Here is a 115,343-nt window from a genome sequence, read left to right as displayed (position 1 = left end):
CGAGGGCGGCGGCCGAGCGCGTGGTGTCGATCCAGTACCGGTTCCTGACGAACGGGTAGGAGGGCAGGGCGATGCGGGCCGGGCACCGGCTCCCGTGCAGGGCGTGCCAGTCGACCGCGCCGCCCTCGACCCACAGCGCCAGCAGTCCCGCGAGGTCCCGCCGGGCGAGCGCCTCGGACACGCCCGTGCCGGCGGCCGAGGCGCGCGCCCTGCCACGGACCAGCCCCTCGGTGTCCTCGCGCCCGGCGCCGAAGTCCCGGAGACGGGCGATCAGGTCCGGCATGGCAACCGCAACGAGACCGAGTCGCTCCCGCATGGCCTCGCGCCCCACCTGGAGGGTGTGGGCGAGCGCGGGCAGGTCACCGGTCGAGAGGTTCTTCCGCTCGATCCAGTCCGCGAGTTGCGCCGCCCTCTGCCTCAGGCGCTCGGCGGTGCGGGCCGACAGGACGACGGGGACGGGGCCGCGGGAGGCCGCGGCGGGGTCCTGGATGTCCGGTGCGTCGTCCGGGGCCGGCCGGTACTCCTCGAGGACCAGGTGCGCGTTGGTGCCGCCCGCCCCGAAGGAGGAGACGCCGGCGGTCCGGGGGAGCTCGCGCTGCTCGCCGTCGGCGGTGACGACCGGCCGCGTCCAGTCGGCGAGTGTCTGCTGGACCGTGAAGGGCGTGCTGCCGAAGTCGATGTTCGGGTTCAGTTCGGCGGAGTGGATCGAAGGGGCGATCTTGCCGTGCCGCATCTGGAGCAGCACCTTGGTGAGCCCGGAGATGCCGGCGGCGCTCTCGGCGTGGCCGATGTTGCTCTTGACCGAACCGATCGCGCAGAACCGGTCGTCGCGCCCGTGCTCGCGGAAGGCACGGGTGAGTCCGGCGACCTCGATGGGGTCCCCGAGCGAGGTACCGGTGCCGTGCGCCTCGATGTAACCGACCGCGTTCGGGTCGATCCCGGCCTGTCGCCACGCCTCGGTGATCACGCGGGCCTGGGTGGCGGGGCTGGGGACGGAGTAGCCGTTCGTCCTTCCACCGTGGTTGACGGCGACGCCCCGGATGACCCCGTGGATGTGATCCCCGTCCCGTACGGCCCGCTCCAGCGGCTTCAGCAGGACGGCGCCCACGCCTTCGCCCGGCACGTATCCGTCGCCCCCCTCACCGAAGCTCTCGCACCGGCCCGTGCTGGAGACGAAGTGGCTCCGGCCGAGGAGCAGGTACTTGTTGGGGTGCACCGACACGTTGACCCCGCCGGCGATCGCCATGTCGCAGGCACCGGACCGGATGCTCTGGCACGCCAGGTGGATGGCGGTCAGCGACGAGGAGCACATGGTGTCGACGCTCAGGCTCGGGCCGTGGAAGTCGAAGAAGTACGAGACCCGGTTGGCGACGGCCGAGATGTTCCCGGACACGGTCACGGGGTTGCCGAGGACCTGTTCCTGGGCTCCGTACAGCTGGTACTCCGAGTACATGACGCCGACGTAGACGCCGATGGCGGGGGTGCGGCCGGACTCCGTCGGCGCTTTCAGCCGGTCCGGGGTGTATCCGGCGTCCTCGACGGTCTCGTACACGCACTGGAGGAACAACCGCTCCTGCGGGTCCATCCGCTCCGCTTCGACGGGCGAGATGTTGAAGAACAGCGGGTCGAACTCGTCGACCCCGTCCACGAATCCGCCCCACCTGCTGTACGTCTTGCCGGGCGCGTCCGGGTCCGGGTCGAAGTACGCCCGGTGGTCCCACCGGTCGGCTGGGATCTCGGTGACGCAGTCGCGCCCGGCGGCCAGATTCGCCCAGAACTCGTCCAGGGTGCGGGCTTGGGGGTAGCGCCCGGCGAGTCCGACGATCGCGATGTCCAGCCCCTGCCGCTCGGGGAGAGCGGGCGCGGGCCGGGACGCCGACGGCGCGAGCGTCTGCGGCTTCCGCGCCGACCACCTCGTCGACGACAGGGGTTTGCGTCGCAGGGGGCCCGTCGACCGGGCACTGGTACGGGAGGCGGCCGCGCCGGCGGCCGGGGGCTCGGCGGCCGGGGCGTCGGAGGCCGGGACCACCGTGCCGGTCGCGTCCGTCGTGTCCGTCGTGTTTTCCCCGAGGAGATCCCCCACGTCGAACCGTCGGGTGGCGACCAGGTGCCGGGCCAACTCGCGGGGCGTCGCGAACTCGAAGAACAAGGTGGTGGGCAGCGAGCCGAAGACTGTCTCCATCCGCGCCGTCATGGCCATGGCCATGACCGAGTCGACACCGAAGCTCTCGAAGGCCGCCCGGGCGTCGACCCGGGCGAGGGGGAGCTTGGTGATCTCGGAGAGGAGCCGTTCGAGGTAGTCGCTCGCCTTCTCCTCGAGCAGGTCGCTGTCGTAGTGCGTCACGAGTCCGTCCCATCGGTGGAGAAAGCAGGAGACTTCCGCTGCGCCGGTGCCGAGGTGTCCCCCTCGGCGGGGTCGGCAGGAGGAACCGGGACCCTCACCTGGCTGTGCCCGGAGCGCAGGATCCGGTGGAAGTCCCCGATGTCCGCCGTATCCGGCAGGCCGTCGTCCCGCGACGGCCAGATGACGGACAGGCTGTGCCCGGACCGCTCACCGTCGGCGACGAGGTCCTGCCGGTACCGCGCGTAGGCGTCCAGGAAGGCGTGGGCCGCGGCGCCGTCGACCTGGCCGAGGGCCCCGTCCACCCCGCGGGGGGAGGAGAACGTCACGAAGAAGTCCAGCGGGAGCGACCGGGTCGCGGCGTCCAGGTTCACCACACCCGCCGTCTCCGCGGCCAGGGCCTCCAGGAAGTCGCGGCCCGGCGTGTCGACGATGAGCGCGCGGCCGGCGGTCCCCGCACTGTGGACGACTCCGTCGATCCCCCGGTGGCACTCCAGGATCCGCGCGACCAGGGCGTCCGCCTCGGCAGGGCTGGAGATGTCGGCTCGCTCGTAGCGCACCGCGCCGCCGGCCGCCTGCGTCCGCAACGCCTCCACGAACTCGGGGACCGCGGGGGACGGACCGACGAGGACGACGGTCGCGTTCCCCGTCCGCGTGACGATCTCCCGTGCGACGGCGTGTCCGAGCGCGCCCGTTGCGCCCGTTGCGCCCGTGACGAGATAGACCCCGTTCTCCTTCCACGGCAGCGGGTGGGGGCCGGGGCTGGCCTCGCACTCGGCCCAGACCGGTACCTCACGGCGGTCTTCGACGTAGCGCACGAGTGTCTCCTCGGGGCAACCGAGGTTCTCCCGGATCCGCTGCACGGCGCGCTCGGGGGTGTCCGTCCGGTCCAGCACGACGACCTGTCCGGTGACGGCCGGGTTCTCGAGGCCGGCCGTCCTGAGGACGGCCGCGAGTCCGCAGAGCAGCGTCGCGTCGGGCGTGCCGGGAAGCACGAGCTGGACCTGGCGCCGGTCGCCGGGCCCGCGCAAGAGGGGGCGCAGGTGCCTCAGAACCTGCAGGCCGTAGGCGGTGTACCGGCTGTCCGGGGCCTCGTCCTCGGCGGTCAGGACGAACACATCGGCGTCGTCGCCGCGCAGGAGGGGTTCCACCGCGGGCAGTCCGGCGAGCAGCACGGTCGGGCGCGCCGCGAAGAGCCCGGACGGCCGGGCCGGCGCGGGTCGGGCTCGCCACCGCCGGCCCAGCAGAACCGGCTGCGGGTCGCGGGCGTCCGTCCCGCCGGCCGAGGTCGTGTCGCGGGGTTCCGCGCCGGGGGCGAGTGCGGTTGCTCCGGGGGCGTCGCGGTCGGACTCGGTCCGATCGAGCGACAGTCCGCCGATCCGGACGCGGACCCGGCCCTGTTCGTCGGCCAGGTCGAGGTCGAACACGGGGACCCGCGCGGGGCCGGTCTGCTGTGCGCCGGGCCGGATCCAGGCCCACATCGCGGGCGTGCAGGCGTCGAGGACGAGCACTTCCTCGATGGCGCGGACCACCGCGGGTCCACCGCCGTCGCCCGTCCGGTCCCGTCCGGCCGGCCCGCCGAGGACGTCGGAGCACGCCCGCACCGCGGCGTCGAGCAGGCCCGGGTGCAGTACGAGACCGTCCTCGGTGTCGCGCACCGGATCCGGCAGCGCCAGCCGGACGAGGGCCTGCCCGGGTCCGGTCCGGACCCGCCGGACGGTGCGGTGCGCGGGCTCCCGCGCGAGTGCGTCGTCACGCCGGCGCTCTTCGTGCTGCTCGGCGGTCGGGACGGACGTCCCGCAGGCCTTCCGCAGGGCGGGCAGGTCGAGCACGGTCTCCTCGGCGCCGTCGGCGAAGTAGAGGACACCCTCGCCGTGCTCGGAGGCGCCGGAGTCGGCGTCCCCGCCCAGCGGTGTGCTCGTGATCCGGAACCGGATGTCGCCGTCGTCCTCCGGGCGCAGCCCGACGTGCACCTCGCGGGGGCCGTCGGCCGGATCGAGGGGCTGCGCTAACACGATGTCGCGCAGCACGACCGGCGCCGTGGGGTCGACGGCGGTCCGGCCGCCGAGGCAGCCCGCGGCCACGGCCATCTCCAGGAAGGCCGCGCCGGGCACGACGCGGGTGACGCGCTCGCCCAGTATGCGCTCCTCTCCGGTCACGACGGACGTGAAGCGCTGCTCGGTGAAGTCGGACGTGTTGACCTGTGCCAGCGGATGCAGCGGCGCCAAACGCCCGGGCACGGACAGCTCGGCGACGGAGAGGCCGTCGAAGGCGGAGTAGCGCTCGGCCGCGAAGGGGTAGGTCGGCAGCGCGACCCGCCGTGCGGCCGCGGTGCCGCCGAGGGACCGCCAGCTCACGGGCACACCGCTGACCCACAGTTCGAGCAGCTTCTCGTACTTCCCCTTCTCGGCCCACGCCGCGATCATCACGTCGAGGTCGGAGTCCGGGGCGAACAACGTCAGTGTCCGGGCGGCGTCGACGATCGAACCGCGGACGATCTCACCGCCCGCGAAATCGCCCGCCAGGAACCGGCCGAGCTTCTCCACCAGGTCGGACACGGAGGAGGCGACGACACCGAGGCGTTCCTCCCGTGCCTCGCGGCCGACCTGGAGGGTGTGGGCGACGTCCGCGAGCACGAGGTCCGCGTTCTCGGGACGGCCCAGCCACTCCACCAGCTGCTCGGCCCGCGCCCTCAGCTGCTCGGTCGTACGGGCGGACAGCGGTATCACGGCACGCCGGGCGTCGCCGACCGGCGAAGACGGCGGCGGGCTGTCGGGGACGTACTCCGCCAGCACGACGTGAACGTTGGAGCCGCCGGCCCCGAACGCGGACACACCCGCGACGCGTGGCAGCGCGCCGCGCGTCCCGCCGTCCGACGCGGGGGCCGGCCACTCGGCGGGCTCCCGCTGCACCACGAACGGGGTCTGCTCGAAGTCGATGTGCGGGTTGAGCGTCGAGACATGCAGGGACGGGGCCAGACGACCGTGCTGGAGCTGGAGCAGAACCTTGGTGACGCCGGCGATGCCGGCCGCGCTCTCGGCGTGCCCGATGTTGCTCTTCACCGATCCGATCGCGCAGAAACCCCGGTCGTCGGTGTGGGGGGCGAAGGCCTTGCACAGGCCGGCGATCTCGATCGGGTCGCCCAGGGAGGTGCCGACGCTGTTCGCGTCGATGTAGCTCACGTCCCGCGCGTTGACACCCGCCCGCCTCAGGGCCTCACCGATGACCTCGGCCTGCCCCACCGGCTCCGGTACCGAGTAACCGCTCGTCCTGCCGCGGTGGTTGGCGGCGGTGCCCTTGATGACCCCGTAGATCCGGTCGCCGTCCGCGAGGGCTCGCGCCAGTGGCTTCAGCAGGATCGCGCCCACGCCCTCTCCCGGCGCGTAGCCGTCGCCTCCGGCACCGAAGCTGGCGCAGCGGCCGTCGCTCGACGCGAGCCGGCCCTGGCTGAGGAGCAGGTACTTGTTCGGGTGCAGCGAGAGGTTGACTCCGCCGGCCACCGCCGTGTCGCAGTCCCCCGACTCAAGGCTCCGGCAGGCCAGGTGCACGGCCATCAGCGACGACGAGCACATCGTGTCGACGCTCATGCTCGGGCCGCGGAAGTTGAACACGTGGGACACCCGGTTCGCGACGGACGCGGAACTGCCCGACACGACGGGCGCCGCGCCGGCATCCTGCGCCAGGGCGCCCTGGAGCTGGTACTCCTGGTACATCACTCCGACGAAGACGCCCACCCGGCCGTCGAGCAGGTTCCCCGTACGGTCCTTGCCGGTGTCCCGGACGTAACCGGCGTCCTCCAGGGTGTCGTGCACGCACTGGAGGAACAGCCGCTCCTGCGGGTCCATGATCTCCGCCTCGCGCGGGGAGATGTTGAAGAACTGCGGGTCGAAGTCGTAGACGCCGTCGAGGAATCCGCCCCACTTGCTGTAGGACTTGCCCGGGGTCCCCTTGCGCGGATCGAAGAAGGGCCGGTGGTCCCAGCGGTCGTCCGGGATCTCGGTGACGCAGTCCTTGCCGGCGGCGAGGTTCTGCCAGAACTCCCGCACGTCGCGGGCCTGGGGGTAGCGGCCCGCCAGGCCGATGATCGCCGTGTCGCCGGTTCCCCTGCCCGGGGCCGGGTCGGCCGTACGTCCCACCGGAGCGGCGGAGGGCGCGGGCCGGGTGCGTCCCGCCCCCGGGACGGGCCGCTCAGGGGTGCCCGGAGTGACGTCGGGCGTCCGCCGGGACCCGCCTGCCGAGGGGAGGAGCGCCCCGACCTGCCGCGGACGGGTCGTGAGGAGGTGGCGGGTCAGTGCGGTGATGGTCCGGTGCTCGAAGAACAGGGTCTTCGGGAGCGAGCCGAAGACTTCCTCGAGTGTGCGGGTCATCTCCATGGTCATGACGGAGTCGACGCCGTAGTCCTCGAGCGGCGCCTCGGCGTCGATCCGGTCGGCGGGCAGGTCGATGACCGATGCCAGGAGCCGCTTGAAGTAGGCCACGGCCTGCTGCGCGGTGGTCTCGTCCGGGACCTCCGCGAGCGCTGCCGCCCCGTCCCCGTCCGGGACCTCCGCGGGCGCGGCGTCCGGCCGGGGCAGGGACCGGGGCGCGGGGCCGTCCACGAGGAGTCCGGCGAGGAGCGTCCGCTCCATCCTCGGGCGATCGCCCGAGATCACCATCACCTGGTCGGACGGTGACGCCAGGGCGAGGTACAGGGCGCGCAGCCCCTCCTCGTCCGGCAGCGGCACGAGCCCGAAGCGTTCGCGCAGCGACCGCTCGGTCGGCGCGTCGACCCCCATCCCGCCACCGGCCCACAGGGGCCAGGCGACCGACAGGGTCCTCCCCCGCCGCTCGCCCCGGGCCACCAGCGCGTTGCGGTGCGCCGCGAAGGCGTCCATGAACGCGTTCGCGGCCGCGTAGTCGGCCTGCCCGACATTGCCCAGGACCCCCGCGACCGAGGAGAAGGCGACCAGGAAGTCGAGGTCCGCTTCCTTCGTGGCCTCGTCCAGGTGCACGAGTCCGGCGACCTTCGGCGCCAGCACCCGGGAGAACTCCTCCGCGTCCTTCTTGACGACGAACCCGTCGCTGGTGCGCCCGGCGGCGTGCAGGATCCCGTCGATCCGGCCGTAGCGCTCCCGGGTCTCCCGGACGAGCCTCACGACGTCGTCCCTGACCGCCACGTCGGCCTGCACGTACACCGTCTCCGCGCCGTGTTCCCGCAGTCGTTCCAGCAGCGTGTCCTTGTGCGCGTCGCGGGGCGCACGGCCGGCGATCACGATCCGGACGCCACGGGCACGCTCGGCGATGTCGCGGGCGAAGACCGTGCCCAGGCCGCCCGCGCCCCCGGTGATCAGGTAGACGCCTCCGTTCTTCCAGGGCGTCACCGCCGTCCGGTGGCCGGCGTCCTCCTCGCGCCACTTCAGGACCTGGCGGAGGTCGCCGCGGTAGCGCACGTCGAAGTCCGCGAGCGCCGCGCGGTCCGCCGTCACGCGGGACGCGGCACGCTCCGGGGCGTCCTGCGGGTCCACCAGCACCAGCTGGCCGAGCAGCCGCGGGTTCTCCAGCCCGGCCGACCGCAGGATGGCGGCCAGTCCGGTGCTCAGCGGCGCCTCGACGGCCGGGGCGACCAGTTGGACCCTGACCGCGTGGTGGGCGGGCTCGCCGAGCAGCCGCTTGACCTCGTCGAAGACCTGCAGCGCGTGGTCGGTGTAGCGGCGGCCGGCGTCCGTGGCGCTCGACGTCAGCCGGACCACGCGCACGGTGTCCCGCGTCTCGAGGGCCGCGGCGACCTCGGGGAGGTCCACGACCAGCACCAGGCCCTCGGGCGCCGGAGCCGTGGCCGGAGCCGGAGCCGCGGCCACCCAGTGGGGTACGGCGAACAGCTCCCGAGGGGTCGTCGCAGCCGTGTGGGCGCGCAGGGCGACGCCCGCGAGCCGGAGGTGCACCCGCCCGTCGTCGTCACAGATGTCGATGTCGACGCGGCGCGATCCGTCGCCCTCCCGGTCCGCGCCGTCCCGCACCCAGGCCCACGCCTGCGGCGGGCAGGGGCCGAGGATCTCGACCTCGTCCACGGCGAACGGCAGCAGCAGCGGTCCCTCTCCGGCTGCCTCGGACAGCAGGCCCGCGCATGCCTGCAGGCCGGCGTCCACGGTCGACGGATGGAGCCCGTAGGCGTCCCGGGTGTCCCGCACGCCCGGCGGCAGCTCGATCCGGGCCAGGACCTGTCCCGCGCCCGTCCACAGGCGCCGGACGCCTCGATGCGCCGGGCCGTAACCGATACCGCGCGCCTCGGCGGTCGCGTACAGCGCGTCGGCGCCGGGTCCGGGGGTCCGGCACTCGTCGCGCAGTCGCGGCAGGTCGACGCGGATGTCGTGGTTCGCGGTCGCGGGTTGCGGGATCACCTGCGCCACGCCCTCGCTGTGGAGCACGTCGGCGGTTCCGGCCGCCGGGTCGCCGGGAACGAGGATCTCGAATCCGACCTCGCCGGGTTCCCCGGGCCGCAGGCGGACCTGGACGGTCAGCCCCGGCTCGTGCAGGGTGACCGGTCGTGTCCAGGCGACGTTCCGGAGCTTCGAGACGCGGTGCGGCTCGTCGAGCGAGGCCGCCACAGCGGCGCGCGCCAGTTCCAGACAGGCGGCGCCGGACAGCACGGGCGTGCCGCCGATCCGGTGGTCCCGCAGGAAGAACTCCTCGCCGGTGTAGACCGACGTGAAGCGCTGACCCCGGAGAGTGGAGGTGTTGGCGTGCAGGAGCGGGTGGAGCCGCGCCGGGCCCGTGGCCCGGTCCTGGCCGGCCGCGCCGCTGTCGGCCGGCCAGTGGCGCTCCCCCTGGAAGGGGTAGGTCGGCATCGATATGCGGCGTGGTGCGGATGCCGACCCGTCGCGGAGCTTCGTCCAGTCCACCGCGAGACCGGTCGTCCAGAGCCTCACGACCTCGCCGTGGGCGCGCCGCGCGAGTGCCGCGTCCCGTGCCCGTGTCCGGTCAGCGTCGCCGGTGCGGGCGGCCGAGGTGTCCTGCCGGCGTTCCGCCCGGTCCCGGTGCACGTCGGCGATTGCGGACTCGCCGTCGAGGAACGCCCGCAGTTTCGCGGCGAGTTCGCCGGTGGTCGTCGCGACGAGTCCGAGGCGTTCCTCGTACTCCTCCCGGCCCGACTGGAGGGTGTGGGCGATGTCCGCGAGCTCGGCCGCGGCGCCCTCGTCCTCGGTCGTCCAGCGCAGCAGCTGATCGGCCTGTGCCCGCAGGCCCGCGTCCGTCCGCGCGGAGAGGACGACGGCGGCGGGCCCCCTCTGCGGAGGGGGACCGTCCACGGGGCGGGGGCCGGAAGGTACTCCTCGACGATGACGTGGGCGTTGGAGCCCCCCGCCCCGAAGGACGAGATGCCGGCGATCCGCGGCGTCGTGGTGCCGTCGGCGCCCGTCGGGCGGCTCCACGGTGTCAGCTCCCGTGCCACGTGGAAGGGGCTGCCGTCGAAGTCGATGTGGGGGTTGAGCACCTCGGAGTGGAGGGAGGGCGCGATGTGGCCGTGCTTCATCTGCAGCAGCACCTTCGTCAGCGCGGCGATGCCGGCCGCGCTCTCGGCGTGCCCGATGTTGCTCTTGACCGAGCCGATCGCGCAGAACCGCGTCCGGTCGGTGTACTCGCGGAAGGCGCTGGTCAGTCCGGAGATCTCGATGGGGTCTCCGAGCGAGGTGCCGGTTCCGTGCGCCTCGACGTAGCTCACCGCCTCCGCGTCGACCCCGGCCTCGCGGAGGGCGTGGCCGATGACGTTGTACTGCGCGCGGGGGTTGGGGACGGAGTACCCGTTGGTCTTGCCGCCGTGGTTGACCGCGGTGGCCCGGATGACGCCGTGGACGGTGTCGTCGTCCTCGAGGGCGCGGGCGAGCGGCTTGAGCAGGACCGCGCCGACGCCCTCGGCCGGGACGTAGCCGTCACCGCCCTGTCCGAAACTCTCGCACCGGCCCTTGCTCGACGCGTACTTGCCGCTGCCGAGCATCAGGAACTTGTTGGGGTGCAACGACAGGTTCACGCCGCCCGCGACGGCCAGTTCGCAGCCTCCGGTGCGCAGGCTCTCACAGGCCAGGTGCAGCGCGGTGAGCGATGAGGAGCACATGGTGTCGACGGCCAGGCTCGGGCCGTGCAGGTCGAAGACGTACGACACCCGGTTGGCGATGGTCGACGCGCTGCCGGACAGCGTGAGGTTGCGGCCGCGCGCCTGCTCCTGGGCGCCGTAGAGCTGGTACTCCTCGTACATCACCCCCACGAAGACGCCGACGTTGCCGGGCATGCCGCGGTCGTCGCAGCGGCTCAGCGCCTCGCGCGTGTACCCGGCGTCCTCGAACGTCTCGTGCACGCATTCCAGGAACAGCCGTTCCTGCGGGTCCATGAACGCCGCTTCGCGCGGGGAGATGTTGAAGAAGAGCGAATCGAAGCGGTCGACGCCGTCCAGGAACCCGCCCCACTTGGCGTACGTCTTGCCGGGTGCGTCCTTGTCCGGGTCGAAGTAGGGGCCGTGGTCCCAGCGGTCGGCGGGGATCTCGGTGACGCTGTCGCGGCCCTCGGCCAGGTTCCGCCAGAACTCCCGGACGTTCCGTGCCTGGGGGTAGCGGCCGGCCAGTCCGATGACGGCGATCTCCGTGTCCCGGCGCACCGGCTGCCGGCGGCCGCGCCGCGCGACCGTCCGGCGGACGCGTCCGGACCCGGCCCCGTCAGGTGAGGCGCCGGTCTCCACCGGGGCGCCGGACGGCTCCCGGGCCTCCGCCGCGAGCAGTTCGGCCAGGCGCGGCCGATGAGCACCGAGGAAGTACCCGGACAGGGCGCTGATGGTCTGGTACTCGTAGAACAGCGTCTTGGGCAGTGATCCGAAGACCCCCTCCAACCGGTTGGTCAGGTTCATCGCCATGATCGAGTCGATGCCGTACTGCTCGAGGGCGTCGTCGGCGTCGATCCGCTCGGCGGGTACGCGCAGCTCGGAGGCGAGGAAGTCGACCAGGTACCGGCCGACCCGCCCCTCCGGCGTGCCCGCCGGGAGGGGACCGCCGTCCTCCGCGGCGGTGCCGGCCGGGGAGGCCGCCGCACGGTGGGGGAGTGTGCCTCCGGCCCGCTCGGCCGACCCGTTCGCGGTGTACGCCCTGGAGGTGAGCCCCCGAAGCCGGCAGCGCGGCACACCGGCGTCGTCGAGGAGGTCGATGTCCAGCTTGCGGACGCCGAGGTCGGGCCGGTCGTCGTGGCCGTACCGGACCCACGCCCACATCTGCGGGGTGCACGGCCCCAGGACGTCCAGCTCGTCGAGGGCGAAGGGCAGGTGCAGCGGAACGGGTGCGGAGTCCGCGGGGTCGCCGTCCCGGCCGAACAGTCCGACGGTGGACTGGAGGGCGGCGTCCAGCAGACTCGGATGCAGCACGTACCCGTCGGCGTCGGCCGTCGTCCCGGACGGCAGTCGCAGCCGTGCCAGCGCCTGCCCGTCGCCGACCGCCACGCTCTCGATGCCGCGGTGCGCGGGACCGTAGTCGAGACCCATCGACCGGTAGACGCGGTAGCAGTCCTCGGCGTCCAGCCGCGCGGCTCCGCACGCCGCCCGCAGCGCGGCCACGTCCACCGCCGCCGGCTCGCCGGCGCCGGTGAGGGCCCGCGCCGTCCCCTGGCTGTGCACGACGGCGTCCGCGTCGCGCTCGCCTCCCGGAACACCGGTGATCTCGAAGGCCACCTCCCCGGCGGACTCGGCCCCCGCGGCGTACAGCGTCGTGACCAGACGTGCGGCGTCCTCTGCGACCGTCGCAGGCTGCGCCCACACCACGTTGCGGAGGACGGTCCGGCGGGTGCGCCCGTCGAGCGAGGCGTCCAGTGCGGCCCGGGCCATCTCCAGGTACGCGGCGGCCGGCAGCACCTTGCGGCCGTCGACGACGTGGTCGGCGAGGAAGGGCTCCCGACCAGAGAAGACCGAGTCGAAGCGCTGGACGTCGAGGGTGGAGGTGTTGGTGTGCACGAGCGGGTGGAGCCGGCCGGAGTCGACGGGGCCGGGTGCCTCGGTCAGGTCGCCCACCCAGTAGCGCTCGCGCGCGAAGGGGTAGCCGGGCAGCGCGAGCATCCGGGGGCGCTGAGGGCCGTAGAGCTTGCCCCAGTCGACGTCGAGGCCCTTGACCCAGAGACCGAGCAGCCGGTCGAACTTGCCCTTCTCGATCCACACGTCGACGGTCGAGGCCATGTCGCCGTCGTCGCGGAGAGCGGCGAGCGCCTCCCGGTGCTCCTTGACGTTGCCGAGGTGCAGGTCCTCGACGCCTTCCTCGCCGGCGACGAACGCGGCCAGTTTCCGGATGAGTTCGGCGGCCGAGCCGACGGGCAGCGCGAGCCGCGCGTCCATCGCCTCACGTCCGAGCTGAAGGGTGTGGGCGACGGCGCCGAGGTCGTCGGCGGCCGGGTCCCCGGAGCGCAGCCAGTCGAGCAGGTCCCGGGCCCGGTCCCGCAGACGCTCGGTGTCCTTCGCCGAGAGGACGATCAGCCGCGGGGCGCCTTCGGGGGCGGGGACGGGCGTGGGGTCGGCCCGTCTGTACTCCGCCACGACGAGATGGGCGTTCGAGCCGCCGGCTCCGAAGGAGGAGACTCCGGCGATCCGGTCGCCCTCCGTCATCTCCCCGTCGCCGCGCACGACCGTGGGGCGCGTCCACTCGGTCGTCTCCCGCTGGAGGCGGAACGGCGTCCGGGTGAAGTCGATGTTGGGGTTGGACTCCCGCGCGTGCAGGCCGGCCGCGATGGACCCGTGCTCCATCTGGAGGACGACCTTGAGCAGCCCGGCGATGCCGGCGGCGGCTTCGAGGTGACCGATGTTGCTCTTCAGGGAGCCGATGGCGCAGTGCTGCCGGGAGCCGGTGTCCGACGCGAACGCCTGGGTCAGCCCGTCGATCTCGATCGGATCGCCCAGCTCGGTGCCGGTGCCGTGTGCTTCCACGAAGCTCACCTCGCCGGACACGACACCGGCGCGGGCGAGGGCCTCGCGCACGACCTCGGCCTGCGCGGCCGGGCTGGGGACGGTGTAGCCGTTGGTCCGGCCGCCGTGGTTGACGCTGCTGCCCCGCAGGACGGCCCGGATGTTGTCGTTGTCCCGCTCGGCGTCGGAGAGCCGCTTGAGCAGGACGACGGCCACGCCTTCCCCCGGCACGAATCCGTTGCCGCCGGCTCCGAAGCTCCGGCACCTGCCGTCGTCCGACAGCATCCGCTTGCCGGACATGAGGGTGTAGTTGGACGGGTGCAGGTAGAGGTTGACCCCACCCGCGAGGGCCAGGTCGCACTCGCCGCGGCGCAGGTGCTGGATCGCCTCGTGGACGGCGCTCAGGGACGAGGAGCAGAGGGTGTCGACCGGCAGACTCGGCCCCGTGAGGTCGAGAAGGTACGACACCCGGTTCGCCACCGACGCGAACGAGGTCAGGGGGTGGAGCTTTTCGTCGCGTTTCCACAGCTCCGGCCCGTACAGGTCGAACCCGGTCTTCGAGACGCCGGCGAAGACGCCCACCCTCCGGCGGTGGGCGTCGGCCAGGCGCTGCCGTGTGTAGCCGGCGTCCTCCAGCGCGTTCCATGACTCCTGCAGGAACAGGCGCTCCTGCGGGTCCATGCTCATGGCTTCCTGCGGCGAGATGGCGAAGAAGAGGGGGTCGAACTCGTCGAACCCGTCGAGGAAGCCGCCCCATTTGCCGTAGCTCAGGCCCGCCGCCACCGCCTCGTCGCGGTCGGGGTGGTAGAAGCCCTCCAGCGGCCAGCGGTCCTCGGGGATTTCCGTGACGCAGTCCCGTCCGGCGGCCAGGTTCTCCCAGAACTCCCGCAGGGTACGGGCCATCGGGAACCGTCCGCTCATGCCGATGACGGCCACCGCGTCCTCGGGGGGCGCGCAGGTGGAAGAGGCCGCCGCGGGCGCCTGCCGCTCGGCGGCGGTGGCCGTCGGCAACGGTCGTCGCTCGGCGGTGGCGGCCGTCGGCCGCGGTGCCGCGGTGGTCTGCCGCGGGTTGTCCGTCCTCGTCCAGTCCAGGCATTCTTGCCGGTGCGCCCGGAGGAGATGGCGTGCGAGGGCGTCCAGGGAAGTGAACTCGTACCACAGCGTCTTGGGCAGGTCGGGGAAGACGTCGGCGAGTTTCCGGTTGAGCCGGGTGACGACGATGGAGTCGATGCCGTAGGTGGTCAGCGGCGCGCGGGCGTCGATCTTCACGGCCGGCAGGCCGATGACGGCGCTGAGCGTCCGCCCGAGCCGGCGGATGATCCTCTCGCGCAGCGCCTCGTCGTCGATGTCCTCGGGGACGGCGGGGAGGGGGGCGGACGCGGCGGCGGCCGCCTGCTGCCGGAGCAGCGTCCGGCGCAGACGCGGGCCGTCGCCCTCGACCGCCATCACCTGGCAGTGGTCCGGTCCGAGGGACTCGTGGAAGACCCGGATGCCCGACTCGGTGCGTAAGGCGTGCATGCCCGTCTGCTGCCGCAGTGCCCGCTCCGTCTCCGTGTCGACCCGCATCCCGCCCTCGGCCCACAGCGGCCAGTTGAGCGAGAGGCTGCGTCCGGAACGCAGTCCCTGCGCGACCAGACCGTCCCGGTGGTGCGCGAACGCGTCCAGGAACGCGTTGGCGGCCGCGTAGTCGCACTGGCCGACGTTGCCCGTCACCGCCGCCGTGGAGGAGAACAGGACGAAGAAGTCCAGTGCGTCGTCCTTGCTGGCGGCGTCCAGGTTGAGGGTGCCGGCCGTTTTCGGGGCGAGGACCGCGCGCAGCTCCTCGGCGCTCTTGCGCGTCACGAAACCGTCCCGGAGCACCCCGGCGGCGTGGATGATGCCGTGGATGGCGCCGTGCTCACGCCGCACGCCGGCCAGGTAGGCCTCGACACCGTCCGGGTCGGCCACGTCGAGCCGGGTGTACTCGACGCGCGCGTGCGGACGGTACAGGCCTTCCAGCAGGTGTCGCCGGTCGCTGTCGAGCGCGGAGCGGCCGCTCAGGAGGACGGCGGTGTTCCGTACGGATCGCAGCAGGTCCCGGGCGAAGATCAGTCCGAGCCCGCCGAGGCCGCCGGTGACGACGTACGTGCCGCCCTCCCGCCAGGGCAGCGCCGTGTGCTCGGGACTCGGCAGCTCGTGCCAGGTCAGTACCTCACGGACACCGTCGCGGAAGCGCACGACGCGGTCGTCGCCGTGCTCGCGACTCGCCAGGATCCGGAGTGCGGTGGGCTCCGGACGGGCGGCCGGGTCGACGAGGAGCAGCTGGGGCACGATCCCGGGGTTCTCCAGGCCCGCACTCCTGATCATGCCGATCAGCCCGGACAGCAGGGCGTCCTCTCCCCGCGGGGAGCAGACGAGCTGAACCAGCGTGGGTGGCAGTTCCGGGTCGCCGGCCAGCGAGCGGAGCGAGGTGAGCACCTGGCCCGCGAGGTCGGCGTAGCGGTCCGCGAGTCCGGTGGCCCCGGACCGCAGGAGGCGCACATCGATCGTCGCGTCCTGCTGACGCAGCGCGTGTTCCAGTTCCGGCGGTCCGGCGAGGAGCACCACGTGTCCCGGCTTCCGCCCGGTCGCGGGGCCGTCGGCGGCCCGCCAGACCGGGTGGCACCGCAGCAGCTCGGCCGGCGGCGCCACGTCCGGCGCATCGGCGGACGATCCCGTGCCGGCCTGACGGTCTTTCAGGTACTGCTTGACGTCCTCCCGGGAGACGCGATCGGCCCTGAGATCCAGCAGCAGCCGTTCCAGCCCGTGGTCCATGATCAGCGCCTCTCGTCATCGGTGTGCGCGGCGGCGCCGTCCAGGACGGACCGTCGGATGTGCTCGGCGGCCGCTTCGACGCCGAGAGAGCCGTTCACCACCTCGTCGAGGAGGTCGTCGATCAGCGGATCAGGCAGGCCGTCGACCGGCTCCCCGTCCGCGGCGGGACGGCCGTCGACCGGCCGTTCCGCGATCCAGTACCGCTCCCGGGCGAAGGGATAGGCGGGCAGCGGAACGATGCGCGCCGCCCCCGCCGGATGGAGGCTGCCCCAGTCCGGCTCGAAGCCGTTCACCCACAGGTCGAGCACCTTGGCGTACGCGCCCTTGGCCAGCCATGTCCCGACGACCGCGCTCATGTCGGCGTCGTCGGTCAGCGCGGTCAGCGCGCGGTCGGAGCGTGCCGCGCGACCACGGTGCAGCCCGGCGCCGCCGTCGGGGCCGTCCAGGAAGGACCGCAGCCGGTCCCGCAGCTCGGCGAACGAGCGTACGACGGTCCCCAGTCGCTCGCTCATGGCCTCACGGCCGACCTGCAGGGTGTACGCGACATCGGCCGGCGTCGCCCCGGCCCGCTCGGCCTCCGGGAGCGCCTCCAGCAGAGCGCTCGCCTGCTCCCGCAGCCGCTCCTCGTCCTTGGCGGACAGCACGATCACGGCCGGAGCGGCGGCCCGGTCGGCCCCGGAGAACGGCTGGTCACGGACGTACTCCTCGATCACCACATGGGCGTTGGAGCCGCCCGCGCCGAAGGACGAGACGCCGGCCCGGCGCGGCACCTCGGTGGTGACGCCGTCGACGGTGACGACCGGCCGTTTCCACTCCGCACCCTCGCGCTGGACGACGAACGGCGTCGCGTCGAAGTCGATGTGCGGGTTGACCTCGTCGGCGTGCAGACTCGCGACGAGTTCACCGTGCTGCATCTGCAGCACCGCCTTGAACACGCCCGCGATACCGGCGGCGGCCTCGGCGTGCCCGATGTTGCTCTTGACGGAGCCGATCGCGCAGTAGCCCACGTCCTGGGTGTCCTGGGAGAACGCCCGGGTCAGGCCGTTGATCTCGATCGGGTCGCCCAGCACGGTTCCGGTGCCGTGCGCCTCGACGTAGCTGATCGTGCGCGCGTCGACGCCCGCCCGGTCGAGCGCGTCCCGCACGACCCGGCCCTGGGCGACCGGATTCGGCACGGTGTAACCGTTCGTCGTGCCGCCGTGGTTGATGCTGGTGCCGCGGATGACGGCATGGATGTGGTCGCCGTCCCGCTCGGCGTCCTCCAGCCGCTTGAGGACGAGCGCGCCAACGCCCTCACCGGGGACGAAGCCGTTGCCGCCGGCGCCGAAGCTGCGGCACTCGTCCCCGTCGGCGAGCATCTGCAGACCGCACAGATTGACGTAGCTCGACGGGTGCAGGTACAGGTTCACGCCGCCCGCCACCGCCAGTTCGCAGTCGCCGTGGAGCAGGTGCTCGCACGCCTCGTGGAGCGCTGTCAGCGAGGAGGAGCACATCGTGTCGACGGGCATGCTCGGACCGTTGAGGTTCAGCTTGAACGAGACGCGGTTGGCCGCCGACCCGAACGAGGTGTAGGGCTGGACGGTGTCGCCGCGGCGCCAGCGCTCGGGACCGTGGAGGTTGTGTCCGGCGCGGGTGATCCCGACGAAGACGCCGACGCTGGACCGGTGTTCCCGCTCGAGGCGACTCCGCGTGTAGCCGGCGTTCTCGAACGCCCGCCACGCCTCCTGGAGGAACAGCCGCTCCTGCGGGTCGATCTCCAGGGCGTCGTTCGGCGTCATCTCGAAGAACAGCGGGTCGAAGTCGGCGAATCCGTCGAGGAAGGCGCCCCACTTGCTGTAGCTCCTACCGTTCGCGACGGCTTCCTCCCTGTCGGGTTCGTAGAAGCCGTCGAGGGCCCACCGGTCGGCGGGGATCTCGGTGACGGTGTTCCGGCCCTCGCGCAGCACCGACCAGAAGGCGCCCAGCGTCTCGGCCTGGGGGAAGCGCGCGCTCATGCCCACGATCGCGACGCCGCCGGCGCGCCGGGAACGCGGAGCCGGACGAGCCTCCGTGCGGCCGGGGCCGGGCGTCGGGGCGGCCTCGGCCAGGGCCTGCGCGTCCGGGGCGGCCTGCGGGACGGACGCCGCCGCTCCCGGTTCGGCGGCCGGATCGGTGCTCACGCCGAGGGCGCGGGCCACGGCCTCGCCCCGTTCGGTGACGAAGTACTCCGTCAGTGCCTCGATGGTGCGGTACTCGAAGAACAAGGTGCTGCTGGTCTCCCCCAGGTCCTTCTTGAGGCCGTTCAGCAGCTGGAGGATGAGGATGGAGTCGATGCCGTAGGCGGACAACTGCTTCCGGGCGTCGATGGATTCGGCCGGGATGAGGAGGGTCCGCGCGACCAGCTTCTTGAGATACGCGCGCACGACCTCACCGAGCGCCGCCCCGTCCACCCGGGACGCGGCGGCCGGCCGCACCGGCTGCGAGCCGGCCGACGACGCCGCGGAGACCGGATCGGAGAAGGGCTCGGCAACCGGCTGGGGCACCGGCCCGTCAGCCGCGGAACGCCGCTGGTCGCCGACGGCCCGGCGGATCACTCCGTCGCTGAAGCCGACCACCACTTGCTGGCCGAGCGGGTGCGCGTCCCGTGCGGGGAATTCAACGTTCTCGAAACCCTCCAGTTCCAGCACCGACTGCCACGTCTCGGGTCGCAGGCCGGGCCCCCCGGGTTCGCGCAGCTCGGTGTCGCGGGGCCACCAGCCGTCCAGCAGCGCGAACGTCAGCATGCCGAAGACGGTGTAACCGTCGATCTCGTTGACGACCAGACCACCGCCGGACCTCAGCAGCGCCTTGCTGTTGCGCAGGGACGCGCGGACGTCCTCGGTGGCGTGCAGCACGTTGGTCGCGATGACCAGGTCGTACCCGCCCTCGTCGAGCCCCTGCTCGGCGACCGGCCGGCCGGCGTCGAAGATCTCGCAGCGCAGGAACGGACGGTGCGCGCCGAACTCCCGCCGGCCGTGGATGAGGAACGCCTGGGAGAGATCGGTGTAGCAGTACTCGCCGAGGTGCCGCTGGTACGGCTGCAGCCGGCGCAGGACCGTGGCGGTGGTGCCGCCCGTTCCGGCGCCGATCTCCAGGATGCGGATCCGGGCTCCGGGATCCTGCGCGAGCCTGCTCTCGACGAGTGCGACGACACAGTCACCGACGACGTCGTTGAAGTGGTCGGCGATCATGTTCCGCTTGTAGATGCCCTCGACGAGATCCAGCGAGGAGCCGGGGAAGATCACGTCGACGGCGGGGACGGCTCCGGTGAGGACGTCCGGAAGCGCGCGCAGCGTCGTGTCGGCCAGTTCGACGGACGCGCGCAGTTCGGGGTCCGTGAGCCACTCGGCGCGGCGGCGTTCCCACTCGGCGGCGGTGGCATCCGGATCGACGGCGTCGGGGACGGCACGGTAGGAGCCCTCGTTCCCGGTCGTCACGAGCCAGCCCTGCCGCGCGAACAGCTTCAGGGTCTCCGACGCCCAGCGGTCGTACTTCCCGAGGACCCCGCCTGCCTGCTGGAAGGAACCCGCGTCGACGGTGCCCGTCCCGATCCAGCCACGCCCGTGCAGCGCGCACCACAGCAGCCGCAGGAGCAGCTCGTCCACAGTCCGCAGCTTGGACTTGGCCCGTGCCTCCACGGTGCGCCGCTGTTCCTCGCGTGAGGGCAGCAGCGGGGTGAGCGGCTCGCTCCGGCGCTCCGCCGGGTCCAGCACGCGGACCGTCTCGCGGTCGGTGTAGCCCTCGAACCGCTCGGGCTCGCTGGTGTTGAGGTAGGCCACCTGCCCGAGCGGAGCGGCCAGCAGCCGTTCGACCGCGTCCATCGCCAGCGCGGGGTCGATGTCGCCGAGGCCCTCGCGCCGGTAGATGCGCTCACGTACGTGCTCCGGAACGTCGAGTCCGCTGCCGACGGCGCCCCAGTAGCCCCAGTTGACCACCTTCACGGCGTACGGGCGTGCTCCGGAGAGCCGGCGGGACAGGGCGTCCTCGAAGGCGTTGCCGGCCACGTAACTGCAGTAGCCCGGGGTCGGGTTGAGCGATGCGATCGAGGAGAAGAAGAGCATGAAGTCCAGTCCGTCGGCGTCGAAGACGTCCGCCATGCACACGCTGGCGTCGATCTTCGCGCTCAGGCCCTGCCGGAACTGCTGCTCGGTCGTGTTGTTCAGGCTCTGGTCCACCAGGCCGAAGACGGACTGGACCACGCCGTGGACGGTGCCGAACCGCTTCTGGATCCGGGCGTACGCGCCCCGGAGCGAGTCCCTGTCGGCGGCGTCGGCCTGGACGTACCAGGGGGCCCGCCCGAGCGCGGCCAGGCGGTCGATCTCCGCTTGGATGGCGGTGTCCTTCTCCCGGCGGCCGATCCACACGACCTGCGCCCGGTAGCGCCGGATCATGTCCTCGCTCCAGAGCCGGCCGATGCCGCCGGCCCCGCCCAGGACGACGTACACCCCGCCCTCCTTGTACGGGGAACGGACCGGTGCGGGCAGTTCCACCCGGTACAGGCCGCGTCGGAACCAGCGGCCGTCGCGCAGCGCCCGCACGGTCGTGGCCCCGGCTGTGAGCAGGGCGCGGGCGGGGAGCGCGTCGGACGGGCCCAGGTCGAAGCAGGCCACGTTCCAGTCGGGCAGTTCCTTGGCCATGACCTCGGCCAGGCCGAGCACGGCCGCATCGGCGGGCAGCACCGGCTCGCCCGGCCGCACGGGCTGGGTCTGGCGCGTCACCACCGTCCACGTCAGCTCCTCGGCGCCGTAGCCCAGTTCGAACAGCGCCTTGACCAGCCGGAAGAACGCGACCACTCCGACGGCGGTGTGCCGCAGCGGCTCACCGGGGTCGGGGGCCGGGGCCGCCGGGGAGATCCACACGAGTTCGCGGATCCTGCCCGCGCCCCGCACCTGCTCGGTGAGCGACGTCGTGCTCGCCGGGTCGTGGGGGAGGAAGTGGGCGCCGGGGCGCTCGGCCGCCAGGGCCGCCCGGTCCGCGGCGCTGCCGCCCACGACGACGACGCCGTTCGGGACGGGGCGATCGGGGCCGGGCTCGGGGGCTCGTTCCTCGACCCACACCGGCGCCAGCGCCAGGTGGGCGGCGTCGGCCCGCGGACCCGGCGCGGGCGTGGGCGTGGGGTCCGCGGACCGTGCGGGCGCTGTGGAACGTGAGCCGTCCCCCGAGGGCAGCCAGTGGCGCTGCCGCTGGAACGGGTACGTCGGCAGGGGGACGCGACGGTGCGCGCCGCCCTCGAAGAGCCGCTCGTAGCGCAGCTGGTACCCCTGCAGGTAGAGGGCGGACACGGCTTCCAGGTGCTCCCGGCGGGCCGCCCCGGTGGCGCCCTCGGCGCACGCGCGCAGGCAGCTGTCGCCGTACTGCTCCAGGGCGGGCTGCGGGCTCAACGCGTTCTCCGTGAGGTCGGCGGTGCGCACCTCCGTTTCCCGCCCGTCGGTGAGCCACCGGTCCAGAAGCGTCACCAGGTGGGCGGTGTCGCGGGCCACGCACGCCAGCCGGACGGGGCAGTGCCGCCGGCCCCGCACCAAGGTCGAGCCGATGTCGCCCAGGTCGGTGTCCGGGTGGCGGCGCAGGTGCTCCACCAGCTGTTCCGCCTGCGTCCGCACTTGCTCCGGGGACAGGGCGGACAGCACCACGAGGTGGTCCTGGACGGGCGCGGTGTCGCGGTGCGGCAGGAGGGGGGCTTCCTCGACCACCACATGGGCGTTGGTGCCGCTGAACCCGAAGGAGCTGAGCGCCGCGCGCCGCGGCCGGCCCGGCTCGACCGTCCAGGGGCGGTGCACCGTGTTGACGTAGAAGGGGCTGCCCTCGAAGTCGATGTGGGCGTTGCCCTTGTCGAAGTGGAGGCTGCGCGGCAGCTCGCGGTGGCGCAGGGCGAGCAGGATCTTGATGAGTCCCGCCATCCCCGAGGCCGGCGCGGTGTGCCCGATGTTGGTCTTGACCGAGCCGATGGCGCAGTACTGACGTCTGTCGGTGTAGTGGCGGAACGCGCGGGTCAGCGCCTGGAACTCGATCGGGTCGCCGAGCTGGGTGCCGGTGCCGTGCGCCTCGACCAGCTGGATGCCGTCGGGGTCGATGCCGAAGGTGTCGTAGACCTGCCGCTCCAGCCGCTCCTGCGACTTGGCGCTCGGCGCCGTGATGCCGTTGGAGGTTCCGTCCTGGTTGATGCCCGAACCGCGGACCACGCCGTGGATGTGGTCACCGTCGGCGAGGGCGTCCCGCAGCCGCTTGAGCAGGACGACGCCGACTCCCTCGCCGGGGACGAAGCCGTCCGCGCCCTCCGCGAAGGTGTGGCACTGGCCGGTCCGCGAGAGCATCCCGGCCTTGTGGGCGTTCAGGTAGTAGTCGGGTGCGCACTGCACGGACACCCCGCCGACCAGGGCCGTCTCGATCTCGCCCGTCCGCAGGGCCTGGCACGCGAGGTGGAGGGCGACGAGGGACCCGGAGCACGCGGTCTCGACGGCGATGGCGGGGCCCTGCAGATCGAGGAGATAGGACAGGCGTGCCGGGATGATCGCCTCGGCGTTGCCCCACATGGCCTGGGCGGGGGCGTCAGCGCTGGAGCCCGGCAGGTAGTCGCTGACCTGGGTGCCGATGTAGACGCCGCACGACCGGCCGCGGATGGCGTCGCCCGCGTAGCCGGCGTCCTCCAGCGCCTTCCACGCCTCCTCCAGCACGATCCGCTGTTGGGGGTCCATGTAGGCGGCTTCGAGGCCGGATATCTGGAAGAACAGCGGGTCGAACCGGTCGATGTCGTCCATCAGCGAGGCGTACCGGGGATGGGGTGCGCCCGGCGCCACGAAGGCCGGCATGTCCCAGCGGGAGATCTCGCGGACCAGGCTGCGGCCGTCGGCGAGGTGCTGCCACAGCTGGTCGGTGTCCTCGGCCGTGCCGAACCTCCCGCTCATGCCGATGACGGCGACGGCCTCGCCGGCGGGGTCGGGAACGGCCGCGGGCACGGCCGGCCGCAGCGTGCCGGCCGAGGCGGGCACGGTCACGGCGGCGGGCGGGGCCGCCGGTTCGGGAACGGGCGTCGGAGGGGCCTCGGGCGTCAGGGTGGCCTCGGGCGTCAGGGCCACCGTGGACAGGGGCCCGGCCAGGAGCGGCGACGACGCGTCGAGGTGGTGCTCCACCACGTAGCCGGCGAGCGCACGCACCGAGCTGTGATCGAAGAGGTCCGTGACCGAGAGCGAGATGCCCAGGTCGGTGCTCAGTTGCTGGGTGAGCTCGACGCCGAGGATGGAATCCACGCCGTAGTCGGCGAAGGAGTCCTCCTCGGATATCTCCCGGCGGTCCAGCCCCAGCGACGTCTGGAGCCGCTCGACGATCACGGCCCGCACCCGCTCCCGTGCGTCGTCCGCACCCCGCGGTGCGGGGGCGGGCGCGCCGGTCCGCTCGCCGGCGCCGGCCACGACGATCTGGTGGCCGGCGTCGTGCACGGAGGCGGCGGGGAAGGTCACGGTGGCGAAGCCCGAGTCCCGCAGCACCCGCTGCCAGGTTTCGGGAGCCAGCCCCGGGCAGCCCGGTATGCGCAGTTCGCCGTCCTCGTAGCGCCACCAGCCGTCGAGCAGTCCGAAGGTCAGGTGCAGGAACGGGGTGCGCGTCGCCAGTTCGTTCAGGACGAGCACACCGTCCGCGCCCAGCAGCGCCCGCGCGTGCCGCGCCGCCGCCCGGACGTCGCGGGTCGCGTGCAGGACGTTGGTGGCGAGGACGATGTCGTAGCCGTCCTCGTCCATCCCCTGCTCTGCGGGGGCGCACTCCGCGTCGAACAGCTCGAACCGCAGATACGGGTGGTCGGCGCCGAACTCCTGCCGTCCGTTGCGCAGGAAGTACTGCGAGACGTCGGTGTAGCAGTACTCGGCCACGCTGTCGCGGTACGGCGCCAACCGGCGCAGCACCTTCTCGCTGGTGCCTCCGGTGCCGGAACCGATCTCGAAGATGCGGACGCGGTGGGCGGGGTCGCGGGCGAGCAGGACCTCGACGCGGGCGGCCACCGACTCCGCCACGAGTTCGTTCAGCGCCCTGGCGCTCTCGCAGTCCCGGTACACGCCCCGTACCAGACTCATCGACGACCCGGGGAAGATCACGTCGGTCGCACGCCGTCGGCCCGAGAGGACCTCGGGCAGCTCGCGGATCGCCGGGTCCAGCAAGTTGACGTAGGGGTTGGCGCCTTCGCTCTCCCGGCACACCGCCTCCCAGCGCCGCCACACGTCGTCGCCGTCGAGACGCGCCCTGTCGGTGGGGGTGTAGCGCCCGGCGCCCACCTCGAGGTAGCCGTGCTCGGCCAGGGTGCGCAGGCTCTCCCCGAGCCAGCGGTCGTGGCCGCCACCTGGTTCCAGGGCGGTTCTCAGGTCGTCGACGGAGCCGCCGGCGCGGTTCAGACCGAGCGTCTGCAGCTGCAGCAACAGCAGTTCGCACAGCAGGGCGTCATCGAAGCCCCGGGCACTGCCGGAGTCCGAGAGCACGCGCCGCAGCAGCCGGTCGTCCGGGCCGGCAAAACCGGTGGGACGGGTATCGTCACCGGCCCGCCGCGGGGCGGTGGTCTTCTCCACGGCGAGCTGGTGGTACGGCCCGGACAGCAGGAGGTCCAGCGCGGCCATGCCTTCGGCGGGTTCGATGGATCCGATGCCGCTCCGCTCCATCCGCCGCTGGTACTCGGACGAGGCGACGACGCCGACGCTGCCCCAGTAGCCCCAGTTCATCACCTTCACGGTGGTGGGGCGGCTCTGCCGCCACAGCCGGGCGAACGCGTCCTTGAAGACGCAGCCGGACACGTAGTTGCTCTGCCCCGCCGAGCGCTGGAACGAGTTGATCGAGGAGAAGAACAGCACGAAGTCCAGCGGCTCGTCCGCGAAGACCTGCGCGATGCGGACGCTGATGTCCACCTTGGCGCGCACGGCGGTCCGGAAACGTTCCTCCGGCATCCTGGCCACGCTCTGGTCGAGCAGCGCGAGCGCCGAGTGGACGACGCCGTTGATCTCGGGGAAGCGGGCCTTGATCCGCGCGACGGCGGCCGTCAGCGCCTCCCTGTCCGTGGCGTCGGCCTGGAGGTACCAGGGGGCCGGTCCCAGCCGGGACAGCTCGTCGATCCTGGCCCGGATCGTCTCGTCCTCGGCGCGACGGCCGATCCAGACCACCTGCGCCCCGTAGGCGCGGACGACGTGCTCGGTCCAGACCGCGCCCAGTCCGCCGGCGCCGCCGATGACCACGTAGACCCGGTCGCGCCGATACGGCGCCGCCTCCGCGGGGAGCGCGTCGCACGTCAACGGCGCCAGGATCTGCCGGAACCAGCGCCCGCCGCGGTGGGCCCAGCTGTCGCCGGACGGCTGCGCCGGCAGGCGCAGCGCCTCCCGCAGGACTCCGTCCTGCAACGCCTCCACATCGGCGAGGCGCAACCGCCACCGCGGGTTCTCCTTCGCCAGCGACCCCAGCAGGCCGTGCACACCGGCGTGGGCCGGGTCGACGCGGTCGGTGTCGACGACGCCCTGGCTGCGGACGGTGAGGGCGGTCCACTCCAGGTCCCTCTTGTCGTGGCCCAGTGCCAGCAGCGCCTTGGCCAGCCGGAAGCCGGCGTACACGCCCTTCTCCTGGCGGGTGATCAGGTCCTCGCTCTGCGGGAGCACCGGCGCACCGCCGCCCGTGACCCACACGACGCTGTCGTAGGGCCCACCGCGCGCGAGCCGCTCCCGCAGGCCCTCGACGGTGTCGTCGGCCCGCAGCAACAGGACGTCCACGTCCTCCCCGCGCCCGGTGAGGAGGGAGGCCAGTTCCTCCGGGTCCGCGCCGGCCAGCAGCGTCCGCCCCCGCGGCCCGTCGCCGTCCGCCGACGGCTCGGGCCGGACGGGCTCCCACCGCGGCTCGAGCAGCACCGGGCCCCCGGCAGCGGGCCGCCGAGACGTCGCCGGCTGCGCGGCCGCGGCGGGCAGGGGCCGGGTGCGGAAGGCAGTGAACCGCACCCGGACCTCGCCGTGCGCGTCGCACAGGTCGACGTCGAACGTGTCGTCGTTCTCCGTGGTGCGCCTGAGCCACGCCCACATGACCGGCTCGCAGGGGCCGAGGATCTCCACCGCTTCGACCGCGTAGGGAAGGCGGAGGCCGCCGCCGTGCCTCAGGCCGACGGAGGACTGCAGTGCCGCGTCCAGCAGCCCCGGCGGCAGCACCTGCGCCCCCGGGCCGTACTCGGGCGCCCCGGGCAGCGTCAGCTCGGCGAGGACCTGGGCGTCTCCCACCAGGATCCGCCGTACTCCCTGGAAGGAGGGCCCGTACGCGATGCCCTGACGACGGTAGACGAGGTACACCTCGGTCGCGGTCATCTCGTAGCGGCCGCACTCGGTCCGCAGGACCGCCAGGTCGAGCCGTGTCCTCGCGGCCCGTCCGTCACCGGCCTCGACGCGTCCCTGGCTGTGCACGACGGGGCCGTCGGCTCCGGCCGTCAGGACGCGGTAGCGGGTCCCCGCGGCGCCGTCCGGCTCGAGTTCGACGTGGAGGTCGAGCGCGGTGTCCCCGACCCTCACCGGCCGCAGCCACACCACGTCGCGGAACGTGACGCCGTCCGTCGGCGCGTTCCGCCGCGCGGGCAGCGCGGCGTGGGCGGCACGGACCAGCTCCAGGTGGGCGACGCCCGGCAGGATCATCTCCCCGGCCACGACGTGGTCACGCAGGAAGGACTCCGCTCCGGTGAGCGGCGTGTCGAACCGGTGTCCCCCGCCGGCGGCACGGGCGGGTGCGGGCGTGAACGTCCCGGGCTGCGCCGGCCGCTCCGTGTGGTGCCGCCACAGGCGCTTCCTGGCGAAGGGGTAGCCGGGCAGCGCGACCGGCGCGGTGCGCCGGTCACCGAACAGCCGACGCCATGCCAGGTCGTACCCCTGGCAGTAGGCCCTCGCCGCGGCGCGCAGCGCGTCCCGCAGACCGGCGCCGTCGTGGTGCGGTCCGGCCGCCTCGTCCAGCAGCCGGTCCCCGGCCTGCCGGGCCGTGTCGTTCGGCGTGAAGTCCTTGGGGACCACGCCGGTGAGGACGTCGGGGTCATGCCGGTCCGCGACCCACGAGCGCAGCAGGCGCACCGCCTCGGCGGCGTCGCGGGCCACGACGGCGCAGCGGTGCCGGAAGTGGGTCCTGCGGTCCAGCAGCGTCGCGCCGACGTCCCGCAGGCCGTGGGGCTGCCCGGGGGCCTCCAGGAAGTCGATCAGGTCGGCGGCACGCTGCCGCAGCGACTCCTCGGACTTGGCCGACAGGGCCAGCAGGTGGGCGGGCATCTCCGTGACCTCGTTCTCTCCGAGCGCCGGGCGACTCTCGACCACCATGTGCGCGTTGGTGCCGCTCATGCCGAAGGAGCTGATGGCGGCGGTCCTTCTGCGCCCGGCGGCCTGGGGCCACGCCCGGTTCGCCTTGTTGACGAAGAACGGGCTGTCCTTCCAGTCGATGTACTCGTTCTCCTGAGCGCAGTTCAGGGATGCGGGGATCGTCTCGTGGCGCATGGCCTGCAGGACCCCGATGAGGCTGACGAGCCCGGAGGCCGCGAGCGTGTGCCCGACGTTGGACTTCACGGACGTCAGGGCGCAGTACCGCCGCTTGTCGGTGAAGCCGCGGAAGACGTCGTTGAGCGCGTTGACTTCGACGGGGTCGCCGAGCCGCGTGCCGGTGCCGTGGGCGACCACGTACTCGATGTCGGCCGGGTCGATGCCGTGCCGCCGGTAGGTGTCGCGGAGCAGCGTGCTCTGGGCGTCGCCGTTCGGTGCGGTGATGCCGTTGGACCTGCCGTCGTAGTTGATGCCGCTGGCGCGGATGACACCGTGGATCCGGTCGCCGTCGGCGATCGCTGCCGAGAGCCGCTTCAGCACCACGACGGCGACGGCCTCGCTGAGCACCATCCCGTTCGCGCGCCTGTCGAAGGCGTAGGTGACGCCGTCCTCGGACAGCATGCCGGCCTGCCGGGTGCGGGTCAGCAGCTGCGAGGTGGTGATCAGGCTGACGCCCGCGGCCAGGGCGATGTCGGACTCGCCGGCGCGGATGCTCGCGCACGCCTGGTGGGCGGCGACCAGCCCCGACGAGCAGGCCGTGTTGATGGCCAGCACGGGGCCGCTGAGGTCGAGCAGGTACGACAGGCGTGCGGCGAGGATGCCGTCGTGGTTGGCGGTGATGCTGCCCGCCTCGGGGTCCGGGGTGTCGTAGTCCCCCTGCTCGACCCCCACGAACATGCCGACCCGGCGAGTCGACGCGGGCGTCCAGCCCGCGTCCTCGAGGGCGCGCCACGTTTCCTGGAGCAGCAGCCGCTGGCGCGGGTCCAGGCTCCGCGCCTCGTTGGGGGACATCTCGAAGAACAGCGGGTCGAATTCGTCCGGAGCGGACACCTGGCCGACGCGGAACGCGGCGAAGGGGCTGTCGTGCGGCTCGCCCCACAGGTCGAGGCGCTCGCGGGAGACGGCGCTGACGGCGTCGCGGCCCTCCGCGAGGATCGACCACAGCTCGGAGGGGTTGTCGGCGCCGGGGAACCGCCCGCTCATGCCGATGACCGCGATGGCGTCGTCGTCCTCGTCCTGCGTGCGCGGTTCCCGGACGCCGGGGTCCGCGCCCGTGTCCGCGGGACCGGCGGCGTCCGGGACCGCCTCGGCTCCGGGGCGCGGCCGGTCGGCGGGGAACACCTCGCCCTGCGGCGGCGCGGGCTCCGCCGCGGCGGGTCCGCGGACGGTGCCGCCGACGCCCCGGTCGCCGTAGAAGGCGGCCAGGAGCTCCTGGTGCTCGGTGGCGAAGTACTCCCGCAGTTTCCGCAGCGTTGAACGGCTGTAGAAGAGGGCCGGTGTGACCTCTACCCCCCAGTGCTCGCTCAGCCCGGTGGCCAGTCCGGCCAGGCTCACCGAGTCGAAGCCGTAGTCGGCGAGGTTGTCGTCCTCGTGGAGCCGGTCCGGGGACAGGCCGACCGCGCCGCTGACGATCCGCCGCAGGTCGTGTGCCAGGCGTTCCTCGACACCGGGGGCCGACGGCGTGTCCGGGCCGCCCGCGCCCGTCGGGCCGGCCGGTCGGGCCGCGACCGCGCCGGTCCCCGGTCGCACCGGGGCGTCGGGGGCGTCGGGGGCGTCGGCGGGAGGCGTCAGCCCCAGGAAGCGCGACACCCGGCCGGGCCTGCCGACCAGGATCATGTGCTGGGCGGCTTCCTGGGACAGCAGCCGCTCGAACAGGGCGACGCCGTCCGCCGTCTCCAGGAAGTCCTGGCCGCTCGACTTCAGCAGCATCGTGGTGGTGTCGTGGTCGAAGCCCATGCCGCCCTCACGCCACAGCGGCCAGTTGACGACCACGGTCCGTCCGGACAGCCGGCCCGCGCGCACCTGGGCGTCACGGTGCCGTGCGTATGCCATCTGGAAACGGTTGCCGACCGCGTAGTCGCAGGTGCCGAAGTCGCCGATGACGGCGGCGGTGGAGGAGAAGTAGCAGACGAAGTCCAGCCCTTCGCCCGCCACCGCCTCGTCCAGTGTCAGCGTTCCGCGGATCTTGGGGCCGAGGACGTCCTCGAAGGAACGCAGGTCCTTCTCCAGGATGCTGCCCCGTCCCTGGACACCGGCGGCGTGGATGACCCCGTGCAGCGCCCCGAAGCTCTCACGCGCCTGGGTCACGGCCTGCTTCATGGCGTCCGCGTCACAGCTGTCCGCCTGGACGTACAGGACCCGCTGTCCGGCGGCGAGGCCGCGCAGCGCCTCCCGGCGCGTCTCGTCCAGTGGGGAGCGGCCGGTCAGGACGAGGTTGGCCGCGAAGTGCTCCGCGAGGTGCCGGGCCACGATCAGCCCCAGCCCGCCGCAGCCTCCGGTGATCAGGTAGGTGCCGCCGTGCCGGAGGGCGCCGGAGCGGCTCCCGTCGAGCGTGACCTCACGGACACGGCTCACGAAGCGCTCGCCCGACTGGTACAGCACGCTGCTCGCCCGCTCCTGACGCAGCTCCGCGATCAGCCTCGTCAGCCAGGCGGCGGTGTCCGCCGGCCGCAGCGGGTCGTCGGCGTCCTGGAGCACGGCCGCCACGGACAGCTTCGGCATCACCAAGCCCAGTGAGCGCTCCACGCCGAGATGCGCCTCGAGCAGCGCGCGCTCCAGGCCGTCGCGGTACTGCCCGGCCACCAGGTAGCGGGACACGTCGAGCCCGGCGCCGGCTATGGCCTGGACCGTCAGGACGACGTCGCCGAAGTCGCCGTCGGCGCCTCCTGGTTCGAGCGCCTCGATGCTGACGACCGCGTCGACGGGAGCGGGCCCGGCCGCGATGTCCCGGAAGGCGTCCAGGTAGTCCTGGGCCGTCCCGCGACGGATCTGGTAGTGGTCGGGGCGCGTCTTGCGGTAGGCGTCTCCGCGCCCGACGAAGACCGTGCGCAGGCCGGGGTCGATCTCCCGTGCGGCCCGCGCGACCGCCTCCTGACGCTCCGCTCCGGTGCACAGGAAGACGATGCCGCGCGGCGCACGCGCGGTGCCCGTCCGAAGAGGCGCGGGCTCCCAGTCCTCCACGAAAGCGAGGGGCCGGGTCCGTTCCCCGGCGGACCGGGCCGGGTGCGCCGCGGCGTCGGCCACCGCTGCGGGCTCGTCCTGCGCCACCGTCCGCGGCGGCTGGAGCGCGAGGGCGGGGGGCGCGTCGAGCCAGTGGCGTTCCTGGACGAACGGGTACGTCGGCAGGGGGATGCGACGCGGCTCGGTGTGGCGGGCGAGGGACGTCCAGTCGAGGGCCAGGCCCTTCACCCAGACGTTGGCCAGCTTGTCGTGCCGGCCCTGTTCGAGCCACTGCCGTACCAGTTCGCGCATCTCCTCGTCGGCTTCCAGGAGCGCGACGGCGTCCTTGTTCTGCCGCACTCCCCCACGGAAGACGTGCGCGGTCTCCGGCTCGCCGTCGAGGAACGCGCGCAGCCGTTCGCGCAGGGCGTCCAGCCCGTCGACGACGAGGGCCAGGCGTTCCTCCATGGGCTCACGGCCGACCTGGAGGGTGTAGGCGAGGTCCGCGGGATCGGCGTCGTGGCCGGCCGCGGACAGCCACGTGTGCAGCCCCCGGGCCTTTTCCCGCAGCCGCTCGTCGTCCTTCGCCGACAGCACCAGCAGCTCCGGACGCGGGACCCCGGCCGGACGCGCCGGGCGCTCCGCCCCCGGCTGGTACTCCTCGATGATGACGTGCGCGATGGCGCCGTGCGCGCCGAACGACGAGACGCCGGCGATCCGGGGCAGGGTCCGCCGCACCCCGTCGACCGTCCGGGTGGGCCGCTCCCACGGCTCCAGCCGGTGCTGTACGTAGAAAGGCGAGTTGGGGAAGTCGATGTACGGGTTCAGCTGCTCGGAATGGAGGGAGGGCACGAGCATCCCGTACCGCATCTGGAGCAGGACCTTGGTGACGGCGACGACGCCGGCCGCGCCCTCCAGGTGACCGATGTTCGACTTCACGGAACCGATCGGGCAGTACTGCTTGCGGTCGGTGTGCTTGCGGAACGCCCGGGTCAGACCGGTGATCTCGATCGGGTCGCCGAGGGCGGTGCCCGTGCCGTGGCCCTCCACGTAGCTGACGTCCTCGGCCGAGAGCCCGGCATCCGCCAGCGCGGCGGCGACCATGTCCGCCTGCGCCAGCGGGTTGGGCACGGTCATGCCGTTCGTCTTGCCGCCGTGCACCGTGGCGACGCCGCGGATCACGCCGTGGATGTGGTCCCCGTCCTCGACCGCCTGGTCGAACGGCTTGAGCAGGAGGCAGCCGACGCCCTCGCCCGGGACGTAGCCGGTGCCGCCTTCGCCGAACGAGCGGCAGCGTCCGTCCGCGGAGAAGAAGTTCATCTGGCTGAGCGAGACGTATTTGTTGGGGTGCAGCGACAGATTCGCGCCGCCGGCGAACGCGAGCGACGAGGAGCCGTTCCGAATGCTCTCGACCGCCATGGCGATCGCGTAGAGCGAGGAGGAGCACGCCGTGTCCACGGTCAGGCTCTGCCCGTGCAGATCGAAGAAGTAGGAGACGGCGTTGGAGGCGGCGGCGCGGTCGGACAGGACGACGTCCTCGCCGCTGTACAGCTGGTACTCGTTCCACATCATGCCCAGGTAGACACCGACCTTGCGGGCCTTGTCGGGGCTCAGGGACCGGCGCGTGTACCCCGCGTCCTCCATCGCTTCCCAGGCGGCCTGGAGGAACAGCCGGGTCTGGGGGTCGGTCAGCGCGGCCTGGTTCGCCGACATGTTGAAGAACAGCGCGTCGAAGTTCTCGGCGCCGCCGATGAAGCCGCCCCACTTGCTGGAGCTCTTGCCGGGGGTCTTCTCGGCCGCGTAGTACAGGTCCTTGTCCCACCGGTGCGGCGGGATCTCCTCGATGCAGTCTTCGCCGCGCTCCAGGACCTTCCAGAACTCGTCGAGGTTCCGTGACTTCGGGTACCGGCCGCTCATGCCGATGACCGCCACGTCACGCGGGCGTCCCGGGGTCCGGCCGCCGGCCCTCCTGACCGACGGCGCCTCGCCGGGGTCGGGGGCTGCTGTCCGGACCTCCGCGAAGCGGCCCCGCGGCGTGACGGGCCGGGAGGGCGCGGCGGCCGCGGGCACGCTCTTCGCCACCGTCTCCGGAGCCGGCGCGGCGGACCGCTCCGGCCCCAGCAGCTGGGTCAGGCGCGCCGCCTGGTGCTCGGTGAAGTACTCGGCCAGTTCGTGGATCGTGCGGTACTCGAAGAACAGCGTTCCCGGAAGGGAGTCGAAGTCCTTCGTCAGAAGCCGCATCAGCTCCATGATCTGGATGGACTCGATGCCGTACTCCCCCAGCTCCGCGGCGGCGTCGATCCGCCCCTTCGGAATGTGGAAGACCTGCGACAAGCGGTCCCTCAGATACTCGACCGTCCGCGTGAACATCTCCCCCGAATCCTCCACGGCCGTCGATTCCACGCGCTTCGCGACGGCCACGGGCTCGTTCACGGCCACGGGCCGGTGCACGACCCCCGGCTCCGGCTCGGCCGCGGCTCCGGCCGGCTCGGCCACGGCCCGCTCGGACCCCGCGACCCGCAGGACCCTCTCGATCTTCCGGCGCTCGCCCTTCGTCACGACGACCTGGGTCTCGTCCGACGTCAGGATCTCCAGCAGCGCCCCGATCCCCTCCTCGGTCCGCAGCCCCCGCATTCCCGAGTGGTCGCGGTAGAGGGTCCGCGCGGGGCCTTCCTCGGCGAGCTCGCCGAGCATGCCGCCCTCGTCCCAGTACGGCCAGTTGACCGATACGCTCCGGCCGTGCCGCAGGCCCTGCGCCCGCAGCTCCTCCCGGTGCTGGACGTAACCGTCGAGGAACCGGTTGGCGGCGGCGTAGCTTCCCTGTCCGAAGTCGCCGACGTAGGCGGCGATGGACGAGAACACCAGGAAGAAGTCGAGCGGGTCCCCTGCGGTCAGTTCGTCCAGATGAACGGTCCCGTGCGTCTTCGGCGCCAGGACCGCCTCGAAACCGGCCCAGTCCACGTCCATGACGCCCGTACCGCCGATGACGCCCGCGCCGTGGAAGACGCCGTCCAGATCGCCGAATCGTTTCCGCCCCGTGTCGAGCGCCGTGCTCACGCCGTCGCGGTCGGCCACGTCACAAGGGAGGTGGAGGACCTCGGCCCCGGCCGCCTCCAGTGCCGCGAACTCCTCCCGCAGCGCGGCGTCCGCCTGCCGGCGGCCGAGCAGGAGGAGCCGCGCCCGGCACTGCCGGGCGAGGTACCTGGCCACGTGCAGCCCCAGGGCTCCGGCGCCACCGCTGATCAGGTAGACGCCGCCCTCCTTGAGGGGCAGCTCGGGAGCACCCTTGCGCGCCGCCCCGGTCCACGGCCGCAGCACCCGCTCCTGGCGGACGCCGTCGACGTGCCGGATCTCGTGCCCGCCCCGCGGGGCGTCGCCCTCCGCTCCGCCGAGTTCACGCAGCACGCTGCCGGCGACGGCGTCCGCGTCCCGGGCGCCGGCGACCTGGAGGCTGTCCACCCGGAACAGGTGGTCGACCGCCGTCACGGCACGGCCGAAGCCCGAGAGCGCCTCGGCTGCCGCTCGCTGCGGCCCGGGCCGCTCCGACTGCACGGACAGGTAGCGGACCTCCTGCTCGGCGCCCGTCCGGTGCACGGCCCGGAACAGGTGCAGCAGGCTCTCCAGCTCGATCGTGAGGTCGGACGTGTCCGGCGTCAGCGGCCAGAAGTTGACGATGGCCCGCGGCGACAGGTCCCGTTCGTGCAGGGTCCGCACGAGCCGGTCGAAGTCCTCGGCACTGCGGCGGTCCACGGTGAACAGGTCCGGCCCCGACTCCTGGAACCCGCTCCCGTTCCGCACGCGCACCACACGGCCCGCGTACCTCGTCCCGAGTCGGGTGCGACGCGTGTCCTCGTCGTCGAGGAGGAGCAGGGTACGCCCGGCGCCGGGAGACGCCGTCCCCCGGGCGGAGCCGGTGTCGGCGTTGTCACCGGCGTCGGCATCGGTCCAGCGCGGCACGTAGTAGTGCAGCTTCTCGCTCTTGTCGGCCGTGAACTCCTTGAACACCAGGCCGGTGAGCCGGACGCACTCGGCGCCGCTGTCGTCGCAGATCGCGAGGTCGACGCTCATCGTGCCGTCACGGGCGATCCGGTGGACGGTGGCGTGGCAGTAGGACTGCCGAGGAATCGGCGCGAAGACCACGAGTTCCTCGAGGCTGAACGGAATGCGCAGCACGCCGTCCTGTTCCCCGATGCCGCGCAGCGCGTTGAGCGCGGCGTCGAACAGCGAGGGATGCAGGGTGAAACGGGGGTAGTCCTCGTCAAGGCCGTCGCCCAGCACGATCCGGGCCAGCGCCTCGGTCTCGCCGCAGTACAGCGTCTCCATGGCCTGGAAGGTCTCGCCGTACCCGAACCCCAGGTCCCGCAGGCTCGCGAAGATCTCGGCGTTCTCGCGGCGGGTGGTGCACCGCGCCTTGATCGCGGGGATGTCGATCGTGCCACGCGGCCGCGTCGGCCGGTCGGCGGCGTAGCCGGCCCGGCCCTGGGAGAAGACCGTGCGTGCCCCGTCGGCGCCGTCGTGGACGACGAACTCCAGCGCGTCCTCGCCGAGCGGGGTCAGTTCGACGTGCACCGTCCGGGACGGACCGTCCATGACGATCGGACGGCCCCAGATGATGCTGCGCAGGGTGACGCTGTCGGAGCCGCTGGCCAGCCGGGAGGCGGTGTACGCCATCTCCATGTGGGCGACTCCGGGCAGCAGGATCTTCCCGTCCACGACGTGGTCGCGCAGGAAGAACTCGGTCGCGGACAGGCGCTTGGCGAAGCGCTGCGACCGGAGTGTGGAGACGTTGCTGTCCAGCAACGGGTGCAGCGCGGTGGACGCGGCGGGGACGTGCGGCGGTGCCGCGCGGCCGGCCCTCGCCGCGTCGGTCCAGTAGGTCTCGCGGGCGAAGGGGTAACCGGGCAGCGACACGCACGGGAGCGGCCGATCGCCGAAGAGGTTCTCCCAGGCCGGCTCGTAGCCCTGGCAGTAGAGGTCGGCCAGGGCCCGGACCGCGTCCCGGTACCGGGCGTCCCGGCCTCCCGCGCGGGCGCGTCCTATCAGCTCGTTCCCGTACTCGGCGAGCGCGTTCTGCGGGCGGAAGTCCCTGCCGGGCAGCCCGCGGAACACCTGGGGGTCCCTCTTGCCGTCGAGGACTTTCCGCAGCAGCCGCTCGGCGTCCTCGGGGTTGTCCGCGACCACCGCGCAGCGGTGCGCGAAGTGGTGCCGTCCCGCGAGCAGTGTGCTGCTGATCCGCGCGAGCCCCACGTCGTCGGCCCCGCCGGCCCGGAGGAAGGCGAGCAGGTCCGCCACCCGCGTCCGGAGCGCCTCCTCGGTCTTGGCCGACAGCGCGAGCAGGTACGAGGGCCGGGAGAGGGCCGGCTGCGCGGCCGATCCGTCGCCGTGGCTCTCCACCACGACGTGGACGTTCGTCCCGCTGATGCCGAAGGAGCTGACGGCGCCCGTCCGTTCACGCCCCGGTCGGGCCGGCCAGGGCCGGGCCTCCTTGTTGACCCGGAACGGGCTGCGCGCCCAGTCGATGTACTCGCTCTCCTGCTCGGCGTGCAGGCTCGCGGGCACGGTCCGGTGCCGCAGGGCCTGCACCAGGGCGATCAGGCTGACCACGCCCGAGGCGGCCAGGGTGTGCCCGACGTTCGTCTTGACCGAGGTCAGGGCGCAGTACTGGGTCTTGTCGGTGTGACGACGGAACGCCTCGGTCAGCGCGTTCACCTCGACGGGGTCGCCCAGCCGGGTGCCCGTGCCGTGGGCGATCACGTGCTCGATGTCGGCCGGCCGGACGCCGAACCGCTGGTACACGGAATCGAGCAGGGCGGCCTGCGCGGGTTGGCTGGGGGCGGTGATGCCGTTGGTCCGGCCGTCGTGGTTGAGACCGCTCGCGGTGATGACCGCGTGCACCCGGTCGCCGTCGGCCAGGGCCTTGGTCAGCGGTTTCAGTACGACGGCGGCGATCGCCTCGCCCATCACCATGCCGTTGGCACGCTTGTCGAAGGCGTAGCAGACCCCGTCGGGAGACAGCATCCCGGCCTGGGTGGCGTGTTCGTGGAACCGAGGGCCGGCCAGCAGGCTGACGCCTGCGGCGATCGCGGTGTCGCACTCGCCGCCGCGAAGGCTCAGGCACGCCTGGTGCACGGCTGCCAGGCCGGCCGAGCAGGCCGTGTTGACGGTCAGCACCGGGCCGGAGAAATCGAGGAAGTAGCTGAGACGCGAGGCCAGGATGCCGTCGTGACCGGAGGTCAACGTCTGTTCGTCCCCCGCCAGTTCCGGGTAGTCGCCCTGTTCGGCGCCGACGAACATGCCCATGGTGTTGTCGGCGATCTGCTTCGCCCCGTATCCGGCGTCCTCCAGGGCCCGCCATGCCTCCTGCAGCAGCAGCCGCTGCCGGGGGTCCATGTGCTCGGCTTCCTTGGGGGAGATCTCGAAGAAGAGCGGGTCGAACTCGGCCTCGCCGGGTAACCATCCGCCCCGCACGTCCCGCGCTCCGGCGACACCGGCCCAGTTGCCCAGCCGGTGCGCGGGGATCGGCGTCACCGCCTCCCGGCCCTCCGCGAGCAACCGCCAGAACTCGTCGACCGTGCGGGCCTGCGGAAAGCGGCCGCTCATGCCGATGACGGCTATACGGTGGTCGCCGTCATCACCGGCACCGGATCCGCTCTTCGCCGAGGGGAGGGGCCCGGGGACGGACTCGTCCGGTGACAGGACGGACGCCTCCCCCTCGGCGCGGGCCGTCTCGTCGAGGGTGTGCTGGTCGGGGTGCTCATCGGCGGTGTGCCCGTCGACGGCCGCGTACTTGCGCACCACGGCGTCGGCGTACTGCCCCTCGAGGAGACGGTCCCTGAGCATCTCCAGCGTGAAGTACCCGTAGAAGAGCGACGGCGCGACGTCGATGTCGTAGTGCTCGCTCAGCCGGAGGGCGAGCGTCGTGTTGCCGACCGAGTCGCAGCCGAGGTCGGACAGCCGGTCCCGCGGACGGATCTCGTCGGCCGCGAGCTTCAGTACGCCGCCGACGAGGTTCCGGAGGTCCGCCTCGACCCGTTCCCGGACGTCGGTGTCCGCCGGCCCCCCTCGGTGTGTTCGCGCGGTCACGTCCGGCACGTGCTCCTCCTGGCTGGTCGCGGAATCCGGCTCCTCACCCGTCGCGGACGCCGGCGTCCCGGTGGGAGCGGTCTGGCCCGCGGCGTCGGGTGTGATCCAGAAGCGGTGCCGGTCGAACGCGTAGGTCGGCAGTCGAAGCCGCCGTCCCGGGACCGACGTGAACAGGTCCTCCCACCGGTGGTCGTGTCCTTCGGCGAAGGACTCCGCCAGGTCGAGCAGCCGCTCTCGGTACTCGGCGGCGGGGAGATCGGCGTCGAGTTCGGACCCGGCCTCTGCGGCGGGCCGCGGTGCTCCGGCCGGCTCGCCGTCCGAGGGCGTGCCCGCGGGTTCGTGGAAGCAGTCGTCGGCGCGCCCGGTGTCGAGCAGCAGGGTCAGTTTCGCCCGGAGGTCGTCGCGGTCCCGTACGACCAGCGCGGTCCGGCGGTCGAGGTGTTCCCGGCCCAGGAGCAGCGTGGCACTGAGGTCGAACAGGTCGGCGTGGGCTCCGTCGCCGTCGAGCCATTCCCGCACGTCGTGGATCCGCCGCCGGAGCGCGGTGCCGGTTCTGGCGGACAGACAGACGAGGTACGCGGGGCGCTGCTGCGGGTCGGCCGGTGCGACGGCCGGTGCCTCTTCGAGCACGACGTGGGCGTTCGTGCCGCCGATCCCGAACGAACTGACGCTCGCGCGACGGGGCAGTGGTTCGCCGGACTGCGACCGCAGCGGCTCCCACTCACGCAGTCGGCCGACGATGTGGAAGGGCGTGCCGTCCAGGTCGATGCGCGGGTTAAGCCGCTGGAAGTCCCGCAGACCGGGCAACTCCTGGTGCTCCAGCGCGAGCAGCACCTTGATCAGGCCGGCGATCCCGGCGGCGGCTTCGAGGTGGCCGATGTTGGGCTTGACCGACCCCAGCCCGCAGTGGTTGTGCTCACGCGGCTTCGCCGTCTCGCCGCGCGCTCTGCGGAAGCCCTCCACCAGCCCCTCGAACTCGACCGGATCGCCGGTCGGCGTTCCCGTGCCGTGCGCCTCGACGTACCCGATGGTGTCGGGGGAGACCTCTGCCCGGGCGAGGGCGTCCGCGACGACCTGCGCCTGCGCGTCGTCGCTCGGATAGGTCAGGGTGCGTGTCCTGCCGCTGTGGTTCACGGCGCTGCCCTTGATGACGCCGTAGATGTGGTCACCGTCGCGCACGGCGTCCGGGAGGGGCTTGAGCAGGACGGTGCCGCCGCCCTCGCCTCGCACGTAGCCGTCGGCCCGTTCGTCGAAGGGACGGCACGAGCCGGTGGGCGACAGCATGCCGGTCTTGGCGAAGGAGGTGTGCCGGGCCGGGGTCAGCACGAGGTTGATCCCGCCGGCGAGCGCGAGGGCGCACTCGCCTTGCTGCAGGGACTGGACCGCGAGGTGGAGGGCGTGCAAGGAAGCGGACGACGCCGTGTCGACGACCACGCTGGGCCCGTGGAAGTCGAAGAAGTGGGAGACCCGGTTGGCGATGACGGCGCCGATCGTTCCCGTGGAGTGGTGCGCCGCGACCTCGCGCAGCTGCCTCTCCTGGAGCTCCTTGTAGTCCAGGTTGAACGAGCCGATGAACACCCCGACGTCGCGCTTGGAAAGCGCGCTGGGCGCGATGGCCGCGTCTTCGAGGCAGGACCAGGCGAGCTCCAGCATGATCCGCTGCTGCGGGTCGGTGCTTTCCGCCTCCAGCGGGGAGAGGCGGAAGAACTGCGCGTCGAAGGCGTCCACGTCGTCGATCAGGCCGGCCCATCTGCCGGGAGGGCGCCTCGTGTCGTCGCCGGAGGTCCCCACCGGCTCGCCTCCGCCCATGTCCCATCGCGCCTGTGGCACTTCGCCGACCTGCGACCGGTCGTTCCTGATGACGTCCCAGAACCGGCGGTGGTCGTCCGCCCCGGGAAACCGGCACGCGACGCCGATGACGGCTATGGGGACATGCTGCGACATCAGTGGAGACTCCCCTTTTCGTTCGCGATGTTGTGACGCACTGTGGCCGTCCGCCACCGATCCTCGGCACGCCGGACCGGCAGGTGCCTCTTCTGGTGAACGGCTCCCACGGTGAATGCCGCCTGGGTGTGTCACAGCCGGCTGTTGGTCCCCGCGGCCGGTTTGCCGCTGTCGGACTTCACGGGCTCCGCGTGGCCGCGGCGACTGCCGCCTCCCCGGGGAGTGCGCGCGTTCCTCGACCGCAGCGCGCAGCCCGATGACGAAAGGGAAGGCCGGGAGGTGTGCCTACGCCGGGGACCACGCTGTCCCAGGTGCCCGAGGCCGGCGACCGTGCCGGTGGGCCCGGCATCCGGGCCGGTACGGCTTCGGCCCGGACCCCGCGAAGGGGGATCGAACACGCTCCGGGACACACGGCCGACGCACGTCGGCTTCCGCCTTCAGGACGGCTGCCTAGCCCCGCCCTCTCCCGCCGATGGATCCCAGACGAGCGTCGAGGGCTTCGAGGTCGGGAAGGAACCAGATATGGCTTGCCGCATTGGATTCATGCACCAGAGCGCGCAGCGCGGCACTGGCCTCCATATGACGGGAAATGTCACCGATGACGGCCAGACGCATGCGGTAGTTGACGAACTTCTGCATGATTTCGCCGGCGATGCGGGTGCCGAGCGAAAAGAATTTCTCATCAAGCCGGCTCACCGGCACGGCCACGATCTCGGCGTCGAACAACGCCGAACCGATCAAGTCCAGTGCGTCCTGCTCGGTGACCACGGTAGGCCCGGCCGGATCGCACATCAATACCTGCACCCCACGCCGCTCCTGCAGTAAATCCGGCAATTTCTAGTCCCCCAAGAAAAAATCATGAGCACAGGTAGCCGGAGGAAGCTAACACACGCCTGTTCACGGGTCAAAGGGCCGGCGGGACCCGGAAGACCAACAAGCCAAAGTGCGACGTACGGGTTTACCGGCCGGCCGACTCCTGCGGCGCAGCCGCGGGCCCTCTCTCGCGCCACGGCCTCCCGCAGGGACTTCCCACTGGTCAGGCCGGTAACGGACACGACCGCGACACGGTGTCGGCCGGAAGGCGGTCACCCGCGGGTGCGAAGCGGTTCCGCCGGGTATGGACGGGGACCCGACCGGAGCGGGTGGCCCGAAATCGATGGACAGAGCGTCCGAAGAAACGCGTGGGCAGGTGCGGCAGCAAGCCTTTCCCCTTCCCGAAACACCCCTCTCCCTTACCCATGGGCAGTACCCTCGGCAAGTATCCGTCGACGCGGATCGCAGGCGTTTTATGTTTTCCCGGCCGTTCACCGGACGGCGTCTCGCACGAAAGGCGAGGACGGTATCGCCGGCCGGGGATGTCTTGCGGAGTACGGCGTTTAGTGATCGACTGGCAGCACCGGCTCCTCGTGCGACCCGTTCAGAGTGCGCACCGAATTACTCGCGGAAATTTTGGTTGACATACGGGAGGAAGCATGTCCAGCGGCCACGGCGGCGCGACTCCGCTCCAGATCGACGAGAAGGAGTTCGAGCACAATCCGCATGCGTTATACGATGTGCTCCGCTCCGAGGCGCCGGTCCGCGAGATCATCGCGCCCGGCGGGACCAAGGTCTGGCTCGTCACGCGCTACGACGACGCGAAGTCCGTGCTGACCGACAACCGTCTGTCCAAGAACATCGAGGTCGGCCAGAAGGTCATCCAGCGGCACACCGACGGCGAGACCGGCATGGTGTTCGCCAGCGAGTTGGCCGCGCACATGATGAACGCCGACCCGCCGGACCACACCCGGCTGCGCAAGCAGGTCAACAAGGTCTTCACCCAGCGAGCGGTGGAAAAACTGGGTCCCCGGATCGAGGAGATCACCACCGAACTGCTCGATGCGATGGAGGGCCACGACGAGGTGGATCTGATGCGTGCCCTCGCCTACCCGCTGCCCATGGCGGTGATCTGCGAGCTGCTGGGCGTTCCGGCCGACGATCAGGAGCGCTTCAAGGGCTGGGTCCCCACCCAGCTCTCCGGCGGGGACGCGGAGAGCATGGCGAAGGCCACGATGGCGCTGCTCGGATATCTGCACGAGTTGATCGAGAGCAAGCGGTCGCAACCGGCGGACGACCTGCTCACCGGCCTGGTGCGCTCCAGCGACGACGGCAAGCTGAACACCCAGGAACTGGTCTCGATGGCGTTCCTGCTGCTGGTGGCGGGCAACGAGACCACGGTCAACCTCATCGGCAACGGTGTGTACGCGCTGCTGCGCCACCCCGACCAGCTCGCCGCTCTGCGCGCCGACCGCTCCTTGATGCCCGGGGCGGTCGACGAGCTTCTCCGCTACGAGAGCCCGGTCAACACGTCGTCGCTGCGCTTCACGACCGAGCCGATCGAGGTCGGCGGAGTGGTCATACCGGAGGGCGAGCTGGTGGTGGTCGCGCTCACGTCGGCCAACCGGGACGAGTCCCAGTTCCCGGACGCCGGCAGCCTGGACATCCATCGTCAGGCGGGCGCCAGCCTGTCCTTCGGACACGGCATCCACTACTGCGTCGGAGCGCAGCTCGCCCGGCTGGAGGCACAGATAGCCTTCGACCGGCTCATCGACCGGTTTCCGCACCTCCGGCTGGCCGCGGACCCGGACGAGCTGCGCTGGCAGCCGGGAACGGCCCTGCGCGGGCTGAGGTCTCTGCCGGTGTCGCTCGGTGCCGCCCGGGGCTGATTCCCCCGTTTCGGGCTGCCCGGTCCGCACGAAGGGGGCGAAGTCCCGGCCCGCCCGCTGCGTCACCTCGGGGCGGGCAGCGGTGAAGCGGGCCGGTGCTTCGTGATGTCCGGCAGTGAGGTCGTCGGACCCGGTGACCGGTGCCGGGGCGAGTCCGCACGCGCGGGTGTGGCCGCGGTCGCTGTCCGTTTTCCGCCGCCGAGGTGGACGCGTCCGGCACGAGGGCCCGGCACAGGCCGCGAAGCCGTCACGCCACACGACCTCACGGCACCCGGACACCGACCCGCGCGTGCACGCGGCCGGAAAAGATCGGTCGGCGCCATCCCGGTGCATCCGGTGCGGCAGACTGCAGGAGCGAGGGCAACCGGGTGTGGTTCGCGGCCGACCAGGACGAACGCGGCGAGAAGTGCCGACCCGTCGCACCCGGCGTCCGGTTGAACAGGGCGACGGGGCCGTGATGACGTCCGCGGGTGCCTTGACGGGGATCACACGTCAAGGACACGAACGAATGTGTAGGAGCAGGGCTGCGATGAGTCGTGAAGCAACGCTGCGTCGGCCGGCCGCCGGCCCCATGGTCGACCTGCCCGCCGGGAAGATCGTGCTGCGGGACGAGGGCACGATGACGGACTGGGCGGTCGAGGTCGCCGCCTTCCGGTTGGCGCCGACTCCGGTCACCCGCGAGCTGTACGCCGCCGTGCTGGGCGAGACGCCGGAGAGCGCCGCGGGGCCACGGACGCCGATGACCGAGGTCTCATGGAACGACGCCGTCCGGTTCTGCAACCTCTTCTCGCTGGCGGCCGGGCTCGATCCCTGCTACTCGATGGGCGACAGCCGCGACGCGGAGGACGTGGTCTGCGACTGGACAGCCGACGGTTACCGCCTTCCCACCGAGGCGGAATGGGAGTACGCCTGCCGGGCCGGGAGTTCGGACGTCCGCTACGGAGAGCTGGACGAGATCGCGTGGTACCGCGGGAACTCCGGGGGCGAGCCGCACGACGTCGCCACGCGGAAGCCGAACGCGTGGGGCCTCCACGACATGATCGGCAATGTCTGGGAGTGGTGCTGGGACGTCTACGACCCCCGGGTCTACGGTCCGTACCGCGTCTTCCGCGGCGGCGGCTTCTTCGACGAGCCCCGGGGGTGCCGGGCGTCGTGCCGCCGCAAGAGCCACCCGACCCTGGCCATCGACGACCTCGGGTTCAGGCTCGCCCGCTCGCTGTGAGCACGGAGCACGGTGGGAAAGCCCGGGAACGACGGCGTGAACGCGGGGTGGTGTGATGATCGACGAGTTGTTGCCTTCGGCCGTCGGCACGGGCAGCACGTTCGTCGACTACGACGCGGCGCTGACCGCCTTGTACCCGCAGGAGGCCGCCGCCGTCGCGAGGGCCCAGCCGAAGCGCCGACGTGAATACGCGAACGTCCGCCTGTGCGCGCGCCGCGCCATGCGCGAACTGGGCGTGCCGCCAGCGCCTGTGCTGTCGGGTGTGCGCGGCGCACCGCTGTGGCCCGAGGGCACCGTCGGCAGCCTGACCCACTGTCCCGGGTTCCGGGCCGCCGCCATCGGCCGCTCCTGCGCGTTCGTGGGGCTCGGCATCGACGCCGAACCTGACCTTCCCCTGGCAGAAGGCCTGCTGGAGTTCATCTCGCTGCCCCAGGAGCGTGCGTGGGTGCGCACGCTGGCGCAGTCCTCTCCCGGCGTCTGCTGGGACCGGTTGTTGTTCAGCGCCAAGGAGGCGGTGTTCAAGACCTGGTTCCCGCTCACCAGGCGCGAACTCGACTTCGCCGAGGCGGACATCCGCATCGACCCCGCCTGCGGCACCTTCTCCGCGCGACTGCTCGTCCCGGGCACCACCGCCGACGGAGAACGCATCGAGGAGTTCAACGGCCGGTGGCTCTCCCGTCAGGGCATACTGCTCACCGCGATCGCCCTGCGCCGGACGACGGGACGGTGACCGCCACGCCTGCGCGTCAAAGCGCGAGTCGCCCTTGTGGAGCGCGCGCTTCTTGCGGGGGCTGCCTGTCCCGAGTCGTGGAACGCGGATCTCGTCCGACACGGACTCGAACCGGGTGCGGTCCGCTCGCTGTCCTGGCGTGATGGCCGGGGACAGCGGACGGCAGCGACCATCGGCACTCAGGTGGAGCCCGGTCGTGAACCCACCGCGCGAGCGGCCCAGGCCCTCATCTCCGGCACCACCTCCACCAGACGGGCGACGGGACTCTGCCACGGCGTGTCGTCCTGGCGCTCTGCCGGAACGTCCCCCTTTGAAGAGGGGGCCGGCGGCGGTGCGGTGCGGGTACCGGCGGCATGCCGGTGGGCGCACGGCGGTGGAGTCGACTGCGGTGTCCCCGTCGATCTCACCCGCCGCATCAGCCCCGGCCCGGACCTGCTGCAGCACCCGGTGCTCGGCCCGCGAGCCAGACGGCGTTCCGCTTCTGCGGCTCGCGGTCAGCGAGACGATCGTCCCGCAACGCATACCGTTCCAGCTGCCGCAGGACGTTCTCCGAGCGGGTCAGGTGGCGCACCGCCGGCACGTCGACGCCGATCTCGCCCGTGGAGCAGCTGATGTGCACGCTGCTGTCGAGCGCCATCATGCCGAAGCCCGGACGGCCCGCGCGGATGCCGAGGAACGCCGATGCCGCACCCCGGCCCATGATGTCCCAGCGGTCCAGGAGCCGGACCCGGGCCCAGGCCCTCGGCGCGGCACGGCGGCCCCCGTGCATGTCCCGCAGAGCCGCCCCGTGCGTGCGGATGCCCTGGGGAAGCGTGACGAGGAACTCGCGCCGGTGATCGAGAAGACACGACGAGACCGCCAGGGCGTACCAGTCCTCGTTGAGACGCTCGACGAGCCGCGGAGTCTCGTACCGGTGCGAGAAACCGTCGACGACGTCCTCGCGGCCGTATCCCCGGACCAACGGCATCGTGCCGTCCGGCACGGCGTCCGGGATCACCTCGAGGCCGGCCCGCCGCAGCGGCCGGTACATCTTGCGTTCGCGCTCCTGGATGCCCACAGGTCAGTGTTCTACCAGGCCAGGCGCGCCAGAATTCCCCTGGTCGGCGCCTTCTCGTTTCCCGGCCTCCCGGATTGGACCGGTGCTCGGATCAGCCGCGTGACCGGCCGGACAAGTCCTGGCGGGCGCGGCAGCACGGCTGGTCATCGTGCCGCGTTGACCGGCGGCCGCGCGACGGCGCGGACCCGGCCGGCCGCGCTCGGCCTCCCGTACCCCCTCACACCGGCTTCGACCAGGACGGATGAGGTCATCGGCAAGCGCGGAGGCGGGGCCGCCGGGTTCGGGGACCCGCTTCCTCAGCCCTGGGGGCGACGCCGTGGTGCGGATGCGGCCGGCGTCATGTCCGGCAGGTAGTGACGAGCGAAGAGGGTGGCGACCAGGTCCCGCCGGCTGCGGACACCCGTTTTGTCGAACACCGCCTTCAGGTGGTCCTGGACCGTGTGCGGTGACAAGCCGGCACTGCGGCTGATGTCGGCTGTGGACTGCCCCCGCAGCACCAGGGCCGTGATGTCCCTCTCACGCGGGGTCAGTCCGTACGCCGCGACGATCAGCGCGATGTGCTCGGTGGGACCGGCCCGTTCGACGACGACGGCGGTGCGGGCCGGGGTCGCCGCGGGCCCGTCCAGGCGCCAGGCGTGCAACCTCACCCGGCCGTGTCTGCGACTGTGCATCCACGAGGTGTGCGAGGCCGCGGCCCCTGCCGCCCGCACCGCCGCCGCCACCGCGTACACGGCGGGAGGCAGTGCGTGGTCACCGGGCGGCACCCCGCCCGCGTGAGCCAGGTCGTCGAACCACGTGGCCACGGTGGGCGTCGCATGAACCACCTGATGGTCGTCGTCCAGCAGTACCAGTCCCGGTGCCACCCCCGAGGCGTTCTCCTCGGCGAGCCGCGTCAGGTGCAGCCGGCGCAGCGCGATCCCCAGCGGCTGGACCAACGACGCCGCCACGGCCAGCTCCGGGGAGCCGAACGGGGGCGCGTCGTCTGCGCGGCCCATGACCAGGGCGCCCCACGCCCCGTGACGGTCCCGCAGCAGCACACGTAACTCGTCGCGGAAACCCAGGGGCCGCATGATGTCGCGGTACCGGGGACTGAGGTCGAGGTTCCCGCTCGTCTCCCGGCTGAGCAGGCCCACCGGCGCCGGCCTGGCCGCCAGGTCCGACAGGTCGTTGGCATCCCCCTCGCGGTACTCGATGTCGAGCATGCGCGGCATCATGGCGGACGGCAGGCCGTCTCGGTAGTCACCGCCGGTGTTCATCAACGTCTGCGGATCCACGGTCACACCGGCGCACACGTCGAACCTCAGCACAGGCTGCACGACCCGTTTCACCGCCTCGAAGAACTCCTCGACGCTCCGCGCGGACTGCACCGCCCGCGCCGCAGCGTCCCCGATCTCGCCGACCCGCTTCACTCCCCCGTAGCGCCTCATGGTCCGAGGCTAGGCGGTTTCGTTTGGATCAGCGGGAGGACCAGGGGAAGATGCCCGCGATGTGGAGTCCGGCGAGGTAGACGGTCGCGGTCTTCTCGTAGCGGGTGGCGATGCCGCGCCACTGCTTCAAGCGGTTGATGCACCGCTCGACGGGGTGCCGTCACGTTGGCTGACCGGGTGGGATGATCTCCGGGTTGATCATGCTGGAGGGCGCTGTCCGTGGGGACGCGTCGCCGTCGTACAAGGGCCGTCGGTACCCGGTCGAGGTCATCTCCCACTGCGTGTGGCCGTACTTCCGCTTCCCGTTGTCCTACCGCGAGGTCGAGGGTCCGGGGCGTCCGGCGGCAGTGCCGGGCGCCCCGCGATCCTCCGGTCCGAACAGTGGGCGGGAGGGCGGTCCTGCTCGGGTGACAGAGGGCTGGGCTGTTCCCCTGCGTCCGCTGACCGGAGCGGCATCGGTCGGCTTCGACGCTCACCCAGCTCGTCCTGACCGAGATCGGCGAACCGGACGACGCCGAGCGGCCTGGGGGATCAACGAGCCCGCCTCGTCCTGCGTCCCGGGCGACCTTCTCTGCCGCCTTCACCCGTAACTCCTCGCGGCACTGCTGCCGTTCGACGGTCAGCCCGCCCTTCGACCGCCCGCGCTCCGCGCTGCCGCACCGTGGCCGGAGACGAGGGCCCGCCGTGCGCGGTCAGGACCCGGCGGGCAACCGGAAGGGGACCGCGGTACTCCACGGGGCGGGCGGATCCGAGTCCGCCGCGGCCCCCGCGCCCGGCGGCGCCCCCGGTGCCGCGGCGGCGGAGGAGCGTCCGGCCAGGCAGGATCACCTCCGGACGGCGGACGCGGCGACGGGCCGCGTCCTCCGCCCGACACCGAGGGCCGCGGCGCGCGTTGCGCGTTTCCCGCCGTTCCGGAATCGACGGCCGTGCGAGGTGGCGTGGCACCAACGCGGACCGTCCGCCGTGCCGGGGCGAGCCATTTCTTGATCGAAAATGCCATTTCAGGGACGGTATTGTGCGCCGTGAATCCCTTCGCTACGATCGCACCCTCACCGGCCGTAAGTCCGCTCATTGCAGGGGGCGATGTGGGTGCGTCAGCGTCAGAATTACTCCCCGAGCGGGATGGCTGATGGGCGATGCCGAACGGAATTCAATGCCTTCCGGCCCTGAATTAGCGGAAGGCGAGCGATTATCAAAAGGCTCGCCTTCTTCTCCTTTCCGAAGACGGGATTACTCCCTCTTCTGGGTGGCGGGCGCCGTCGACGGTCTCGGGACCTGTGCGTCCGCCCTCTTCCTTCCGCTGATCCTCCTGGGCGCCGGGTACTCGTCCGGGCTCGCCGGCCTCGTCGCCTCGGTGGCACTGGTCAGCGGGCTCGTCGTCTCGCCGGTCGCGGGCGTGTTCGCCGACCGGCTGCCGCGCAAGCCGATGATGTACACGGCGGCCCTGGTCGCCGCGGGCGCCATGGGCTCGGTGTTCGTGACCGTGGCACTCGGCCATGTCGTCCTCCTCCACGTACTCGTCGCGGCCGTCGTCGAGCAGGCGGCCAGCGCCACCTACGGGGCGGCCGCCTCCGGTACGATCCGGCGGCTCGTGCCCCCCGAGGAGTACCCCCGGGCGATCGGGTACCTCCAGGCACGGGACCAGGCGGTCCAGATCGTCGGCCCGACGCTGGGCGGGGTCCTCTACCAGGCGGCGCGGTGGGTGCCGCTGCTCGCGGACGCCGTGTCGTTCCTGCTGGTGGCCGTGTTGAGCAGGGCGATCCGCGCGGACCTGACGCCCGTACGGGAGACAACCGCCCCGTCCTTCGCCCGTGAGCTGGCCGACGGCCTGCGCTTCGTGTGGGCGCACCCCTTCCTGCGCTTCGTGGTCGTGTGGACGGCCGGGGTCAACGCCCTGCTGGGAGCGCTGTACTTCCACGCCGTCTTCGCCTCGCACGCCGAGGGCGCCAGTCCCTCCTCGATCGGTCTCATCCTCACCCTCGCGGGCGTCGGCGGGCTGCTGGGCGCGCTCGCCGCGCCCTGGCTGGTGCGGCGGGTGGCGGCTCCCCGGATCGTCACGGGCGCCTCGTGGGTCATGGTGCCGACGGCAGCCGGGCTCGCGTACGCCTCCCAGACCTGGGCCTACGGGCTGCTGCTGAGCGGGGTGTCGCTGATCGTGCCGTCGGTGGCGGTCGTGCTCCAGACCCGGGCGGTGCTGGTGACCCCCGACGGTCTGCTGGCCCGGATGGGCACGGTGCTGGGCACCGCCGGCCAGGGCGTCGCCGCGCTCGCCCCGGTGCTGGCCGGGGTCCTGGTGGCCGCGTACGGCGGCCGCACGGTCGCGTGGGGCTGCGCCGCGGCCTTCGCCGCGCTGGCCCTGTACGCGACGGCCAGGTCCGCTCTCGTCGTCCGGGAGGTGCCGTGACGGCGTTCTCCCCGCGGACGGTCACGCGCGGCTACGGCGTCTACCGCCCGGTGCTGCCGGTGACCAGTCCCCGCAACCCGGACCGGATGGTGTACACGGGGGACGCCGACGGCCGGTGCGAGATCTTCACCTGGGACCGGTCCAGCGGCGGCGGACGGCAGTTGACCGACCGTCCCCACGGCACGCTGCTGTGCGCCATCGACGGCGACGAGGCCGTGTGGTGGTTCGACGAGGACCGCGGCGGCAGCGGCGGCTGGCGCACCCAGGACTTCGACGGCGGCCCGGACCGCCCGGCGCTGCTCGACGTGCCCTGCGGGCGGCCCGCCGGGCTGGCGCTGACGGAACGGGGCACGGTGGCCGTCGGCATCCGCGGGAGCGAGGGATTCAGCGTGCACCTGGGGCGGCGCGGCGGCCGGGGCACACCCGTCCTGCGCACGACGGACTCCGCCACCCTGTGCGATCTGGCGCCGGACGGCGGCCTGCTGGCGGTGACCGGCCCCGCGCACTCGGCCCGCGCCGTGACGCTGCTGACCCCGGACGGGAGCACCGCCGCGGTGCTCTCCGGCGCCCGGGAACGCACCTGGGCGCTCGGCTTCGCGCCCGCGCCCACCCCGCCCCCGGGCCCCCGGGGCACGTCCGGCCATACGCTGCTGCTGGTCATGCGCGAGCGGGCCGGCCGCTACCACCTCGGTGTCTGGAGCCCCGGCGCCGGACTGGAACTGCTGCCCTGGTGCTCCTTCGACACCGAGACGACCGCCCGCTGGTACCCCGGCCCGGGCAGCGCGCGGGTCCTGCTGCGACAGGACCGGCACGGCCGCAGCAGGTTGTTCACCGCGGACCTGGAGCGCGGCGAGCTGACCCCCGTGCCCACCCCCGAGGGAAGCATCCTGGCCGCGTCACCCACCGCCGGCGGCGACGTGCACTACATCTGGACCGACGCGGTGACCGTGCCCCGCGCGATGTCCCTGTCGGGTGCGCCGCTGCCCGGGCAGAGCCAGTGGCGCGTCCCCCGCTTCGGCCACCGCCGGGACCTGTGGACGCCGGGACCCGACGGCCCCGTGCACACCTTCGTCACCACACCCGCGGACCGCCCCGGACCCTACCCGCTGGTCCTCCTCGTCCACGGCGGCCCGGCCGACCACGACCGCGACGCCTACGACCCCATGGTGCAGACCCTGGTCGGCTCGGGCCTCGCCGTGGCCCGCGTCAACTACCGGGGCTCGACCGGCTACGGGCCGCGCTGGCGCTCCGCGTACTCCGAGGGCGTCGGCCACACCCAGGTCGCCGACCTGGTGCGGGTCCGGGCCGACCTGCTGGAACGGGGCATCGGCCGCCCGGGCGCCGTGGGCCTGTGCGGCACGTCGTGGGGCGGCTATCTGACCCTGCTGGCGATGGGGACCCGCCCCGGCCTGTGGGATGTCGGGGTGGCCGTCAAACCGCTCGCCGACTGCGCCACCGCCTTCCGGCACTCCACGCCCGCCCTCCAGGCGCTGGACACCTCGCTGTTCGGCGGCACTCCCGACGAGGTGCCGGGCGCCTACGCCCACGCCTCCCCGTCCTCGTACGCCGCCGCCATCCGCTCCCCGCTGCTGGTCGTCGCCGCGCGCCGGGACGCCAAGTGCCCGCCGGAGCAGATCGAGGCGTACCTGGCCGTGCTGCGTGCGGGCGGTGTCCCGCACGAGGTGATGTGGCTGGACTCGGGCCACGACGGCTACGACGGAGCCGACCACCTGGCCGTCATACGACGGTCCCTCGCGTTTCTCGGCGGCGGGCTGCCTTCCGGGCCCGATCAGGCCGAGCGGCCACCACCCGCGGAGAGGAGGTGAACACCATGCAGAAGGACATCATCCACGGCGACCCGCTCGACGGCGACGAGGAGAGCCGCAAGCCGGGCGTCGGCGTCGTCGTCTACTTCCGCTCCGCGGAGGAGATGGAGGACGAGGACCAGTAGCGCCGAGGGGCCGGTCCCGCCACCGTGCGCGGCCGGCCCCGTCCGGAGGGCACCGGCCGGGCTCCCCGGCCGGTGCCCCGTCACGGAGGTCGTCAGGCGCCCCGCCCGGCGCCTGACGACTTCCCGGCCGACGCCCGGCCGACCCGTCATGCCGTGCACTGATCACATGAGAAGAGGCGAGCCGTGCGCGTACTCCTGGTGAACATGCCCTGGGCCCCGATCGATCTCCCGTCGCTGGCTCTCGGAATTCTCAAGCGCAGCGTCGACGAGCGCGTACCGAACAGCACAGCGGACGTTCTGCACGCGAACATCGAATACGTGGACTGGATCACCAAGAACACGGAATTCACTTTGGAGGACTACTCCTACTACGCACTCGGATCGTATTTCCTGGGCTGCGGCGACTGGGTCTTCTCCTCCGCTCTCTACGACGATCCCGAATGGCGCGTCGCCGAGTTCACCACGGCGATGGCCAACCGGGTGCCCGGGGCCCGGATGGAGATGACGCGGGCCCTGCACGTCACCGCACCCGACTTCGTCCGGCACATAGCGGAACGCATCGTGGAACTCGCCCCGGACGTGGTCGGGTTCACCTCGACGTTCCAGCAGAACACCGCCGCCCTGGCCGCCGCCAAATACGTCAAGCGGCTCGCCCCGCACATCGTGACGGCCATGGGCGGCGCCAACTGCGACGGCAAGCAGGGCGAGGCCGTCCACCGCAACTTCCCCTTCGTGGACCACGTGCTGCGCGGCGAGGGCGAGGTGTCGTTCCCCGCGCTGATCAGGGCCCTGGACGCGGGCGAGCCCCTGTCCGAGGTCCCCGGGCTGTGCTGGCGCGACACGGACGGCACCTCCGTGGTGAACGCCATGAGCACCAAGCCGCTGCCGCCCGCCGCGATCCTGCCGCCGGACTACTCGGGGTACTTCGAGCGGCTCGCCTCGTCCCACGCCCGGAACTGGGTCGAGCCCAAGCTGGTCGTCGAGGGGGCACGCGGCTGCTGGTGGGGCGAGAAGCACCACTGCACCTTCTGCGGGCTGAACGGCTCGTTCATGGAGTTCCGCAGCAAGAGCCCCGACGTGTTCTACGACGAGATCATGGACCTGGCGCGCAGGCACCGGGTCCTGGACATGTACGTCGTGGACAACATCCTGGACATGGGGTACGTGAAGTCGGTGCTGCCCCGCATCATCGACAGCGGCTACGACCTGCGCATGCACATCGAGATCAAGTCCAACATGCGGCGCGGACAGCTCCAGACCCTGGCGGACGCGGGCCTGATCTTCGTCCAGCCCGGCATCGAGAGCCTCAACAGCCGGGTGCTGACCCTGATGGACAAGGGCGTGACCGGCGGCCAGAACGTGCGGATGCTCCGTGACGCCGCCACCGTGGGCCTCTCGGTCGCCTGGAACTACCTGCACGGCTTCCCGGGCGAGGACGCCGAGGACTACGACGACGTGGTGGACCAACTGGCCGCGCTGGAACACCTGAACCCGCCCGTCGGCCCGTCCTCCCGGATCGCGATCGAGCGGTTCAGCCCGTACTTCGACAACCCCGGGCTCGGCTTCTCCGAACTGCGCCCCGCCGAACCGTACCGGCTCACCTACGACCTCCCCGACGAGGAGATGTTCGACCTGGCGTACGTCTTCGACGTACCGCCCCGGGGGATCGGCGAGGACGTCGTCGAACGGCTCGACGCGGGCATCGCGCGCTGGAAGCGGAACTACGCCGGCAGCCGCCTCACCCACTGCGACCTGGAGGACCGGATCGTCCTGGTCAGCAGGCGCCGGGCCTTCGACTGGACCCGCCTGGAACTGACCGACCCGCGCGAACTGGCCTTGTTCCGGCTGCTCGACCAGCCGCACACGGTGAAAGCGGCCGCGCGCAAGCTGGACGCGGACCACCCCGTCGGCGAGGCCGACCTGCTCCGGGTCCTGAAGCGGTGGCGGGAGCTGGGCGTCGTGTTCGAGGACAGCGGGCAGTTCGTGCAGATCGCGCCGCCCGCCCTGAACGAGGAGTTTCTGCGGATCGACCACATGCGGCACACCGCCGCCCGCGAGGCCGAACTCGCCCCGACGACCGCCTGACGACCGCGCCACCGCCCGACCGAGGGACGACGATGACTCCTGCTCTCACCGCCACCGCCCCCTTCACCGTGACCGCCTCACGGGACTACGACCCCGAGGTGGGCCCCCTGCCCGCCATGTCCCTGGGCCGCTACGAGATCGACATGTCCGGCGGCGAGGCCGCCCGGCGGCTGTTCGCCGCCGGGGCCCGGCACGTCACCCTGCCCCGCCCCGTGGACCTGACGGATGCCGCCGACGCGGCCTGGACGGTCAGAGCGCTGAGCTTCGTGGGCGACCTGACCAGCCTGGCCGTCTCGGTCGACTGGCAGCTCCGCACCGGCCCGGACCCCGACGCCTGGCGCCACTTCTGCCACCTCCACCCGCCGACCGCCGTCCTCGGCGCCGCGGACCCGGTCGCGACGGCGCTCGCCTGGCGCACCACGTACTACATCTGCAAATGCATCTTCCGGTACGGCCCCGGCTTCATCCAGGTCCGCGACCGGCGCTACGGCGAGCTGCGCCGCTTCACCATCGACGAACCGGAGTACCACGAGGCCGTGGCGGCCCTCGCCGACGGCGCGCCCGCCGACGCGATCCCGGGGCCCGTCCTGGACGACCTCGTCTCCGAGCACCTCGTCCTGCGCTTCGGCGACCATCTGTGGTGGGCACCGTACCGGGTCCGCCGCTGGTCGGAGGCACCGCTGGTGATCTGAGCGCACGGCCGTGGTTGTGCGTCAGCAGCGTGCAGTGAGGACAGACCTGATGACAAACGGTGGACGTGACGCGCGAGATGTCCCTCTCGGCAGCCCAGTCGGCGTCGACAACGCTCGTGATCAGTGCACCGGGTGTGTGGTTCCGCTCCGGACGGGCGCGGGCGCCGGACGCCCGTGAGTGCGTCCTCGCCGTCCGTGCGACGGCTCGCGCACACAGTGGATGAGCCCGGTCGGGCAAGGGGCAAGGGGGGCGGAGGCGAAGCGGCGCCCTCCCGCCCGGCCCCGCGGCCGGGCGGCACAGGTACGCCCAGACCCAGCAGCCGTTCACGGTCGCGGCGAGGCCGTCCACCGCATCCTTGATGGCGTCGGGCGCGGCCGTCGAACCGGTCTCGGCGAAGGAGAAGACCCGTCATCCGCCGTCGTCGGTGCGGGTCGGGCCGCTCGGGGCGACGGCACCGGTGAGGGCGTTGTCACGTTGTTGGGTGTGTGGGCGTCTGACGGTGTGCCGAGGTGTGGTGGGGCCGGTGCTCAGGCCGTGGCAGGTCGGTCCGTGACGCCGGTGATCTGCTCCCAGATGGTGAAGCGGACGGTCATTTCGGCTCGGTGGTGAGGTGCGGGCATCAGGTGGCGACGAGGCCGGAAGCGGGGTGAGATGCCACTGAACGCGGACAGGAACCTCTGCGCCCCGCCCACGGCGTCGCCACCCGCTACGAGAAGACCGCGACCATCTACCTCGCCGGACTCCACATCGCGGGCATCTTCCCCTGGTCCTCCCGCTGATCCAAACGAAACCGCCTAAGCGTGTGCGGCGGTTCCCGGGCACGGTTGGCGCAGGTGGCTGTGCCTCCGCTTACCGTGCCCGGGGACCGTGCGTGTCAGAGGCGCGAGACCGACGCCTCGATCCGGGTCAGCGGTTGTTGTGCAGGACGAGGTTGAGCTTCGCCCAGTCCTTGCCGCCGTTCTCCCCGTTGCGGAGCGTGATCTCGCTGACCGTCGAGGTCTGGCCCGCGGGGACGTAGCGGTTGAAGTTGTACTCGGCGTCGAGGTCGGTGTTGGTGTCGTTCGTGCCCTCGTAGAACCGCAGGGTCACATGGATCGTGACCCCGCCGGTGGCGTCCGTCTCCGCGGACACGTGCTTCTCCACACGGATCTCACCCCCGCACGTGGTCTCCCACCACACCGACGGCGTGCGAACCTCGTTCACCCAGCCCTCGGAGGCGACGTTGCCGCTGCAGTACGTGCCGGCGGCGAAAACGCCCTCGTCGTCGCGGATCGTGTAGGTGCCGGTCAGAGCGATGTTCCGCCACACGGAGGCCGTGACCGCGGTGCCCGTCGCGGACGGGACCGCGACAGCGGCCGGAGCCCCCGCCACCGTCAGGCCGGCGGCGGCTGCGACCAGGATCCCCAGGGCTTTTCTTCGCATGGACATCTCTTCCCCCTCGTTGTCGTCACGGATGCGCCGAAGGCGGCTCACCGTCATCGGTCGGATAAAGAATGCTGCGGCGGGCCGGCATATCCCATCCCAGACAAGTGGGGGGTCCCGCGCCGCCGGCGCCCCGACCGCGACGGGCCCGGCCACACCCACGAAAGGAGTCGCATGCTCGGGGAGCTGCCGGACGAGTACGGCGTGGGCTCACCGATCCAGGTCATGCCGTCGGCATCCTGTGCGAAGTCCCGCTCAGCACCGAGGGGTTGATCTACAGCACCTCACCGGACGGCTTCGCGGCCGTCGCGCCCGGACCGCGCCGGGACTCGGCGCACCAGCGGCGCACCGTCTCATGGGGGGCGACGGTCCCGTGCTCGCGCACGAGCTCCTCGACCGGATACCGGTGCCCCCTGTACGACGGCGACGCGCTCCCCGCGGACGACCCTTCCCCGGCTGATCGACCAGGAGATCACCCTCACCGCTCAGCCGGCGTGACAACGCCCCCCGGGACGGTGTGGACGCCGGGGCCGTGGAAGGGCTCGCAGCCGTCGGCGAGCACGTCTGACACCGAGGCTCCGGCCACGGTGAAGTGCGCGGGTGGCCAACCCCTGGCAGCGTTGCGGTGGGGCGGCTGGTCAGCCGTCGGCCGTCGGCTTCCTCGGCCGGCCGGAGTGGCGCCCTTGCGGGCCAGGCGCCTGGTCATGAGGGTGACGGCGGCCCAGGTGATCGGGAGGGCGGACGAGCCGGACCGATGCTGTTCCGATGCACACGGGAAGGTGATCATGGGCAGGACGCACCTCATCGACATCACGGCGCGCCGCGCCGTCGAGGGCTCCGGCGGCAGACGGCTCACCCCGGAGGACGTCGACCGGGTCCCGGAGACCCTCAAGGACGACGAGACGGTCGGCCCGGGCAGCTTCCACGGCGCTGACGGTCACGGCCGCGTTCCGGCCGGACAAGGCACTGTCCGAACGTCTCCGGGACCGGGTGTGACGAGCCGCTGCCGCACCCTGGGCCAAACGCAATGGGTCACGGGTCGTCCATGGGCCGCCTGACACTGCGGGCCACGGGCCCGGCTCGGCCGGCGACGGTGTGGCAGCGCTATGCGGACGTCGATCAGTGGGCATCGTGGTCACCGCAGATCCGTGCAGTACACGCGAACGGCCGCACCCTCGCCCCCGGACTGAGCGGGACGGTCGAGTCGGTCGTCGGCGTCCGTGCCGCGTTCACCGTGGAAGCCGTCGACCACCGGCGGCACCGGTGGACGTGGCGCGTCCGGTTGGGCCCCGTCCGCCTCAGGCTGGACCATGAGGTGCACGCGCACCCCCGCGGCAGCCGGACGTCCCTCGTCATGGACGGTCCGGTGCTCGCGGCGGCCGCCTACGCCCCGTTCGCGCGCCTCGCCCTCCGCCGCCTCGTACGGTCCTGATCGCGGCGACGGGATCCGGACCGCCGATGTCCGGGGGTGCCGGGCCTTCCGCGCTTTCGGGTGCCGGCACGTCCGCGTACCGGTCAGGCGGCAGGGTGGCGGAGGCGGATGGCGGCAGCCTCCGAACGGCCGACGGCTGCCGGGACGGCCTCGGGATCCGCGGAAACGATGCACGGCATGCGACGCACCGATGGTGTCCTGGCCCGCAGCCAGGACTTGCCCGGCCGGTCAGGTGACTGCTCCACGCCGGATTCCCCGGCACCGCCACCGCGGCGTCCGTTGCGATCCGGCTCCGAACGTGAACTCTTACGCGACCCGGCAGTAGACGTTCCGGCCCTGGCGTCGGGCGCTGCTGACGGGAGCGGTCAGATCACTCAGGATCACTTGGGCGATCTCCGCGTCGACGACCTCGCCGTCCTCCGCCCGCTGCAAGGACCAGGCGACAGCGGCATCCTCCAACTCGGACCGCTCAGCCTCGGCGAGCACGGCGGACAGGCGAGGCGGGATCGCGAAGACGACGCACCCGCCATCGTCCCGACCGGCGACGAGACGAGGCTCACCGGCTTCGACGAGTTCCTCGAAGCTGCCGCCGGCAAGCAGGCACTCCCACTCGGCCACAGCCTCTTCGGGATCGAAGTTGCCGAAGGAGAGCGACTCGAATGCGCGCCGCGGCCCGGCCCGAAGAGCCGGAGCCGCTGACGCGTCGTCCGGAGCCGTGAAGAACTCGACGATGATGCTCACCCCGGCAGTCATGCCGGACCGCCCACGACGATGACCGGCCGGACAGCTCCTGGATGCCGGTCGCACACGCGGCGGCCGGGATCGGCACGGTACCGACGGAACCGCGCGGTCCGCTGCCCGGCGCTTCACCCTCTTCATCGCGCCGCGCAGCACCGGTCGGGGCTCCCTCGGTCAGGCTGTGACGGGGGTCGTGCAGCTGCCGGATGCGACAGCGGCGGATGGGGTTGTGTGACCTGTACGGCTGTCTCAGACGCACGATGTCTCATTCGGTGTGCGGCGAGGCCGACGCTCAGGAGGTTGGGCCGGCGCTGGTCTGCTCCGTCTGCCGCACCAGCAGGCCGGAGGCGGTCACTGCCGTGGTGCGGCGGACCAGGTCGGTGAAGTCCAGGCGCATGGCTGCCAGCGTGGGGTCGGAGGCGTAGACCGCCGGCATCGCCTCCGAGGGGCGGCTGCACTGCCAGGCCGTCATGGTCATCAGCAGGGTCGACTCCACCGGAGCGGCGGCGCCACCGGGGCCGAGTTCGGGTGTGGTCATGGCTGCCCGCAGTCGGGCTCGGCGTGGCCCGAGGAGGCCGTCACCACTTCCGGTGCACGGTCGCCTTGCTGCCGGTCACCAGACTTGCCGGCGGAACGTCATCGGCCACGACCGCGCCGGCGGCCACCACGGCGTCACGGCCGATGCTGACGCCGGGCAGGATCGTGGCACCGGCACCGATCCACACGTTCTCCGCCACGTCGATGGGTGCGCCGGTGAGGTACAGCCGCCGCTCCCCGGGATCAACCGGGTGGCCGCTGGTGATGAACGTGACCTTCGGTCCGATCATCACGCGCTCACCGATCCGGATACCGGCATAGTCCAGGAACGTGCAGTTCTGGTTGATGAAGACGCGCTCGGCGAGGTCGAGGTTCAGGCCGTGGTCCGTGTAGAAGGGCGGATAGATCGTGACTCTCGGCGGCAGCGGCTTGCCGAGGATCTGCTCGAACAGTTCCGCCTTGCCCGCTTCGTCCTCGAAAGGCAGGACGTTCAGGCGGGAGGTGAGCTCGGTGACCCGCAGAACCCTCTCGGCCATGGCCTGGAACTCGGTGCTGCGGATGCGCATGAGACGGTCGCTGGACATGCCGTGATCCTTCCCGTGCACCGGTGGCGGGACAAGACTCACCGGATGATCGAAGCCAAGGGGTGCCGAGGGAGACGAGAACGAGGGCGTCCGAGATCGTTGTGTGACGAACGGCCTGGACACCCTCGCGACGGCACTCCATGTGAGGACCGACGACCTGCTGGAAGCGTCTCCGCGTCTGGCGGCATGGCGTCCGGCCGTCGGGATCGCCCCGGACGGTGACCGTCGTGCGGTACGCGGGGGCGCGGCGGCGTTGCCGGACTGCTCCTGGGCTCGGTGAGCCAGGCCATGATGACGCACGCGCACTGCCCCGTCGTCACCGTTCGCAGGACGACGTGAGCGGTCGCGGAAGAAGCTGTCGCGCGAGCCGCGGCTTCGGCCCCTCCCCACCTCTCGAACGGGCCGAGGCGGGACCTCAGGCGGGCAGCGGCCGCACCGCCTCCCGCCGGTCCGCCGCCGTACCGGCCGCGAGCGCGGCGGCGCACCCCGCCGCCGGCAGGTGACACAGCGCTGGTGCCCACGCCCAGACGGTCAGCGACATCCGCGGATCCAGCACGGCGGCCAAGAGGAACATCGACACCACGTGAAGGATGCCCGCACCGGCCAGGAACGCGATCACGAAGCCGTCGTAGAACACGAATCCCCGGCGCATCAGCACCACCGCCGCGCACAGGGTCGCGAGTGCCAGGGCGATCAGGACCGCCGCGGCGGTCCTGTCGAGCAGCGCTCGGGAGGGGTCTGCGTACGGCGATGTCTCCGTGAGGGTGTTGACGGCCAGCAGCGCCAGCACGGCGGCCGTCAGGACCGCGACGCTCCCCGCGACGAAACGCGCCCGCGGTCCGCGCACCCCCGGAGTCAGCCCCAGCAGGAGCGTGACCTCCACCAGTCCGGCGAAATGCATCGTGTACGCGTGGGCCACCGGATGCAGCGCGCCGTGGACGTGGTCCCGTACGTACGCGATGTCGAGGCCGTGGATCGAGGTCCCGTCGGGCTCCGTGGTCCAGACGGCCGTAGCGGCCACCACGGCCAAAAGGCACCACAGTCCCGTACCGACCCGGAACGCCCGACGTGTCCCCCTGCTCATCATGGGCCGCATGATAGCCACCGGAACTCCGTGCCCGGCCCGGACGGCCCCCGGGACCCCGTGACGGCACCGTCGCGAACCGCGGCCCGACCGGACCGAAGCAGTGGGTGCCGTGAAGGTTCCGGTTCAGGCTCGGGTCCGCGGCGGCTGACGCCCCGTCATTGCTCGACATCGAGCAACGGGCGTCAGGACCGGAGCCCGCGTCCTGGTCGAGGCAGGTGGCGGCAGCGGCAGCACCCTCCCGACCGCCGACCGCCTCGTCGCCCGTACGGGGCCACACCCCGCGCCCACGACCGGCACCGGTCTTCCGGTTCGTGTCGTACGGCCGTTTTCCGCACCGTCCCGGCGGACACTGTGGCGATGCACCACCGTGCTCACCGTTTCCCCCGGCCGACTCCCCCGCGGCAGGCACCAGAACGGCAACCGTCGGAAACAACGCTGTTCAGCGGCATCTACGGGCTCGTCCTGGCCAGTGCGCTGGCGGCCGCACTCGACTCTCCCGGCGAGGCGTCCGATCCCGGATCGGACGCGCTGTGGGTCCTGCTCACCGCCCTCGCCTCCGCGGCCGCCCACGGTTACGCGCACGTCGTCGCGCACAGGTTGTCGGCTGATCACAGCGGCGTCGGGGTCGGGCTGCGCGCGATGCTCGCCGAGTGGCCGGTCGTCGCGGCGGCCGTCCCCACCGTCGTGCTGCTGCTGACCGCGGTCCCCTCCTGGTGGACGGAGAGCGAGGCGGTGAGCGCCGCGCTGGTGCTCAACACCTTGCTGCTCGCCGGTTGGGGGGCGTGGACCGCGCACGGAACGGGCCGTGGATGGGCGGCTTCGCTCCGGGCCGGAGCCGCCGACATGCTGATCGGCCTGGTGATCATCGGAGCCAACGCCCTGATCAAGTAGCCGCTACGGCCGCCGGCACCGGATCGCCGCCCACGATTCACCAGTCAGCCCATGACGACACAGCACGCACGGACCGGCGACATCGGCGCGGGCGGACACGACCTAGCGATTGACGGATCGCATCCCTGCCTCGTCGTACCGCTCGCCCGCCGCCTCGGGCAGCTCCGCGTCGATGCGGGTCAGGTCGTCCTCGGTCAGCACGATGTCGACCGCGGCGGCGTTCTGCTCCAGGTAGGTGCGGCGCTTGGTGCCCGGGATCGGCACCAGGTCCCCGCCCCGGGCCAGCACCCAGGCGATGGCCAACTGGGCCGGGGTCACGTCCTTCTCGGCGGCGATCTCCTTCACCTTTGCCGCCAGCCGGAGGTTCGCCTCCAGGTTGGCGTCCTGGAAGCGCGGGTTCTCGCGGCGCCAGTCGTTCTCGTCCAGCTCGTCCGGTGAGGTGAATCGCCCGGCGAGGAAACCGCGGCCGAGCGGCGAGTACGGCACGAAGCCGATGCCCAGCTCCCGGCAGGCGGGCAGCACCTCGGCCTCCACGTCCCGTGACCACAGCGAGTACTCGCTCTGCACCGCGGTGACCGGGTGCACGGCGTGGGCGCGCCGGATGGTCTCCGCGCTCGCCTCGCTCAGGCCGATGTGCCGCACCTTGCCCTCGGCGACCAGTTCGCCCAGTGCGCCGACCGTCTCCTCGATGGGGACGTTCGGGTCGACCCGGTGCTGGTAGTACAGGTCGATGTGGTCGGTCCCCAGGCGCTCCAGGGAGCCGTGGACCGAGCTCCGGACGTGCTCGGCCGAACCGTCCTGCGGGCCGACCGTGCTGATGTCGCCGGGCACGGCGTCGTCCATCCGGTAGTTGAACTTCGTCGCGATCACGTACTCGTCGCGATGCCCCCGGATCGCCTCGCCGACGAGCGACTCGTTGGTGAGCGGTCCGTACATCTGCGCGGTGTCGAGGAAGTTCACCCCGAGGTCGAGGGCACGCCGGATGGTCGCGATCCCCTCTTCCCGATCGCTGGATCCGTAGAAGGCGGACATGCCCATGCACCCCAGGCCGATGGCCGATACCCGGAGGTCCCGCAGGCTGCGCTTCTGCATGCCGTGTTCCCGCCTTTCCTGCACACTCGTTCGTCGTTCGGGCGGCACGAAGCCCTTCTTCCATCTAGCGACGGATTCCACCGCCCGGCATCTCGTGAGGGGCATCGGGCGACACGGGCTTCGTGCGCCGTGGTGTCTGCGACGCTACGGCCTGGAGCACGCTCCAGCGCAAGTCACCCGTTCAGAGCGGCATCGCCCCTGCGTCCGGTCAGGGGCCGGGGCGCGGGGGTGGAAGGGACGGGAATCGTCCCTGTCCTTCCCTGTACTACGGTCGGGCCGATTCGTGATAGGTACGATCTGTGCCGTATCGGGAGAACCGGAACACCGAGGGTTCCCGCGAGGAGCTCTCTCTGGAACGCTCACTGCTGGCGTCGGTCGTCACCGATCCCGGGCACCTGCCCGAAACTCTCGCCGGCTTCGCCGTCCGCCGCATCGGTCCGGCCGTGCCCGAGGCGATCGCCCGGCTCCGTCGGGACCACCCCGATGCCACCGAGGCGGAGCTCCGGGCCCGGGTGATCGCTCGTGGCCGACGGACCGTCGTGTCGGAGGGGGCCCTCGTGGGCGGTCCGTTCCTCGTGCTCATTCCCGTCGCGTTCTGCGCGGCGCTGCTCCGCCAGGCGCGTACGGTCCTGGAACTGGCCGCCCTCGACGGCCGCGACCCCACGGCGGGCGCGCGCGCCGGCGAGCTCCTCGTCCTCCAGGGCGTGTACCAGGACATCCGGCAGGCACAGGAGGCGCTCACCCGGACAGGACGCGCCGCCGCCGGCGCACCCTCCCGATGGAAGCGCTGGAGGGCCCTGTGGGACGTCACCCTGCGCATGGCCCACCTCCTCGGCGTGCTCACGCCGGGCGACGAGGGCCGGGACACGGGCCGGCGCGTACGGCGGGTCGCCGTCCAGGCCTGGCGGTGGCTGCTCCTCGGCGTGGTCCTCCTGGTCGGGCTGGTCGCCCCCCTCGTCTGGCTCCCGTACTTGGCGGTGGTCTACCAGCGCGCCGACACCCGCCTGGCGCACCGTGTCCTCGCCCGCTACTCCGCCGACACCCCGCCTGCCCCGCGCCGCCGGATCTCCCGGCCCGAACCGGAAGTGGCGGCGGCCGCACTCCGCGCGTTCCTCTCCCTCCTCGTTCCGCTCGCCCTGACCGCCGTGACCTTCCTGACCGGCCTGCGCATCGCCGACAGCCGCTGGCCGGTCCTCTGCATCGCCCTGGCCACGGCGTCCGCCGCGATCGGCGCGCTCTGGTACCGGCGGCACCGCCGGCACCTTCGGCGGTCCTCCAGCAGCTGACGGACGACCTCCGCGATGTCCGGTGCCCAGGACACCGGACGCCGGGACGATGCCCGCCGGCCGCCGGACCGGATCCCGGGGATCCGCCTCCCCCCGGAGGCGGCGGGGCGGACACCTCCGATGTCCTGCCGCACCACCGGCGCGGACACGTCCCGTGGGTCCCAGCCCGTGGGACGACCTTCGAGGAGGCCGCTGAGGACCGGTCTCACCGCATCCGGGCCGGGCACGGCGACTGTTTCTCGTGGGATGCTCTGGACCCCATCGAGTCGTCCGGAGGAAAAGAGAGCCCGATGCCCCGTCAGCACAGGCCCTCACCACCGGAGTCCCCGCTTCCGTCGGTCACGCTGCGCGGGTACGGCGGCACCCTGTGGCTGGAGGGCCGGGCCGTGATCCTGGAGCAGGAAGGGCTGCGGCGACGGATACCGGTCGAGGCCGTCGCGGAAGCGCGGGCCGCGGGCCGGGGGCAGCGGTCGGCCGAGATAGCGCTGTGGGGTGTGGACGGCGCTCCGGGGCCGGTGTTCACGCTGGAGGGCCGGGACGCCGCCCAAGCGGGCCGGCTCGTCGAGACGGTCAACCGGGCCCGGTCCAGGAGCGGTCCGCCGCAGGGCGGGGCGGCCCTGGTCGAGGAGCGGCCGACGGGCACCTCCGGCCGGAAGAAGGGCCTGGGGCTGACACGCCGTGAGCGCGTCGTGGGGATCGCGCTCCTTCTCGTACACGTCGGCGGGTTCGCCCTGCTGGCGTGGGCCGGCGAACCGCAGCAGGCGGCGTTGTGGCTGCTGGGGGCGGCGCCCGCCCTCTTCGGTCTGTTGATCGTGGTGCCCTCGCTCCGGTGGGCGTGGAAGCGGTGGGGCGTGCGCAGGCGGGGTGTCACGGTCGTCGCGGTGTTCGCCCGGAGAGAGGGCAAGCGGACGTTCTTCCGGTACACCGACCTGGAGGGCGGGACGCACGAGATCGAGCCCGACTGCGCGGCCAGGCGCATCGGCGGTGACCCGAGGCGCATCGAAGTCGTCCACGACCGCCGGCAGCCCGGCAGGGCCGTCTGCTCACTGGCGGTCTCGACCCTGCTGTGGCGCACAGCGGGCGTCACGCTGGCCGGCGGGCTGCTGCTGTCGCTCGCGTTCGTCATGATGCCCCTCCAGCTGATCCTCCTGGCCCTCTCCCGATGAAACCGACCCGCCTCCCGGACGGCGACGACAGCCTCGGGATGCGCGTGCCGGGACGCCGGTCGCCGGGTGTGCCGCATCCTCGCGAACAGCTCGACGCCGAGGTCCTCGTCACCAGCAGCTGCGTCAGCGGCCGGCCGGCCATGTCCGTGCTCCCTTCGACGGTCGCGGCCTCCGGCTTCCTCCCCTCCGTCTACGCCGCTCCGGCGTTGTCCCGCTCCAGTGCCGCGCGCAGCCAGTCGTCCGCGGAGCCCGGGGTCGGCTCCGGCCGGCTGCCCGGCGGCGTGAGCACCACGGCCGTCAGCTCCCAGTACCGGTCCAGACGCGGCTCGGCCGCGAGTCGCGCGACCAGCAGGCGGCGGAACTCCCGGGTGTCCCGGCTGCCGTACGCGCTCGCGTACGCCGCCACGTAGGCGTCCAGCGCCTCACCCGGGTACGGATCCCGTGCCCGGCGCAGCTGCGGGCCCGCGAGCTCGTACGCCTCGGCGAGGCCCGCGTACAACGCGGCCGCCCCGCGGGCCCCGGTCACCCGGTGCACCTGGGGCTGGGGCTGCCGGCCGCCCGGGCAGGGGGCCGTCGTCATCGCGTGCAGCCGGGCGAAGGCGAGCACCTGCGCCGGGGCCGGCTCGTCGGGCGGCCGGGGGACGGCCACCTCCAAGAACGCCGCCGTCGCCCGGGCCGGCATCCGCGGCGGCAGCCAGCCACGCCAGAACCGTGCCAACGGCGCCGTGCTCGGCGGGGTGCTCACCGCGCCGATCAGCCGCAGCCGGTCGGCCTGCTCCGCGGGCGGGCACTCCCGCACGAGCTCCAGCGCCGCCTCCCGCCAGCGCAACGTCCTCAGCTCGCTGCCCAGCTCGCGCAGGCGGCGCGCGACGGCGTCCTCCAGCACACGGCCCGCCGGATCCTCGTCCTCGAGGACCCGGCGCACCTCGGGCAGCGGCAGGTCGAGGGTGCGCAGGGAGCGGATCAGACGCAGCCGCTCCAGCGCTTCGGGACCGTACCGGCGGTGCCCGCCGCCGCTGCGGGAGGCCTCGGGCAGCAGACCCCGGTCGGAGTAGAAGCGGACGGTCTTCACGGTGACGCCCGCGCGCTCGGCGAGCTCGCCGATGCTCCAGAGGACTTCGTGGGACGTGGACAGTTGAACCTCCCTCCGGGGGAGTTCCTACGGTACCGGCGCACGCGGACCGCGGCGTACGCCCCGGTCCGCGGACCACGGCGTACGCGACCGGCGCGGCGTCGTACGACGGACCCGAGGAGGGGACCATGACCGTGTTCATCATGGTGGCGGGCGCGTTCACCGGCGCCCATGTGTGGCAGGAGACGGCCGCGCTGCTGGCCGCGGCGGGCGGCGAGGTGCACGCGGTCCCGCTCACCGGACTCGACGCGGACCGGCCCGCCGCGCCGGCCTCCGTCGATCTGGAGACACACATCGCGGACGTGATCGCGGCGATCGACGCGGTGGACGCGGGGTCCGGCCGGGAGATCGTGCTCGTCGGTCACGACTACGGCATCCATCCGGTGCTCGGCGCCGCCGACCGGCGGCCCCTGCGCGTCGCCCGCGTCGTGTACCTGGAGTGCGGGATGCCGCAGAACGGCGTCCCGGCCCTGGCCGCCGTACCGGACCAGGCACTGCGTGCGCGGCTGGCCGAGCGGGCCCGGCGCGGTGAGCGCGGGGGCGAGCTGGCGCCGCCGTCCCGTGACGAGTGGCAGCGCTGGGGCAGCGTCGCCGGCCTCTCCGACGCGGCGCTGGACCGGCTCACCGCTCTCGCCGCGCCGCAGCCGCTCGGCACCTTGCTCCAGCCGCTGCGGCTGACCGGAGCGGTGACCGCGGTGCCCACCACCGGGGTGCTGTGCACCCGTAACGGGGTCAGCATCGACCTGGTGCAACGGCTCGTCGACTTCGGCGACCCCGCGCTGGCGGCCCTCACCGGTCCTCAGGTCACGTTCTTCGAACTGCCCACCGGGCACTGGCCGATGCTGTCCTGCCCCACCGAACTGGCGGACGTCCTGCTGCGGGCCGCGGTCGGCGGGGGGCGCCGCCTGCGGCCGGTCGGCGCCGACGCGCCGCCCGCCCATCTGCGCCCGTTCCCCGTGGACGTGCCCGAGCTGCCCCGGGACCGCAGGGGGCAGGTCGACCTGTACGTTCCCGACGCCGGGGGCCCGCGACCGGCCGTGGTCCTCGTGCACGGCGGCCCGGTGCCCGCCGGGGCCCGGCCGACCCCGCGCGACTGGCCGACCCTGGTGGGACACGCCCGCCTGGCGGCCGCCGAGGGCGTGGTCGGCGTGACCCTCGACCACCGGCTGCACGACGTCGCCGACTACGAGCGCGCCGCCGCCGACGTCACCGCCGCGGTGGAACTGGTGCGCGCCGATCCCCGGGTGGACGCCGACCGGATCGCCCTGTGGTTCTTCTCCGGTGGCGGCCTGCTCACCGCGGACTGGCTGACGAGGCCCCCCGCCTGGCTGCGCTGCCTGGCCGCCTCCTACCCCGTCCTGGCGCCGCTGCCCAACTGGGGGCTGGACGGCAGCCGGTTCCACCCGGCCCGGGCGGTCACGCACGCCGGGGCCCTGCCCGTCGTCCTCCTCCGTGCGGGGCGGGAGACACCCGAGATCGCCGCCACCGTGGAGGCGTTCGTGACCGCGGCCGAGGACTGCGGGGCGCGCCTGGAACTGGTCGACGTCCCGAACGGCCACCACGGCTTCGAGACCCTCGACGCGCCCGAGGAGACCCGCCCGGCCCTGCTCCGCGCGATGCGCTCGGTGGTGGCCCATCTGACCGGCTGACGCGCGGGCCGCGCACCGTGCCCCGGGCTGCACGACGACCGTGCTCGCCCGGTCGCGGACGCCGGGGCGGTCGGTGATCCGGATGCCGGACCGACGCGTCGTCCCCTGCGCCCGCGACGGAGTCGTGAGGGCGGACCGCGGCGCACGACGGGCGGACGCGACGCGTCATGGGCCGCCCCCGATGGACGCGAGTCCGTACGGTGCCGTCCGCCTCCGCACGAGTCGGCGGCCGTGCGGAGGCGGACGGTGCCGTGGCCTACGCCCTGAACACGGCGTTGCGGCGAAGCTGTCGGACGCACCACCGGAAGTGCCCGTCGCCGTCGTCCGTACCGAAGACGTCGTAGGTGGTGAGGGCGTACGCGGCCTGGTAGGCGGTGAGGGCGGCGCGTGCGTACCCGAGCTCGTGTGCGAAGAGCCGCGTGAGCTCCTCGGTGTGCTCCTCGGCGTACGAGCCGTACATGTCCCAGATCGCCGCGGTGACGGCGGCCTCGAAGGCCGGGTCGCCCGCGGTCGTGCAGAAGCCGAAGTCGAGCAGGGCGACGGGACGGCCGGCCGCGTCGGTGTGGATGTTGGGCGGGACGAGGTCACCGTGGATCACCGTGACCGGGCCGTCGGGCAGGGACCGCAGCGCGCTCAGCGTGCGTTCGACCCCGGCGCCGAGGTCGGGCACGTGCGCGGACAGGGCAGCACCGTGCCGGGCCACGGCCCGGAGGACCAGGGCGGCGAGCGCGTCCTGGAAGCGGTCGTGCCCCAGCCACAGCGGACGGTCGTCACCCTGGACGGTCAGCCGGCGCATGGCGTCGGTGCCCGGTACGGAGGCGAGGCCCCGCAGGACCGTGAGCAGCGCTTCCCTGTGGGGAGCGGGAATCTCCCGCTCGTAGTCCTCGTGTGCGGAGTCGCCGCGCAGTGAGGCGCCGGGCAGCTCGCGCTCGTACGTCACGACGACACCCTCGTGTTCCTCGATCTCGTGGATCTCCGGAGTGGCGAAGGGCAGCCGGTGCCGCGCGATGTCCGCGTACACCTGTCGGGTGAGCTCCGGAGCGGCCGGCGGCCGGCCGTTCCACACCTTCGCGACTCGGCCGGCGCCCAGTGCGTAGACGACGCCCTCGACCCCGGCGCCGACGCGGCGGGCGCCGGGGTGCCCCCGGTCGGCGAAGTACCGGGGCCACGGGTCGGCGGCAGGTGATGCTTCCGTGTTCGGAACGATCTCCATCCGTGCATTACAGCAGCAGCGGCGCCGGGGTCCGGGTGGGGGCCGCGGCAGGTACCGCGGGGCCGCGGTACCTGCCGCACGGTCCGCGTGCCGGTCGCCCGGCTCCTGCACGGCCATCGGGCGGGGACGGTGTCGCTGGTCCCCGCCGTGTGCGAGGGCGCTGCGGGGGTGGCGCTCTTCGGGCCGCGCAGGGCGACGTGGACGAAGAGCGCTCCCATGACGGCGACGCCGGTCCACATGGCCTGCTGCCGTCCGTCGACGAAGGACTGCCGGGCGGCATGGAGCGGGTCCTGTGCGTGCGGGCCGGTGCCGGGTGCCGCCTCGACGGCGTTGGCGACGCCTTCGCGTGCGGTGTCCGCGGCGCCGTTCGGGAGGGCGTCGAGTTCGTCGTCGATGGCGTTGCGGTAGCCGGCCGACAGGAGCGCGCCGAGCAGGGCGACGCCGAGGGCGGTGCCGAACTCGCGGGTGACGTCGTTGAGGGCGGAAGCCACGCCCTGCTTCCCGCGGGGCAGGGAGCCGGTGACGGCCTCGGTGGAGGGCGTCACCGACAGGCCCGTCCCGGCGCCCATGGCGAGCAGCCCGGGCAGGACGGACAGGTAGCCGCCGTCGACGGAGACGAACAGGGCCATGAGGGCCAGGCCGAGGGCGGCGAGTGCGATCCCGGTGGCCATGGTCGAGCGGGCGCCGATGCGTGCGGTGAGCTTGGAGGCCAGGCCGGAGGTCGTCATCATCGTGACGGCCATGGGCATCATCGCGACCGTGGACAGCAGGCCGGACCAGCCGAGGACGGCCTGGAAGGAGGGGAAGAGGACCACGGCGATGCCCGCCTGCACGCCGAAGACGACCAGCAGCGTGAGGGAGCCGCCGGCCGGGCCGCGCTCGCGGAAGAGGCGTACGTCCAGCAGGGACGCGTGGCGGCGGTGCAGTTCCCAGGCCACGAAGCCGAGGGCGGCGTCGATGCGGGCGCCGGCCGCGGCGGACGCACCGGCCTGGGCGGTGAGGGCGGTGGCGTGAGTGAAGTGGCTCAGGTCGTCGGTCAGTTGTCGGAACAGCGGCGTGTGGTGCACGGAGGCGGGTCCGGTGGCGGGGATGCCGGTCGGCTCGTCGCGAACCTCCCGGCCGTGGCAGCAGGGGCAGTGCACCACGCTGTGCTCTCAGTGCTCGGCCGGGCCGGTTGCTCCGGGCAGCCACGTCGCGCAGGCCGGTGGCCGCCGACGCGCTGCGCGCCGTCAGGGCGCAGCCGTCAGCCAGGCTGATGGTGGACCGCAGATCGCCCTCGGCGGGGGCGGCGGGCGCGGCCGAGGCCACCTCTCCGGGGACGATCCGGCCGCCGTACCGGCGTACCTGCCGGCGGTCCCGCCACCGATCACCGCCGTGTCGGCCGTCCCACCGGGCAGCGTGTCGCTCTCGTACGCCGGAGCCGTTTCAGGCATCGCCCTGCTCCCTCCTCGTGCGTGGCCCCGGACGTTCCGGGCCGTCCGCGCGCGACGCCCATCCCGGTTTGCATTCGGGGCATACGATGTTGCTCATGACGCAAGAAGACGAGCAGCTGGACAGCCTCGTACGCAAAAGGATCCGCGCTCTGCGGGTGGCACAGGGCTGGTCCCTGGAGGAACTGGCCACCCGCGCCCACCTCAGCCAGTCCTCGCTGAGCCGCATCGAGAACGGCCGGCGCCGCCTCGCTCTGGACCAGCTGGTCACGCTCGCCCGCGCCCTGGACACCACCCTGGACCAGCTCGTGGAGAACGCCGCCGACGATGTCGTCATCAGCCCGATGATCGACAGCACGCACGGTCTGATGCGCTGGCCCGTGAAGGGCGACCCCGGCTTGAGCGTCATGCGTCAGCGGATGACCGAACCGCCACCCGACAACCCCGCGCGCATGCGCGCCCACCCGGGACGCGAATGGCTCGTCGTCCTGTCCGGCACCGCCGTCCTCATGCTCGGTCAGCGCCGCTTCCGCATCGAGACCAACCAGGCCGCCGAGTTCCCCACGATGATGCCGCACGCCATCGGCGCCGAGGGCGGACCCTGCGAGATCATGGGCATCTTCGACCGCGACGCCCGCCGCGGCCACCAACGCGACCCCGGCGACCGCGACGATGCGCAGGGTGCCCGCGCGTGAAGGGGTGAGCCTCGCCGGGGGCCACCGCGGGGGTTCACCGCTGCGGCAGCTTGCGTGACGGGCCACGGACGGAGGCACCTTCTTGCGTGAACAGCAAGCAGTCGTGCTTCAGACGCATGACCTCTCTACGGTGATGGCATGACGCAAGCGCACCCGCACACCCCCCACCACGGTGCTCGGCACGGCCGCCGCCAGGAGCACGACGCCGACGACCAGGCGGAGATCCTCGACCTGGACGCCGAGGTCCTCGCCGAGCACATCGCCTCCATCACCGCATGGCTGCCCTTGAAGAGCGACCCGCGCCGGATCGTGGACCTGGGCTGCGGCACGGGGGCGGGCACCTTCGCCCTCCTCGACCGCTTCCCCGAGGCGCACGTCACCGCCGTCGACACCTCGGCCGGGCACCTCCAGCGCCTCCGCGAGAAGGCACGCGCCCGGGGAGCGGAGGATCGCGTGCGCGTCGTCCGGGCCGACCTCGACGCCTCCGGCTGGCCCGATCTCGGCTCCCCCGACCTGGTGTGGGCCTCAGCCTCGATGCACCACATGGCCCACCCCGGCCGCGCCCTGCGCAACGTCCACGACATGCTCGCGCCCGGCGGCCTGTTCGCCGTCGTCGAGCTGGCCGGCTTCCCCCGTTTTCTGCCCGAGAGCGCCCCCGAGGACCGGCCGGGTCTGGAGGAGCGTTGCCATGCCGCGACCGACCGTTTCCACACCGGGCACGTGCCTCACCGCGGTGCCGACTGGGGTCCGATGCTGACCGCCGCCGGATTCACCGTCGAAGCCCGGCGCACCATCGCCGTGCACATCGAAGGCGACCGCAGTGCGGCGATCGGCCGCTACGCCCTCGTCGGCCTGCAACGCATCCGCGGGGCCGCCGCCGCCGGGCTCGGCCCCGAGGACCTCACCGCGCTCGACCGGCTCCTCGACACCGGCAGCCCGCACAGCATCCTGCGCCGCGACGACCTGGCGGTGCGCACCGAACGCACCGTCTGGGCCGCACGCCGCGCCTGATCCCGAGCAGCCCCCGGTCCCCCACCGGGCAGCCCCGGCACCCCATTGCCCGTCTCGTGCGCGACAACGGCGTCGTCGACTCGGTCGGCGGGATCAGCGCCTGAACGGTCTTCGGGTGGCTGGGCGACGACGTCACCCGGCGGGAGAAGGTGCCGCGGTTCGGGGCCGGCCGCAAAGGGCCCTCGCCGGCGGGGGCCGTCGTCAGGCCGGTGGCCCACAGCCGGTTCGGCGCGGGCGCGGTGACGTCGCGCCGGCCCAGATCCGGGACGACCGTGCCTTGCTGGGGATCGCGGCGTGTGGAGCCTTTGCGGCATCGGCTGACGCCGGCGAATCCGGCGCGTCCGTCGATGGTCAGCCGGTCGTCGCGCTCGCCGGCATCAGGTCCGCGTCAACCATGACAAGCGACATGGATACAGCCCCCGGACCGGTCGGCGACCGGGGCGGGCGCCGTTGCGGTACCAGGGGCTTCTCGGCGGTGCGACGCACTGCGGTGAGGCGCGCCCGTGGACGACGCGGCCCGCACCGCGGTGTCGTCGAGTCGAGCGCGCTCAGCCGGGTGTGATGCGACCGCGCCAGGCTCCGGTCTCACCCCCCTGCTGCTCGATGTAGCCCTTGAAGCGCCGCATGTCGCCCTTGACGCGCCGGTCGATCGTCCCCAGCATGTCCGCGGCCTTCTCCGCCACTCCGCTCGGTTCGACGTCCATCACGAGCTCCACCCGCGTGTGCGTGTCATCCACACGCTGGAAGCGGACCGTACCCTTCTGCTGGATGTCGCCGCTGGTGGTGCGCCAGGTGATCCGCTCGTCAGGGAGCTGGTCGACGATCTCGGTGTCGAACTCCCGCCGCACTCCGCCGATCTTGGTGGTCCAGTGATTGTGGCGGTCGTCGAGCTGCGTGATCTCCTCGACGCCCTCCATGAAGTTCGGGAATTCCTCGAACTGGGTCCACTGGTTGTAGGCGGTGTGGAGCGGAACTTCGACTTCCACTGCTTCCTTGACGGTGCCCATACCGGACCTCCTTTCACGCCGCGGCGAGTACCCGGGAAGGCCGCCACCTACCGGAGCGCCGGGGACGAACCTGCCTTCGGTCCGGCGTCCGGCCCCACATCCGGAAGACACCCTTCCCATTCAAGGGCGGAGAAGTCCCTCACGTCGTCCCGCAGCAACTCGGACACCGGGCAGTGCCGGCCTCGGCCCGAACGCGAACGCACCCGGATTTCCTTGATCGAATTCATGGGGGCCTGACTGGAACCGGCGTTCATCGCCGTCGGTCACAGGGCGGTGGCGGCACGGACCAGCCCCGCGACCGCCGTCGAGCGGCTGTGTGGGGGCCAGGCGACGACCGTGGTGACGCGGGGGGCGTCGAGGACCGGTACGGCGGTGAGGTCTTCGCGCAGGCCGGTGCGGCCCGACTCGGGGACGACCGCGCAGGCGCGGCCGAGGGCGATGAGCTGGGTGAGCTGCGTGTGGTCGCGTACCTGCGGGCCGGGGCCGTCCGGGAAGGTGCCGTCGGGGCGCGGCCAGCGGGGCAGGGGGAGGTCGGGAAGGTCGGTGACCTCGGCAAGCCGCAGGTGGGGGCGGGCACCGAGGGGGTGGTTCGCAGGGAGGATCGCGACCTGACCTTCGGTGTGCAGGTCCTCGGTGTCGAAGCCGGCCGTGTCGTCGAACGACCGGTGCAGCAGGGCCACGTCGGCCCGGCCGTCGCGCAGCACCCCTGCCTGCTCGCCCGGCCCGCACAGCACGACGTCCACGGCGACGGAGCCGGGCTCGGCGGCGTAGGCGTCGAGGAGTTTCGCCAGCAGTTCGCCGGAGGCGCCCGCCTTCGCGGCGAGGACCACGGCGGGGCGGCCGGTCGCGGCGAGGGCGGCCCGGCGGGTGCGCCGCTCGGCGGCCTCGACGGCGTCCAGCGCCGCCCGCGCCTCCCGCAGCAGTACCGCACCGGCCCCGGTCAGGGCGACACCCCGGGTGCCGCGCTCCAGGAGGGCCGCGCCCAGACGCCGTTCGAGCCGGCCGATCGCCCGTGACAGCGGGGGCTGGGCGATTCCGAGCCGCCGCGCGGCCCGGCCGAAGTGCAGCTCTTCGGCGACCGCGACGAAGTAGCGCAGCTCACGTGTCTCCACCCCGTCAGCGTAACCGGGCCGGCCAGGAGCGATACCCGGGCGGTATCGCCGCCCACCCGGTCGGTCTTGGACGTGCTGCCGGGCGCGGGAGAAACATCGATGCCATGAGTGAGACGAACATCGTGAACCAGCCCAAGGTCGCACTGGTGACCGGGGCCAACAAGGGCATCGGATACGAGATCGCCGCCGGACTCGGCGCTCTCGGCTGGTCCGTCGGGGTCGGCGCACGCGACGAGGAGCGGCGCGAGACCGCTGTGGACAAGCTGCGCGCGGCCGGGGTCGACGCGTTCGGCGTGCCGTTGGACGTGACCGACGACGCGAGCGTGAACGCGGCGGCCCGGCTGGTGGAGGAGCGGGCCGGGCGGCTCGACGCGCTCGTCAACAATGCGGGGATCACCGGCGGCGGACCGCAGGAGCCCACCACGGTCGACGTGAACCGGGTGCGGGCGGCCGTGGAGACCAACGTGATCGGTGTCATCCGCGTCACCAACGCCCTGCTGCCGCTGCTGCGCCGCTCGCCGTCGCCGCGGATCGTGAACGTCTCCAGCAGCGTCGGCTCCCTCACGCTCCAGACCACGCCCGGCGCCGAGACGGGCCCGATCTCCGTCGCCTACGCGCCGTCGAAGACATTCCTCAACGCCGTCACCGTGCAGTACGCCAAGGAACTGGCCGGCACGAACGTCCTGATCAACGCCGTCTGCCCCGGCTTCACGGCGACCGACCTCAACGGCTTCCGGGGAGTGCGCACCCCGCAACAGGGCGCGGCCTGCGCGATCCGGTTGGCGACCGTGCCGGACGACGGGCCGACGGGCCGCTTCTTCGACGACGAGGGCGAGGTGCCCTGGTGACGGGCACGCAGTCCACTGCGCCCCGGGGAGACGGCGCAGGCGCGTCCTCGTGACCGGCGCGTCCGGCTGGACCGGCTCGGCCGTCGTACCCGAGCCGGCGGCGGGTCATGAGGCGGTCGGGTCCGTCCCCCTCCGACACCTCCCCCGACGCCCGGCAGACGGCCGGCGCCGAGGTCCGCCGCGGCACGCCCGGCGCTCTGCACGGGGTCACCGACTCCGCCGGGGCGCCCGCCTCGCCCTCCGGTACGGCCCGGCCTTCCCGGGCGCCCCGGCGACCGCCACGCGCACCGACCGCGGCGAGCGACCGTCCACGCGTCTGAACGCATCAGAGGACGCCGTCATCCTGGACGCTCCCACGGGTGACGGCGCTCTTGGTGCCCTTTCACCCCGCTTGTGAAAACGTCCTGACCATGGCCGACATGTCCCATGGTGCCCACGCCCGACCGCCGACGCGCCGGCAGCGGTGGTCCGAGTTCCGGCAGTCACCGTTCTTGCCGGCCGTCGTGCTGGTGCTCATCCTGGCGGCCGCGGCCGGTCTCTTCGCCGGTTCGTACACCTACTCCATGGCCAAGCCGACGCCGCACTCGATCCCCACCGCCGTGGTCGGCTCGTACGAACAGGCACGCGGACGGGCCTTCCTGGACGGTCTGGAGAAGGCGCTGAACGCGTCCGTGAAGGTGCACACGTACGACAGTGCCGCCGAGGCCCGTCAGGCCGTGGACGACCAGGAGGTCTTCGCGATCTTCGACATCCGCGACGACGGGCGAACCGCGATCCTCGACGTGTCGGGCGCCTCCGGGGCCTCGGTCGCGGAGGTGCTGGCCGACACGTCGCCGGCCGTGGGGGAGGAAACCGGCGTCCGGGTCACCGTCCGGGACATCAACCCGCTGCAGGAGGGCGACCCGCGCGGACTGGCGATCTTCTACATCTCGCTGGCCGCCGTCATCATCGGCTTCGTCGGAGCGATCCAGCTCAGCGTGCACGCACGGTCCCTGACGCCCTTCGAACGCATCCTCTTCACCCTCGCCTACGCGCTGCTCGGCGGGTTCGCCATCGTCGCGACCGTGGACTGGCTGCTCGGCGCGCTCGATCTGCCGTTCGTGGAGTCGTGGCTGATCCTGGCGCTCACCCTGTTCGCCAGCGGCATGGTCTTCACCATGTTCAACACCCTGTTCGGACGCTGGGCGATGCTGCCGACGTGGGGGCTGATGGTCCTGCTGGGCAACCCCTCGTCCGGCGGCGCGGTGTCCTGGCCGCTCCTGCCGTCCCCGCTGGGCGAGATCGGCAAGTGGCTGCCGCCCGGCGCCTCGGTCAACGCGCAGCACACGGCGGTGTACTTCCAGGGGCACCAGCACGCGTTCCCGTTCCTGGTGCTGGGCGGATGGGCCCTGCTGTCGTGTGCGGTCTTCTGGACCTGGCGGCACCGGCATCCCGGCGGTCGCGAGCGCCGTGCGGCACACGCCGAGTCATGACCGTGTCCCATGCGGTTCGGCTCGTTGGGCCGAACACGGGGCGGAACACGTGGAGTTGGATTGTTCCGGGCGGGTTGCGGAAGATCGCGGAACCGCTGGTCCCGCCGTCGGAGGTGCGCCCGCAGCGCGGTGGGACGCAGGAAACGCCTGATGAGACGCTGTTCGCCGCGAACATCCACGTCCCAGGGATCGTCTCGCCACTGCCCTGCCTCAACGACGGTTCGGCGTCCCGGCCCTCCTCGAGGGGGAACGCCGTTGAGAGACTTCAGCCGTGGGGTCTTGGGGGGCCTTGGGGCCGGCGCTGCTGTCTCTCGCAGGGGTGGCGCTCGGCGCAGGTGGGTCGCTTGCGGGGCCCGGCCTGTCGTTATGCGTCCCGCCTGGCCGAGGCGGCCCGAGGGGAGACAGCCGACGCGTCCGCGCTGCGCGAGCCGCGGGTCCGGTTCATGGATGCCGCCCACGGGGACATGTGGCCCGGCCGGCGACGGACGGACGACGGTCCCACCACGCCTCAGCGAGGTCATCGCACCCGCGAGTGAGCGCTCGCGGACTGTGGGCCGGGGGCCGGCTCACAGTTGGCCGACCCCCGCCGACCGGCCTTTCTCCGCGACCGCACGCTGGCCGACGAGGGCCGCAAACAGATCTGCGTCGCCCGGTTCGCGTCGGCCTGACGATCCGTTCCACGGCGTCCGGTGGATCGTTGCGGCAGGTCCCCGCAGCACGCGGCCGTGCGTCGGGTTCGGGTGTCGACGTGGTGCGTCACAGCCGCCGGACGCGCAGCACGCCGGTCAGCATCGGGAGAGTGAACTCGCCGCGGGCGGTCTCCGGTCTGCTCGCGAGGAAGGCGCGGATCCGCCCCAGCGTGGTCTGTCTTTCCCGTTCCGGCATGATCACGACCCCCGCGCGCGTCGCGAGGGTCGCGACGAGGGAGTCGGCGGTGCGGCGCTGCCCGTGCGGGAACTCGGCCTGTTCCGGCGAGCCGAACCGGGCGGCCACGTCGGCCCTGGGAAGGTGCAGGCCGGCCGTCTCGGTACGCCGACTGGCGGGCGTGTCACGCGGGCCGACAACCGCGCTCCCGCTGACCCGCGCGAGTCCGGCAACCCAGTCGACCCGGTCGTCCATGCTGTTCCACAGCGCTTGTACGGACCTGTTCGCGGACGAAGTCTGCCGGACGGCGTGCGAGGCTGCCGAGGGCGGTGGAAAGGTGATCGGCTCCGGCTCTGGCCGACCGGCGGCGCGGCGGCTCCGGATCGCCCTCCTGGCCTTGGCGGATCGACGAACGGGCCCCTGGAGGGAGAAACATGCTTGCGGAAATCGATGACCGAGCAGTGAGTGACTGGTGTCTCGAGCACCTGGGCTGTCCGGTTGCCGCACGCACTCTCACGGCAGGAAACCTGTCCGCGGTCCACGGCCTCCGGCTGGCGGACGGTCGCGAGGTGGTGCTGAAGGTCCGCGACGACGACACGCGGCTGGAGGCCTGTGCCTGGGTACACCGCCGGACGTGGCAGGCGGGCTTCCCCTGCCCGGAGCCGTTGCCGCTGGGCGGGAAGGTCGCCGGCGCCGAGACTTCTCCGCCAGCGGGCGAAGCGCCCGAACCCGCGGATGCTCCACGGCTGTTCGCCGGTCTGCTGGCCGACTTCGTGACCTGTGCGAAGGATTTCGGTCCGCAGCCGCTGCTGCGGCCCGCTCCCGCCTGGGTCCACTGGTATCACGAGGAGGACGGCGTCCGGCCGGTCCCGGACGACCGGGACGTCGACCTCAACGCTGAGCGGTGCTCCGTCACCGCGTGGGTCGATGAGCTCGGCGCGGCCGGGACCTGACGTGACGGCGGCCGACGCAGCGGGCGAACGTCCCCTCGGCGACTTCGGCGGGGCGTTCCCGGACGACAGGTTCTTCGGCCAGGGTGTCGGTCCCGGCTGTCACCGGGCGGCCGGGACGTCGTCGAGGCCGGTGTAGACGGCCTTGCCCCAGGCACGCGCCCGGGCGACCATCAGGTCGGCGCCCTCGGACGGGCCACCGATGCGCAGGACCCCGTCGCAGCGGGAGAGAAGCCGCTCGGCGACGGGGTGGAACATCTCCTCGTAGACGGCGTCGCCGGGGCCGGTGCTGCCGGCGGTCTCCAGCAGCGGCAGGGCGAGTGCCTCGCCGGTGACCCCGAGGTGGCCGGCGCGGAAGAGCGCCAGGGCGGTCTCGTTCATCGCGCGGACGTTCGCCTCCAGCTTGCGCGGGTCGTCACCGGTGCCCGAGCGGTACGGTCCGGCGACGAGGATCATCAACGAATGCGGGTGGGTGTTCACGGGATGCTTCCTCCACGAGATCGGACGCTGGGCGGGCTCCGACAGGGGAAGGCCTGTCGGAGCCCGAGCCGGCCGCGGGGTCAGGTCCCGACGGCCGACGATCCCCAGGACTCATTTCTAACACATGAAAGTTCGAGTGAACATTCAAATGTGAGATGAGTGCTGTCGTGCGGCCGTCCGCAGGGCCGACTCCGCGGAGCATCCTCCGTACCACGTCCACCAAGTGTTCAAGTGAACAGAAACGTGTTAGAAACACGTCATGAGTGTCGCCAACCGTCTCGACCTGACCCTGCGCCTGGTCCAGGGCTCGGGCACCCTGTCCGTCTCGGAGCTCGCCGAGCGCCTCGGGGTGTCCGAGATGACCGTGCGCCGGGACCTGAACGCGCTGGAGCGCCAGGGCCTGGTGCGCAGGGTCCACGGCGGTGCGGTCGCCACTCGCCCGCGGGAGGAGGGCGGAGGCTTCGCCGCCCGCGGAGAATGGCAGACCGCCACGAAGGACCGGTTGGGTGCGGCCGTGGCCGCGATGGTGGAACCCGGCTCGCGGATCCTGCTGGACGCGGGGACCACCACGGTGCACGTCGCGGAGCATCTGGCGGAGCGGGCACCGCTGACGGTCGCCGTGCTGAGTCTGCAGACGGCGACGGTCCTGGCGGACCGGCCGGGGATCGAACTCATCGTCGTGGGAGGGCGGTCGCGGCCCGGTGAGCGTTCACTGGTGGGGCCGCTGGCCCTGCGCACCCTGGAGTCGCTGAGCTTCGACTGCTTCGTGATGTCCATCGGAGGAGTGCACGCCGAACGCGGTTGGTCCGAGTTCTCCCTGGACGACGCGGCCGTCAAGCAGGCCGGGCTCGCGCAGTCCGCCCGCACGATCACCGTCGCGGACGCCACCAAGCTCGGTGTCCGGGCGTTCAGTCAGGTCGCACCTCTCGGTGCCGTGGATCACTTCGTCACCGATTCCGCCGCCGACGACCCGCAGACTCATCCCAATGGCCCGTCCACCCTGCAGGCCCTGCGCGAGTCCGGGGTCGAGATCCACCTGGCCTGAGCGTCCCCGGGGTTCCCACGACTCCGGTCCGCCGACACCACCGTTCACATACACCACCGACCGGCTCGATGACTCAGAAGGACCACCATGCTCATCGTCCCGCCCCTGCGTGTCGGCGAAGAGCGGCTGCCCGACGGAAGACTGCTCGGATGGGCCGAGTGGGGGCGCGAGGACGGCACACCGGTGCTGCTGTGCCCCGGCGCCGCCACAAGCCGGCACCTCGGCCTCGACGCGGCAGCCGTGAGCGACCTCGGGATCCGGCTGATCTCCGTGGACCGCCCCGGTCTCGGAAGCTCCACTCCCGCTCCCCGGCGCACGTTCGCTGATTTCGCCGCGGACATACGGACTCTCGCGAACCGGAGGGGCCTCGGCCGACCGGCCGTGATCGCCCATTCGCAAGGGGCTCCCTTCGCCTTGGCCTGCGCCGCCGCCGGTGTGGTCGGCGCGTCGGCCGTCGTCTCCGGAGCCGACGAAGTCGCCGACCCGCGCTTCGCCGACGTTCTCCCGCCGCGACTCCGGCACCTGGTGGACCTCTGCGTCGACGAGCCCCACAGGGCCGAGGAGATCTTCGCCGCGTTCACCGCGCAGACGATGTGGGAGATGGTCCTGGGCGGCAGCCCCGCCTGTGACGTGGCCGTGTACCGGGAGGAGTCCTTCGCCGCCGCGTACCTCCGGGCGCTGCGGGAGGGCTTCGCGCAGGGGGCCGGCGGGTACGCCCGGGACACCGTTCTGGCGATGGGGCGGTGGGGCATCGACCTGGCGTCGATCGCCGTGCCCGTGGACGTCTGGTACGGGGCCGAGGATCTCAGCCACTCCCCCGATCAGGGCGTCGGGCTGACATCGCGCATTCCGGGAGCCGTACGGCATCTGGTGCCCGGCGTCGGGGGTTCCGTGCTGTGGACGCACAGCCACCGGATCGTACGGGCGCTGCTCGAGCACGTGGAGCGAACGTGACCGTCACGGGCGGCCACCGCGGACGTCTCCCGACGCTGTCGCCGGCCCACCTCCGAGGTCACGGCAGGCGTGCTCCGCTCGTCCCGGCTCATCGCGGTCCGCTGCCGGGCGAGCGCGCGGGCTCGTTCCTGGTCACCGCCGGTGAGACGGGCGAGGATCGACGCGAGCGGCGTGATGGCGCCGCGGCCGCCCCAGTGCCCTTCGGGGATCAGGGTGGGGAACACCCACACGCGGCGTGCCCCGAGGTGTCCGGCCGGTGCGCCGGCCGGGCGGTTCATCGGACGGCGTACTCGGTGAAGTGACCGCAGGCCGTGAAGCCGAGCCGCTCGTAGACCGGTTGCCCCTGCGGTGTCGCCTGGAGCACCGCGGTCCGCTGCCCTTGCTCACGGGCGTCGTGCAGTGAGGCGAGGGTGATGGCGCCCCCGAACCCGCGCCTGCGGTGAGTGGCCGGGGTGCTGATGTTGTAGATCCCGGCGACCCCCGCGTGGGAGAAGACCTCGGCCGAACAGACCGGCCGGCCGTGGTGGTAGCCGATCAGGTAGCGGGCCGGGGAGTCGGGGGCCAGCGCCCGGGCGGCGGTCAGCTCGAAGAAGCGGTGGACGGTGACGGCCGGCGGATCCCGGTTCGCGGCCAGGACCGTCGCGTAGTCGGCGAGCTGCTCCGGGGTGACGACCTGGCGGATCTCCAGTCCCTGCGGGACGGGCCGAGGGGGCAGTCCGTCGAGGTGCGCCCACATGGCCGTCTCGCTCTCGGACGCTTCCAGGCCTGCGGCCGACAGGCGCAGGGAGAGGTCCGGGGGTGCGGAAGCCGGGCCCACCCACCAGGAGTGGGGACGGCGGGTGGCCCTGAGGGTCTCCAGGGTCTGGGCGATGCGGACGTCGGCCCGGTCCGGTGGGAAGCGTGCGGCTGCGACGATGTTGAAGGTGTCGTCCTCGAGTCCGCTGTCGGCGATCAGCAGGTCCCCCGTCTCGACGACCGCGGCGCCGTCCAGGTGTCTGTGCAGATGACAAGCGTGCTCGGCGAGGTTGGATTCCATCCTGGCGAGGAGGGCGCCCACGTCGGTGACGCGGTGGTTCGTCATGGCCATGGAGTTCGGACTCTTCCCGTTGCTCTGGGGGCGGGATGGACGATCGGGTGGCCGCGCGTCGAGCCGGTCGGCGGCACCCGCGCCTGCTTTCCAACACAATTATGTTTGTTCGAACAACGTACCGATCGGCGATGCCCGGGAGGCGTCCGCGCCGGTGGCGGGCGAGCGTCGAAGCCGAAACCGGGCAGCAGCACCGTACGGAGCACCCACCGCGTTTCACGCTGGCCGCGACCACCCTCGACGCACCGGACGCCCACGCGCTCGCACGGTTCTATCAGGGCCCGCTCGGGTGGCCGGTGCGGAAGGAGGAGCCGGGCTGGGTCGAGATCGCGCCGTCCGACGGCACCGCCGGGCTGTCGTTCCAGACGGAGCCGCTCTTCACACGTCCGCGGTGGCCTTCCGCCCGGTCCGGGCAGCAGATGATGATGCACCTGGACATCGAGGTGGACGACCTGTCCCCCGCCGTCGAGCGTGCCCTCGCTTCGGGGGCGACCCCGGCGGACTTCCAGCCCCAGGCCGACGTGCGCGTCCTGTACGACCCCGCGGGCCACCCGTTCTGTCTCTTCGTGCGCACCGGTCCGGACGCCTGACCGGTCGGGCCGGTGGGCGCACGCGAAAAACGAGGGGCGTCCGACGGGTCGCGGAGGTAGCGTCCCCGGAGGCGGCGTGCTGGGTGCCGCCCCGGAAGGACGGAGACGGAGCATGACGGCCGAGGACGTGGTCAGGCTGTTCGCCGACGAGACCCGGGTGCGGGTCTTCGCCGCCGTGGCGCTGGGGGCGGGGAGCGCCGCCGAGGTGGCCGAGCGGACCGGGCTGCCGGCCAAGGACGCCCTTCTCGCGCTCCGGCGGCTCGAGGAACGGGAGGTCGTCGCAGCGGACGGCGACGGACTCGCGGTGGCCTACGACTCCTTCCGCCGTCTCGCACGCGAGGCTGCCGGGCCCCGGCCCGCGCAGGACCACGGCACCGGGGACGAGCGGGCCGAGACGGTGCTCCGCACGTTCCTGAAGGACGGGCGGTTGGTGAAGCTGCCGGCGCAGTGGAACCGGAAGATGCTCGTCCTGCGCCATGTCGCCGAGCGCACGTTCGAGCCGGGCCGGGAGTACGCGGAGACGGAAGTCAACGACAGGCTCCGCGCCTGGTGCGAGGGGGGTCGGCTCGACCACGTGACCCTGCGCCGCTACCTCGTCGACCTGCACCACCTGCACCGGAGCGACGGCGTCTACCGCCGCCCGGCCGACGCCCCGGCCGGGAGCCGCTGAGGAGCCGGCCCACGGACCGGTCGCTCGGCGGCGCACGGTGGAGGCCGGCGCCCGCCGGCCGGCGAGCCGGTCCCCGCCACCGCCCTCCCCGGCCGCGGATCACTCACTCGCGGCCGGAGTGAGGGAGAGGTTCCAGAATTCGGCGTAGCGGCCGCCGCGGTGCAGGAGTTCGTCGTGGCTGCCCTCCTCCACGATCCGGCCGCCGTCCAGGAAGGCGACACGATCGGCGCGCCGGACGGTGCGCATCCGGTGCGCGACCATCACCACCGTCCGGCCCGCCATCAGGCGTTCGATCCCCTCGTGGACGGCCGCCTCGTTGACGGGGTCCAGTGCGGAGGTCACCTCGTCAAGCAGCACGACGGGCGCGTTCTTCAGCAGCGCCCTGGCGATGGACACGCGCTGGCGTTCGCCGCCCGAGAGCAGTGTGCCGTCCTCGCCGATCGTCCCCGCCCATCCTCCGGGCAGCCGCTCGATCACCTCGTCCAGCCGTGCCGCGGTCGCCGCCGCCCGCACCTCGGCCTCGGTGGCGTCGGGGCGGCCGAGGCGTACGTTCTCCTCGATCGTGCCGTCGAAGAGGCGGACGTCCTGGAAGACGATGGCGATCTGCGCCATCAGTACCTCCGGGTCGATCGCGCGCACGTCCGCGCCGCCGACGCGCACCGCGCCCCCGTCCACGTCGTGGAACCGCGCGAGCAGGTGCAGCAAGGTGCTCTTGCCCGCCCCCGACGGTCCGACGACGGCGAGCCGTTGTCCCTGGGGGACGGACAGCGAGACACCGTCGATCACCGTGCGGCCGCCCCGCCGGAAGACCACGGACTCGAACTCCACGCCGTGGCCCACGGGTCGGACCGGTTCGGCGGCTTCCGGCAGCGGTTCGGTGCTCAGCACCGCGTCGAGCCGCGCGAGCACGGAGCGCGCGCCGCGGAGCCGGCCGCCCGTCTCCGCCAGTGACAGCAGCGGATCGGCGCAGCGAGCGGCCAGCACGAGGATCGTCAGGACCTCCGCCACCCCGATGTGCCCGCCGAGCGCGAGGAAGGCACCCAGGGTCAGCAGCACGGTGAACACCGTCTGCACCGTGAGCGTCAGGCCCACCGCGCCCGGCAGTGCCGACAGCGCGGAGCGACGGGACGCGCGCTGGACCTCCCGCAGCGAGTCGTCGAGCAGCCGGAAGCGTTCGGCGGTCCGGCCGCCGGCGCGCAGCACGGGCTGGGCCTGGAGGTATTCGATGACCCGTCCGGTGGCCTCGTGGTCGCGTTCCTCGCGCTCTCGGTCATGGGCGGCCATCGAGCGGCCCGTCCGGATCTGGATCACCGCCACGACCGGTACGGCGGCCAACGCGGCCAGCCCCATCTGCCAGTTGAAGGCGAGCATCACGACGACGATCGTCAGGGGGGTCACGCCGGCGGAGATGAACGGTGCCAGCAGGTGCGCGATCGCACTCATCGCCTGGAGGACGCCCCGGCCGGCCAGGACGGACACCTCCCCGAGGCGGCCTGAGGCGTACCAGCCGAGGGGGAGCCGGGCCAGGTGATCGCCGAGCCGGTGGTACATGCCGCGCAGCAGCGCAGCCCCGACCCGGAATCCGGACACGTCGCCGAGGTGGCGGAGCACCGCGTAGACCGCTACCGCGGCCCCGAACGCGGTCAGCCAGGGCCAGACGTCGTCGGGCGTGCCGCCGAGCAGTGCCCGCAGCACGGGGACCAGCAGTGCGTAGGACAGTCCCTCGGCCACCGCGGTCGATGTCATCAGGGCCACGGTGCGGCGCAACGGCCCGGCGTGCTCGCGCCCCAGCACGCGCAGCAGCATGCGGATCATCAGTGCTCGTCTCCTTGCGGTACGCCCTCGCGGGATTCGCCGTCGTCGGCGACCGCCGATCGGTGTGTGTGCCAGAACTCAGCGAACTTCCCTGCCCGTGCCAGCAGTTCGGCGGGGCTGCCGCGTTCGACGATCGACCCGTTCTCCAGCATCACGACGGTGTCGGCACCGGTGATCGTCTCCGGGCGGTGGGCGATGACCAGCAGGGTCCGGCCGCCCCCCCGTGTCGACAGGGCCCGGCGGACCGCCTGTTCGGTCTGCGGGTCCGCGAAGGCGGTGGCCTCGTCGAGGACCAGAACGGGCGCGTCGGCGAGCAGTGCGCGTGCGAGCGAGATCCGCTGTGCCTCGCCGCCCGACAGGCCGGCGTCCTCACCGATCACCGAGTCGTATCCGCGGGGCAGTTCGAGGATGCGCTCGTGGATCCGGGCCAGCCGGGCCGCGCGCACCACGTCGTCGAGGTCGGCGTGCGGTACCGCCAGCGCGATGTTGTCCGCGACCGACGCGCGCAGCAGCCGGACGTCCTGGAAGACGAAGGAGACCATGCGGTGGAGCGCCCGGCTGCCGAGGTCGCGCAGATCCACGCCGCCCAGGAGGACCGAGCCGTGGGTCGGGTCGAAGAACCTCGGCAGCAGCTGCACCAGGGTGGACTTCCCGCTTCCCGACGGGCCCACGAGCGCGGTGACCGTTCCCGGCTCCAGCACCAGGTCGATCCCGCGCAGCACCTCGCGGTCGGCTTCGTAGCCGAACCGCACGTCGCGCAGTTCCACCCGGTGCCCCTGTGGGGTGGCCGGGTGGGCGGGCTCCGGCAGCGGCCGCACCCGGAGCACGTCCCCGATGCGGCCGACCGCCCGCCGTGCGGCCTGCGTGTCGTCGAAGCCGTGGCCGAGGGCCGCCACCGGGGCGGTCAGGCCCAGCCCGAGGAGCAGGAAGGGCAGCAGGTCGGCCGGGGCCGTCTCGTCGCCGGTGACGAGGACCGCGCCGCCGGTCAGGACGACCAGCAGCACGAAGGGCGGTGACAGCACGAACTGCATTCCCGCGGCGGCCCTGGAGATGCCGCGCACCCACCGGTCGAAGGTCGCGACGAAGTCGTCCGCCGCCGTGAGGAAGCGGCGGTGGGCGCGCTTGGACCCGCCGAACGCCTTGACCACCGAGATGCCCTGCACGAACTCCACGGCGGCATTCGTGATGCGTCCCATGGCCCCGTCGAACTCCTGCTGTTCGCGCAGCCGGGCCGGGGTCATCATCAGGGGCACCAGCGCCGTTGCCAGCACCACGGGTACCAGGGTGATCAGTGTGAGCCGCCAGTCGACGGTGAACAGGTAGACGAGCGACGCCGCCGGTACGACGAACGCGGAGACGAGTTCGCCGGGGGTGTGGGCGATGAACGGGTGCACGGCGCCGACGTCCTCCCCCACCACCTCGGCCAGTTCACCGGTGCGGCGCCGGGAGAGCCAGCCGATCGGCACCTGCCCCAGTCGCGCGGCCAGTTGCCGGCGGAGCGACAGTTGCACCTGACCGTCGAGGACGTGCCCGATCGCGGACGACGCAGTCGTGAACAGCAAGCGGAGGAACAGGCCGGCCGCACCCGCGATCACGACGAGCCGCACGTGGCCGTGGTCGACGGGGCCGGGCGCCAGCAGGGCGCGGCCCAGTTCGACGACCGCCAGCAGCGGTGCCAGGCCTGCGAGAGCGCCGATGACCTGCAGGACGACAACGGCGGCGAACCTGCGGGCATGGGGGCGCAGCAGCTCCCACGTCCTCCGTCCTGCCGGAGGATCGGCGTCCGGTGGTGGTGCGGACCGCTCCTCGGCCTCGGCAAGGTCGGTGGTGGTCATCGTCCTCCTGTCCTCGTACGGGTCGTCACTGCCGGGCGTGTGGGCGGGGCGGTGCGCGGGCGGCCGGCCGCGCCGCCCCGGTGGGCGCCGGGGTGCCGCTGCGGCCTCGAGGGTGCGCGGGCCGCCCGTTCACCCGTCCGGTCAGTCCCTGGCGGGGAGCACGTCGCGGTCGTCGGCCCGCTGGGCCCGTGACGGCGGGCCGGCCGGCCGCAGCACGGTGAGGGCGACGAGGGCGGCGGCGGCCAGGAGCACGGCGCCGAGGGTCAGTCCGAGTGTGTAGCCGTCGTCGAGGGCCTCGGGTGTGGCGGTCGGACCGGTGCGGTGGTGGGCCGCGGTGCCGAGGGCGGCGAGTCCGAGGGACGCGCCGATCTGGCGTGAGCTGTTGAGCAGGCCGGAGGCGGTGCCGGTCTCGTGGGGCGCGACGCCGGCGGTGGCGGTGGAGACGACCGGTGCGAGGCAGAGTCCGAAGCCGGTACCGGTGACGAGCGAGGGTCCGAGGACGTCGGTGACGAAGGTGCCGTCGGGGTCGGCGAGTCCGAACCAGGCGAGCCCGGTCGCGGTGAGCAGGGCGCCGGCGGTCAGGAGGGTGCGGGGAGCGAGACGGTGGCCGAGCCTGACGGCGAGCACGGAGCCGACGACCACGGTGAGGGCGAACGGCAGGAACATGGCCCCGGTCAGCGCGGGCCCCGCCCCGAGGACGTTCTGGAGGCGGAGGGACACGAAGTAGAAGGCCGAGGCCATGGCCGCACCGATGAGGAGGTTGCAGGCGTTGGCGCCGGCGACCGAGCGGCCGGTGAGCAGGCCGAGCCGGATCAGCGGATCGCGGGAGGTGCTCCGCTCGACGTGCAGGAAGGCGGCCAGCAGCGCGGCGGCGGCCGTCAGCGTGGTCAGGGTGACCGGTGAGGTCCACGCGTGCCGGTCGGTGCGGACGACGCCGAACACCAGCAGGGTCATGCCCGCCGTGACCAGGACGGCGCCGAGCACGTCCGGCCGGCCGTCGCGAGCGGCCGGCGGGCCGTCGGCGACGCCGCGCCAGGCCAGGATCAGGGCGCCGGCGGCCATCGGCACGTTCACGAACATCACCCAGCGCCAGTCGGCGTACTCGGTGAGCAGGCCGCCGGTCAGGACGCCGAAGGCTCCCCCGGCGGCGTTGATCGCGCTCCACACGCCGAAGGCCCGGACGCGCGCCCTGCCCGTCGGGAACGCCGCGGTCAGCAGTGCCAGCGCCGCCGGTGCCAGCGCGGCGGCCCCGATGCCCTGCGCGGCCCGGGCGGCGACGAGGTGGCCGGGTTCCCGGGCGAAGCCGCCGACGAGGGAGGCGAGGCCGAACAGGCCCAGCCCGATCACCAGGACCCGCTTGCGGCCGTACCGGTCGGCGGCCTTGCCGCCCAGCAGGAGCAGCCCGCCGAAGGTGAGGGCATAGGCGTGGATCACCCAGGTCAGGCCCACCGCGCCGAAGCCGAGGCCGGCGGCGATCTGCGGGAGTCCCACGTTCACGACCGACAGGTCCAGCGACACCATGAACTGCACGACGGCCACCGTGGCGAGCGTGAGCCCCGGCCGGACGACCGCACCGTCCAACGTCATCGCGCACTCCCCCGCCCCGCCGGCGTCCGGCGACTTTCCGAACATGTTCCGAAAGTAGCACCGAGTCCGGGAGCTGTGAACACCACGGGCGGAATCCGCACCCGTTTCCAGGCGGGCGCGGCGGGGCGGCATGATGGGACGATGTCCCGACCGCCCGCACCGCACGGCCGCACCGGCCGGCCACCCCTGACCTCCCGCGCGCAGATCCTGGCGGCGGCACGCCGGCTCATCGACCAGGACGGCTGGGAGAAGCTGACCGTCCGCAGGCTGGCGGCCGAGATCGGCGTCGGGACGACGACGCTGTACCACCACATCCGCAACAAGGACGACCTGCTGGTCCTCCTGCTCAACGACTACGTCGGCCAGGTCGAGCGGCCCCCGCTGCCCGGTGACCCGCGGGAGCGCATCGTCACGGCCGCCACCGCGATGCACGACGCGCTCGCCGCGTGGCCGTGGGCCGCGGAGGTCCTGTCGGCCGACGGGTTCGTCGGCCTCCTCGACGAGTCGGCGCTGTGGATGGTCGAGGCCATCGTGGCCGGGGCCGACGACTACGGATGCACGCCCGAGCAGAGCGTCGACGTCTTCCGCAGCATCTGGTACTACACCGTCGGCGAGGTCCTGGTCCGCGCGCACACCGCCCGCCGACGGACCGGCGAACACTTCACCTTCCGCGACGCCTTCGACGCGTCCCGGGTGCCCCGACTGGCCGCCCTCGGCCACCGGTGGGCGGCGCTGACCGGACGGGACATCTACCCCCAGGGACTCCGCGCGTTCGTCGACGGGCTGCTCGCCCAGGCCTCGGCAGCCCGGGCCGAGGCCCCCGGGAGACCCCCCGGGAACTCCTGACGGAGAGCGCGCCCGGCCCGCGCCGCACCCACCACCGCGCCCCCTCGACCGCCGGCGCCCCGGACGGGACTACGGGCACAGGGCGATGTGGTCGGCGCGCCCGTGCGGGCCGGTGTGTCCCTCGCCGATGGTGGTGACCTCGCCGGGTCGCACGGCGTGGCACGCGCCCTCGGCGCCGTCCTGGTAGACGACCTTCACGGTCATCGGTACGGCGCAGTCGTTCCCGGCCTGCGTGTACCGCCAGCTCTGATACAGGTTCACGCAGGAGGGCGCCGGTTCCACGGCCGAGGGCACGGCAAGGGCCGAGCCGGTCACTTGGGGCGAGAGCAGGAGCGCCACCCCCGTGCCCGCGCAGACCGCATGACGAAGACTCCGTATCCGCATGGTTGATCGCCTTCCTTCCCTGAAGGGCCGTCAATTTCATGAACGCGCATCGTCCTTCCGGGCGGACCACGCGTTCAACGGTCGAAGACTTCCAGTGCGCGATGCCGGGGCGCAAAGTGCTCGTCCCGCTTCCGGTCAGGGGGTTGCTTTCCCGCCTGCACCGCTGTGGCCTGCGTGAACGCGACGCGAGCAGCGCGGCGGCCAAGGTGAGGGTTCAACCTTTTCGTGTTCGCGGAAGAGAGATCCGCATCAACGCGCAGGTGGCGGCCCTGCCTGCGGAGGAGGGGCCGCCCGGTCCTGCAAGAACCCCGGCGGGGCATCGGTCCGGTTCTCGAAGGGTGCGACGGGCGCCCGGCGTACGGCCGACCGGCCCCTGAACCATGGCGGCGGGCCGGAAGAACTCATGCGGTGCGACCGCGGTCCGGCGTCCTCGGCGGCCAGGTGATCAAGGCGCCGGAGGAGGGGACACGGAGTTTCCCCGCGGGCGCGCCGGGCGGGCGAGCGTCCGGAGGGGTTCGCGGGACGGGGCGCCGAGGCCGCGCGGCAGCCGCGCCGGTCCGCTGCGCGGTGATCGCCCCGGGGGCCGCGGCCGGACACCGGAAGCGGCCCGCCGGAACCCCGGGGTTCCGGCGGGCCGCTCCGCCAGGAATCAGCAGTGCGGAGCGTAGTAGCGCCACCTGTCCCCGGAGCCGGGCGTGCCGTTGCCCGAGGAATTGACGTACACGGCGGACGCGTAGCCGTAGACACCGGTGGCGGCGTTCCGTCCGCGCACCCACACCGTGCTGCCGGACACGGACGTGCCGTCCGTCCAGCAGTCCACGTTGAAGGTCTGCAGGCGCTGCCCCTGACCCACCACCGTGCAGGAGGTGTAGGGGCACGTACGGATGTTGACGCCGTCCCCGAGGAAGAATCCGGCCGTCGCCGCCTGCGCGGTACCGGCCAGCGTCATTCCGCCGAGCGCCAGCGTGGCACCGGCGACCACCGCCGCTCGAAGCACGTTCCTCATGTGACAACCCCCGTAGGTCGATTCGTCGACTGACCCGATCCACCCAACAAGAAGGACATGATCACGTCAACGTCATGGACGTGCAGGGGATTTGCACACCCTGTGTGCCTCCTGTGCCGTTGCCGGCCCGGCCGGCGCCCGGGCGGCCGGACCGCTCAGCGGTTCCCGGCCGAGCCGGTGCGGCCTGTCACCGGCCGCCCTGTGGGCTGGAGGGCTGGAGGAGCTGGTCGACGGGTGCGTAGTCGTCGGTGAGCGGTCGGGCGTCGCCGATCCAGGAGGTGAGGCCGTCGCCGGCGGTGACCTTCCAGCCGGTGCGCCGGGCGTCCAGCGCTTCCCGGATCGCGCGCAGGTCGACCGACCGGTCGGAGGCGAGCAGCACCAGATTGCCGCCCTCGGGGGCGGCGGTCGGGTCGAGGCCGATGTCGGCGGGTTCGCCGAGGAGGGCGACGTGCTCGAAGGTCTTCCTGAGCGTGGCCGCCTCGGCACGTGCGAAGGCCAGACCTCCGTGATCGATGAGGTTGGCGACGTACAGGCCGTCCTCGTCGAGCACCCGCCGTACGTCGGTCATCGCCTCCACCGTGGTGAGGTGCCACGGCACGCTGACGCCTCCGAAGGCGTCGCCGACGACGAGGTCGCGGCTGCCGGCGTCCAGCCGCCGCAGGCCGAGCCGGCCGTCCTCGACGCGCACGTCGATACCCGCTTGCGAGTTCAGACCGAGCCGGTCGCGGTCGATGCGCACGACCCCGCTGTCGATCTCGGACACGAGGCTGCGCGTTCCGGGCCGCGTGGCCGCGAGGTAACGGGGGAAGGTGAGCCCGCCGCCGCCCAGGTGGTGGGCGGCGAGCGGCTCGCCTTCGGGGAAGGCGGCATCGACCGCCGCCGCGATGGCGCGCACGTACGTGAACTCCAGGAACGTCGGGTCGTCGACGTCGACGTAGGAGTGTCGCACGCCGTCCAGAAGGAGGGTGCGGCCGCTGTCCCGGTCGGGGTCGGCGACGACCCGTGCGCAGTGGTACCTGGTCTCCGCGTCGCAGGCACCGGGCGCGGCCACGGTGGCGAGTCCGCCGGCGACGACCACGAGCGTCAGGGCGGGGGTGCCGCTCCACCCGCGCGTCCGCCACTCGACCAGCGCCGCGCCGACCACCAGCAGCGTTCCGAGGCCGATCAGTATGCCGCTGACCGGCAACCGCGACACGAGGACGAAGCCGGTGAGGACGGTGCCGAAGATGGCGCCGACGGTGCCGACGCCGGACAGCCGGCCGACGACCGTTCCGGTCTCGGCGAGGCTGGTGAGACGCAACTTGGTCACGATCGGCGTCACCGCGGAGAGCAGCGCGCCCGGCACCAGGATGGTCAGCGACGCGATCAGCAGGAGCAGCGCCGGTGCCCACTCCGCGGTGGTGCGCAGCACGGCGGGGGTGAGCGCCACGACCGCTCCCGACACCCCGAGCGAAGGGCCCAGGAGCCGACGCGGATCGACCTGGTCGGCGATGCGCCCGCCCAGCCAGGAGCCGAGGGCGATCGCGGTGAGGGCGATGCCGATCACCATGGTGCTGGTCTCGAGGGTGAGGCCGAGGTAGGGAGCCAGCAGCCGCAGGGCGACGATCTCGACCACCAGGACCGCGGCCGAGGCACCGAACACGAGCACGGCAGCGACACGGGGACCCGGGCCGTGGTGGCGAGGCGCGCCCTCGGCGACGGGCGAGGAAGACGATCCGGTCACGGACGCCATCCTCGCATGCGACCCGTCGGCCGAGCGGCATCGAAGGACGGCGGGCCTGTCAGACGCGGTGAGCGCTGAAGTCGCGGCTGGGACAGGCCCGTTGGGGCGTGAACGGCACAAGGCCGGGCGTGCGTGCCGTCTCGGGTCCCGGCGGCGCGGCGGCGCCCGCCGGGGCCACGACGACGCCGAGCCCGGTGACGGGGGCCAACTCCCCTTCCACCGCCGGGACTTCCGGCGCCGCGGCCGGTGGAGCCTCCGCGCGGGTCCGTCCCCCGTCGGTGATCGTTGCCGATGTGCGTGTTCGGCATTACGGTCCGAGGGGACCGGCGGGCTTCCGGCCGACCGGTGACCCGTCCCCCACTGGCGAGGAAACACATGCCGCCGCACACCGGCCCGGTCGTCCGCAATCCGATTCTCCCCGGTTCCCACCCGGACCCGTCCGTCGTGCGGGTGGGGGACGACTTCTACCTGGCGACCTCGACGTTCGAGTGGTTCCCGGGGGTGCGGCTGCACCACTCCCGGGATCCGGCACGCCGGCGCCCCCTGGGCGGGCGCTGGAGAGCACGCGGCTGCTGGACCTGACCGGCTGCCCGGACTCCGGCGGGGTGCGGGCGCCCGACCTCACGCACGCCGACGGGCTCTTCCACCCTGCGCCTGCACGGCGGTCGCTCCCCGCGGAGCTTGTCCGGTGCCGCCCTGGTCGCCCGGAGGATCACCTCCTGGCGCTGCGCGTTCGAGGCCACCATGGAGTACCGGCCCCGCGGCTTCCAGCACCTGGCGGGCGTCACCGCCTCCCACAACTCCCGCAGCTGGTACTTCCTGCACGTCACCGCCGGCGACCGGGGGCGTGCGGTGCTGCGGGTCGCGGCCGCCGACCGGGGCGCGGTGACCGTGGACGAGGCCGGCCGGGAACCACTCGGCGACGCGGCACGGCTGCGTCTGGGCCTCGGCCTCCGGGGGACCCGGCTGCGGTTCCGGTACGACACCGGCCCTGGCCGGCGCACCGTCGGGCCGCTCCTGGACGCGTCCGTCCTGCCCGACGAGCACGCCGAGGAGTTCACCGACGGACAGAGCCGCTCGCTGGGCTTCACCGGCGCCTTCGCCGGTCCGCGGGCCCGGGACCTGACCGGAGGCGGCCTGCCTGCCGACTTCGACGAAGCGGTGTTCCACGACGACGCGCTGCACGCCGGCGGCTCGGGACACGAGGGCGCGGCGTCCCCGGGCTGATCCACGGGCACCCCGGCACCGCCCGGCGGAGGAGGGCGTGGGCGTGCGGTCCCACGACGCTTCCACCGCTTCGCCGGGCCCGCGCCTGCGCCTCGTCCTCGCAGCGGCCGAGGACCACGCTCGGACCGTTCCCTCACCACTGTCGCCGGCCGGACGACGGGGCACGGTGCGGTTCCGCCCGGTCCCGGGCTCGTGCGGGCGGCATCCGCGGGTGCCGTGGTGTGGTCCGTACCGGTGAAGCCCCCGGTGGCGGTCCTGCCGCGTCGGCGGTGGGACCGGGTCGTCTCCCTATGCTCGCGGCATGGTTCAGGTACAGGAACGGCCGGCGCTGCGCCGTGGGCCCGGGGCCGGCCGGCGGGCGGTCCGGGCACTGGCCGTGGCCGCCGTGCTGTGCCAGATTCCTTACCCGCTCGTGTCCGGCCCGGGGCGCGACGTGCTCACCGTCGTCGGCGTGGTGGTCTTCTGCCTGGCGTCCCTCGCGGCCGCCGCGCTGCGGCACGGTGCGCGGGGACCGCTGGTGCTGTTCGCGGTGGCGGGGCTGGGGGGCCTGGCGGTGGAGGCCGTGGGGGTGCGTACGGGGTTTCCGTTCGGCGCCTACCACTACACGGGCTCCCTGGGTCCGAGCGTGGCGGGAGTGCCGGTGGTGGTGCCTCTCGCCTGGGTCATGATGGCCTGGCCCGCCCTGGAGGCGGGACGCGTACTGGCCGGGAGCCGGGGGCGCGCCGGGACGCCCGCGGCCCGCGTGCGCACGGCGGTGGTCGGAGGGTGGGCGCTGGCGTCCTGGGACGTCTTCCTCGACCCGCAGATGATCGACGCCGGTCACTGGATCTGGTCGGACCCCTCCCCGGCGCTCCCCGGCGTGGAGGGCGTGCCGCTGACCAACTTCGCCGGGTGGGCGGCCGTGTCCGTGGTCATGGTCGCCGCCGTGGACGCCGCCTGCGGACGCCTGGTGCGGCGGCCCGCCGGGGACGGCACGCCCGGTGGTCCGGCCGTCGTGCTGTACCTGTGGACCTACGCCTCCTCGGTGCTGGCCTGCCTGGTGTTCTTCGGCCGCCCGCAGGTGGCGCTGGTGGGGGGAGCGCTGATGGGCCTGGTCGCGGTGCCGCTGGCCGTGCGGGTGGCGGGTGCCGCCGGGAGACGGGGGTGAGCCGGTCCGGCTCCGCGCGGAGGGCGGTCGCGGCGGGATCGATGCTGGCGGTCGCCGGTGCCGTGCACAGCGCGTGGAACAGCAGGGCCCTGCGGGTCCCGCCGGCGGATCCGCCGCCGGTGGCCGAGCGGGTGTCCCTCCTGATGCCGGTGCGCAACGAGGCCGGGCGGGTCGGCCCCGCGCTGCGGTCGCTGCTGGCGCAGGAACGTGTGCCCCGGGCAGAGGTCATCGTGCTCGACGACCAGTCCACCGACGACACCGGTGACGTGGTCCGCCGCCTGTGCGGACCGTATCGGCACGCCCGGGTCGTGCGCGGCACGGCACCGGAGCCCGGCCTCCCGGGCAAGGCCCACGCCTGCCACCAGCTCGCGTCGCTCGCGCGGGGCGGCGTGCTGGTCTTCGTGGACGCGGACGTGGTGCTCGCGCCGCACGCGGTGGCGTCCTCGGTGGCCCTGCTGCGCTCGGCCCGGCTCGACCTGGTCTCCCCCTTCCCCCGCCAGGTCGCCGAGGGACCCGCCAACCGGCTCGTCCAGCCGCTGTTGCAGTGGTCGTGGCTCACGGCGTTGCCACTGCGGCGGGCGGAGGTCTCACCGCGGCCGGCGCTGTCCGCGGCCAACGGCCAGTTCCTCGTCGTGGACGCCGCCGCCCTGCGCGGATGCGGCGGCTTCGCCGCGGTCACGGACGAGGTCCTCGAGGACATGGCGCTCGTCCGGGCGCTGAAGCGGGCCGGTGGCCGGGGCGGGATCGTGGACGGCAGCCGCATCGCGATGTGCCGGATGTACGACGACTGGCGCGGTCTGCGTGAGGGGTACGGCAAGTCCCTGTGGACGGCGTTCGGGTCCGGCGGTGGCGCGGCGGCGGTGTGCGCCCTCCTCGTCTGGGCCTATGTGGTGCCCCCGCTGGCGGTGCTGTGGGGGTCGCGCTGGGGGGCGGCCGGATACGCCGCGGCCGTGGCGGGGAGGGCGCTGACCGCGCGGCGCACGGGTGGGCGGTGCTGGCCGGACGCGCTGGCCCACCCGGTGTCCGTGGGACTGCTGGTGGCGCTGACGGCACGGTCCTGGCTCGGTCATCGCCGCTCCACGCTGACGTGGAAGGGCAGACCGCTGCGGGGGAGGCACTGAGATGGCCCGCGTCGCCGTGATCGGTGCCGGTATGGGCGGGCTGGCGGCCGCCGCCCGGCTCGCCCGCCAGGGGCACCGCGTCACCGTGTACGAGCGGGCGGCCGTGTGCGGGGGCAAGCTCGGCACCGTGCGCCGGGACGGTTTCGTCTTCGACACCGGGCCGTCGCTGCTGACCCTGCCCGGGGTCTACCGCCGGCTGTTCGCGGACACCGGCGCGCCCCTGGAGCGGTGCGTACCGCTGAGGCCGGTGGAGCCGGCCTGCAGTTACCGGTTCGCCGACGGGACCCGCCTGGCGATGCCGGGTGACCCGCGCCTGGTGCCCGAGGCGCTGGACGGTGCCCTGGGCGAAGGGGCCGGGGCGCAGTGGGCCCGGCTGCACGCGGCCTCCGGCGAGTTGTGGCGGCTGGTGGGCGAGCGTGTGCTGCGGCGGCCGCTCGGCGGTCCGGCGGAGCTGCTGCGCCGCTCGGTCCGTCCCCGCGACCTGGCCGCTGTCGCCCCCTGGCGCACCCTGCGGGGCACCGGCCGACGGTACCTGCGTGATCCTCGGCTGCGCATGTGGCTGGAGCGCTACGCCACGTACAGCGGCTCCGATCCCCGGCGCGCGCCCGGCGTCCTGGCGGTGGTCCCGTACGTGGAGCAGCACTACGGCACCTGGTACGTGCCCGGCGGTCTGCGCCTGCTGGCCGAGGCCGTGGAGCGGCGCTGCGTCGAGCTGGGGGTGCGGTTCCGCTACGGCTGCGAGATCGCCGCGGTGGAGACCTCGGGCCGGGGCGTCACCGGGGTCCGCCTGGCGGACGGCGGCACGGCGGCGGCGGACGTCGTCGTCTCCGGCGTCGACGCCGCGGTCCTCTACGGACGCCTGGCGGCGGACCGGCGCGGGCGCCGGCCCCTGGCCGCCCTCGCACGTGCCCAGCCCTCGCTGGCCGGGTTCGTTCTGCTGCTCGCGCTGCGCGGGCGGGATCCCCGGACACCGCACCACCGGGTCCTGTTCCCGGCGGACTACGACGCGGAGTTCGACGCCGTCTTCGGCGCCCGGGCTCGTCCCGCCGCCGACCCGACGGTGTACATCAGCGCGCCGGATGACGCCGCGCTGCGTCCCGATGACGCGCACGAGGCGTGGTTCGTGCTGGTCAACGCCCCCCGGCACGCGCCGCGGAAGGCGCCCGGCGCCGTCGACTGGACCGTCCCGGGGCTCAAGGAGTCCTACGTCGAGCGGGTCCTGGACATCATGGCCGACCGCGGCACGGACGTGCGCCGGCGCCTGCTGTGGTACGAGGCCCGCACCCCCTTCGACCTGGAGCACGCGACCGGAAGCCCGGGCGGCGCCATCTACGGCACCTCCTCCAACGGCGCCCGCGCCGCCTTCCTCCGCCCGGCCAACCGCTCTCCCGTCCCCGGGCTCTTCCTCGTCGGCGGGTCCGCCCACCCCGGCGGCGGCCTTCCGCTGGTGGCGCTGTCGGCGGAGATCGCCGCGGCGCAGATCGGCGACGCCTGACTCCGCGGGACCGCTATCGCAGCGCGCGCACCACTCCGGCCCCCAGGTGCAGGAAGCCGACGGCTCCGGCCGCCGTCCAGCACAGCACGCACACCGTCGCCCAGTCCCACCCCGTGCCCGGCGTGCCTTCGGGCAGCAGACCGCTCCCCAGGCACGCGAGCGCGCACAGCACCACCCGCAGCGGCCGTTCGGCGACACTCAGCGCCCCGACCCCGCGCATGCCCGCCGCGTTGGCCCGGGCCCGCACGTACTCGTGCAGCTGAGCCAGCGAGACGGCCGCCAGGCACCAGGCGGCCGGCGCTCCCAGGACGTACAGGACCACGGCGAGCAGCAGGTCCGCCACCCGGTCGGCCAGGGCGTCCACCACGGCGCCCAGCGGGCGGGCCCGGTCGGTGACCGCGGCGACCGCGCCGTCCAGCCCGTCGCACAGGCCGGACAGGACGACGAGGGCGCAGGAGACCAGCGGCCACGGGCCGCCCGCCGCGGCCGGCGCCACGGCGGCGGCGACCGCGAGGGGCCCCGCCAGTGAGAGGAGATCGGGCGGCACGGCACGGAGCGGACGCGTGCGGGCGCAGCGCTGGACCAGCGCCACCCACGTCGAGGTCAGGACGCTGCCGGAAGGGTCATGCCCTCCGTGGAGCTCGGCCCACCGGTCCAGACCGCCGGCGCGGCCGCGCGTCCCGGGCCCGGCGGACGTCCTCCCGCGGAGGTGGAAGCGGGCCCTCGCGACCGCGGGCGCCCCGGACCGCGACCGGGGGGCGGGCCCACCGGGCGGGTCCTCGCCCGGTGGGCGGCTCCTCCGGAAAGGACGGAGCACGGCGAGGAGGGGGCCCGCGCGGCCGTCCAGACAGAGCATCAGCTGGTAGCCGACGAGCAGGACCGCGTGCAGCAGGTACAGCCACAGCCCCAGCGCCACGGTGACCCCGGGGACGGCGAGTCCGCCGAACGGCAGGCTCCAGTCGACCGGAACGGCCAGGAACACCACGAAGCCGCAGAGGAAACCGCACAGGAACGCCCCCGTCACGAACGCGGCCACGACCGTCGCCCGGGAACCGGCGACGCCGACGCCGACGAACCGGAACACCAGGAGCACCTCCGCGGAGAGCAGGAGCCACAGCAGGTGGAAGGCCAGGAAGGCGGACAGGGCAGGACGCCAGCCGCCGGCGTCGGCCAGCCGGGCCAGCGCCGGCCCGGCGTACAGGGCGACGCCGGTGAGGAGCGGGGCCGCCACCAGCGCGGGCACCAGCCCCAGCCTGCCCCGCCAGCCGGTGAACGTGTCGTCCTCCGCCGCCACCGGGGACAACTGCAGGAAGCCCCGGCGCAGCCCTTCCCCGTACACGGTGGCGGGCACCAGCGCGATGGCGAGCGCCGGCCAGGACAGCCGGACCGCCGCCCCGGCCAGGGTGTCCAGCCCGGTCTGCACCCCGTGCCCGTACGGAAGCGCGTCCGCGATCCGCGCCACGGCCTGCCGGGTGCCGTCCGCACCGGTCGCGAACGCGCACAGCCGGAGCAGGACCAGCGCCAGGGAGACGGCGGAGAGCATCCCGAAGAAGGAGATTCCCGCCGCCACCAGGGCCACCTGCCTGCCGTGCAGACCACCGCGCACCTCGCGGACGAGCAGGCGCAGCGCGCCCCGCCTCGTGTGCGTGGCACCAGTGGGCACCGGCGGCTCCTCTGCACGTCTCGCGGGACATACACTTTCGGGGCATATGTCCGCTTTGCGGTGACGATACACAGGACACCGCGCGACACCGGGTACGGGCGCCGTCCGCCACGTCCCTCGAATGCCTCCGGAGGGTCGCCGCGCCCACAGGGCGCTTCTAGCTTCGAGAAACAGCCGCATCGACCGATACGGCCGGACACGACCGGAGCCAGGAGTCCTCTCCGTGACACCCATAGACGCCATGGCCGCTCCTCCCGGAAGAGGCGAGTTCACCGGCACGCTGATCTACACGGTCGGCGAGTACAACATGATCCGGTACTCGCTCGCGGTAGCCGCTTTCGCCATGCTCGCGGGCTTCGTCTACGCGATCTCCACCCGCAACGACGTCTCCCCCCGTTACCGGGGCGCCGGTATCGCCAGCGCCCTGGTGCACGCGGTCGCGTTCCTGGCCTACCTCGCCCTGTCGGTCGACTGGCGGACCTCCTACACACTGCGTGACGGGCTCTACGTGCCCGTCGAGACGTCCGCCTTCGACGGCGGGCTGCGGTACGCCGACTGGAGCGTCACCGTGCCCCTGCTCGCGGTGGAACTGCTGACCGTGTGCGCGGTCGCGGGCAAGCGGCTGTTCACGCTGCGCGCCCTCGCCATCGCGTCGGCCTTCTTGATGATCGTCACGGGCTTCCTCGGCGCGCAGGTCCTCGACGCCGGAACGCGCGTGCTGTGGCTGGCCGTGTGGGCCGCCGTCAGCACGGTGTTCTTCCTCGTCCTGTACGCCGTCCTGGGCAAGGCCGTTCTGGACAGCGTCAGGGAACTGCCCTCCGGCACGTCCACCACGCTGAAGCGGGCGACGATCATGCTGTTCTCCGTCTTCGGCGCCTACCCGCTCATCTACCTGATCCAGCAGTCCGTGGGGGCCGACTCCGACCTGGTCGCCTGGGCGATGGTGACGCAACTCGGTCTGTGCGCCGCCGACATCGTCGCCAAGGTCGGCTTCGGCGCGATGATCCACAAGGTGGCCAAGATGCGCACGGCCGAGGACGTGCGGTCCGGGACCGAGACCCACCCCGAGGAGGTCTGGATCTCCTCGGTCAAACAGGCGGACGCCTGGCCGCCCGTGGCCGCCGCCCTGACCGGGCACAGCGCCCACCCGGAACCCGTACGGGTCGCCGATGGCAACGGGCACCGCTTCCGCTGACCCGTCCGCGCCCCGGGTGCCGCCGGTCGAGGAGGCAGCCCGCCGCCTCCTCGACCGGGTCGGCCGCGTCTCCGTCACCGCGGTTCTGCTCGTCCTGGCGGTGCGGTTCCTGCGCCCCGCGTGGTGGGACGGCCACGCGCTCGCCGTCTTCGTCGTCGGCCTCGCGGCAGGCATCCCGCACGGAGCCGTCGACCACCTGGTTCCCGCCTGGTGCCGAGCCCGCGGAGCGGGCCGGCACCACGGTCCCCTCCTGCTGCTCGGCTACGTCTGCGCCGCCGCGGCCGCCTTCGCCCTCGCCCTGTGGCTGCCGGCTCCCGCTCTGTGCGCGTTCCTGGCCCTGTCGGTGGTGCACTTCGGCCGTGGCGAGACGTGCGTCAACGCGCTGCGCGCCGGGGCGGTCCCCCCGCCGGCCGGGGCGCTGTGCACCGTCGCGTACGGCGCGGTCGTCACCGTGCTGCCACTGGTCCGGCACCCTGACGCGGTCAGGGCCTTCCTGCACGCCCTCGCTCCGGGAACCACCTGGTTGCTCTCCTCCCCCGCCCGCCTGGCCGCAACCGTCCTGATCGCCACCGCGACCACGGCCGCGTGCGTCCTGCTGCTGCGCCGCCGGCACCGCCGCGACGCCGCCGAACTGCTCCTGCTGGCCACGCTCTTCTGGCTGGTGACGCCCTGGGTGGCATTCGCCGTCTACTTCGCCGCCTGGCACTCCCCGCGGCACATCGCCCGTCTCGTCCTGGCCGATCCCGCCAACCGGCCCGCGCTGCTCGCCGGCCGCTTCGGCCGGCCCCTGCGCCGCTTCTGCCGCCAGGGAGCTCTGCCCACCGCCGTGGTCCTGGTCGCCGTCGCCGCCACGGCACACCTGGCCGGGCCGCACCGCCAGGCCCTGGCCACCGCGGGCGTGGCCGTCCTCGCCGCGCTCACCCTGCCCCACCTTCTCGTCGTCGCGCTGCTCGACCGCCACGACGCGTACGGGCCGTCGTCCGCGGTCCGTGCGGCCACCCGGACCCGGCCCGCGCGTACGCCGGCGCCCCCTGCCTGAGACCGCACGTGCCCATGCCCTGCCGCAGCCGCGCTCCGGGCAGGAAGACGAAGAGGTCGTCCCGGGCCGCCCAGCAGGACGGCACGGGCCCGGAGGAACCGAGTCCGCGGCCCCCGCCCGGGGAGCGTCCCGGCGCTGTACGGCGCCGGCGCCTCGGCGTCTCCCAGGCATACTGGAGGAGACGCCCGCCACCGCGGCGGGCTTCCGGGAAGCCTGCCCGGCGAGCGCGTGGTGCGCCTTCCCGAAGGGAGTCACGCATGTACGGCCCGAGCCCTTCGGCCCCCGCGTCCCGGGACGTGCCCGGCCTTTCCGGCGCCCCGACGGGCCACCGCCGGCTCACGTCCCAGGAGGCCCGCCGAGGGAGCGGAAGCCGATGAGCCGGACCGCCGGCGGAGTCACCCGGCTCCCGCGCGTGCGCTTCGACGGCTGGATCGCGGGCACGGGCACCGCCTCCGGCACGCGCATCGTGCTCGGACACTGGCAGCGGTCGCCCTTCGGGGCGTTCAGCGACGTCATGCTGGAAAGCGCGGAGGGAGAGCGGCTGCTGCTGGCCCCCACGCAGGAGACGGCGGACTTCGTCAGCAGTACCTACGTCTTCGACACCGTGCGCGTCGTCCCGGTCGACGTGGGGGTCGGCGACGGCACCTGGACCGTCGCCGCGGGGCCGCTCGAGTTGCGTTTCACCACCGGGCGGCGACGGCTCATGGGGCTCGTGCTGCGCGCCGTCCCCGGCGCGCTCGCCGGCCGTCCGGCGTGGACCGTGCTGACGGACTGGCCGGCCCGCCTGCTCCTGCCGGGAGTGCGCACCCGCGGCAGCGCCGGCGGAGGCCGCCGCGAGTGGTACGGCGCCCGGGATCTGCTGCCGATCCGTGCGGTGTCGGCCGCCTGGGAGGGCGCGGACCTCGGAGGGATGGCGCCCGCCGAACCGCCCGTGCGCTTCGGCTTCGGTTCGACGCCGAGGAATCCCGCCCTCACCCGGATCACGACGACGGTGGAGCTCGGCCCGGAGTGAGGGGCCCGGGCGGGGCGCTCGGCCGCTCCCCGGCGAGGCCCGCGTCACCGGGGAACGTGAACTCGTCTCGCCCTGCCCCCGGCCGCGCGGGACCGGCCGGCCGCTCTCCCGGGCCGGGAGCACTTCGTCAGGGCACGGCGAGGAACGGCGGGAACGCCGCTTTCGCGATACCGCCCTTGGTCACCCTCACCACGGTCTTCGGAGCGCCGACCACACCCTCCGGCAGGGACAGGGTGAGCAGATACACACCCGGTTCCACATGGGCGAAGCCGAACCAGCCCGAGCCGTCGCTGAGCCGGACGGTCTTCTCACCGCCGCCGGTGAGCGGGGCGAGCGTCACCGGAACCTGGTCCAGCGGGCCGCCGCCCCGGAGCAGGAGCCTGCCCGTCACATGCCCGTCCCGGGGCGCCGTCTTCCACGGCATGCCGGGCACCGCCGCCTCGTCCTCGAACGGCGCGTCCTCGCCCTGCGTCAGCGCCTGCACCAGCCTGGCCCGTTCGGCCGCCAGACCGTTGGCCGCCACGTCCTTGCTGGGGGCGGCGTACGAGTAACCGCTCCAGCCGGCCGCGGTGTTGCCCGCCGCGCTGGGCCGCAGCGCCTCCCTGACCTGGCTGAGCGAGTCCGCGACGCCGTTCAGGTACAGCGCGGGTCCGTTGACCGCCTGCCGCCCGCCCTGGTGGTCGGCCAGGAACTCGGACCACTCGGAGAACATCAGCGCCTGGTCCGGATTCCAGTTGCGCTTGTAGTTCATGGCCACGGCGGTGTCCATGATCCCCTCGTCCAGCCATCCCGCCCAGTCCTGCAGGACCTCCGCGTACGTGCGGGTGGCCCGCCAGCCGCCGACCGCCTGCGGCCCGTGCCCGTAGGTGATGGCGTCCATCGACAGGCGGACCCGCGGGTCGACCTCCCAGACACCGAGGTAGATCCTGCGCACCAGATGGGTGACCTGGCTGCGCCGCCAGTCGCTCCAGGCCGTGTCGGACGGGAGGGGTGTGTCCGTGCGGCCCGTCGCCTGCTGGAAGCGGGCGACGGACACGTCGTTGTAGCCCCAGTCGCTGTGGGTGGTGGTGGAACTGCCGTCCGGGTAGCGGACGTAGTCGAGGTTGACGCCGTCCACGTCGTAGTTGCGGACGATGCTCTGGACGCCGCGGACGATGTAGTCGACGGCCGCCGGATGGCCGGGGTCGACATAGGCGTTGGCACCCACCAGTTCCTGGCCGTCGGCCTTCTTGTTGAGCCAGCGGTCGGCGCCGGTGGCGCCCGGGCCGTGCCGGTTGAAGACGTGGTCCGGGGAGCGGGGCGGAGTGCTGCTGTTCCACATGGTGTTGACGTTGACCCAGGCGTGCACCTGCAGTCCGGCCGCGTGCCCCTGCCGGACCACTTCCTCCAGCGGGTCGTAGGGCTCCGGGGCGATCGCGGCGTCGGTGCGCGGGTACAGGGCGTTGTTGCAGAAGCAGTCGTAACGCCGGGCCGTCTGCACGATCAGGACGTTGGCGTTGAGGTCCAACGCGTCCTCGACCAGGGCCGCGACCTGCGCGGGTGTGGAGATGCCCGGGTTGAACGCGTCCACCCAGTAGCTGCGCCACTGGGCCGGCGCCGCCGCGCCGTCGTCGGCGTGGGCGGGCGGCGCGGTGACCGCGCCGAGGAGCAGGCCGAGGCCCGCCGCCAGGGTCGTGAGCACGCGAGGCAAGCGCATGTGAGGTGTCCCCCGTGGAGTTCGTCGGCTGCGGGCGTACGTCGTGGGAAGGCGGTGGGCCCGGACGGCTCCAGGACCTGTCGTTCGGATCATGCCGCAGACGCCCTGCGACCTGATGCGAACGACAGACCCTAGGCGAACGTGGCCCCCCAGGTGGCCGGCCCGACGATGCCGTCCACGCTCAGGCCCCTGCTCGACTGGAAACCGCGGCAGGCGGAGTCGGATCCCGGCCCGTACTGGCCGTCCACGGCGAGGGAGTAGCCGTGTGCGCTGTTCATCCGGTACTGCCAGGTCGCCACGCTGGCGTGCACGAAGGTCGGCGGCTGGCGGAAACTGACTCCGGGATAGGGCAGGGGGCCGCCACCGGGGTTGACCTCGCCGCTGAGCACCCTGGAGTACAGGTTGCCCGGGCAGGCGGTCGCGTGGTGGTCCCGGTGGCCGGTGATGGCCTGCGCGGCGCCGCCCGACACCCGCAGGCGGTTGATGCCGTGGCGGACGGCGTCGATGAGTCCGGCGGTGACGGTGTCGTAGCTGCTGCCGGAGCCGCCGGTCAGCGCACAGACCGCGTACCAGTCGTCGTTGCCCTGCGTGGTGCCCTGGGCGGCGGTGCGGACGTACTCACCGCGGCCCTGGAAGAGGTAGCCGTGCACGCAGGCGAGGTGGCTGTAGGCGATGTCCGACCAGCCGTTGGAGTCCATGTGGAAGTTCTGGATGCCCCGCACCTGGGCGGCGCAGTCGGCGTGATCGGCCTTGGCCACTTTCACGGCGTCGACGTGATGGACGACCACGCCGCCCTGTGCCGGGGTGATGGTGTTGCTGACGCTTCTGGGCGCCCTGGCGCCCCATTGGGAGCGGGTGACGAACGTGGCCATCAGCTCCGCCCTCCTCGGCCCAGGGCGCAGTCGACGGCGGCGTTCAGGGGTTCGGCGTGGGCACCGCGCGCCGCTTCGGGGCCGTGGACGGCGCCGGGGTGGCGGGAGTGCGTGACGACGGGGAGTTCACGGCGTCCCGGCGGAAGGGGGGTGGTGGCACGCGCGGGTCCGGAACATAGGGCGGGCAGCGCGAACGCACCGGCGGCTGCCGCCAGCAGCATCGCGCGGCGAGACGGGCCGTGAGTCAACGGTCCTCCAAGTCGTGGGGAAGTGGGAGCGATTGTCGAATTATTGACAGGTCCCAGTCAATACAGCCGCAGCCGTCCGGTCGCACCCGGCGCACCTGGACACGCACGGCCACAGGCCGGAGGCGGCGCCGTCCTGCCGGCCGACCGGCAGGACGCGCTCGCCGGGGCCGGCCGGACGCGGCGACCGGCGCGAGCACCCCGGCACAACCTGCCGGGCCGGTCGCGCACGAAGGGCCCTTCGGCCGCGGCGGGCGGCGGAGCACTGTCAGTGGGGGGTGGCAGCATCGGGCCCATGACGGACACCACGGCATTCGACTGGCGGTCCTTCCTGCTCGGTTGGAGCGAGGAGTGGGCGGGTTCCCTGCCGGACGGCGAGACGCGGGACGGGGGCGACGAGGCCGCGCGGCAGGCGCGCTGGCTGGGGTTCCCGCCCGCTTCCGAGGAGCGGATCGCGGCCATGGAGGAGCGGCTCGGCCGACGGATGCCCCCGTCGTACCGGGAGTTCCTCGGGGTCAGCGACGGGTGGCGGCACGCGGGCGGGTTCGTGCGGCTGCTGGCGGGGACCGAGGACGCGCACTGGCACGACAACGCGTCGGGGCTCGCGGACATGTTCGAGGAGTACCTGGACGAGGACGCCGGGCCCGAGGAACAGCGGGAGGCGGACCTCTGGCGGCGCGGGCTGCAGCTCGACGTCGAGTCCGACATGACCTACGTCCTCCTGGATCCCGAGGACGTGGACGAGAACGGCGAGTGGGCCGTGTACACGTGGGCGAGCTGGCGGGCCGCGCCACCCGAGCGGCACGCGAACTTCCTCGCGTTCATGCGGGACATGCACCGGGAGTTCCACAGTCTGCGGGCGCACCGGAGCGACGGGGAGCCCGTGTTCGTCAACGGCACGACGCGCAAGCTGGACGCCCTGGTGGAGGAGGCCCGGCTGGAGGCGCTGCGCGGCGGCTGGGAACGGGCCGGGAAGGCGCTGGACGAGGCCAAGGGGTACGGCAGACCGCGGGCCGCCGGACTGGGCGACCAGATACGCCGTCTGCTCGGACAGACCTCCTCGGTGTACTTCGAGGGCCTGGTGACGGACCCGCGGTACGCGCCCGAGCTGCTGCCACCGCTGGTCGCCGAGCACGCGGCGCATTCGTACCGGGACGACTCCACGCTGAGGTTCTCCCTGCGGGGAGCCGACGACGACCTGGTGTCACTGGCCCACGCGCTACTGGATCAGGTGCGGAAGGGCACGTACCGGTACACGGCGGCCGGACCGTTCGGGGAGGCGGTCGAGCGGGCGCGGGAGCTGGCGCGGTGGGGAGACACCGACGGTGCCTGGCGGACGCTGCTCGGCGCGCTGCCCCTGTGGGAGCCGCTGGGGCCGGACCACCTGGCGCCACTGGGGTGGGTGGCCGATCCCCTGCTCGGGCCGCTGCTGACCCCGGAGCGGGGCCGCGAACTGCTGTCCGCGCCGCGGGGCGGGCAGGCGGGCGACGCGCCGAGGCCGACGGCCGGGCTCGATCCGCGCGACCTGGCGTGGCTCGCGGAGCCGGACCCGGGCAACAACCGCACCTCCTACCGGTTCGTCCTGGTGGAAGGGGTGGAGCCGGAGGAGCTGCCCGGACGTCTCGCGGACGGGGACGACACCGTACTGAACGAACCCATGACCCTCTGGGAGGCGCGACACGAACTGCTGCGCAACCGAAGGGAGTTCTCCTCCTACGACGACAGGGCTCTCATGGCGGTCGGCCGGGCCGGCACCGGTTGGAGCTTCGCCTTCGACGACGATCCCGCCCCGTTCGGCCCGCAGCGGTTCGTCTCCCCGGCCGCGGCCGCCAGCGCGGGCACCCGCGCGGTGGTGGTGTGGAGCGGCCTGAGGGCACGGCACGGGGAACCGTTCTTCCACCTCTCGGTGGCGCGGGACGGTGCCGCGCAGTACGCCTTCACGTACGCGGACGGAGAGATCCGCAGAAGCGGGGAGATACCGCGGGCACTGGACCCGAGCCGGTTCTTCGACGGCATGGAGGACGGCGCCGAGACGGAGCGGTCACTGCTGGAAGCGGTGGCCGGGGAGTTCGGCGCCTGTCTGCCGCGTCACGCGATCGTGCACGGGCGGCTGCACACGTTCACCACCCGTTCCTGGACGCGGCCGCCGAGGGACGGCGAGACGTACGCGGTGATCCGGATGCAGTGGGGAGCCGAGCGCCCGGCGGACGGCGGGCGGACGGAGGACGACGCGCCGGAGAGCGGGTGACGGGCGCGAGGACGCCTCGCCCGGTCGGGCCGCTGGGCAGCGAAGCGGACGGCGGCTTCGCTTCCCACGTCGCCCTGTCGGCGCATCCGGCACGGTCGGGAGGATCGTCGTCATTCCGTGAGGAAGCCGCGCCCCCGTCGGCGGGCCCGCGGCCCTTTCGTCACCAGCGCCCAGCGGGCGCTCGCCGGACACGCACCCCTTCCCGGCTGCCGTCGCCGTGGTGGGGGCGGGGCGTCGCGTCCTGAGGGCTCCTCGCCCGGTCCGGCAGCCGCCGCCGCGCTTTCAGCTCCTCCCGGGCCGGAAGCCCCGGAAGCCGAGTCCGCGGGCCTCCCGGCACCGCACTCCCCCGGCCACCGACCCGGCGGTGCGTCCACGCGCCCTCGGCTCGGGCCCGTCCTCCGGATCATTCCGAGGGCGCGGGAGCGCTCACAGCCGGTGCCCCCGCGCGGCGAGCCACCGGTGCACGCTCTCCTTGTCCGCCGGGGTGATGCGGGCCGGGCCGGTGACGTCCGGGCCCTCGTCCTCGTTGAAGCCGGTGTCCGTGATGCGGGCGGTCACCCAGGTCATCAGATCACGTGCGGTCTCCTCCGGCAGCGTGCCGCTGTCCCAGGAAGCACGCACCCGTCGCGCCGCACCGGCGTCGTGCCGTTCCATCTCCTGCAGCCAGACGGGTACCAGCCGGTCCACCACCTGCTGGTCGGTCCCGGAGGTCTCTTGATCATGTGCGGTCATGCCGGCCGGGTTCCCCGATTCCCGCCCGCACAACACCGTCCCGCGGGCCGCGTGCCTCCCGCCCGGAGAAGGCGGGCGCGGGAGAGCCGGGGCTGCCTGGACGGCAGAGCGCCTTCCTCCGCCGCCACCGCGTCGGCCACGCCCTGCCGGCGCTCCCCCGGGCCGGCCGTCAGGGTTTCCCGGTGCGCGGGAAGGAAGCGCTGCGCTCGTCGGCGGGGCGGTACGAGGCTTCGCTCACGCCCGAGGAGAGGGGTCCCTACGCCGACCCGGAGAGCCGGTCGAGCCGGTCGCGGTGGGCGGAGGCCAGGCGGACGCCTTCCGCGGCGAGGTTCTCCTCCAGGTGGTCGATCCGGGCGGTGCCCGGGATGGGGAGGACGACCGGTGAGCGCGCGAGGAGCCAGGCGAGCGCGACCTGCGTGGGGGTGGCGTCGACCTCGGCCGCCACCGCTGCGACCTCCGCCCTCGCCCCCGACTCCCCCCAGGCGACGGGGCGCCACGGCAGGAACGCGATCCCCGCCGCCTCGCAGGCCGCCAGCACGGGCTCGTGCTCGCGGTCGAGCAGGTTGTAGCGGTTCTGCACGCTCGCGACGTCCACGATCTCCCGTACCCGCGCGAGTTCGTCGGCGGTGACCTCGGACAGCCCGATCCGGCCGATCTTGCCCTCGGTCCGCAGGTCCCGCAGCGTACCGAGCTGGTCGGCGAGCGGCGTCCGCGGATCGATGCGGTGCAGCTGGAGCAGCTCGATCCGCTCGACGCGCAGTCGGCGCAGAGCCTGCTCGACCTGGGCGCGCAGGACGGCCGGCCTCCCGTCGAGCCTCCACTCGTCCGAAGGGCCCGACCGGGCGACGCCGACCTTGGTGGTGACGAGCAGCCCGTCCGGGTAGGGGTGCAGGGCTTCGGCCGGCAGTTCCTCGTTGGCTCCGCCGCCGTACAGGTACGCGGTGTCGATCAGATCGACACCCAGCTCGACGGCCCGCCGGGCGACCGCGACAGACGCCTCACGGACCGGGCCCGGCTCCGTCGGCAGGTGCATGGCCCCGAACCCGAGCCGCCGTACCTTCAGGTCCCCGCCGATACGGAACTCAGTCGATGTCACGTGCTGCCGCCCCCTCGTCCACGGGGCAACGCTAACAACGCGGCCGGCCGTCGGCCCACCGACCGGGATCGGCCACCGACCAGGACATCGATCCCCCGGCCGAGGGGACAGGCCCGGGGCCGGTCGTCTGGATCATCCCGGCGTCCGGAGGCCGGCACGGACTCCCCCGGCCCGGACCGGCACCGGCCTTCGTCCGCACCCGCACCCGCTCCCGCACCCGGGGAACGTTCACCGGGGTGCCGGACCCGGTGGTGTCGCGCCGCACCGGGCCGGCGCTCGCCGATTCGCCGGACCCGAGCGCAACGCGACGGTTTCCTGGTGGCTCCGCCTCCGATCGGGCTGCGCCGCCGCCGCGCTGCACGCCTCGTACAGAGCACAGCCCGGGCGGGATGTCCTCCTGTGAATCATGTGCTGTGCGGGCTCGCCGCCCGTGCGGCTCCGCCCGTCGGGTTGGTCGGCCGGATGATCCCGGTCGCGGACGCGGACGTCGCCGAGAGTCCGGCGTGTCGTGCGGATCCCGGTCACGGGCAGGCGACCGCCCTGGCCTCACGGATCGGGGAAAGCGCTGTGCGGCTTGCGTACGCGGGCCTGCTGACCGCCGCCGACGTCGGTCCCGTCGCATCGCCGCATGCCGCGCTCGCCCTGCTCGACGAGGGATCCGGTGACCCGGAACGGGCGTGGCACTTCGCGGCGGATCCAGACGTGGAGCACCGGGTGAAGCCGGCCGCCCGCCCCGGACTCCCGGCCGCCGTACGGGAGATGCCGGCCGCCGATCCGGACGTACGGGTCGTTGCGGAGCTCGCGTCGTGGACGACGGCGGACCTGGCCGCCCGGCTCGCACGGCACCCGCGTGCCGAGGTCCGCCGCGCGGCGGCGGCCGACAAGGCGACACCGCCGTCCACCGTCCTCGAGATGACGGAGCTGGTGCTGCAGAACCCCGCCACGCCCGTCGAGGCCGTCGTCCGGTTCGCCGACCATCCCTCGATGGGGCGTTGTCACGTTGTTGGGTGCGTGCGTGTCTGATGGTGTGTCGGGGTGTGGTGGGCCCGCGGCCCGGGCCTGTGTTCAGGCCGTGGTGGGCCGGCCGGCGCCGGTGACCTGCTCCCGGACAGCGAAGCAGAGGGTGATCTCGACGCGGTGGCCGGAGGCTGTCATCAGGTGGCGGGGCCGGAAGTGCGGTGAGATGCCGCTGAACGCGGGCGGGAACCGCTGCGCCCGCCGGCCGAGCGGAAGCCCTTCCGCCGGGCGGGCCGGTGGCCCTTCTCCGCCCGGTTGCCGAGGTGCTTCGACTGCCGGTGCTCGACGGAGGGCATGACCTCGCGGTGGGCGGCCCGGCAGGAGCGGAGCTCGTCGGTGACGATCACCCGGGGCACCGTGCGCGTCCTCTCGAGCAGCTTACGGAGGAAGCGGCGGGCAGCGGCCCCGTCCCGCCGCTTCTGTATGAGGACGTCGAGCACGCTGCCGTCGGCGTCGACGGCCCGCCGCAGGTACTTCCGCTCTCCGCCGGTCCTGATGAAGACCTCGTCCAGGTGCCATGTGCCGCCGGGCCGGGGCCGCCGTCGGCGCAGGCCGTTCGCGCAGCCCGGCCCGCACTTCGCGCACCAGCGGCGTCATCGTCTCGTGGGAGACGATGACGCCGCGCTCGGGCATCGGTTCCTCGGCCTCGCGGAAGCCGAGCGGGAAGCGGTGGCACAGCCGCACGCAGCGGGAGATGATCTCCACCGGGTACCGGTGGCCCTTGTACGACGGCGGCGCGGACGACCCGAGCGAACCCCTCCCCGGCACGACCAACTCCAAGACCACCCCAGACCGGTCGGCCAACGTGACAACGCCCTTGTCCGGTCCTCACATCAACCCCCGGTCTCAGCTGGCTCATACCGCTTTTCCCCGGGGCGCATGAGCCATCTGACGGCACCGAAAACGAGGCAGTACTCGTCAGCTGCCTCGGAGACCGACCGCCAGCGTCAGTTCGAGGACCCGGTGTGGGGAGGCGAGATCCGGAAACAGTTCCCGCAGCTGCGACATCCGGTACCGGACTGTCTGGGGATGGACGAACAACGCCGCCGCCACCTCCTCGCGCCTGCCCTGGTGCAGCAGCCATGCCCGCAGCGTCTCCTCCAGCCGTCGTGCGGTCGCGTCAGGCAAGGCCAGCAGCGGTGCGAGGGCTCGGGCACGCAGGTCCGCGTACGCGTCCACGTCGGCGCTCAGCACCAGCTCGGGCAGGTGGTCCTCGGTGTCGCGAATGTCAGAGGAGAGGGAGCGCGCGCGTACGGCTCGTGCGTACGACGCGGACGCACGAGTCCATGGCCGGGCCGGGCCGACCACGGCGGTGCGGTCGGTCAGCTGCCTCAAGAGATGTGATCGGTCGGCATCGGGGACGAGCAGCGCGCCGGTGGTGTCCGGCAGATCGTCGAGGACGAGGGTGCTCGGGTCGAGCGCGCGGTAGGCAGGCCGGGCCTGGGCGGCGGGCAGCAGGACCGCGGTCAGCGAAACCGGAGGCTGCCAGCCGGCCCGTTGCGCGGAGGCCAGCAGCACGTCCGGGCTCGCGCCGGCGAGGAGGTCGCGGGCCAGGTGTTCCAGGTGGCGCTCGTGGGCCCTGCCCCGGGCGGCCAGTTCGTCGGCGTGGCCCGCGGCGCTCGCGGCGGAGAGCTCGTCGATGTAGGCGAAGGTCAGCTCGGCGAACTTGGCGACCTCGGCGGCGGGCAGGCCCGCGGGTACGGCACCCGCCGCCAGGCATCGCCAGGCCACGCGGGCACCGACGCGGTAGGCGCTGAGCAGGGCGTCCATCGAACGGCCGTCGCGCACCTCGCCGCGGCCCAGCTCGTAGGCCGCGTCACCGGCGTCGCCGCCCGTGGCGTTCCCGCTCGCGAGGTCCAGGTAGTGCCCCAGGGCGGTGCGGACGGCTCGGCGGATGGTGGCGCCCATGTGGCCCGAAAGGGCGTTGGCGTAGGAAGGGACCTCGTCGATGATCGCCTGGACGACCTCGTCGGCAGTGGTCTTCAGTGTGGCCCGAAGCGCGGTGACCGTCGTCTCATCCAAGGCCAGTTCGCTGACCCTCCGGAGTGCGTGACTCACGTTTTCATTCCCTGCGAACAAATCGATCGACCAGATTCACGTCCTGCGGTCAGGACTTTACGCCTCAAGGCGCAGCAAGCTGGAGTCATGACGAGTACAGCCCTCCGCAGCAGGGCGTGGAAACTGCTGGAGATGGTCACGACGCCGCTCCTGCCGTCGGACTACCTCGACCTGGTCAGCCCGCTGCGGGCGGGCGCTGACCTGCGGGGGCGCATCGAGGCCGTGCACCCCGAGACGAGTGACGCCGCGACCATCGTGATCAGACCGGGACGGGGCTGGCGCGGCCACACAGCCGGCCAGTACGTGCGGATCGGGGTCGACGTCGACGGGGTGCGCCTGTGGCGTGCCTACTCGCTCACCTCTCCGGCGAGCCGTCAGGACGGCCGTCTCACGATCACCGTGAAGGCGATTCCGGACGGCAAAGTCAGCAACCACCTGGTCCGCAGGGTCGAACCGGGCACCGTGATCCAGCTCGACCAGGCGACCGGTGACTTCGTGCTGCCGCAGACCACACCCGCCAAGGTGCTCTACCTGACGGCCGGCAGCGGCATCACCCCCGTGATGGGCATGCTGCGCGACACCGAGTTCGACGACGTCGTCATGGTCCACTGCGCGCCACAGCCGCAGGACGTGATCTTCCGCAGGGAACTGCACGACCTGGTCGCGGACAAGAAGCTGCGGCTCACCGAGGTGCACACCGCCACGGACGGCATGCTCGACATCACCCGTCTCGACGCACTCGTGCCCGACTGGGCCGAGCGCGAGACCTGGGCCTGCGGGCCCACGGGCCTGCTCGACGTCGCCGAGGAGCACTGGAGCGCACACGGCGTCCAGGACCGCCTGCACACCGAACGCTTCCGACCCGGCATCGTCGTCGCCGGTGATGGCGGCGAGGTCACGTTCAGCGCCACCGGCAAGAGTGTCGACGCGGACGGCGCCACGCCGTTGCTCGACGTCGGCGAAGAGGCCGGCGTGCTCATGCCCTCCGGGTGCCGCATGGGCATCTGCTTCGGCTGCACCACGCCGCTCAAGGCGGGCGCCGTCCGAGACCTGCGCACCGGCGAGATCACCGAGGCCGAGCCGGGCGTCCTCATCCAGACCTGCGTGTCCGCCGCGGCGGGCTCCTGCGACATCGAACGGTAGGAACAGTTTGACCGCCATCGACCCCACCGCCCACCTGACCGCGGAGCAGATCGAGGAGCTCGGCCGCGAGCTGGACGCGATCCGCGACGAGGTGATCGCCGGCCGCGGAGAGAAGGACGCCGCGTACATCCGCAAGGTCATCGCGGCGCAGCGCAAGCTCGAGCTGGTCAGCCGGGGCGTGCTGCTGTTCTCGTTCTTCCCGCCCGCGTGGCTGCTCGGCACCGCCGGGCTGTCCGTGGCGAAGATCATGGACAACATGGAGATCGGCCACAACATCCTGCACGGCCAGTGGGACTGGATGCGGGATCCGAAGATCCACTCCACCACCTGGGAATGGGATCACGTCTCGCCGTCCGACCAGTGGAAGCACTCGCACAACGAACTGCACCACAAGTACACGAACGTGATCGGCAAGGACAACGACCTCGGCTACGGCATCATGCGCGTCGACGAGGACCAGAAGTGGCACCCGTTCCACCTCGGCCAGCCGCTGTGGAACTTCCTCAACGCCTGCTTCTTCGAGTACGGCATCGCCGCGTACGACCTGGAGCTCGGCAGGAACCTGAGCAAGCACCGCCGCAAGAACCCGGAGTTCCGCGCGCGGGCCAGGGCCGTCGGCCGCAAGATCCGCAAGCAGGTGCTCAAGGACTACGTGATCCACCCGCTGCTGTCGGGCCCGTCGTTCCTCCCCACGCTCGCCGCCACGTTCACCGCGAACCTGGTGCGCAACCTCTGGTCCCACTCGGTGATCATGTGCGGGCACTTCCCCGAGGGCGTGCAGGTCTTCGAGCGCCGGTCGATCAAGGGCGAGACGCGCGGCCAGTGGTACCTGCGCCAGATGATGGGCTCGGCGAACATCAGCGGCAGCAAGGCCATGCACTTCATGACCGGCAACCTCTCGCACCAGATCGAGCACCACCTGTTCCCGGATCTGCCGAGCAACCGGTACGCCGAGGTCGCGGTGAAGGTGCGCGCGCTGTTCGAGAAGTACGAGCTGGAATACGTCACCGGGCCGCTGCCCAAGCAGGTGTTCTCCGCGTGGCGCAAGGTCTTCCGGCTCTCGCTGCCGAACAAGAAGCCCAAGGTCAAGACGCCGGACCGCGAGCAGGAGCTCCTCGCGGCCTGATTCCCAGTATTGGTTCAGATCTTTCGGCCGTACCGGCGGCACCGCCGGGTTCGGTGAGATCCGTTGCGGACGGTAGGGCAACCACGACGCCGGACCGTACGACACGGGATCCGGAGCAGCTCAGTGTCCGGCTGCGCTGCCTGGACGTGCGCCAGGAGCTCAGCACACGGCCCTGTCCTTGCTGAAAACCTCATCCGCGCAGGTGAGGAGAGGTGGACGGCCTTCGCGATCGATGCTCACGGTACTGTCACGTTGACTGACCGGGTGGGATGATCTTCTGGCTGGTCATGCTGGGAGGGGCCGTTCGTGGACAGCGCGCCGCCGTCGTACAAGGGGCACCGGTACCCGGTCGAGATCATCGCGCACTGTGTGTGGCTGTACCACCGCTTCCCGCTGTCGTTCCGCGAGGTCGAGGAACTGATGCTCGAGCGGGGCGTGTTCGTCTCCCATGAGACAGTCCGCCGTTGGTGCGCCGAGTTCGGGCGGGTCCATGCCGGCGCGCCGCGTCGTCAGCGGCCCCGCCGGGGGACGAACGGCACCTGGACGGGGTCTTCATCAAGATCAACGGAGAAAGGAAGTACCTGTGGCGGGCCGTCGACGCCGACGGCACCGTTCTGGACGTCCTCGTACCGTCTCGCCGGGACAAGGCCGCGGCCCAGCGCTTCTTTCGCAAACCGCTGAAGAGGACCCGCGCGGTGCCACGGGTGATCGTCACGGACAAGCTCCGCTCCTACGGCGCTGCCCACCGAGAGATCACGCCCTCTGCCGAGCACCGTTCACACAAGGGCCTGAACCACCGGGCAGGGAACAGTCATCAGCCCACGCGGCAGCGTGAACGAGCAATGAAAGGCTTTCGTGGCGTCGGCGGAACCCAGCGGTTCCTGGCCCTGTTCAGTGGCATCTCACCCCACTTCCGACCCCGCCGCCACCTGATGACCGCCTCCGGCCACCGAGTCGAGATGACCATCCGCTTCGCCATCTGGGACCAGATCACCCACGCCGCCGGCCGGCCCACCACAGTCCGAATGCACCCGGACCGCGCGGCCACCGCGCCCTGGCACATCATCAGACAACCACGCACTCAACAACGTGACAACGCCCCTACTGCGCCTACCAGTACACGGCCTGATCCCGATGAGTGCGGCGCGCCCCCGCACCCCGGCGTGCGGGGGCGCGGGGGCGCGTCCGTGGTGCGGCACCGTGCGGGGCGGGAGCCCGGTGCCCGTCGAACCCGGTCAGGCGCCGGGCAGGACACCGGTGCGGACGACCTCCGAGTACCAGCGGGCGCTGGCCTTCGGGATGCGCGTACCGGTCGGGTAGTCCACGTAGACGGCACCGAAGCGCTTGCTGTAGCCGTGTGCCCACTCGAAGTTGTCCAGCAGCGACCAGAGGAAGTAGCCGCGCACATCCGCACCGTCCACGATGGCCTCGTGGACGGCGGCCAGATGACCGCGCAGGTAGGCGATCCGGGCGGGATCGTTGACCTGGCCGGCGGGGTCGGCGTAGTCGTCGAACGCGGCGCCGTTCTCCGTGATGACCAGCGGCAGCCTCGGGAAGTCCGACGACAGCCGGCGCAGCAGTTCGTACAGGCCGGTGGGGTCGATGGCCCAGCCCATGGCGGTGGTGTCGCCGGGCGGCTGGTGGAAGGCGACCCGGTCGGCCCCCGGCCAGGGACTGTGTTCGCTCCTGCCGTGTCCGTCGGCGTTGTGCGTGCCGCTGCCGTCGGCCTCCGACACGAGGGTGGGGCTGTAGTAGTTGACGCCGAGGAAGTCCA

67 protein-coding genes and 12 pseudogenes (2 of these 79 running past the window's edge) are annotated in these 115,343 nt (G+C 72.8%); 40 read left to right on the top strand and 39 right to left on the bottom strand.

Annotated features, from left to right (window positions below):
• The 5 genes from GL259_RS36715 to GL259_RS36695 all read right to left on the bottom strand — a co-directional run.
• A protein-coding gene (locus GL259_RS36715) for an SDR family NAD(P)-dependent oxidoreductase (protein ID WP_159538026.1) crosses the window boundary here: on the bottom strand, positions 1 to 2,344 show its beginning. The gene continues 6,170 nt to the left of window position 1, outside the view; the window shows 2,344 of its 8,514 coding nt (coding positions 1-2,344); its start codon is at positions 2,342 to 2,344; its stop codon lies beyond the left edge, outside the window.
• Positions 2,341 to 9,165 (bottom strand): SDR family NAD(P)-dependent oxidoreductase, encoded by a 6,825-nt coding sequence (locus GL259_RS36710; RefSeq protein WP_243762623.1) that lies wholly within the window; start codon positions 9,163 to 9,165, stop codon positions 2,341 to 2,343. The genes GL259_RS36715 and GL259_RS36710 overlap by 4 nt, the downstream gene beginning before the upstream one ends.
• A gap of 77 nt (positions 9,166 to 9,242) precedes the next feature.
• A complete protein-coding gene (locus GL259_RS39210; protein ID WP_159538024.1) occupies positions 9,243 to 16,031 on the bottom strand; it encodes an SDR family NAD(P)-dependent oxidoreductase in 6,789 nt (2,262 codons plus the stop codon).
• A gap of 2 nt (positions 16,032 to 16,033) precedes the next feature.
• Positions 16,034 to 39,526 (bottom strand): SDR family NAD(P)-dependent oxidoreductase, encoded by a 23,493-nt coding sequence (locus GL259_RS36700; protein WP_159538023.1) that lies wholly within the window; start codon positions 39,524 to 39,526, stop codon positions 16,034 to 16,036.
• A gap of 450 nt (positions 39,527 to 39,976) precedes the next feature.
• The gene (locus GL259_RS36695; RefSeq protein ID WP_159538022.1) at positions 39,977 to 40,360 is read right to left on the bottom strand and encodes a DUF4180 domain-containing protein; all 384 of its coding nucleotides are present in this window, start codon (positions 40,358 to 40,360) and stop codon (positions 39,977 to 39,979) included.
• Between the two features lie 638 nt (positions 40,361 to 40,998).
• On the opposite strand from GL259_RS36695, the gene GL259_RS36690 reads away from it, so the two are divergent.
• The 3 genes from GL259_RS36690 (at position 40,999) to GL259_RS36680 (ending at position 44,180) form a co-directional block, all read left to right on the top strand.
• A complete protein-coding gene (locus GL259_RS36690; RefSeq protein WP_159538021.1) occupies positions 40,999 to 42,228 on the top strand; it encodes a cytochrome P450 in 1,230 nt (409 codons plus the stop codon).
• A 529-nt stretch (positions 42,229 to 42,757) separates the two neighbouring features.
• Positions 42,758 to 43,450, top strand: a complete 693-nt coding sequence (locus GL259_RS36685) for an SUMF1/EgtB/PvdO family nonheme iron enzyme (RefSeq protein ID WP_243762506.1) — start codon at positions 42,758 to 42,760, stop codon at positions 43,448 to 43,450.
• A gap of 55 nt (positions 43,451 to 43,505) precedes the next feature.
• Positions 43,506 to 44,180: a 4'-phosphopantetheinyl transferase superfamily protein gene (locus GL259_RS36680; RefSeq protein WP_159538019.1), complete on the top strand. Its 675-nt coding sequence runs from the start codon at positions 43,506 to 43,508 to the stop codon at positions 44,178 to 44,180.
• 129 nt (positions 44,181 to 44,309) lie between these two features.
• Here GL259_RS36680 and GL259_RS39205 read toward each other — a convergent pair.
• The 4 genes and pseudogenes from GL259_RS39205 to GL259_RS36665 form a co-directional block, all read right to left on the bottom strand.
• A pseudogene (locus GL259_RS39205) lies at positions 44,310 to 44,417 on the bottom strand (IS5/IS1182 family transposase); the annotation flags it as partial.
• Between the two features lie 178 nt (positions 44,418 to 44,595).
• Positions 44,596 to 45,237, bottom strand: a complete 642-nt coding sequence (locus tag GL259_RS36675) for a hypothetical protein (protein WP_243762505.1) — start codon at positions 45,235 to 45,237, stop codon at positions 44,596 to 44,598.
• 296 nt (positions 45,238 to 45,533) lie between these two features.
• The gene (locus tag GL259_RS36670) at positions 45,534 to 46,664 is read right to left on the bottom strand and encodes a helix-turn-helix transcriptional regulator (RefSeq protein ID WP_159538017.1); all 1,131 of its coding nucleotides are present in this window, start codon (positions 46,662 to 46,664) and stop codon (positions 45,534 to 45,536) included.
• A 28-nt stretch (positions 46,665 to 46,692) separates the two neighbouring features.
• Positions 46,693 to 46,824: pseudogene (locus GL259_RS36665) on the bottom strand (IS5/IS1182 family transposase); the annotation flags it as partial.
• A gap of 40 nt (positions 46,825 to 46,864) precedes the next feature.
• On the opposite strand from GL259_RS36665, the pseudogene GL259_RS39200 reads away from it, so the two are divergent.
• From GL259_RS39200 to GL259_RS36645, 5 genes and pseudogenes are all read left to right on the top strand, one after another.
• A pseudogene (locus GL259_RS39200) lies at positions 46,865 to 46,990 on the top strand (IS6 family transposase); the annotation flags it as partial.
• A gap of 803 nt (positions 46,991 to 47,793) precedes the next feature.
• Positions 47,794 to 49,068 carry an MFS transporter gene (locus tag GL259_RS36660; protein ID WP_347814639.1) on the top strand — a complete coding sequence of 425 codons (1,275 nt, stop codon included), beginning with the start codon at positions 47,794 to 47,796 and terminating at the stop codon, positions 49,066 to 49,068.
• Positions 49,065 to 50,894 carry a prolyl oligopeptidase family serine peptidase gene (locus GL259_RS36655; protein WP_159538015.1) on the top strand — a complete coding sequence of 610 codons (1,830 nt, stop codon included), beginning with the start codon at positions 49,065 to 49,067 and terminating at the stop codon, positions 50,892 to 50,894. Before GL259_RS36660 ends, GL259_RS36655 begins: the two co-directional genes overlap by 4 nt.
• Positions 50,895 to 51,202: 308 nt before the next feature.
• A complete protein-coding gene (locus GL259_RS36650; RefSeq protein WP_159538013.1) occupies positions 51,203 to 53,104 on the top strand; it encodes a RiPP maturation radical SAM C-methyltransferase in 1,902 nt (633 codons plus the stop codon).
• 32 nt (positions 53,105 to 53,136) lie between these two features.
• Positions 53,137 to 53,796 (top strand): DUF5825 family protein, encoded by a 660-nt coding sequence (locus GL259_RS36645; RefSeq protein WP_159538011.1) that lies wholly within the window; start codon positions 53,137 to 53,139, stop codon positions 53,794 to 53,796.
• A 313-nt stretch (positions 53,797 to 54,109) separates the two neighbouring features.
• On the opposite strand, the pseudogene GL259_RS39195 reads toward GL259_RS36645, so the two are convergent.
• The 3 genes and pseudogenes from GL259_RS39195 to GL259_RS36635 form a co-directional block, all read right to left on the bottom strand.
• A pseudogene (locus GL259_RS39195) lies at positions 54,110 to 54,259 on the bottom strand (D-alanyl-D-alanine carboxypeptidase/D-alanyl-D-alanine-endopeptidase); the annotation flags it as partial.
• Positions 54,260 to 54,324: 65 nt separating this feature from the next.
• Positions 54,325 to 54,492, bottom strand: a pseudogene (locus GL259_RS39190) (IS6 family transposase); the annotation flags it as partial.
• A 211-nt stretch (positions 54,493 to 54,703) separates the two neighbouring features.
• Positions 54,704 to 55,219 carry a hypothetical protein gene (locus GL259_RS36635; RefSeq protein ID WP_159538009.1) on the bottom strand — a complete coding sequence of 172 codons (516 nt, stop codon included), beginning with the start codon at positions 55,217 to 55,219 and terminating at the stop codon, positions 54,704 to 54,706.
• A gap of 1,045 nt (positions 55,220 to 56,264) precedes the next feature.
• Here GL259_RS36635 and GL259_RS36630 point away from each other — a divergent pair.
• Positions 56,265 to 56,651 carry an SRPBCC family protein gene (locus tag GL259_RS36630; RefSeq protein ID WP_166461610.1) on the top strand — a complete coding sequence of 129 codons (387 nt, stop codon included), beginning with the start codon at positions 56,265 to 56,267 and terminating at the stop codon, positions 56,649 to 56,651.
• 306 nt (positions 56,652 to 56,957) lie between these two features.
• On the opposite strand, the gene GL259_RS36625 is transcribed toward GL259_RS36630, so the two are convergent.
• The 3 genes from GL259_RS36625 to GL259_RS36615 form a co-directional block, all read right to left on the bottom strand.
• On the bottom strand, positions 56,958 to 57,392 hold the full coding sequence (locus GL259_RS36625; RefSeq protein ID WP_159538007.1) for a hypothetical protein: 435 nt from the start codon (positions 57,390 to 57,392) through the stop codon (positions 56,958 to 56,960).
• Positions 57,393 to 57,681: 289 nt separating this feature from the next.
• On the bottom strand, positions 57,682 to 57,927 hold the full coding sequence (locus GL259_RS36620; protein WP_159538005.1) for a hypothetical protein: 246 nt from the start codon (positions 57,925 to 57,927) through the stop codon (positions 57,682 to 57,684).
• 40 nt (positions 57,928 to 57,967) lie between these two features.
• Positions 57,968 to 58,510, bottom strand: a complete 543-nt coding sequence (locus tag GL259_RS36615; RefSeq protein ID WP_208026570.1) for a DapH/DapD/GlmU-related protein — start codon at positions 58,508 to 58,510, stop codon at positions 57,968 to 57,970.
• A gap of 103 nt (positions 58,511 to 58,613) precedes the next feature.
• Between GL259_RS36615 and GL259_RS39185 the strand changes: the two are divergent.
• Positions 58,614 to 58,724: pseudogene (locus tag GL259_RS39185) on the top strand (IS982 family transposase); the annotation flags it as partial.
• 17 nt (positions 58,725 to 58,741) lie between these two features.
• Positions 58,742 to 58,849, top strand: a pseudogene (locus tag GL259_RS36605) (universal stress protein); the annotation flags it as partial.
• Between the two features lie 76 nt (positions 58,850 to 58,925).
• Here GL259_RS36605 and GL259_RS36600 read toward each other — a convergent pair.
• On the bottom strand, positions 58,926 to 59,534 hold the full coding sequence (locus GL259_RS36600) for a hypothetical protein (protein ID WP_159538003.1): 609 nt from the start codon (positions 59,532 to 59,534) through the stop codon (positions 58,926 to 58,928).
• 420 nt (positions 59,535 to 59,954) lie between these two features.
• On the opposite strand from GL259_RS36600, the gene GL259_RS36595 reads away from it, so the two are divergent.
• Positions 59,955 to 60,488, top strand: coding sequence for a hypothetical protein (locus GL259_RS36595; RefSeq protein WP_159538001.1), 534 nt, complete (start codon positions 59,955 to 59,957; stop codon positions 60,486 to 60,488).
• 102 nt (positions 60,489 to 60,590) lie between these two features.
• Here GL259_RS36595 and GL259_RS36590 read toward each other — a convergent pair whose 3' ends face one another.
• Entirely contained in the window at positions 60,591 to 61,580 is a 990-nt protein-coding gene (locus tag GL259_RS36590; protein ID WP_159537999.1) for an aldo/keto reductase, read from the bottom strand.
• Positions 61,581 to 61,879: 299 nt separating this feature from the next.
• Between GL259_RS36590 and GL259_RS36585 the strand changes: the two genes are divergently transcribed.
• Complete coding sequence (locus GL259_RS36585) at positions 61,880 to 62,866, top strand: hypothetical protein (RefSeq protein ID WP_159537997.1); 987 nt, start codon at positions 61,880 to 61,882, stop codon at positions 62,864 to 62,866.
• A 290-nt stretch (positions 62,867 to 63,156) separates the two neighbouring features.
• Positions 63,157 to 64,032 (top strand): hypothetical protein, encoded by an 876-nt coding sequence (locus GL259_RS36580; RefSeq protein WP_159537995.1) that lies wholly within the window; start codon positions 63,157 to 63,159, stop codon positions 64,030 to 64,032.
• Between the two features lie 190 nt (positions 64,033 to 64,222).
• On the opposite strand, the gene GL259_RS36575 is transcribed toward GL259_RS36580, so the two are convergent.
• The gene (locus GL259_RS36575) at positions 64,223 to 65,167 is read right to left on the bottom strand and encodes a MerR family transcriptional regulator (RefSeq protein WP_159539245.1); all 945 of its coding nucleotides are present in this window, start codon (positions 65,165 to 65,167) and stop codon (positions 64,223 to 64,225) included.
• A gap of 125 nt (positions 65,168 to 65,292) precedes the next feature.
• On the opposite strand from GL259_RS36575, the gene GL259_RS36570 reads away from it, so the two are divergent.
• Complete coding sequence (locus tag GL259_RS36570) at positions 65,293 to 66,813, top strand: alpha/beta fold hydrolase (protein ID WP_159537993.1); 1,521 nt, start codon at positions 65,293 to 65,295, stop codon at positions 66,811 to 66,813.
• Between the two features lie 256 nt (positions 66,814 to 67,069).
• On the opposite strand, the gene GL259_RS36565 is transcribed toward GL259_RS36570, so the two are convergent.
• Both GL259_RS36565 and GL259_RS36560 read right to left on the bottom strand, forming a co-directional pair.
• The gene (locus GL259_RS36565) at positions 67,070 to 68,026 is read right to left on the bottom strand and encodes an aminoglycoside phosphotransferase family protein (RefSeq protein WP_159537991.1); all 957 of its coding nucleotides are present in this window, start codon (positions 68,024 to 68,026) and stop codon (positions 67,070 to 67,072) included.
• A 173-nt stretch (positions 68,027 to 68,199) separates the two neighbouring features.
• Positions 68,200 to 68,979 (bottom strand): annotated as a pseudogene (locus tag GL259_RS36560) (MFS transporter); the annotation flags it as partial.
• Positions 68,980 to 69,554: 575 nt separating this feature from the next.
• Here GL259_RS36560 and GL259_RS36550 point away from each other — a divergent pair.
• Positions 69,555 to 70,151 (top strand): XRE family transcriptional regulator, encoded by a 597-nt coding sequence (locus tag GL259_RS36550; protein ID WP_208026569.1) that lies wholly within the window; start codon positions 69,555 to 69,557, stop codon positions 70,149 to 70,151.
• Between the two features lie 138 nt (positions 70,152 to 70,289).
• Entirely contained in the window at positions 70,290 to 71,162 is an 873-nt protein-coding gene (locus tag GL259_RS36545) for a class I SAM-dependent methyltransferase (RefSeq protein WP_159537987.1), read from the top strand.
• A gap of 548 nt (positions 71,163 to 71,710) precedes the next feature.
• Here GL259_RS36545 and GL259_RS36540 read toward each other — a convergent pair.
• Together GL259_RS36540 and GL259_RS36535 are read right to left on the bottom strand one after the other, a co-directional pair.
• The gene (locus GL259_RS36540) at positions 71,711 to 72,169 is read right to left on the bottom strand and encodes an SRPBCC family protein (RefSeq protein ID WP_159537985.1); all 459 of its coding nucleotides are present in this window, start codon (positions 72,167 to 72,169) and stop codon (positions 71,711 to 71,713) included.
• Positions 72,170 to 72,432: 263 nt separating this feature from the next.
• Positions 72,433 to 73,281: a LysR family transcriptional regulator gene (locus GL259_RS36535; RefSeq protein WP_159537983.1), complete on the bottom strand. Its 849-nt coding sequence runs from the start codon at positions 73,279 to 73,281 to the stop codon at positions 72,433 to 72,435.
• Between the two features lie 104 nt (positions 73,282 to 73,385).
• On the opposite strand from GL259_RS36535, the gene GL259_RS36530 reads away from it, so the two are divergent.
• The 4 genes and pseudogenes from GL259_RS36530 to GL259_RS38035 all read left to right on the top strand — a co-directional run.
• The gene (locus GL259_RS36530) at positions 73,386 to 74,129 is read left to right on the top strand and encodes an SDR family oxidoreductase (protein WP_159537981.1); all 744 of its coding nucleotides are present in this window, start codon (positions 73,386 to 73,388) and stop codon (positions 74,127 to 74,129) included.
• A gap of 49 nt (positions 74,130 to 74,178) precedes the next feature.
• A pseudogene (locus GL259_RS39180) lies at positions 74,179 to 74,317 on the top strand (3-beta hydroxysteroid dehydrogenase); the annotation flags it as partial.
• A 222-nt stretch (positions 74,318 to 74,539) separates the two neighbouring features.
• A complete protein-coding gene (locus GL259_RS36525) occupies positions 74,540 to 75,601 on the top strand; it encodes an ABC transporter permease (RefSeq protein WP_208026568.1) in 1,062 nt (353 codons plus the stop codon).
• Positions 75,598 to 75,783 (top strand): annotated as a pseudogene (locus GL259_RS38035) (hypothetical protein); the annotation flags it as partial. The gene GL259_RS36525 and the pseudogene GL259_RS38035, both read left to right, overlap by 4 nt.
• Before the next feature lie 574 nt (positions 75,784 to 76,357).
• On the opposite strand, the gene GL259_RS36520 reads toward GL259_RS38035, so the two are convergent.
• Positions 76,358 to 76,720 carry a hypothetical protein gene (locus GL259_RS36520; protein ID WP_243762502.1) on the bottom strand — a complete coding sequence of 121 codons (363 nt, stop codon included), beginning with the start codon at positions 76,718 to 76,720 and terminating at the stop codon, positions 76,358 to 76,360.
• 179 nt (positions 76,721 to 76,899) lie between these two features.
• Here GL259_RS36520 and GL259_RS36515 point away from each other — a divergent pair, with 179 nt between their 5' ends.
• Positions 76,900 to 77,418, top strand: a complete 519-nt coding sequence (locus GL259_RS36515; protein WP_166461415.1) for a hypothetical protein — start codon at positions 76,900 to 76,902, stop codon at positions 77,416 to 77,418.
• A gap of 99 nt (positions 77,419 to 77,517) precedes the next feature.
• Here GL259_RS36515 and GL259_RS36510 read toward each other — a convergent pair whose 3' ends face one another.
• Positions 77,518 to 77,895: a DUF4406 domain-containing protein gene (locus GL259_RS36510; RefSeq protein WP_243762501.1), complete on the bottom strand. Its 378-nt coding sequence runs from the start codon at positions 77,893 to 77,895 to the stop codon at positions 77,518 to 77,520.
• A gap of 259 nt (positions 77,896 to 78,154) precedes the next feature.
• Between GL259_RS36510 and GL259_RS36505 the strand changes: the two genes are divergently transcribed.
• A complete protein-coding gene (locus GL259_RS36505; protein WP_159537975.1) occupies positions 78,155 to 78,940 on the top strand; it encodes a DeoR/GlpR family DNA-binding transcription regulator in 786 nt (261 codons plus the stop codon).
• An 87-nt stretch (positions 78,941 to 79,027) separates the two neighbouring features.
• Complete coding sequence (locus GL259_RS36500; protein WP_159537973.1) at positions 79,028 to 79,894, top strand: alpha/beta hydrolase; 867 nt, start codon at positions 79,028 to 79,030, stop codon at positions 79,892 to 79,894.
• Between the two features lie 274 nt (positions 79,895 to 80,168).
• On the opposite strand, the gene GL259_RS36495 is transcribed toward GL259_RS36500, so the two are convergent.
• Positions 80,169 to 80,930, bottom strand: coding sequence for a GNAT family N-acetyltransferase (locus GL259_RS36495; protein WP_159539241.1), 762 nt, complete (start codon positions 80,928 to 80,930; stop codon positions 80,169 to 80,171).
• A gap of 182 nt (positions 80,931 to 81,112) precedes the next feature.
• Between GL259_RS36495 and GL259_RS36490 the strand changes: the two genes are divergently transcribed.
• Together GL259_RS36490 and GL259_RS36485 are read left to right on the top strand one after the other, a co-directional pair.
• Positions 81,113 to 81,571, top strand: coding sequence for a VOC family protein (locus GL259_RS36490; protein ID WP_159537971.1), 459 nt, complete (start codon positions 81,113 to 81,115; stop codon positions 81,569 to 81,571).
• Positions 81,572 to 81,683: 112 nt separating this feature from the next.
• A complete protein-coding gene (locus tag GL259_RS36485; RefSeq protein ID WP_159537969.1) occupies positions 81,684 to 82,241 on the top strand; it encodes a DUF2087 domain-containing protein in 558 nt (185 codons plus the stop codon).
• Between the two features lie 99 nt (positions 82,242 to 82,340).
• Here GL259_RS36485 and GL259_RS36480 read toward each other — a convergent pair whose 3' ends face one another.
• From GL259_RS36480 to GL259_RS36470, 3 genes are all read right to left on the bottom strand, one after another.
• Positions 82,341 to 84,056 carry an ABC transporter ATP-binding protein gene (locus GL259_RS36480; protein ID WP_159537967.1) on the bottom strand — a complete coding sequence of 572 codons (1,716 nt, stop codon included), beginning with the start codon at positions 84,054 to 84,056 and terminating at the stop codon, positions 82,341 to 82,343.
• Complete coding sequence (locus GL259_RS36475) at positions 84,056 to 85,891, bottom strand: ABC transporter ATP-binding protein (RefSeq protein ID WP_159537965.1); 1,836 nt, start codon at positions 85,889 to 85,891, stop codon at positions 84,056 to 84,058. The genes GL259_RS36480 and GL259_RS36475 overlap by 1 nt, the downstream gene beginning before the upstream one ends.
• 141 nt (positions 85,892 to 86,032) lie before the next feature.
• On the bottom strand, positions 86,033 to 87,523 hold the full coding sequence (locus GL259_RS36470; protein WP_166461609.1) for an MFS transporter: 1,491 nt from the start codon (positions 87,521 to 87,523) through the stop codon (positions 86,033 to 86,035).
• Positions 87,524 to 87,619: 96 nt separating this feature from the next.
• On the opposite strand from GL259_RS36470, the gene GL259_RS36465 reads away from it, so the two are divergent.
• Positions 87,620 to 88,324, top strand: a complete 705-nt coding sequence (locus GL259_RS36465) for a TetR family transcriptional regulator (protein WP_159537963.1) — start codon at positions 87,620 to 87,622, stop codon at positions 88,322 to 88,324.
• Between the two features lie 69 nt (positions 88,325 to 88,393).
• Here the strand turns inward: GL259_RS36465 and GL259_RS36460 are convergent, their stop codons facing one another.
• From GL259_RS36460 to GL259_RS36450, 3 genes are all read right to left on the bottom strand, one after another.
• On the bottom strand, positions 88,394 to 88,708 hold the full coding sequence (locus GL259_RS36460; RefSeq protein ID WP_159537961.1) for an alpha-amylase: 315 nt from the start codon (positions 88,706 to 88,708) through the stop codon (positions 88,394 to 88,396).
• A 649-nt stretch (positions 88,709 to 89,357) separates the two neighbouring features.
• Positions 89,358 to 89,714: a hypothetical protein gene (locus tag GL259_RS36455; RefSeq protein ID WP_159537959.1), complete on the bottom strand. Its 357-nt coding sequence runs from the start codon at positions 89,712 to 89,714 to the stop codon at positions 89,358 to 89,360.
• A gap of 187 nt (positions 89,715 to 89,901) precedes the next feature.
• The gene (locus GL259_RS36450; protein ID WP_159537957.1) at positions 89,902 to 91,437 is read right to left on the bottom strand and encodes a fused MFS/spermidine synthase; all 1,536 of its coding nucleotides are present in this window, start codon (positions 91,435 to 91,437) and stop codon (positions 89,902 to 89,904) included.
• Positions 91,438 to 91,812: 375 nt separating this feature from the next.
• Here GL259_RS36450 and GL259_RS39175 point away from each other — a divergent pair, with 375 nt between their 5' ends.
• The 5 genes from GL259_RS39175 (at position 91,813) to crtI (ending at position 96,427) form a co-directional block, all read left to right on the top strand.
• Entirely contained in the window at positions 91,813 to 92,019 is a 207-nt protein-coding gene (locus GL259_RS39175; RefSeq protein ID WP_243762500.1) for a family 43 glycosylhydrolase, read from the top strand.
• A gap of 99 nt (positions 92,020 to 92,118) precedes the next feature.
• On the top strand, positions 92,119 to 92,664 hold the full coding sequence (locus GL259_RS39170; RefSeq protein ID WP_243762499.1) for a hypothetical protein: 546 nt from the start codon (positions 92,119 to 92,121) through the stop codon (positions 92,662 to 92,664).
• A 301-nt stretch (positions 92,665 to 92,965) separates the two neighbouring features.
• A complete protein-coding gene (locus tag GL259_RS36440; RefSeq protein ID WP_159537955.1) occupies positions 92,966 to 93,811 on the top strand; it encodes a carotenoid biosynthesis protein in 846 nt (281 codons plus the stop codon).
• The gene (locus GL259_RS36435; protein WP_208026566.1) at positions 93,808 to 94,932 is read left to right on the top strand and encodes a glycosyltransferase; all 1,125 of its coding nucleotides are present in this window, start codon (positions 93,808 to 93,810) and stop codon (positions 94,930 to 94,932) included. Before GL259_RS36440 ends, GL259_RS36435 begins: the two co-directional genes overlap by 4 nt.
• Position 94,933: 1 nt before the next feature.
• On the top strand, positions 94,934 to 96,427 hold the full coding sequence (gene crtI, locus GL259_RS36430; protein ID WP_159537953.1) for a phytoene desaturase family protein: 1,494 nt from the start codon (positions 94,934 to 94,936) through the stop codon (positions 96,425 to 96,427).
• Positions 96,428 to 96,440: 13 nt separating this feature from the next.
• Here crtI and GL259_RS36425 read toward each other — a convergent pair whose 3' ends face one another.
• The gene (locus GL259_RS36425) at positions 96,441 to 98,090 is read right to left on the bottom strand and encodes a YhjD/YihY/BrkB family envelope integrity protein (RefSeq protein ID WP_159537951.1); all 1,650 of its coding nucleotides are present in this window, start codon (positions 98,088 to 98,090) and stop codon (positions 96,441 to 96,443) included.
• A 223-nt stretch (positions 98,091 to 98,313) separates the two neighbouring features.
• Between GL259_RS36425 and GL259_RS36420 the strand changes: the two genes are divergently transcribed.
• The 3 genes from GL259_RS36420 to GL259_RS36410 all read left to right on the top strand — a co-directional run bounded on the left by GL259_RS36420 (position 98,314) and on the right by GL259_RS36410 (position 101,336).
• Positions 98,314 to 99,285 (top strand): bacteriorhodopsin, encoded by a 972-nt coding sequence (locus tag GL259_RS36420; protein WP_159537949.1) that lies wholly within the window; start codon positions 98,314 to 98,316, stop codon positions 99,283 to 99,285.
• Positions 99,260 to 100,324 carry a Brp/Blh family beta-carotene 15,15'-dioxygenase gene (locus GL259_RS36415; RefSeq protein WP_159537947.1) on the top strand — a complete coding sequence of 355 codons (1,065 nt, stop codon included), beginning with the start codon at positions 99,260 to 99,262 and terminating at the stop codon, positions 100,322 to 100,324. Before GL259_RS36420 ends, GL259_RS36415 begins: the two co-directional genes overlap by 26 nt.
• 373 nt (positions 100,325 to 100,697) lie before the next feature.
• On the top strand, positions 100,698 to 101,336 hold the full coding sequence (locus GL259_RS36410) for a hypothetical protein (protein WP_159537945.1): 639 nt from the start codon (positions 100,698 to 100,700) through the stop codon (positions 101,334 to 101,336).
• 127 nt (positions 101,337 to 101,463) lie between these two features.
• On the opposite strand, the gene GL259_RS36405 is transcribed toward GL259_RS36410, so the two are convergent.
• Both GL259_RS36405 and GL259_RS36400 read right to left on the bottom strand, forming a co-directional pair.
• The gene (locus GL259_RS36405; RefSeq protein ID WP_159537943.1) at positions 101,464 to 103,032 is read right to left on the bottom strand and encodes a family 10 glycosylhydrolase; all 1,569 of its coding nucleotides are present in this window, start codon (positions 103,030 to 103,032) and stop codon (positions 101,464 to 101,466) included.
• Between the two features lie 131 nt (positions 103,033 to 103,163).
• Entirely contained in the window at positions 103,164 to 103,904 is a 741-nt protein-coding gene (locus GL259_RS36400) for a peptidoglycan-binding domain-containing protein (RefSeq protein WP_159537941.1), read from the bottom strand.
• Between the two features lie 540 nt (positions 103,905 to 104,444).
• Here GL259_RS36400 and GL259_RS36395 point away from each other — a divergent pair.
• Positions 104,445 to 106,397 carry an SMI1/KNR4 family protein gene (locus GL259_RS36395; RefSeq protein ID WP_159537939.1) on the top strand — a complete coding sequence of 651 codons (1,953 nt, stop codon included), beginning with the start codon at positions 104,445 to 104,447 and terminating at the stop codon, positions 106,395 to 106,397.
• Positions 106,398 to 106,823: 426 nt separating this feature from the next.
• Here GL259_RS36395 and GL259_RS36390 read toward each other — a convergent pair whose 3' ends face one another.
• Positions 106,824 to 107,129: a hypothetical protein gene (locus GL259_RS36390; RefSeq protein ID WP_159537937.1), complete on the bottom strand. Its 306-nt coding sequence runs from the start codon at positions 107,127 to 107,129 to the stop codon at positions 106,824 to 106,826.
• 256 nt (positions 107,130 to 107,385) lie between these two features.
• On the bottom strand, positions 107,386 to 108,225 hold the full coding sequence (locus GL259_RS36385) for an aldo/keto reductase (protein ID WP_159537935.1): 840 nt from the start codon (positions 108,223 to 108,225) through the stop codon (positions 107,386 to 107,388).
• Positions 108,226 to 108,792: 567 nt separating this feature from the next.
• On the opposite strand from GL259_RS36385, the gene GL259_RS36380 reads away from it, so the two are divergent.
• Positions 108,793 to 109,248: a hypothetical protein gene (locus tag GL259_RS36380; RefSeq protein WP_159537933.1), complete on the top strand. Its 456-nt coding sequence runs from the start codon at positions 108,793 to 108,795 to the stop codon at positions 109,246 to 109,248.
• Positions 109,249 to 109,290: 42 nt separating this feature from the next.
• On the opposite strand, the pseudogene GL259_RS36375 reads toward GL259_RS36380, so the two are convergent.
• A pseudogene (locus GL259_RS36375) lies at positions 109,291 to 109,947 on the bottom strand (IS6 family transposase).
• A 213-nt stretch (positions 109,948 to 110,160) separates the two neighbouring features.
• Positions 110,161 to 111,300: a PucR family transcriptional regulator gene (locus tag GL259_RS36370; RefSeq protein ID WP_159537931.1), complete on the bottom strand. Its 1,140-nt coding sequence runs from the start codon at positions 111,298 to 111,300 to the stop codon at positions 110,161 to 110,163.
• Positions 111,301 to 111,387: 87 nt separating this feature from the next.
• On the opposite strand from GL259_RS36370, the gene GL259_RS36365 reads away from it, so the two are divergent.
• From GL259_RS36365 to GL259_RS36355, 3 genes and pseudogenes are all read left to right on the top strand, one after another.
• The gene (locus GL259_RS36365) at positions 111,388 to 112,443 is read left to right on the top strand and encodes a ferredoxin reductase (protein ID WP_159537929.1); all 1,056 of its coding nucleotides are present in this window, start codon (positions 111,388 to 111,390) and stop codon (positions 112,441 to 112,443) included.
• 7 nt (positions 112,444 to 112,450) lie between these two features.
• A complete protein-coding gene (locus tag GL259_RS36360) occupies positions 112,451 to 113,569 on the top strand; it encodes an acyl-CoA desaturase (protein ID WP_159537927.1) in 1,119 nt (372 codons plus the stop codon).
• Between the two features lie 306 nt (positions 113,570 to 113,875).
• A pseudogene (locus GL259_RS36355) lies at positions 113,876 to 114,522 on the top strand (IS6 family transposase); the annotation flags it as partial.
• A 282-nt stretch (positions 114,523 to 114,804) separates the two neighbouring features.
• Here GL259_RS36355 and GL259_RS36350 read toward each other — a convergent pair.
• Positions 114,805 to 115,343, bottom strand: partial view of a GH1 family beta-glucosidase gene (locus GL259_RS36350; protein ID WP_159537925.1) — the end only. 901 nt of this gene lie beyond the right edge of the window; only the last 539 of its 1,440 coding nucleotides appear in the window; its start codon lies beyond the right edge, outside the window; the stop codon is at positions 114,805 to 114,807.

The organism is Streptomyces sp. Tu 3180 (assembly GCF_009852415.1).
Classification (GTDB): domain Bacteria; phylum Actinomycetota; class Actinomycetes; order Streptomycetales; family Streptomycetaceae; genus Streptomyces.
The sequence above is the reverse complement of the archived record's forward strand: the minus strand, read 5'-3'. Positions and strand labels throughout refer to the sequence as shown.

Bases quoted from the DNA above. Each gene is read 5' to 3' on its own strand.
- GL259_RS36690 (WP_159538021.1), top strand. From the start codon at position 40,999: ATGTCCAGCGGCCACGGCGGCGCGACTCCGCTCCAGATCGACGAGAAG.
- GL259_RS36440 (WP_159537955.1), top strand. From the start codon at position 92,966: ATGGTTCAGGTACAGGAACGGCCGGCGCTGCGCCGTGGGCCCGGGGCC.
- GL259_RS36400 (WP_159537941.1), bottom strand. From the start codon at position 103,904: ATGGCCACGTTCGTCACCCGCTCCCAATGGGGCGCCAGGGCGCCCAGA.
- GL259_RS36595 (WP_159538001.1), top strand. From the start codon at position 59,955: ATGCACCACCGTGCTCACCGTTTCCCCCGGCCGACTCCCCCGCGGCAG.
- GL259_RS36470 (WP_166461609.1), bottom strand. From the start codon at position 87,523: ATGTTCGGAAAGTCGCCGGACGCCGGCGGGGCGGGGGAGTGCGCGATG.
- GL259_RS39175 (WP_243762500.1), top strand. From the start codon at position 91,813: ATGCCGCCGCACACCGGCCCGGTCGTCCGCAATCCGATTCTCCCCGGT.
- GL259_RS36480 (WP_159537967.1), bottom strand. From the start codon at position 84,056: ATGATCCGCATGCTGCTGCGCGTGCTGGGGCGCGAGCACGCCGGGCCG.
- GL259_RS36545 (WP_159537987.1), top strand. From the start codon at position 70,290: ATGACGCAAGCGCACCCGCACACCCCCCACCACGGTGCTCGGCACGGC.
- GL259_RS36540 (WP_159537985.1), bottom strand. From the start codon at position 72,169: ATGGGCACCGTCAAGGAAGCAGTGGAAGTCGAAGTTCCGCTCCACACC.
- GL259_RS39210 (WP_159538024.1), bottom strand. From the start codon at position 16,031: ATGGACCACGGGCTGGAACGGCTGCTGCTGGATCTCAGGGCCGATCGC.
- GL259_RS36415 (WP_159537947.1), top strand. From the start codon at position 99,260: ATGGCAACGGGCACCGCTTCCGCTGACCCGTCCGCGCCCCGGGTGCCG.
- GL259_RS36505 (WP_159537975.1), top strand. From the start codon at position 78,155: ATGAGTGTCGCCAACCGTCTCGACCTGACCCTGCGCCTGGTCCAGGGC.
- GL259_RS36710 (WP_243762623.1), bottom strand. From the start codon at position 9,165: ATGCCGACCTACCCCTTCCAGGGGGAGCGCCACTGGCCGGCCGACAGC.
- GL259_RS36565 (WP_159537991.1), bottom strand. From the start codon at position 68,026: ATGGAGATCGTTCCGAACACGGAAGCATCACCTGCCGCCGACCCGTGG.
- GL259_RS36365 (WP_159537929.1), top strand. From the start codon at position 111,388: ATGACGAGTACAGCCCTCCGCAGCAGGGCGTGGAAACTGCTGGAGATG.
- GL259_RS36525 (WP_208026568.1), top strand. From the start codon at position 74,540: ATGGCCGACATGTCCCATGGTGCCCACGCCCGACCGCCGACGCGCCGG.
- GL259_RS36520 (WP_243762502.1), bottom strand. From the start codon at position 76,720: ATGGACGACCGGGTCGACTGGGTTGCCGGACTCGCGCGGGTCAGCGGG.
- GL259_RS36660 (WP_347814639.1), top strand. From the start codon at position 47,794: ATGGGCGATGCCGAACGGAATTCAATGCCTTCCGGCCCTGAATTAGCG.
- GL259_RS36515 (WP_166461415.1), top strand. From the start codon at position 76,900: ATGCTTGCGGAAATCGATGACCGAGCAGTGAGTGACTGGTGTCTCGAG.
- GL259_RS36680 (WP_159538019.1), top strand. From the start codon at position 43,506: ATGATCGACGAGTTGTTGCCTTCGGCCGTCGGCACGGGCAGCACGTTC.
- GL259_RS36390 (WP_159537937.1), bottom strand. From the start codon at position 107,129: ATGACCGCACATGATCAAGAGACCTCCGGGACCGACCAGCAGGTGGTG.
- GL259_RS36475 (WP_159537965.1), bottom strand. From the start codon at position 85,891: ATGACCACCACCGACCTTGCCGAGGCCGAGGAGCGGTCCGCACCACCA.
- GL259_RS36455 (WP_159537959.1), bottom strand. From the start codon at position 89,714: ATGAGGAACGTGCTTCGAGCGGCGGTGGTCGCCGGTGCCACGCTGGCG.
- GL259_RS36620 (WP_159538005.1), bottom strand. From the start codon at position 57,927: ATGACCACACCCGAACTCGGCCCCGGTGGCGCCGCCGCTCCGGTGGAG.
- GL259_RS36645 (WP_159538011.1), top strand. From the start codon at position 53,137: ATGACTCCTGCTCTCACCGCCACCGCCCCCTTCACCGTGACCGCCTCA.
- GL259_RS36550 (WP_208026569.1), top strand. From the start codon at position 69,555: ATGACGCAAGAAGACGAGCAGCTGGACAGCCTCGTACGCAAAAGGATC.
- GL259_RS36530 (WP_159537981.1), top strand. From the start codon at position 73,386: ATGAGTGAGACGAACATCGTGAACCAGCCCAAGGTCGCACTGGTGACC.
- GL259_RS36395 (WP_159537939.1), top strand. From the start codon at position 104,445: ATGACGGACACCACGGCATTCGACTGGCGGTCCTTCCTGCTCGGTTGG.
- GL259_RS36615 (WP_208026570.1), bottom strand. From the start codon at position 58,510: ATGTCCAGCGACCGTCTCATGCGCATCCGCAGCACCGAGTTCCAGGCC.
- GL259_RS36590 (WP_159537999.1), bottom strand. From the start codon at position 61,580: ATGCAGAAGCGCAGCCTGCGGGACCTCCGGGTATCGGCCATCGGCCTG.
- GL259_RS36635 (WP_159538009.1), bottom strand. From the start codon at position 55,219: ATGCGAAGAAAAGCCCTGGGGATCCTGGTCGCAGCCGCCGCCGGCCTG.
- GL259_RS36465 (WP_159537963.1), top strand. From the start codon at position 87,620: ATGTCCCGACCGCCCGCACCGCACGGCCGCACCGGCCGGCCACCCCTG.
- GL259_RS36670 (WP_159538017.1), bottom strand. From the start codon at position 46,664: ATGAGGCGCTACGGGGGAGTGAAGCGGGTCGGCGAGATCGGGGACGCT.
- GL259_RS36580 (WP_159537995.1), top strand. From the start codon at position 63,157: ATGCCCCGTCAGCACAGGCCCTCACCACCGGAGTCCCCGCTTCCGTCG.
- GL259_RS36570 (WP_159537993.1), top strand. From the start codon at position 65,293: ATGACCGTGTTCATCATGGTGGCGGGCGCGTTCACCGGCGCCCATGTG.
- GL259_RS36500 (WP_159537973.1), top strand. From the start codon at position 79,028: ATGCTCATCGTCCCGCCCCTGCGTGTCGGCGAAGAGCGGCTGCCCGAC.
- GL259_RS36490 (WP_159537971.1), top strand. From the start codon at position 81,113: ATGCCCGGGAGGCGTCCGCGCCGGTGGCGGGCGAGCGTCGAAGCCGAA.
- GL259_RS36685 (WP_243762506.1), top strand. From the start codon at position 42,758: ATGAGTCGTGAAGCAACGCTGCGTCGGCCGGCCGCCGGCCCCATGGTC.
- crtI (WP_159537953.1), top strand. From the start codon at position 94,934: ATGGCCCGCGTCGCCGTGATCGGTGCCGGTATGGGCGGGCTGGCGGCC.
- GL259_RS36485 (WP_159537969.1), top strand. From the start codon at position 81,684: ATGACGGCCGAGGACGTGGTCAGGCTGTTCGCCGACGAGACCCGGGTG.
- GL259_RS36460 (WP_159537961.1), bottom strand. From the start codon at position 88,708: ATGCGGATACGGAGTCTTCGTCATGCGGTCTGCGCGGGCACGGGGGTG.
- GL259_RS36495 (WP_159539241.1), bottom strand. From the start codon at position 80,930: ATGGAATCCAACCTCGCCGAGCACGCTTGTCATCTGCACAGACACCTG.
- GL259_RS36405 (WP_159537943.1), bottom strand. From the start codon at position 103,032: ATGCGCTTGCCTCGCGTGCTCACGACCCTGGCGGCGGGCCTCGGCCTG.
- GL259_RS36700 (WP_159538023.1), bottom strand. From the start codon at position 39,526: ATGTCGCAGCATGTCCCCATAGCCGTCATCGGCGTCGCGTGCCGGTTT.
- GL259_RS36410 (WP_159537945.1), top strand. From the start codon at position 100,698: ATGAGCCGGACCGCCGGCGGAGTCACCCGGCTCCCGCGCGTGCGCTTC.
- GL259_RS36630 (WP_166461610.1), top strand. From the start codon at position 56,265: ATGGGCCGCCTGACACTGCGGGCCACGGGCCCGGCTCGGCCGGCGACG.